82 protein-coding genes and 1 pseudogene are annotated in these 87,634 nt (G+C 57.3%); 20 read left to right on the plus strand and 63 right to left on the minus strand.

The features are described 5' to 3' along the window. Positions 1-25: 25 nt before the first annotated feature. Positions 26-760 carry an amidotransferase gene (locus ACF8K2_RS10770; RefSeq protein ID WP_312153722.1) on the minus strand — a complete coding sequence of 245 codons (735 nt, stop codon included), beginning with the start codon at positions 758-760 and terminating at the stop codon, positions 26-28. 527 nt (positions 761-1,287) lie between these two features. On the opposite strand from ACF8K2_RS10770, the gene ACF8K2_RS10775 reads away from it, so the two are divergent. Then, the gene (locus tag ACF8K2_RS10775; RefSeq protein ID WP_392464756.1) at positions 1,288-2,088 is read left to right on the plus strand and encodes a c-type cytochrome; all 801 of its coding nucleotides are present in this window, start codon (positions 1,288-1,290) and stop codon (positions 2,086-2,088) included. Positions 2,089-2,327: 239 nt separating this feature from the next. Here the strand turns inward: ACF8K2_RS10775 and ACF8K2_RS10780 are convergent, their stop codons facing one another. From ACF8K2_RS10780 to ACF8K2_RS10795, 4 genes are all read right to left on the minus strand, one after another. Next, positions 2,328-2,660 (minus strand): ribonuclease E inhibitor RraB, encoded by a 333-nt coding sequence (locus ACF8K2_RS10780; protein WP_186554808.1) that lies wholly within the window; start codon positions 2,658-2,660, stop codon positions 2,328-2,330. 187 nt (positions 2,661-2,847) lie between these two features. Continuing rightward, complete coding sequence (locus ACF8K2_RS10785) at positions 2,848-3,084, minus strand: hypothetical protein (protein WP_186554807.1); 237 nt, start codon at positions 3,082-3,084, stop codon at positions 2,848-2,850. A gap of 144 nt (positions 3,085-3,228) precedes the next feature. Beyond that, positions 3,229-5,304 carry an LTA synthase family protein gene (locus tag ACF8K2_RS10790; protein WP_392464758.1) on the minus strand — a complete coding sequence of 692 codons (2,076 nt, stop codon included), beginning with the start codon at positions 5,302-5,304 and terminating at the stop codon, positions 3,229-3,231. A gap of 222 nt (positions 5,305-5,526) precedes the next feature. Beyond that, on the minus strand, positions 5,527-5,718 hold the full coding sequence (locus tag ACF8K2_RS10795; RefSeq protein WP_186554818.1) for a PLDc N-terminal domain-containing protein: 192 nt from the start codon (positions 5,716-5,718) through the stop codon (positions 5,527-5,529). Positions 5,719-5,844: 126 nt separating this feature from the next. On the opposite strand from ACF8K2_RS10795, the gene ACF8K2_RS10800 reads away from it, so the two are divergent. Next, the gene (locus tag ACF8K2_RS10800; protein ID WP_186554805.1) at positions 5,845-6,783 is read left to right on the plus strand and encodes a ZIP family metal transporter; all 939 of its coding nucleotides are present in this window, start codon (positions 5,845-5,847) and stop codon (positions 6,781-6,783) included. Positions 6,784-6,852: 69 nt separating this feature from the next. Here ACF8K2_RS10800 and ACF8K2_RS10805 read toward each other — a convergent pair whose 3' ends face one another. Beyond that, positions 6,853-7,383 carry a hypothetical protein gene (locus ACF8K2_RS10805; protein ID WP_392464760.1) on the minus strand — a complete coding sequence of 177 codons (531 nt, stop codon included), beginning with the start codon at positions 7,381-7,383 and terminating at the stop codon, positions 6,853-6,855. A 59-nt stretch (positions 7,384-7,442) separates the two neighbouring features. After that, on the minus strand, positions 7,443-7,964 hold the full coding sequence (locus ACF8K2_RS10810; protein ID WP_392464761.1) for an ankyrin repeat domain-containing protein: 522 nt from the start codon (positions 7,962-7,964) through the stop codon (positions 7,443-7,445). 268 nt (positions 7,965-8,232) lie between these two features. Between ACF8K2_RS10810 and ACF8K2_RS10815 the strand changes: the two genes are divergently transcribed. Beyond that, positions 8,233-8,505 carry a DUF3509 domain-containing protein gene (locus tag ACF8K2_RS10815; protein ID WP_186554802.1) on the plus strand — a complete coding sequence of 91 codons (273 nt, stop codon included), beginning with the start codon at positions 8,233-8,235 and terminating at the stop codon, positions 8,503-8,505. Between the two features lie 402 nt (positions 8,506-8,907). On the opposite strand, the gene ACF8K2_RS10820 is transcribed toward ACF8K2_RS10815, so the two are convergent. The 3 genes from ACF8K2_RS10820 to aroC all read right to left on the minus strand — a co-directional run bounded on the left by ACF8K2_RS10820 (position 8,908) and on the right by aroC (position 11,817). Further along, entirely contained in the window at positions 8,908-9,444 is a 537-nt protein-coding gene (locus ACF8K2_RS10820; RefSeq protein WP_392464762.1) for an oxidase, read from the minus strand. Beyond that, positions 9,444-10,598 (minus strand): MFS transporter, encoded by a 1,155-nt coding sequence (locus ACF8K2_RS10825; RefSeq protein ID WP_368973584.1) that lies wholly within the window; start codon positions 10,596-10,598, stop codon positions 9,444-9,446. The genes ACF8K2_RS10820 and ACF8K2_RS10825 overlap by 1 nt, the downstream gene beginning before the upstream one ends. A gap of 127 nt (positions 10,599-10,725) precedes the next feature. Further along, complete coding sequence (gene aroC / locus ACF8K2_RS10830) at positions 10,726-11,817, minus strand: chorismate synthase (RefSeq protein WP_312156331.1); 1,092 nt, start codon at positions 11,815-11,817, stop codon at positions 10,726-10,728. Positions 11,818-12,052: 235 nt separating this feature from the next. On the opposite strand from aroC, the gene ACF8K2_RS10835 reads away from it, so the two are divergent. Together ACF8K2_RS10835 and ACF8K2_RS10840 are read left to right on the plus strand one after the other, a co-directional pair. Further along, on the plus strand, positions 12,053-13,015 hold the full coding sequence (locus ACF8K2_RS10835) for an alpha/beta fold hydrolase (RefSeq protein WP_392464764.1): 963 nt from the start codon (positions 12,053-12,055) through the stop codon (positions 13,013-13,015). 109 nt (positions 13,016-13,124) lie between these two features. Next, positions 13,125-13,910: a hypothetical protein gene (locus ACF8K2_RS10840; protein ID WP_312154113.1), complete on the plus strand. Its 786-nt coding sequence runs from the start codon at positions 13,125-13,127 to the stop codon at positions 13,908-13,910. Between the two features lie 130 nt (positions 13,911-14,040). Here the strand turns inward: ACF8K2_RS10840 and prmB are convergent, their stop codons facing one another. After that, a complete protein-coding gene (prmB, locus tag ACF8K2_RS10845; RefSeq protein ID WP_186554796.1) occupies positions 14,041-14,949 on the minus strand; it encodes a 50S ribosomal protein L3 N(5)-glutamine methyltransferase in 909 nt (302 codons plus the stop codon). 178 nt (positions 14,950-15,127) lie between these two features. Here prmB and ACF8K2_RS10850 point away from each other — a divergent pair, with 178 nt between their 5' ends. The 5 genes from ACF8K2_RS10850 (at position 15,128) to ACF8K2_RS10870 (ending at position 17,957) form a co-directional block, all read left to right on the plus strand. Then, complete coding sequence (locus tag ACF8K2_RS10850; RefSeq protein ID WP_186554795.1) at positions 15,128-15,718, plus strand: cysteine hydrolase family protein; 591 nt, start codon at positions 15,128-15,130, stop codon at positions 15,716-15,718. Between the two features lie 80 nt (positions 15,719-15,798). Beyond that, a complete protein-coding gene (locus tag ACF8K2_RS10855) occupies positions 15,799-16,119 on the plus strand; it encodes a hypothetical protein (protein ID WP_264237107.1) in 321 nt (106 codons plus the stop codon). Between the two features lie 229 nt (positions 16,120-16,348). Continuing rightward, the gene (locus ACF8K2_RS10860) at positions 16,349-16,909 is read left to right on the plus strand and encodes a Smr/MutS family protein (RefSeq protein ID WP_186554793.1); all 561 of its coding nucleotides are present in this window, start codon (positions 16,349-16,351) and stop codon (positions 16,907-16,909) included. 70 nt (positions 16,910-16,979) lie between these two features. Next, positions 16,980-17,525 carry a GTP cyclohydrolase I FolE gene (folE, locus tag ACF8K2_RS10865; RefSeq protein WP_186554792.1) on the plus strand — a complete coding sequence of 182 codons (546 nt, stop codon included), beginning with the start codon at positions 16,980-16,982 and terminating at the stop codon, positions 17,523-17,525. A 60-nt stretch (positions 17,526-17,585) separates the two neighbouring features. After that, a complete protein-coding gene (locus ACF8K2_RS10870) occupies positions 17,586-17,957 on the plus strand; it encodes a glutaredoxin (RefSeq protein WP_186554791.1) in 372 nt (123 codons plus the stop codon). A 118-nt stretch (positions 17,958-18,075) separates the two neighbouring features. On the opposite strand, the gene ACF8K2_RS10875 is transcribed toward ACF8K2_RS10870, so the two are convergent. After that, on the minus strand, positions 18,076-18,678 hold the full coding sequence (locus ACF8K2_RS10875; RefSeq protein ID WP_186554790.1) for a glutathione S-transferase family protein: 603 nt from the start codon (positions 18,676-18,678) through the stop codon (positions 18,076-18,078). A gap of 142 nt (positions 18,679-18,820) precedes the next feature. Here ACF8K2_RS10875 and ACF8K2_RS10880 point away from each other — a divergent pair, with 142 nt between their 5' ends. Continuing rightward, positions 18,821-20,011, plus strand: a complete 1,191-nt coding sequence (locus ACF8K2_RS10880; protein WP_392464767.1) for a benzoate/H(+) symporter BenE family transporter — start codon at positions 18,821-18,823, stop codon at positions 20,009-20,011. Between the two features lie 95 nt (positions 20,012-20,106). Here the strand turns inward: ACF8K2_RS10880 and ACF8K2_RS10885 are convergent, their stop codons facing one another. The 3 genes and pseudogenes from ACF8K2_RS10885 to ACF8K2_RS10895 form a co-directional block, all read right to left on the minus strand. Then, entirely contained in the window at positions 20,107-20,979 is an 873-nt protein-coding gene (locus tag ACF8K2_RS10885; protein WP_392464842.1) for a methyl-accepting chemotaxis protein, read from the minus strand. After that, positions 20,968-22,047 (minus strand): annotated as a pseudogene (locus ACF8K2_RS10890) (HAMP domain-containing protein); the annotation flags it as partial. The gene ACF8K2_RS10885 and the pseudogene ACF8K2_RS10890, both read right to left, overlap by 12 nt. 117 nt (positions 22,048-22,164) lie before the next feature. After that, on the minus strand, positions 22,165-23,562 hold the full coding sequence (locus ACF8K2_RS10895; protein ID WP_392464768.1) for a PLP-dependent aminotransferase family protein: 1,398 nt from the start codon (positions 23,560-23,562) through the stop codon (positions 22,165-22,167). A 215-nt stretch (positions 23,563-23,777) separates the two neighbouring features. On the opposite strand from ACF8K2_RS10895, the gene ACF8K2_RS10900 reads away from it, so the two are divergent. Beyond that, positions 23,778-24,938 (plus strand): MFS transporter, encoded by a 1,161-nt coding sequence (locus ACF8K2_RS10900; RefSeq protein WP_392464770.1) that lies wholly within the window; start codon positions 23,778-23,780, stop codon positions 24,936-24,938. Between the two features lie 97 nt (positions 24,939-25,035). After that, positions 25,036-25,881, plus strand: coding sequence for a lipopolysaccharide kinase InaA family protein (locus ACF8K2_RS10905; protein WP_392464772.1), 846 nt, complete (start codon positions 25,036-25,038; stop codon positions 25,879-25,881). Between the two features lie 7 nt (positions 25,882-25,888). On the opposite strand, the gene ACF8K2_RS10910 is transcribed toward ACF8K2_RS10905, so the two are convergent. After that, the gene (locus ACF8K2_RS10910) at positions 25,889-26,650 is read right to left on the minus strand and encodes an SDR family oxidoreductase (protein WP_392464775.1); all 762 of its coding nucleotides are present in this window, start codon (positions 26,648-26,650) and stop codon (positions 25,889-25,891) included. A gap of 229 nt (positions 26,651-26,879) precedes the next feature. On the opposite strand from ACF8K2_RS10910, the gene ACF8K2_RS10915 reads away from it, so the two are divergent. Further along, a complete protein-coding gene (locus ACF8K2_RS10915) occupies positions 26,880-27,881 on the plus strand; it encodes an NADP-dependent oxidoreductase (protein ID WP_392464776.1) in 1,002 nt (333 codons plus the stop codon). Between the two features lie 131 nt (positions 27,882-28,012). Here ACF8K2_RS10915 and ACF8K2_RS10920 read toward each other — a convergent pair whose 3' ends face one another. Both ACF8K2_RS10920 and pyrF read right to left on the minus strand, forming a co-directional pair. Next, the gene (locus ACF8K2_RS10920) at positions 28,013-28,810 is read right to left on the minus strand and encodes a lipopolysaccharide biosynthesis protein (RefSeq protein WP_392464778.1); all 798 of its coding nucleotides are present in this window, start codon (positions 28,808-28,810) and stop codon (positions 28,013-28,015) included. A 207-nt stretch (positions 28,811-29,017) separates the two neighbouring features. Next, positions 29,018-29,719, minus strand: coding sequence for an orotidine-5'-phosphate decarboxylase (gene pyrF / locus ACF8K2_RS10925; protein ID WP_368973572.1), 702 nt, complete (start codon positions 29,717-29,719; stop codon positions 29,018-29,020). A gap of 266 nt (positions 29,720-29,985) precedes the next feature. Here pyrF and ACF8K2_RS10930 point away from each other — a divergent pair, with 266 nt between their 5' ends. After that, positions 29,986-30,153: a DUF2897 family protein gene (locus ACF8K2_RS10930; protein WP_186554781.1), complete on the plus strand. Its 168-nt coding sequence runs from the start codon at positions 29,986-29,988 to the stop codon at positions 30,151-30,153. A gap of 46 nt (positions 30,154-30,199) precedes the next feature. Here ACF8K2_RS10930 and ACF8K2_RS10935 read toward each other — a convergent pair whose 3' ends face one another. The 38 genes from ACF8K2_RS10935 to mtnA form a co-directional block, all read right to left on the minus strand. Continuing rightward, complete coding sequence (locus tag ACF8K2_RS10935) at positions 30,200-30,541, minus strand: ComEA family DNA-binding protein (protein WP_186554780.1); 342 nt, start codon at positions 30,539-30,541, stop codon at positions 30,200-30,202. Between the two features lie 185 nt (positions 30,542-30,726). Then, positions 30,727-31,608, minus strand: coding sequence for a glucose-1-phosphate thymidylyltransferase RfbA (gene rfbA, locus ACF8K2_RS10940; RefSeq protein WP_392464783.1), 882 nt, complete (start codon positions 31,606-31,608; stop codon positions 30,727-30,729). 4 nt (positions 31,609-31,612) lie between these two features. Then, entirely contained in the window at positions 31,613-32,509 is an 897-nt protein-coding gene (rfbD, locus tag ACF8K2_RS10945; protein ID WP_392464785.1) for a dTDP-4-dehydrorhamnose reductase, read from the minus strand. Beyond that, positions 32,506-33,576: a dTDP-glucose 4,6-dehydratase gene (gene rfbB, locus ACF8K2_RS10950; protein WP_392464786.1), complete on the minus strand. Its 1,071-nt coding sequence runs from the start codon at positions 33,574-33,576 to the stop codon at positions 32,506-32,508. The genes rfbD and rfbB overlap by 4 nt, the downstream gene beginning before the upstream one ends. Positions 33,577-33,850: 274 nt before the next feature. Continuing rightward, on the minus strand, positions 33,851-34,396 hold the full coding sequence (rfbC, locus tag ACF8K2_RS10955) for a dTDP-4-dehydrorhamnose 3,5-epimerase (protein WP_392464788.1): 546 nt from the start codon (positions 34,394-34,396) through the stop codon (positions 33,851-33,853). A 143-nt stretch (positions 34,397-34,539) separates the two neighbouring features. Further along, positions 34,540-36,516 (minus strand): hypothetical protein, encoded by a 1,977-nt coding sequence (locus ACF8K2_RS10960; RefSeq protein WP_392464790.1) that lies wholly within the window; start codon positions 36,514-36,516, stop codon positions 34,540-34,542. A gap of 50 nt (positions 36,517-36,566) precedes the next feature. Then, on the minus strand, positions 36,567-36,962 hold the full coding sequence (locus ACF8K2_RS10965; RefSeq protein WP_392464791.1) for a GtrA family protein: 396 nt from the start codon (positions 36,960-36,962) through the stop codon (positions 36,567-36,569). Continuing rightward, the gene (locus tag ACF8K2_RS10970; RefSeq protein ID WP_392464793.1) at positions 36,962-37,906 is read right to left on the minus strand and encodes an aldo/keto reductase; all 945 of its coding nucleotides are present in this window, start codon (positions 37,904-37,906) and stop codon (positions 36,962-36,964) included. Before ACF8K2_RS10970 ends, ACF8K2_RS10965 begins: the two co-directional genes overlap by 1 nt. After that, positions 37,906-38,637, minus strand: coding sequence for a glycosyltransferase (locus ACF8K2_RS10975; protein WP_392464794.1), 732 nt, complete (start codon positions 38,635-38,637; stop codon positions 37,906-37,908). Before ACF8K2_RS10975 ends, ACF8K2_RS10970 begins: the two co-directional genes overlap by 1 nt. A 16-nt stretch (positions 38,638-38,653) precedes the next feature. Then, positions 38,654-39,793, minus strand: a complete 1,140-nt coding sequence (locus ACF8K2_RS10980; RefSeq protein ID WP_392464843.1) for an NAD(P)/FAD-dependent oxidoreductase — start codon at positions 39,791-39,793, stop codon at positions 38,654-38,656. Positions 39,794-39,795: 2 nt separating this feature from the next. After that, positions 39,796-40,821 carry a glycosyltransferase gene (locus tag ACF8K2_RS10985; protein WP_392464795.1) on the minus strand — a complete coding sequence of 342 codons (1,026 nt, stop codon included), beginning with the start codon at positions 40,819-40,821 and terminating at the stop codon, positions 39,796-39,798. Positions 40,822-41,078: 257 nt separating this feature from the next. Beyond that, positions 41,079-42,284 carry an O-antigen ligase family protein gene (locus tag ACF8K2_RS10990; protein ID WP_392464797.1) on the minus strand — a complete coding sequence of 402 codons (1,206 nt, stop codon included), beginning with the start codon at positions 42,282-42,284 and terminating at the stop codon, positions 41,079-41,081. A 65-nt stretch (positions 42,285-42,349) separates the two neighbouring features. Next, positions 42,350-43,735 (minus strand): undecaprenyl-phosphate glucose phosphotransferase, encoded by a 1,386-nt coding sequence (locus ACF8K2_RS10995; RefSeq protein WP_392464799.1) that lies wholly within the window; start codon positions 43,733-43,735, stop codon positions 42,350-42,352. Positions 43,736-44,117: 382 nt separating this feature from the next. After that, positions 44,118-45,068, minus strand: a complete 951-nt coding sequence (locus tag ACF8K2_RS11000; RefSeq protein WP_392464800.1) for a glycosyltransferase — start codon at positions 45,066-45,068, stop codon at positions 44,118-44,120. 12 nt (positions 45,069-45,080) lie between these two features. Beyond that, complete coding sequence (locus ACF8K2_RS11005) at positions 45,081-46,100, minus strand: NAD-dependent epimerase/dehydratase family protein (protein ID WP_392464801.1); 1,020 nt, start codon at positions 46,098-46,100, stop codon at positions 45,081-45,083. 28 nt (positions 46,101-46,128) lie between these two features. Continuing rightward, positions 46,129-47,232 carry a glycoside hydrolase family 99-like domain-containing protein gene (locus ACF8K2_RS11010; protein WP_392464802.1) on the minus strand — a complete coding sequence of 368 codons (1,104 nt, stop codon included), beginning with the start codon at positions 47,230-47,232 and terminating at the stop codon, positions 46,129-46,131. Next, positions 47,225-48,619, minus strand: coding sequence for a DUF6418 domain-containing protein (locus tag ACF8K2_RS11015; RefSeq protein ID WP_392464804.1), 1,395 nt, complete (start codon positions 48,617-48,619; stop codon positions 47,225-47,227). Before ACF8K2_RS11015 ends, ACF8K2_RS11010 begins: the two co-directional genes overlap by 8 nt. Further along, positions 48,606-49,778 (minus strand): hypothetical protein, encoded by a 1,173-nt coding sequence (locus ACF8K2_RS11020; protein WP_392464805.1) that lies wholly within the window; start codon positions 49,776-49,778, stop codon positions 48,606-48,608. The genes ACF8K2_RS11015 and ACF8K2_RS11020 overlap by 14 nt, the downstream gene beginning before the upstream one ends. After that, positions 49,775-50,842, minus strand: coding sequence for a pseudaminic acid synthase (pseI, locus tag ACF8K2_RS11025; RefSeq protein ID WP_392464806.1), 1,068 nt, complete (start codon positions 50,840-50,842; stop codon positions 49,775-49,777). Before pseI ends, ACF8K2_RS11020 begins: the two co-directional genes overlap by 4 nt. Then, complete coding sequence (gene pseH / locus ACF8K2_RS11030; protein WP_392464808.1) at positions 50,835-51,371, minus strand: UDP-4-amino-4,6-dideoxy-N-acetyl-beta-L-altrosamine N-acetyltransferase; 537 nt, start codon at positions 51,369-51,371, stop codon at positions 50,835-50,837. Before pseH ends, pseI begins: the two co-directional genes overlap by 8 nt. After that, complete coding sequence (gene pseG, locus ACF8K2_RS11035) at positions 51,364-52,470, minus strand: UDP-2,4-diacetamido-2,4,6-trideoxy-beta-L-altropyranose hydrolase (protein WP_392464809.1); 1,107 nt, start codon at positions 52,468-52,470, stop codon at positions 51,364-51,366. Before pseG ends, pseH begins: the two co-directional genes overlap by 8 nt. A gap of 11 nt (positions 52,471-52,481) precedes the next feature. Next, entirely contained in the window at positions 52,482-53,177 is a 696-nt protein-coding gene (gene pseF, locus ACF8K2_RS11040) for a pseudaminic acid cytidylyltransferase (protein WP_392464810.1), read from the minus strand. Further along, positions 53,174-54,334 (minus strand): UDP-4-amino-4,6-dideoxy-N-acetyl-beta-L-altrosamine transaminase, encoded by a 1,161-nt coding sequence (gene pseC / locus ACF8K2_RS11045; RefSeq protein WP_392464812.1) that lies wholly within the window; start codon positions 54,332-54,334, stop codon positions 53,174-53,176. The genes pseF and pseC overlap by 4 nt, the downstream gene beginning before the upstream one ends. Positions 54,335-54,337: 3 nt before the next feature. Continuing rightward, the gene (gene pseB / locus ACF8K2_RS11050) at positions 54,338-55,336 is read right to left on the minus strand and encodes a UDP-N-acetylglucosamine 4,6-dehydratase (inverting) (RefSeq protein WP_392464813.1); all 999 of its coding nucleotides are present in this window, start codon (positions 55,334-55,336) and stop codon (positions 54,338-54,340) included. Between the two features lie 36 nt (positions 55,337-55,372). Then, positions 55,373-56,623 (minus strand): lipopolysaccharide biosynthesis protein, encoded by a 1,251-nt coding sequence (locus tag ACF8K2_RS11055; RefSeq protein ID WP_392464815.1) that lies wholly within the window; start codon positions 56,621-56,623, stop codon positions 55,373-55,375. A 178-nt stretch (positions 56,624-56,801) separates the two neighbouring features. Then, positions 56,802-57,287 (minus strand): transcription/translation regulatory transformer protein RfaH, encoded by a 486-nt coding sequence (gene rfaH / locus ACF8K2_RS11060; RefSeq protein WP_392464817.1) that lies wholly within the window; start codon positions 57,285-57,287, stop codon positions 56,802-56,804. A 314-nt stretch (positions 57,288-57,601) separates the two neighbouring features. Beyond that, complete coding sequence (locus ACF8K2_RS11065) at positions 57,602-58,963, minus strand: Wzz/FepE/Etk N-terminal domain-containing protein (protein ID WP_392464818.1); 1,362 nt, start codon at positions 58,961-58,963, stop codon at positions 57,602-57,604. Between the two features lie 172 nt (positions 58,964-59,135). Next, positions 59,136-60,197 (minus strand): LPS O-antigen chain length determinant protein WzzB, encoded by a 1,062-nt coding sequence (locus tag ACF8K2_RS11070; protein WP_392464820.1) that lies wholly within the window; start codon positions 60,195-60,197, stop codon positions 59,136-59,138. Positions 60,198-60,414: 217 nt separating this feature from the next. Then, on the minus strand, positions 60,415-61,854 hold the full coding sequence (locus ACF8K2_RS11075; RefSeq protein WP_392464822.1) for an MBL fold metallo-hydrolase RNA specificity domain-containing protein: 1,440 nt from the start codon (positions 61,852-61,854) through the stop codon (positions 60,415-60,417). 104 nt (positions 61,855-61,958) lie between these two features. Next, positions 61,959-62,222 carry a lipopolysaccharide assembly protein LapA domain-containing protein gene (locus ACF8K2_RS11080; protein WP_186554762.1) on the minus strand — a complete coding sequence of 88 codons (264 nt, stop codon included), beginning with the start codon at positions 62,220-62,222 and terminating at the stop codon, positions 61,959-61,961. A gap of 19 nt (positions 62,223-62,241) precedes the next feature. Then, entirely contained in the window at positions 62,242-62,541 is a 300-nt protein-coding gene (ihfB, locus tag ACF8K2_RS11085) for an integration host factor subunit beta (protein WP_186554761.1), read from the minus strand. Positions 62,542-63,024: 483 nt separating this feature from the next. Then, on the minus strand, positions 63,025-64,701 hold the full coding sequence (gene rpsA, locus ACF8K2_RS11090; protein WP_186554760.1) for a 30S ribosomal protein S1: 1,677 nt from the start codon (positions 64,699-64,701) through the stop codon (positions 63,025-63,027). Between the two features lie 122 nt (positions 64,702-64,823). Further along, positions 64,824-65,510 (minus strand): (d)CMP kinase, encoded by a 687-nt coding sequence (cmk, locus tag ACF8K2_RS11095; protein WP_186554759.1) that lies wholly within the window; start codon positions 65,508-65,510, stop codon positions 64,824-64,826. Further along, positions 65,507-67,714 carry a bifunctional prephenate dehydrogenase/3-phosphoshikimate 1-carboxyvinyltransferase gene (locus ACF8K2_RS11100; protein ID WP_392464844.1) on the minus strand — a complete coding sequence of 736 codons (2,208 nt, stop codon included), beginning with the start codon at positions 67,712-67,714 and terminating at the stop codon, positions 65,507-65,509. Before ACF8K2_RS11100 ends, cmk begins: the two co-directional genes overlap by 4 nt. Before the next feature lie 223 nt (positions 67,715-67,937). After that, positions 67,938-69,032: a prephenate dehydratase gene (gene pheA / locus ACF8K2_RS11105; protein ID WP_186554757.1), complete on the minus strand. Its 1,095-nt coding sequence runs from the start codon at positions 69,030-69,032 to the stop codon at positions 67,938-67,940. Further along, on the minus strand, positions 69,032-70,117 hold the full coding sequence (gene serC, locus ACF8K2_RS11110) for a 3-phosphoserine/phosphohydroxythreonine transaminase (RefSeq protein WP_312155340.1): 1,086 nt from the start codon (positions 70,115-70,117) through the stop codon (positions 69,032-69,034). The genes pheA and serC overlap by 1 nt, the downstream gene beginning before the upstream one ends. A 70-nt stretch (positions 70,118-70,187) precedes the next feature. Then, the gene (gene gyrA, locus ACF8K2_RS11115) at positions 70,188-72,953 is read right to left on the minus strand and encodes a DNA gyrase subunit A (protein ID WP_186554755.1); all 2,766 of its coding nucleotides are present in this window, start codon (positions 72,951-72,953) and stop codon (positions 70,188-70,190) included. A 294-nt stretch (positions 72,954-73,247) separates the two neighbouring features. Then, on the minus strand, positions 73,248-74,324 hold the full coding sequence (gene mtnA, locus ACF8K2_RS11120) for an S-methyl-5-thioribose-1-phosphate isomerase (RefSeq protein WP_392464829.1): 1,077 nt from the start codon (positions 74,322-74,324) through the stop codon (positions 73,248-73,250). 109 nt (positions 74,325-74,433) lie between these two features. Between mtnA and ACF8K2_RS11125 the strand changes: the two genes are divergently transcribed. The 4 genes from ACF8K2_RS11125 (at position 74,434) to ACF8K2_RS11140 (ending at position 78,053) form a co-directional block, all read left to right on the plus strand. Next, positions 74,434-75,756 (plus strand): TRZ/ATZ family hydrolase, encoded by a 1,323-nt coding sequence (locus ACF8K2_RS11125; RefSeq protein ID WP_392464832.1) that lies wholly within the window; start codon positions 74,434-74,436, stop codon positions 75,754-75,756. 64 nt (positions 75,757-75,820) lie between these two features. After that, positions 75,821-76,519 (plus strand): bifunctional 2-polyprenyl-6-hydroxyphenol methylase/3-demethylubiquinol 3-O-methyltransferase UbiG, encoded by a 699-nt coding sequence (ubiG, locus tag ACF8K2_RS11130; protein WP_186554752.1) that lies wholly within the window; start codon positions 75,821-75,823, stop codon positions 76,517-76,519. Between the two features lie 2 nt (positions 76,520-76,521). Further along, on the plus strand, positions 76,522-77,193 hold the full coding sequence (mupP, locus tag ACF8K2_RS11135) for an N-acetylmuramic acid 6-phosphate phosphatase MupP (protein ID WP_186554751.1): 672 nt from the start codon (positions 76,522-76,524) through the stop codon (positions 77,191-77,193). A gap of 119 nt (positions 77,194-77,312) precedes the next feature. Continuing rightward, the gene (locus ACF8K2_RS11140) at positions 77,313-78,053 is read left to right on the plus strand and encodes a YciK family oxidoreductase (protein WP_186554750.1); all 741 of its coding nucleotides are present in this window, start codon (positions 77,313-77,315) and stop codon (positions 78,051-78,053) included. A 152-nt stretch (positions 78,054-78,205) separates the two neighbouring features. Here the strand turns inward: ACF8K2_RS11140 and ACF8K2_RS11145 are convergent, their stop codons facing one another. The 7 genes from ACF8K2_RS11145 to ACF8K2_RS11175 form a co-directional block, all read right to left on the minus strand. Continuing rightward, positions 78,206-78,991: a TenA family transcriptional regulator gene (locus ACF8K2_RS11145; protein ID WP_392464835.1), complete on the minus strand. Its 786-nt coding sequence runs from the start codon at positions 78,989-78,991 to the stop codon at positions 78,206-78,208. A gap of 39 nt (positions 78,992-79,030) precedes the next feature. After that, on the minus strand, positions 79,031-81,487 hold the full coding sequence (locus ACF8K2_RS11150) for an EAL domain-containing protein (protein ID WP_186554748.1): 2,457 nt from the start codon (positions 81,485-81,487) through the stop codon (positions 79,031-79,033). Positions 81,488-81,670: 183 nt separating this feature from the next. Further along, positions 81,671-83,503: an ABC transporter ATP-binding protein gene (locus ACF8K2_RS11155; RefSeq protein WP_392464837.1), complete on the minus strand. Its 1,833-nt coding sequence runs from the start codon at positions 83,501-83,503 to the stop codon at positions 81,671-81,673. Next, positions 83,496-84,128 (minus strand): DsbA family protein, encoded by a 633-nt coding sequence (locus ACF8K2_RS11160; RefSeq protein ID WP_186554746.1) that lies wholly within the window; start codon positions 84,126-84,128, stop codon positions 83,496-83,498. The genes ACF8K2_RS11155 and ACF8K2_RS11160 overlap by 8 nt, the downstream gene beginning before the upstream one ends. 3 nt (positions 84,129-84,131) lie before the next feature. Next, entirely contained in the window at positions 84,132-85,064 is a 933-nt protein-coding gene (locus tag ACF8K2_RS11165; protein ID WP_186554745.1) for a rhodanese-related sulfurtransferase, read from the minus strand. Positions 85,065-85,240: 176 nt separating this feature from the next. Further along, the gene (locus tag ACF8K2_RS11170) at positions 85,241-85,537 is read right to left on the minus strand and encodes a BolA family transcriptional regulator (RefSeq protein WP_186554744.1); all 297 of its coding nucleotides are present in this window, start codon (positions 85,535-85,537) and stop codon (positions 85,241-85,243) included. A gap of 10 nt (positions 85,538-85,547) precedes the next feature. Further along, complete coding sequence (locus tag ACF8K2_RS11175; protein ID WP_264235162.1) at positions 85,548-86,069, minus strand: DUF2059 domain-containing protein; 522 nt, start codon at positions 86,067-86,069, stop codon at positions 85,548-85,550. A gap of 154 nt (positions 86,070-86,223) precedes the next feature. Between ACF8K2_RS11175 and ACF8K2_RS11180 the strand changes: the two genes are divergently transcribed. Beyond that, positions 86,224-87,618, plus strand: a complete 1,395-nt coding sequence (locus ACF8K2_RS11180) for a class II fumarate hydratase (protein ID WP_392464840.1) — start codon at positions 86,224-86,226, stop codon at positions 87,616-87,618. Positions 87,619-87,634: the final 16 nt, after the last annotated feature.

Here is an 87,634-nt window from a genome sequence, read left to right on the forward strand (position 1 = left end):
CGGCACAAGCACTAACAATCTCTAATCAGGCAGCGCTCTCGTTGCCCTTCGCCGAATGCCCAATGAACTTGAGCATCCACTTCCCAACCAGATCTCCCTGGTGCTCGGTCGACAGGCTGGCAATCGCCCGCTGGTACACCTCATCGCCCAAATATTCCTGACGCGCATCGAGCAACGCCCGCGAGTAGTCATGGACGAACTCCGGGTGCCCCTGGAAGCACAGCACCTGGTCGCGAATGTGATACGCCGCGTTCGGGCAGAAATCACTGGACGCAATCACCGTAGCGCCTTCTGGCAGTTCAGTGACTTGATCTTGATGGCTGATCAGCAAGGTCAGCTCAGAAACCTCAGGATCCATCCACGGCGCATGCGCCGCCAGGCTATAGCGATGAATGCCAACGCCCCACCCGCGATCGGCGCGCTCGGCTTTGCCACCTAGCACCAGCGCCAGCACTTGATGACCGAAACACACGCCGAGCAACTTCTCGCCACGCTCATAGAGTTTGAGCAAGTAGGCCTTCAGCGTCTGGATCCACGGATCCGTGCCAAACGAGTCAGCCTTGCTGCCCGTGACCAGATAGGCATCGAACTTTTCGCCGTCAGGGGGATAGTCGCCATTCATCACGTTGTACACCTGAAATTCGGCCGCAACCGGCTGACGCGAGAACAACTGCTCGAACATCCTTCCGTAGCCCTGATACTGCGCCGTCAACTCCGGTCGCAGAACATCGGTTTCAAGGATGCAGATGCGTAACGACATAGCGATAGTCCTGAACGACATGTGTGGAAATTGTGCTAGAGACTGACGCGAAAGGGACGTACAAGCAAGGGGTTGCACTGACGAACGGTAAGCCCTGTAACCCTTGGTAACCACCCTCGCGCAGCGGTCTAGCCCCGCCATGCCAGCGTGCTAGCCAGTGGCCTTAAAACCAAAGGAACTCGATCAACATTCAGTTAGAACAAAGGGTTCTGAAACATGGATAACGTTCGCCCTACTGTTGGTTTATATCCACAAAACAAGAGGCATGCAGGAGTTGGCGTGCAATTACGCCGCTGCGATCGACCCGACGCGAAGACAGGGAAGCCAAAGGCTATTCAGGAATAACAACAAGAAGGCGGTCCGCCATGTTCAGACAATCGAAAGTACGCCAAGCCGGACTCATATTGTTCGCCACTACACTGCTGCTGATCCTGCCGAACCTCACTCGGCTATTTGGCTGACAGCATCTGTGGAATTTTCTGGCCGAGCACAGGTAACCTGCCGACCCTGATGGTTGGAGAATACCTATGCGCCGATGCCTTGCCCTGCTCGTCTTGATGTTCAGCCTGCCCTTGAACGCAGCGCAATTGAACCTGGAGCTGGGTGATGGCACGCACCGATGGGACAGCGCCGAGCTGCTCAGCCATCCACAAGCGCGCAACCTCGATATCGCCCAGGACGTTGCCTATAAACGCGCCATGCATTATCGCGCGGTGCCCCTGGCGGTGTTGCTTGAAGGCATCCAGCCAGCTGACCACCTGCAGGCCGTAGCCTTGGATGGCTTTGCCGCCGAAATGCCAGCTGCGCCTTTGTTGCAACAGGGTCCGGCCCGCGCCTGGCTCGCCATTGAAGACCCCACCCAGCCGTGGCCGGCGCTGACACCGGGTAAGCCAAGTGCGGGGCCGTTCTATCTGGTATGGACCGAGCCACAGGCCAGCGGCATTCGCCCGGAACAGTGGCCGTTCCAGATTGCCACGATCCGCAAGTTGGAGTCGGTCGAGCAACGTTTTCCAGCCCTGCTACCCGATGCCAAATTGCCCAGTAGCGATCCGGTGCGACAAGGCTTTGCCCTGTTCCAGCAAAACTGCCTGGCCTGCCACCGCCTAAATGGCGCAGGCGACGCCCAGTTCGGCCCGGATTTGAACTTGCCGCATAATCCAACGGAATATTTCCAGCCTGAGTTTTTGCGTCAATACATTCGCGACCCGCAAAGCTTGCGGCATTGGCAGCAGGCGAAGATGCCGGGGTTTGCGCAAAATGTGCTGAGTGAGCAAGAGCTGGATGCGTTACTGGCGTATCTGCGGCATATGGCCAAGCGCAAGCCTTGAAGCACCCGTTGGCCTTTTCGCGGGCAAGCCCGCTCCTACAGGTACCCCGCTGGCTTCGAACTCAACGGGGTACCTGTAGGAGCGGGCTTGCCCGCGAAGAGGCCCGTGTTGCCACCATCACACCGGGTTGTGAGCATCGTTTGGAGAACGCTTCAGTGCAGGCATGATTCAATAACTCTTGAGATCGACTTGAATGGCAAAGCCTGCGACGGGCTGCCAAGCAGCCCCCTGCTCAAACCTCAGGCAGTCTGTCGTTCATGCTTGACGCCCCACCCTTCGACCTCACCGCCAAGGGGCACCACAACCCCCTCGAAGGCTTCCTCGAAGGCACCGATTCCCCGGTAGGTGGCATACATGATCTTGCTCAATTCAAGATCCCAACCACCATCGTCACGTTCACGCACCTGAGCATTGAGTGACTCGCCACGAAACTGTCCGGCGGCCTGGCGCGCGCCGTCTTCATTGGGAAATACCGCGTAGAACTCGATGGGGTGGATCTGGGTGAAGTCGAAACCGCCAGCTTTCATCTGGCGCAGGACACTGCTGCTGATATCGTCGTTCTGGCTGCTCATGAATCGTCCTCCTGAATAAAGCAATGGATAGACTTTCCGTGCACTACGCACCTGCCGGCGTGTTGGCGATGCCGGACAGATCGAGCTGATGCAAGACGCGAATGAAACCCACCCCGGCCCGCAGAAAAGACCGAGGTGTTCACCCAGCGTAGTGCCTCTCAGAGCACTACGCCAGAGCGGCGCCGTTTTACGGCAATTCGCGGATATCGGTGATCGACACGCCGCTTTGCTCCTTGAGCCAGCGTGCGGTGGGGGATTGGCTGCGGTCTTGGAAGTCGTTGAGGTCCAGTTCATCCATCACTGGAAACAGGTGCGAGCGGATAGCCCGCGCCGCATCCTCGTCACTGGGACGCTGCTCGGCAGTCAGCAGCAGCGTGGTGGTTTCGCCTTTCTGGTCGGCAAAGATGACTTCCCACTCTTTCATTGAATAGCCCTCCTCGATACAGCAATGAGTGACATCCGTTCTAGCTTGACCCCTGCATAAGGACATTGTTCAGCATGGCTGCCGAGCGAGCATGAAAAAGGCCCGCCGGTCACCCGGCGAGCCTCGTTTACAGCAAAACCCGAATTACTTCGGCGTGCCGTGGATTACACCTGCCGTGTTATCCAGCAGGCTCTTGGTCGCAGTCTGGATGTAAGCCTCGAGGTTTTTCAGCATCTGCGGCTGATCCTCGCTTTCAACCAGCTCGGCCTTGAACTCGCGGCCCAGTTGGTAGCGGTACAGGCGCGGGCTCATGTCCTTGGACTCGATCAGGATGTGATCACCCTTGATTAGGCCGACGATCTGCTCGCTGCCCGATGGCTTGATGATGCCCACCCCCGGATCACCTTCAGGCAGGTTGAGCAGGTCGCGCCCCCAGCACTGGTGACGAGTCTGGCCACCGAGACGGCCCATGATGGTCGGCACGATGTCGACCTGGGTGCCCACGGTGTGGTCAACGGCGCCGAATTTCTCCTGGATCCCCGGAGCGATCAGCAGCAGCGGCACGTTGAAGCGGCCCAGGTCCAATTCGGTGACCTGTTGGCTGTTGCCAAAGCCGTGGTCGCCAACGATGACGAACAGGGTCTCCTTGAAGTACGGCTCCTTGCGCGCCTTCTCAAAGAACTGGCCCAGGGCCCAGTCGGAGTAGCGCATGGCAGTCAAGTGCTCATCCAGACGGCCCTGGCCGGTCACCGGCTCCACCGGCAGATCTTTAGGCAGCGCGTACGGGGTGTGGTTGGAAAGCGTCTGCAGCAGCGCGTAGAACGGTTTCTTGCCGTAGTTCTTCGCCAGTTCTTCGGCGCCGCGGTCGAACATGTCCTGGTCGGACACGCCCCAGGTCGGGTCGGAGAACACCGGGTTGACGAAGTCATTGCGGCCGATGAAGGTGGTCATGCCCTGGTTGCCGAAGAAACCAGACTGGTTGTCCCAGGCGAAGTCGCCGTTATAGACATAGACGTCGTCGTAGTCACGGGCACTGAGCAGCGCTGGCAGGCCGGACAGCTTGTGGCCGCCCTCTGGCGTTTGCATCAGGTACTCGAAGCCTGGCAGGTTCGGGAAGCACGCCATGGTGGCGAACATGCCCTGGTGGGTATGGGTGCCGTTGGAGAAGAAGCGGTCGAACAGCAGACCCTCCTTCGCCAGCTTGTCGAAGTACGGAGTGATGTTGTTCGGGCTACCCAGGGCGCCCACCGAGTGACCGGCGAAGCTCTCCATGAGGATCACCACCACGTTCTTGACCGGCAGGGTGCGCTCGGCAGGCGGCACGAAGTCACGGCGTACGGCCGCTTCATCGGTATCGACCAGGGTATCGTTAGGGGTCAGCAGCAGGTTGCGTACCGCCTCCTGGGCGACCACTGGGTCGAGGGTGGCCTTCCAGATATTGCTGCGGTCTTCGCCAAAGCGGCTGTGGGCAGCGTCGATCAGGGTCAAGGTGCCGTTCAGGCCCAACTGGTTGACGAAGTTGGAGTCGGTGGTGAAGGCATCACCCCAGCGCATTGGCGGGCCCTGGCGCAGGGTGCCACGCGCGGCGATCACCGCCACCAGCAGGATGACCATGAACACCGCCAGGCGGCCGTACCAGGCAACCGGCGCACGTGGGCTGACGCTTGCGCTTGCGCTGCTGCCACGGGTCAGGCGATCGATGCCCTTGAACAGCAGGCTCAGCAACCAGGTGCCGACCAGCCAGGCCAGTATGTAGCGGACCACCGGGAAGCCGTACCAGAGCATGCTCATGACGGTCTTGGGGTCTTCCTTGATGTACTGGAACACCAGGCCGTTCAAGCGCTGATGGAACTCGCGGTAGAAGTCCATCTCCATCAGGCCGAGGAACATCACCGTACTGGCGGCCAGGGTCAGCCACAGGCGGAAGAAGCCGCGCCGGGCCATCGCCCAAGGGCTAAGCACTGCCAGCAGCAGCGGAATGCTGATGTACACCACCACCCGCAGGTCGAAGCGCAAGCCGTTGAGGAAGCCCTCGGCCACGGTGGAGTAAGGGGTGTCGCCGATCATGTCGCTGTTGTAGACCAGCAGCCCCAGGCGCACCAGGCTGAGCATCAGCATGATCACCAGGCCGCACAGCAAGGTATAAACCAGGTGCGATTTGAGGGTCGGCGCGAACGGGACCGGCACGGCCCGTTGTTTCAAGGCATCCGTGTTAGCCATGAATGGGGAGATCCTAGGATTGCGGGTTTGCGGGAAGGCGACATTGCCACAGAGCCCTGCCATCAAGCGTGGCGTTGGACTAACGCAGCATTGTGCGGCGCGGATTCTGGTTAATCCAGTGTGAAAATTTTGTCACGAACGCCGACAGACGGCGCGAGATTGCCCCTATCGCGGGGCAATCCCACCCCCACGCCTACCGCAATGCCCCTGCTAGCGCGGCGCTCAGAGGCGGATGTTGCCTCTGGGGCCAGCAATCGCCCAAATGATCAGGCCAATGACCGGCAACAACAGAATCAGCAAGATCCACAGCACCTTGATGCCCACTTCGGCACCACTTTTCAGAACATTCACAATCGCCCAAATGTCCAACGCCAGTATGATCAGGCCTACCAGGCCATTGAATGTCGAGCCCATGCCTTCGCTCCTGAAAAAATCCGTGTGCGGCAGAGCATAGCGTCTATCACGCCGATAGAAGGGAATCCTTGGGCAGCGGCGCAGGTCACTGGTTAGACTGATTTCATTCATTGTCATGAGGTCCGCATGCCACCTGCCAACACTCAAAGCGCCGCCCCAGCCTCGATGCTGAGCGCCTGGCGGCAACAAGCCCTGAATGCTCCCTGGCTCAGTGCCGGCCTGGGTGTGAGCTTGCTCGCGATTGTTATCCTGCTGCTGGCCAGCATGTGGAATGCCGTCAACGGTGATCACTCAGACAACCTGCACCTGGCGCTCCTCGGCGGGCTGGCAGGTTTTGGCGCTACCGCGCTGGGCGCAGTGCTGGCGGTGGTACTACGTGATGTCAGCGCGCGCAGCCAGGACGTGATGCTTGGCTTTGCGGCGGGGATGATGCTCGCTGCGAGCTCGTTTTCGCTGATTCTGCCCGGCCTCGATGCGGCCCGCGAGATCACCGGCAACGGCCCGGCCGCAGCATTCACCGTGGTCCTGGGGATGGGCCTGGGCGTGCTGTTGATGCTTGGCCTGGACCGGTTTACCCCACACGAACATGAAAGCACCGGCCCTTGTGGCCCTGAGGCGGAGCGGATCAGCCGGGTGTGGCTGTTCGTGCTGGCGATCACCTTGCACAACCTGCCCGAAGGCATGGCGATTGGCGTGAGCTTTACCAATGGCGACATGACCATTGGCTTGCCGTTGACCAGCGCCATCGCGATTCAGGACATTCCTGAGGGCTTGGCAGTGGCCCTGGCCCTGCGGGCGACGGGGCTGTCGAACCTCAAAGCGGCGCTGGTGGCCATAGGCTCAGGGCTGATGGAGCCTTTGGGGGCCGTGATCGGCCTGGGGATTTCCACCGGCTTTGCCCTCGCCTACCCGATCAGCATGGGCCTGGCTGCGGGGGCGATGATCTTTGTGGTGTCGCACGAGGTGATCCCCGAAACCCACCGTAATGGCCATCAGACAGCGGCGACGCTGGGGTTGATGGGGGGCTTTGGGGTGATGATGTTTCTGGATACGGCGTTGGGCTGATGGGTTGCCAGTGCCGGCCTCATCGCTGCGACTTGCCCCGCGATGAGGCCGCACTGGCGACAACCACTGTCAGTTGTGCACAGCGACCTTCAAGGCCTCCAACGCCGGCTCCACGGCGATCCCCACCTCAGCGCCCAACTCCAGCACCCGCGCCAGGTCATTCTGACCGACCAGCACCATCTGCAACTCGTCATCGAGCAACTGGCTGAAGTTGAGCAGCACATAGCCGCCGGCCTCCTTGTTCAGCGCGCCCATCTGCACCTGAATGCGGTTGAGTGCGGTCAATGGCTCGGTTTTCGCCAGCTGCTTGGGCTTGAGGTTGAACGGCACGCTCTTGTCGAACGAATCAGTGATGTTCTGGAACAGCTCCTGATAGCTGTCGGCCAGGAACAGCACGGTATCCGGCAGGCTACCGAGCACGATCCACTCACCCAGCGGGATCGGGAAGGTGTCGTCGTAGTTGATATCCGGGTTGGCGGCCAGAAACGCGGCGGGGTCGGCGTAGGCCTGAGCGGCCTCGTCGGCAATGCGCTCGATCTCGTCATCGGGCATGCAACCGGCGCCGACGAGGCTGATGAATTCGCGCAATTGGTCTTTCATGAGGGGGCTCTGCAATGGTGAAAAAGTCACCAAGGATAGCTGCAAACGCCCCCTGAGGGTTAGCCGGCCAGCGCCTGCAAGCGCGCAGCGGTGTCGACCGCGCCCATGGTTTGGGCCGCGGCAAGGGCATTGGCGCCCCGGACATCCTGGCGCGCAGGGTCGGCGCCTTGGGCCAGCAGGTAGTCGACAATTTCGCTGCGGTTGAACATCGCCGCCAGCATCAACGCTGTACGCCCATCGGCGGCGGCGGCATCCACCGGTACACCGTGCTCGAGCAGCAGGCGAATCATCGCCAGATCGCCCTTGAACGCGGCGCCAGCGATGGGCAACTGGCCGTTGTCGTTGGCGATCAACGGATCGGCGCCATGGCTCAACAGCACCTGCACGGCATCATGATGGCCATGGTAGCTGGCAAGCATCAGCAGGGTATCGCCCTTGTGGTTGCGCAGGTTGGCCGGCAGGCCGCTGGCGAGCAAACGCCCAAGCATCGGGGCATCCCCGCGGCGGGCGCGCTCGAACACCTCTTCGGCAAAGGCTGCGGCTTCGTCGTCGTTCATGGTGGCGGGCTGTTGGTCGGACATTCTGAACCTCCTGGCAAAATTTAGAGCCCAAGTTTTTGTCAGGCACCCCTGATGGGTCAAAGGTTCAGATTCTATTGGGCCCAGAGGCTGGCTCTATGGCCATGCAAAATGCACTGTGCAAAATGCACGACCATGCACAATGCACGAGGGGCTCCTCGTCATAATCCTGTAAGGCACTGATTTTAAAGGGATTTAATCAAAGCAAAAGGCTGGCACGGTCACTGCAACGATCAACTCACGTCTGCCAACACAACAGTCAGGAGTTGATATGGACCTCATTCAGCAAAAGTTCGCCTCGGTGTTTTCCGCCTACCAGGTCGCTACCCAGGCCCGCCCGGACGGCGGCATCCTGCTGACCCTGCGTGCCGCTGATGGCGTGGTCACTCGCCGGGTACTGACTTACGGCCAACTGCACAGTGCCGAGCAGCTGTCGTGGGCGATCAGCGCAATTCGCCGCGACCTAGCGGAACAGGCCAGTGAGCTGCCAGTGATCTCGATGCTGCAGAGCCAACAGCGGTTTGCGCTGCCGACTTACCGCTGAGTGTCAGTACCACTGCTATCGCGGGGCAAGCCCGCTCCCACGTAGTTTCCTGCAGAAGCTAAATTACGTGGGAGCGGGCTTGCCCCGCGAGGGCTCCCACGTAGCTCGCTGCTGAAGCTGATTACGTGACAGCGGGCTTGCCCCGCGAGGGCTCCCACGTAGTTTCCTGCTGAAGCTGATTACGTAGTAGCGGGCTCGCCCCGCGATGGCTCTCACGTAATTTCCTGCTGAAGCTGATTACGTGGGAGCGGGCTTGTCCCGCGAAGGGCTCCCACGTAGTTTCCTGCTGAAGCTAAATTACGTGGGAGCGGGCTTGTCCCGCGAGGGATCCCACGTAGTTTCCTGCTCAAGCTGATTACGTGGGAGCGGGCTTGCCCCGCGATAGGGCCGGAGTGCTAAACCTCAGAATTCGGCGATACCCGCAAACGCCAGCGCAGCCGCATCACCGGTAAAGCGCGGCGCCATCGCCTGCTCATCGCGGAATAACCGCAGCGCCAGACAAAACGGCGTATCCCCCAGGTCAATCCAACGCCGAACCTGGGCCGGCACGACCAGCACATCGCCCTTCTCGCACAGCACGGCATACACATACTCGCCTACCCGCAGGGTGACCTGAGCCCGCCCGCTGATCACCGCGAACACTTCATTGCCGCCATGCACATGCTCGTTACGCAGATCGACCTGCGCCGCATCCACGCCATCACGGTTAAGCAACCCATAGACCGCACAGCCATGCTCGGTCATCAGCCGATCCAATGGCTCACGGCAGGCGTCGAGCACTTCGTCCTGACCCGTCCCAGGGCGAACCCGCAGCTCATGCGGTTGATGCATGAAGCGCACACCCTGCTCGGCGAGGGTGGTGACAATGTCGTCATGGTGGGTCAGCAACTTGTTGGGAAGGCCCGGGCTTGACGGGTGAAAAACGCTGAGGATGCTCATCAGGGGCTGTTCCTGCTATCGGTCATTCGAGTCGCAATGATAACGGCTGCGGCAAAGGCTGCGACGCTGGCCATACCAAAGGTGAAGTGTGGGCCCAGCAATTTCCAGCTGTAGCCCGAATACAAGGCGCCTAGTGCGCCGCCTGTGCCCGACAACGCCGCGTACAGCGCCTGGCCCTGGCCTTGCTGGCGTGCGCCGAAGCTGGCTTGGACGAAGGCAATCGAGGCGGCGTGGAAACAGCCAAAGGTTGCGGCATGCAACAGCTGGGCGAAGATCAGCGCGGCCGGCACTTCGGCCAGATTACCCAACAACAGCCAGCGCAGCCCCGCCAGGACAAAGCTGAGCAGCAGCACCCGGCGCACCGAAAAGCGCGCGAAGATCCGGCTCATGGCCATAAACATCAAGACCTCCGCTACCACCCCTAGCGCCCATAGCAAGCCGATACTGCCGCGGCTGTAGCCCAGGTGTTCCAGGTGCAGGGTAAGGAAGGTGTAGTACGGCCCGTGACTTAGCTGCATCAGCGCCACGCACAGATAGAACGCGATCACCCCAGGCGCCAGCAGCTGGCGCAGGAAGCCCCCTGCCCCGCTACGCTCGGCATGTTCCACCGGCTGGGCATTGGGCACCCACAGGCTGGCGAGGAAGATACCGGCCATGATGGTGACCAGCGCCACCGGGTAGATATCCAGGCTCAACCATTCGAACAGCCGGCCCAGGCCCACCACGGTGAGGATGAAGCCAATCGAGCCCCACAGCCGCACCTGGCTGTAGCGTGAGGTCTGGCCATGCAGGTGGGCCAGGGTAATCACCTCGAATTGCGGCAGTACCGCATGCCAGAAGAACGCATGCAGGGCCATCACCAGCGCCAGCCAGGCGTAGCTTTTACCGAAGAAGATCAGCGAGAACGTCGCCAGGGTCGACAACGCGCCCAGGCGCACGATCAGCAGGCGCTGGCCGCTGCGATCTCCCAGCCAGCCCCACAGATTGGGGGCGACGCAACGCATCAACATGGGGATCGCGACCAGCTCGCCAATGCGCGCCGGGGAGAAGCCGAGGTGATCGAAGTACAACGCCAGGAACGGCGCGGTGGAGCCGAGCAGGGCGAAGTAGAACAGGTAGAAACTGGACAGGCGCCAGTAGGGAATTGGCGTCATGGGGCAGTGCGCTTTGTGGTGATCATTGGGGGCCGCTTTGCGGCCCTATCGCAGGCGAGCCAGCGCCTACAAAGACCGTGTAGGCGTTGGCTTGCCCCGCGATAGGGCCTGCGCCAATCAACGCTGATTAAAGCTGGCCCAAAACGGGAGTATTGACCCGCACATCGGCATTCTGCGCACGATGGCGCAGCAGGTGATCCATCAGCACGATGGCCATCATCGCCTCGGCAATCGGCGTGGCGCGGATGCCTACGCAGGGGTCATGGCGGCCCTTGGTGATCACTTCGACCGGGTTGCCATCGACATCGATCGAACGGCCCGGGGTGGTGATGCTCGACGTGGGCTTGAGCGCCAGATGGGCAACGATTGGCTGACCGGAGGAAATACCACCGAGAATGCCGCCCGCATTGTTGCTGAGGAACCCTTGCGCAGTCAGCTCATCACGGTGCTCGGTGCCACGCTGGGCGACACTGGCGAAACCGGCGCCGATTTCCACGCCCTTGACCGCGTTGATGCTCATCAGCGCGTGGGCAAGCTCGGCATCCAGGCGATCGAAGATCGGCTCGCCCAAGCCCGGCATGACGCCTTCGGCCACCACAGTGATCTTGGCCCCGACCGAGTCCTGGTCACGGCGCAGTTGGTCCATGTAGGCCTCAAGCTCTGGCACCTTGGCCGGGTCCGGGCTGAAGAAGGCATTGTCTTCGACCGAGTCCCACGTTTTGAACGGGATTTCGATGGGGCCCAGCTGGCTCATGTAGCCCCGTACGCGGATGCCTTGGCTGGCCAGGTACTTCTTGGCGATGGCACCGGCAGCGACGCGCATGGCGGTTTCCCGCGCCGAGCTGCGACCACCGCCACGGTAGTCGCGCAGGCCATACTTGTGGTGGTAGGTATAGTCGGCGTGGGCTGGGCGGAACAGGTCCTTGATCGCCGAGTAGTCCTTGGATTTCTGGTCGGTATTGCGGATCAGCAGGCCAATCGAGCAGCCCGTGGTTCGGCCTTCGAACACCCCGGAAAGGATCTCGACTTCGTCCGGTTCCTGACGCTGGGTGGTGTGCCGGCTGGTGCCGGGCTTACGCCGGTCGAGGTCGTGCTGCAGATCGGCCAAGGAAATCTCCAGGCCTGGCGGGCACCCATCGACAATGGCGACCAACGCCGGGCCATGGCTTTCGCCAGCGGTGGTGACAGTGAACAGCTTGCCGTAGGTATTGCCGGACATGGACGCTCCGCGAATCAGCCTGAAGTTTGGATGAGGCGGCCAGTATACGGAAAGCGGCAGATTTGCGAAGGAAATCCAAGCCCTTGGTTGTCAGTTCCGGCCTCTTCGCAGGCTAGCCCACTCCCACAGGGAGGGAGTGGACCGCAAGATCTGCACGATGACGCACAATCAAGTGCACTGGCAGAACCTTCATCAGGCCTCCAGGTCCAACCCTCATCTCCTCATGAAGTACCCCATGATGCTGCGCTTCGCCGCCTTGTTGCTGCTGTTCTGCACCACCTTCGCCAATGCTGCCGCCCCCACCGTCCTGCAACGTCCGATCGACTTGGACACCGGCCAGGGCGTGCTGCACGGCAGCCTGCTATTGCCCCAGCAGGACACCCCGCCGCCAGTGGTATTGATCATCGCCGGCTCCGGTCCAACCGACCGCGACGGCAACAACCCTGCCGGCGGGCGAATCGACAACCTCAAGCGACTGGCCTTGCTGCTGGCCGGCGAGCACATCGCCAGTGTGCGCTTCGACAAACGCGGGGTTGCCGCCAGCCAGCCGGCCACCCCGGACGAGCGCCAACTGAGCGTCGAGCGCTACGTTGCAGACACCGTCGCCTGGAGCCGCAAACTTCAGGCCGACCCGCGTTTTGGCCCGTTGATTCTGCTGGGCCACAGTGAAGGTGCGCTGATCGCCACCCTGGCCGCCGAACAAGCCGGCGCCAGCGCCGTCATCACTGTCGCCGGCAGTGGCCGGCCAGTGGCGCAGGTGCTGCGCGAGCAACTGGCGCAACGCCTGCCAGCGGCGCAACTGGCGCGCGGCAACGCCTTGATCGACCGTCTGCAAGCCGGCCAGACCAGCCTGGATGTGCCGCCAGCACTGCGCGAAGTGTTCCGCCCTTCGGTGCAGCCCTACCTGATCTCGTTGCTGCGCCAGGACCCGGCCGGCGCCTTCGGCCAGCTCCGAGTGCCTGCCCTGATCATTCAGGGGCGCAACGATGTGCAAGTGGACGTGGCCGATGCCGAGCGCTTGCAGGCGGCCAAGCCCGATGCCCAGCTGGCGCTGATCGATGGCATGAACCACATGCTGCGTATCAGTCCGCGCGCCATGAGCGGCCAGCGTGAGAGCTATCAGAATCCAGAGCTGCCGCTGGCGCGCGAACTGGGCCAACGGATCGTCGCTTTCATTCGCCAATTGCCGCAGGCGTAGGGCGCGCCCCTACAGTACTGACCGCTGCTGCCGATAAGCAGGCATTGGGCCGGTTATTGCGGGGGAAATCCTGCGATATCCGGCCATCGTGCATGTGAGGAAGCCCGTGATGACCGATGCCCCCGCCGCTGAGGCGACCGAAGAGCCGCAAGCCCCGGAGAGCGCCCCGCTGCCCTGGGCGGATGTGGCCGCTGAACATTTCCAGCTGCTGCGCCTGGCGCCGTTGCCCACCGACCGCAACAGTGGCGCCCGGCCGCTGCGCTTCGTGCAGTTCGGCTATGTCGAGCGGCACAGCAAGGAGCACAGCCTGCTACGCATGGAAATCCGCTTGCCCGGGCAGAAAGTGCGAAAAGAGCAGAACCAGCTGGATATCCGTGTCGATCACGGCCAGCGGCGGGTCAGCATTGGCGCTGAAGCCGGGCTGCAAATAGAACCGCTCAACCGTGGTCTGGGCCGCTACCTGCTGGGCCAGGCAGTGCAGTGGTTGCAGGCCAACTGGTCGCACTACCGCGTTGAAGGCATGACCCTGCCGAACAAGGATGCGCTCAACGAAGACACCCGCCTGCGCCGCGACCATGTCTTGCGCAGTATCGGTGTAGAGGTGGAGTACACCGACGGCCAGGTGCTCAAGGGGCGCACCGTGGAGGTGGCGGTCGGTCAGCTCAAGGGCGGCTGGAACGCCGAGAAGGTCCAAAGGATCGATACGCTGGAATCGGCCGGCATGCTGCAACAGGCCGAGCAGACGTTGCAGGAAAAAGAAGCGCAACTGCGCGAGCGCGATGAGCGGGTGGCCAAGTACCGCCGCGAAGACAGCGGGCTGCGCTTTACCATTACCTGCCTGGTGGCGTTTGCGGTGTTCCAGGCGGGGCTGTTGATCTGGATCGCTACGCGCTAGGCGCCATGCGGCTCTTCGCGGTCGCACTGGTGGGAGCGGGCTTGTCCCGCGATAGCGATGGCCAATGCGATAGATGTCGCCTGGTCTAACGCTATCGCGGGACAAGCCCGCCCCCACAGGCCCATTGGCTTCAGACGCGCGAGCTGAACAGCTCCTGATGCTGGCGGCACTGTTCAGCCGTCAACATGAACACCCCATGGCCGCCGCGCTCGAACTCCAGCCAGGCAAAATCGACTTCCGGGTACAGCGTCTCGACATGCACCTGGCTGTTGCCCACCTCGACGATCAGCAAGCCTTTCTCGGTCAGGTGATCAGCCGCCTCGGCCAACATCCGCCGTACCAGGTCCAGGCCATCGTTACCGCACGCCAAACCCAGCTCCGGCTCATGCTGGTATTCGGCCGGCATGTCGGCAAAATCTTCGGCATCGACATACGGCGGGTTGGACAGGATCAAGTCGAAGCGCTGCCCCGGCAACCCAGCGAAGCCATCGCCCTGCACGGTGAACACCCGCTCATCCAGACCATGGCGTTCGATGTTCTGGTTGGCCACTTCCAGCGCGTCGAACGACAAATCGGCCAATACCACTTGCGCCTCAGGGAACACCTCGGCGGCAACGATACCGATGCAGCCGGAGCCCGTGCACAGGTCAAGAATGCGGGCCGGCTCTTGCGCCAGCCACGGCTCGAAACGTTTTTCGATCAGCTCGCCAATCGGCGAACGCGGCACCAGCACACGCTCATCGACCAGGAACGACATACCGCAGAACCAGGCCTCGCCGAGCAGGTAGGCGGTGGGCACGCGCTCTTCGATGCGGCGCTTGAGCAGATGCTGCAGACGCACTCGCTCGTCATCCTCGAGCTGGCAATCCAGGTAGCTGTCGGCCACCTCCCATGGCAGGTGCACGGCGCCCAGCACCAGCAGGCGGGCCTCGTCCCAGGCGTTGTCGGCACCGTGGCCGAAGAACAGCTCATGCTCGTGGAAGCGGCTGACTGCCCAGCGGATGTAGTCGCGCAGGGTGCGCAGGCGGGATGTGATCACGGGGTACTCCTTTTCAGACAGGACAAAAGTCTAACAGGCCCACCCGCTGAAATGTTCCACCCAATCCCCAACAAGTAGCCACAGGCCAGTAAACACGCAGGTTACGATGTCAACCATTCCCATTAGCGGCCAAGCAAGGGAGAATAGGCGCACAAAAGCCCTACTGAAGGAGCCCTTGATGTCCGTTCCAACCACGATGTTCCGCCTCAGTGGCCGCGACTACCCGCCGGCCAAGCTGGGCAACGCCAGCCTGATCATCATCGATGCGCAGAAGGAGTACCTCAGCGGTCCCCTGGCGCTGTCGGGCATGGACGAGGCCGTGGCCAACATCGCCAGGTTGCTCGACGCCGCGCGTAAAGCCGGTCGCCCGATCATCCACGTCCGTCACCTAGGTACCGTTGGCGGCCTGTTCGACCCACAGGGCCCGCGCGGCGAATTCATCGAAGGCCTTGAGCCGCGTGGCGATGAAATCATCATCGAAAAGCGCATGCCCAACGCCTTCAAGAACACCAAGCTGCACGAAACCCTGCAGGACAAAGGCCACCTGGACCTGATCGTCTGCGGCTTCATGAGCCACTCCAGCGTCAGCACCACCGTGCGCCGCGCCAAGGACTATGGTTATCGTTGCACGCTGGTCGAGGATGCTTCGGCAACCCGCGACCTGGCGTTCAAGGATGGCGTGATTCCTGCCGCGCAGATCCACCAGTGCGAAATGGCCGTGATGGCCGACAACTTCGCCTGCGTCGCCCCAACCGCCAGCCTGGTCTGAGCGCATGACCGCCCGGCAGACGGGCGGAACCTGATAGCCACGGGCAGGTCGAACTCCGGATACCCATAGAGGAAATCGGAATGAAGCTCAAAGGCAGTTTCGACGCCAAGCGCCTGCGCCCGCGCGAACCGCGTAACTGGGGCGCACGCCTGGCTGCCGGGCTGTCTGCCCTGCTGGCGACGCTCGGCATACTCCTGGCGATGGCCGGTTTTGCCGGTCTGCTGGGCAATTACGCTGCGCTTGCCGAACTCAATGCCAATCGGCCGCTGTCGGGCATCTTGCTGGCGGTGGGGTTGTTGTTGCTGTGGATGGGCGTGCGTTTCTGGCGCCGTAGTCGGATTCGCCTGCGTCGTGGGAGGGAGTTGAACCTGTCGCCGCATTTGATGAAAAAGCACGACTGAGTTGGCTGTCAGTGCTGGCCTCATCGGGGGGCAAGCCCGCTCCCACGTAATGGCCACCGCATCTGATGAAAGAGTACGACTGAGTTGGCTGTCGGTCGGGGCAAGCCCACGTGATGGCGCCATAGCGCTGCACATAACTCGTGGGAGCGGGCTTGTCCCGCGATGGGGCCAGCACAGGTGTACGCAGGCGCGCACTCGCGTAAACTACGCCGCCCACGTGGAGGCCTGCATGCAAGACGACGATTTTTCCCTGTTCCATGCCGAAGTGCGCGGCGTCAAGCCGATCAAGCACGACCGTGCCGAGGTCGGCAAACCCAAGGCTGACCGCAAGCAGCTGGCCGGCTTGCGCCAGTCGGCTACGGTGCGCAGCGACCAACCGTTGGTGGTCGATGGCATGTCCGATCAGTTCGTCATCGACGTGGGCGCCGAAGACGAGCTGATGTGGCGTCGCGACGGCGTGCAGGAAGGCCAGATCCGCAAGCTCAAGCTCGGTCAGATCCCTTTCGAAGGCAGCATCGACCTGCACGGCATGAGCGTGGAAAAGGCCCGCGAGATCCTCTGGGCGTTTCTCGCCGAGGCGACCAAGCTGGAAGTGCGTTGCGTGCGGGTTACCCATGGCAAGGCAGCGCGGCTGGACGGCAAGCGGCCGATGATCAAGAGCCACGTCAACACCTGGCTGCGCCAGCACCCGCAAGTACTGGGCTTCACCTCCTGCCAGGCGCGCCACGGCGGCACCGGCGCGGTGTACGTGATACTCAAACGGACCATGCTCGACGGGCGCGACGAATAACGCCGCGCTTGCAGCGCCGCCCTTGCCGCCGTACCCTTCTTTTTTGCGTTTATTCCCTACAGGTAGATACATGTCCCTGGAACAGAACTACACCGAGATCCTCAGCCAACTTGGCGAGGACGTCTCCCGTGAGGGCTTGCTGGACACGCCCAAGCGGGCCGCAAAGGCCATGAAGTACCTTTGCCGCGGTTATGAACAGACCCTGGAAGAGGTCACCAACGGCGCGCTGTTCAGCTCCGACAACAGCGAGATGGTGCTGGTCCGGGACATCGAGCTCTACTCGATGTGCGAGCACCACATGCTGCCGTTCATCGGCAAGGCTCATGTGGCCTACCTGCCACAAGGCAAAGTACTGGGCCTGTCCAAGGTTGCGCGGATCGTCGACATGTTCGCCCGCCGCCTGCAGATCCAGGAAAACCTGAGCCGCCAGGTTGCCGAAGCCATCGAGCAGGTCACTGGCGCTGCCGGCGTTGCGGTGGTCATCGAAGCCAAGCACATGTGCATGATGATGCGCGGTGTCGAGAAGCAGAACTCGACCATGATCACTTCGGTGATGCTCGGCCAGTTCCGCGAAAACGCCGCGACTCGCAGCGAGTTCCTCAGCCTGATCAAGTGATCGGCGCGTGATCCCAAGCCGGCCCTCAGGGTCGGCTTTTTATTTGTTCAGGAGTTGCCCATGATCGTCAAAGCCCTGCGGGTCGGCCTCGGCCAGCTTATCGTGTTCGGCGACTGGATCAGCCGCCCGGCCAAGCAAAAGCGTGACCCGGCCGCCCAGGCGCTGGTCGAGCAACAGGCCAAGGGCCTGGCGCTGTACCAGTTCCACGCCTGCCCGTTCTGCGTCAAGACCCGACGCAACTTGCATCGGCTGAATGTGCCGGTGGCGCTGCGTGATGCCAAGAACGACCCGCAACACCGCCAGGCCCTGCTTGAAGGTGGCGGTCGGGTGAAGGTGCCGTGCTTGCGCATCGAGGAACAAGGCCAGGTGACCTGGATGTATGAGTCCAAGGAAATCATTGCCTACCTGGACAAGCGTTTCGCCGGCGTTTGATTTTTTGGGGGCGGTGCCGGCCTCATCGCGGGGCAAGCCCGCTCCCACGCAGCCAGCTCTCGCCTGACTTGCGCCAATGCAGCTACACACGTGGGAGCGGGCTTGCCCCGCGATAGCGTTACTCGCCCATCGGCACATGCCGCGGATGCGAAGCCACCCGCGCCAACCACGCCTGCACCGCAGGGTATGCGCCCAGATCAAACCCACCCTGGTGCGCCACATGGGTATAGGCATACAACGCCACATCGGCAATCGAATACTGCTGCCCGACCAGATACGGCGTCATCTGCAGCTGCTTTTCCATCACCCGCAGCGCCTTATAGCCGCCCTTGTGCAGCCCCTTGTATTCCTCAAGCCGCTCCTGCGGCAGGCCCAGATAAAACTGGATGAAGCGCGCCACCGCAATGTACGGCTCATGGCTGTACTGCTCGAAAAACTGCCACTGCAACACCTGGGTACGCAGACGCGGCTCGCTGGGCAAAAACTCGCTGCCGTCAGCCAAGAAGTTGAGAATCGCGTTGGACTCCCAAAGATAACTGCCATCTTCGAGCTCCAGCACCGGCACCTTGCCATTGGGGTTCATGGCGAGAAACTCCGGCGTCTCGGTCTCACCCTTGAGAATGTCCACCGGATGCCATTGATACGGACGATCGAGCAAATGCAGCATCAGCTTGATCTTGTAGCAGTTGCCCGACTGGTAGTCCCCATAGACCTTGTACATCGCCCCTCCCCTTCAATGCAGTTGCCGATATAGGCCCAATAGTTGGCGACTGTACGGCTAAATGCAATGGTCGCTGTATGGCAAGGATCAACGCTTGCCGCGTTAGTCTGCAAAAACTGCTTACAAGTACAAGGATTGCACCATGACCGATGCCACTTCAGCGCGCCTGCGCCCATTGGCAGACAGCTCCCCATCGGCGGTGGTCGCCGGCTTCATCGCCATGCTCACCGGCTACACCAGCTCGCTGGTGTTGATGTTCCAGGCCGGCCAGGCGGCCGGATTGACCACAGCGCAGATCTCCTCATGGATCTGGGCGCTGTCGATCGGCATGGCGATCTGCAGCATTGGCCTGTCGCTGCGCTATCGCACACCGATCACCGTGGCCTGGTCGACGCCGGGAGCGGCGCTGCTGATCACCAGCTTAGGCGGCGTCAGCTACGGCGAAGCGATCGGCGCGTATATCACCTGCGCCGTACTGGTGCTGATCTGCGGCCTGACGGGCAGCTTCGAGCGCCTGGTCAAACGGATTCCAGCATCACTGGCATCGGCGCTGCTGGCTGGGATCCTGTTCAAGATCGGCAGTGAGATTTTCGTTGCCGCGCAGCACCGGACCTTGCTGGTCCTGGGCATGTTCTTCAGTTACCTGCTGGTCAAGCGCCTGTCACCGCGCTATTGCGTGCTGGCCGCGTTGGTAGTGGGTACGGCGCTGTCTGGCGCGATGGGCCTGCTGGATTTCAGCGGCTTCAACCTGGAAGTGGCCAAGCCGGTGTGGACCACGCCGAGCTTCTCGCTGGCAGCGACCATCAGCATTGGCATCCCATTGTTCGTGGTAGCGATGACCTCGCAGAACATGCCGGGGGTGGCGGTATTGCGCGCCGATGGTTACCAGGTGCCGGCCTCGCCGCTGATCTCGGCGACCGGTTTTGCTTCGTTGCTGCTGGCACCGTTTGGCTCGCACGGGGTGAACCTGGCGGCGATCAGCGCGGCGATCTGCACCGGGCCGCACGCCCATGAAGACCCGAGCAAGCGATATACCGCAGCGGTGTGGTGCGGGATCTTCTATGGCATCGCCGGCGTGTTCGGCGCGACCTTGGCCGCACTGTTTGCCGCCCTGCCCAAGGAGCTGGTGCTGTCGATTGCGGCGTTGGCGCTGTTCGGTTCGATCATGAATGGCTTGAGCGTGGCCATGAGTGAGGCGCGCGAGCGCGAGGCGGCGCTGATTACCTTCATGGTAACGGCGTCGGGCTTTACCTTGTTTTCGATTGGCTCGGCGTTCTGGGGGATCGTGGCGGGGGTGATTACCTTGCTGATCCTCAATCCGCGCAGGGCTTGAAATGTCGATGGCTGAACGGGCCTCATCGCGGGACAAGCTCGCTCCTGCAAGGCTGCGATGAGGCCCGATCTGCCGACACGCTACTCAGGCTCTGCTCAGAGCCTGAAATGCCCGACCATCCCCTTCAACTCATCCCCCAACTGCGCCAGCTGCACACTCGACTGGGCATTGTCGCGCATCGCCAGCGCAGCCTGATCGGCACTGCCGCGGATCTGCGTGACGCTGCGGCTGATCTCCTCGGCGACCGAACTCTGCTGCTCGGCCGCGGCGGCAATCTGCTGGTTCATCTGCTGGATCAATGACACCGCCGTGGCAATGCTACCCAGTGCGCTTTCGGTATGCAGCGCATCCGCCACCGCCAAGCGCACCAGTTCGGTACTGCCGCGAATCTGCGCCACCGACTGCTGGGCGTTGCCACGCAAGCTTGCGACCAAACGCTCGATCTCCTCGGTCGATTGCCGGGTCCTCCTGGCCAGAGCCCGCACCTCATCGGCGACCACGGCAAAACCGCGCCCTTGCTCCCCGGCCCGCGCTGCTTCGATCGCCGCATTGAGCGCCAGCAGGTTGGTCTGCTCGGCCACGCTCTTAATCACATCAAGCACATCGCCAATGGTATGAATCTCTGCACTCAGACTCTCGATGCCGGCGCTGGCGGTCTCTGCCGCCGCCGCCAGCTGTTCGATGCGCTGCATGCTCTGGCGCACCACCTGCTGGCCGGATTCGACCTTGTCATCGGCAGCCTGCGCGGCCTGGGCGGCTTCTTCGGCATTGCGGGCCACGTCGTGCACGGTGGCGGTCATCTGCTGCATGGCGGTGGCAACTTGCTCGGTTTCTTCTTTCTGGCTGCCGACCTCGCGGTTGGTCTGCTCAGTCACGCTCGACAGCGACTGAGCGCTGCCAGCCAACTGCTCGATGCCCTGCTGCAAACCACTGACCATGCCGGACAGGCCCGCCGCCATCTGCTGCATGGCCTGCAACAGCTGGCCGACTTCATCGCCCCGCGGCGCTTCGGCCTGCATACCTAAGTCACCGGCGGCAATCCGTTGGGCACGGGTGATCACCCGCTTGAGCGGGCCGACTACAGCACGGGTGATCAGCCACGCCGCCACCACCCCAGCCAGCAGCGCCAGCGCAGTGGCCAGAACAATCGCCAGGGCGTTGCGTTTGAGCTCGCCCTGCATGGCCTGTTGCTGATTGCTGTAGGCCTGATCGACCCTGGCGGTGACCTGGTCGGCGCGCGCCTGCAACTGCGCCTTGAGGCCCTGCTCTTGGGCCAGCAGATCGGTGTATTCGTTGAGTTTTTCGCCGAAGCTGGCGATATGCCCGGCGACCTCGCCCAATACACTCTGGTAACCACTGTCGCTGACCGAGGTCTTGAGCTGCTCGACCAGGCTGGCCGCCTCGACGGTCTGGGCGATCCGCCCTTGGTTGACCGCCTCCTCGCCTTTGCGCCCCTGCTCCAGACGCACCCGCGCCTCGTCCATCGCCTGCAACATCAGCCGCGACACCTGGGCCACCTGCGCGGCCTGTTCGAGAAACTCACCGCCTTGCTGGCCCTGGGACTGTTTGAGGGTGTAGCTGCCATCGTCAGCCAGGCCCGCCTGCAGTACATCGAGGTTATTGGCCACGCTTGAGACCGACCAACTGGCCATGTCCAGCGCCAGCTCCTTGGCCTGTACAGCTTCAACGAAGGTGTCGAAGGCCTGGCCATAGGCGGTCAAGTCAGCCTCGCTCGCGCTCAATTGCGCGACCCCACGGGCACGTTCGATCAGCACTTGCAATCCAGTGCGCAAAGCCTCGGCGTCCTCACTGTCGGAACGCAAGGCAAAGCCCTGTTCGAGCTGGCGCAAGCGCAGCAGGTCGGTATTGAACTGGGTCATCTGGCGTAAGCCATCAAAGCGCTGACCAACGCTGTACAGCGCGAACACGCCAATCGCCGCCACCGCCAGGGTCAGCAACAGGACTAAAGCAAAGCCCAAGCCGAGCTTGCGAGCCATGCCGAGATTGGCCAGAACGCCGTGCTTGGTCACTGCCATCGCCGATTCCCCCTCGCCCTGTCAGGCTTTTCTGAAGGGCAAGAGTGACAATGGCGAGAGGATGCTCACAAGTCCTTGGCGCCAGAATGGTGTCAAATAGCTATGAGCGTGTCGTTTTCAGGCCGCTGAAGGTCGCCCTGCATGCTGAAGGAAGGCTTGGGCACGTTGGTCCTGCCCGTAGGCGACATTGATCCGCAACCAGTCACTGGCAGCCCCCTGAACATCAAAGGCGCTGCCCGGCGTGAGCAACACCGCATGTTCCAGTGCCAGCCGCTCAAGGCTCGCGAAGTCGCGGCCTGGCACCCGCGCCCAGACGAACATCCCACCATAGGGTTCACAGAACACCTGCCAGCCATAGCCTTCAAGCTGGCCGAGCAACTTGGCCATGTGCTGCCCCAGACGCACGCGCAAACGCTGCACGCTCTTGCGATAGCTGCCATTGGCGAGCATCTGCGCCACCACCTGCTCGGCGAAGCGCGAGTTGCCGATACCACTGACCATTTTCAGCTCGGCCAAGCGTGCAATCAGGTCCTCGTCGGCCACCAGGTAGCCGACTCGCAGCGAACTGCTGAGGGTCTTGGAGAAACTGGCCAGGTAGATCACCCTCTGCTCGCTGTCGAGGGTAGCCAGGCGGGTGGCCGGACCTTCCTGGAAATCGGCGTAGATATCGTCCTCGATGATCCGCACGTCTCGCTCGCGGGCCAATTCCAGCAGCCGGTAGGCGGCCTTCGGCGTCAGACTGGTGCCGGTCGGATTGTGGTACAGGCTGTTGATGAACAGGCAGCGCGGGCGATGCTCGGCCAACAGCTGCTCCAGTGCCTGCAAGTCAGGGCCATGGACGGTACGCGGAACCGGCAGCATGCGTACTTGATGGGCGCGCAGCAGGTTGTACAGGTTGTAGTAACCGGGGTTTTCCACCAGTACCGTATCGCCTGAGCGCAGCAGCGTGCGCACCAGCAGATCGAGGCCATGGCTGGCGCCTTGGGTGGTGAGGATGCGTTCGGCACCCGCCGCAATATCCAGCCGCGCCAGCCGCTTGTGCAACTGCTGGCGCAGGCTGCTCAGGCCCAACGGCGGGCTGTAGTCGAACAAGTCGGCAGGGTTGCCACGGCTGACCTGGCGAATGGCCTGGGCCAGTTCCTCAGCCGCGCGCCATGCGTTGGGCAACCAGCCGCAGCCGAGCTTGAGCAGCTCGTCGTGGCCTTCGCGGAACTGGCGCCAACTACCCACCAGCGCCTCTCCCCAGTGTTCAGCGTCGGCTGCTTCCAGGCCCGGCTTGCGCTCGGCAACGAAGAAGCCGGTGCCGTGGCGCGCTTCTAACCAGCCACTGGCGACCAGTCGATCGTAAGCCTCGATCACGCACGACGGGCTGACCTGATGGGTTCGTGCCAGGGCGCGAATCGAGGGTAAGCGCGCGCCGGGGCGCAGGCGCTGGTGCTCGATCCAGGCCTGGAGCTGGTCGGTCAGTTGTTGGACCAGAGGGGTGGGGCTGAGGCGATCGAGCTGCAGGTTCATGGCAAGTGTTCGCGGATTTTGTGCGAACAGTTAAGCATAAATGGGCTGGGGGTGTGTCTTGTTGGTGGAGCGGCTGGGCATCAGTGTGGCCAGTGCCGGCCCTATCGCGGGGCAAGCCCGCTCCCACGTGGCCGCTGTGATCGACGCCGGTGGGAGCGGGCTTGCCCCGCGATAGGGCCGGCACAAACACCCACAGACCAACGGACCACCCCGAAATGCCCAATCGCCACGCCCCCGCCCTGCTGGCCTTCGCTCTGTGCATCATCACCTTCGCGGTGAACCTGCAAGCGCCGCTCTACATCACCTACGCCGACTTCTCCGGCCGCGGCGCCGCCGCCACTGCCGTGGCCTTCTCCGGTTACGTGCTCGGCGTACTGCCAGTACTCCTGGCCCTGGGCGGCCTTGCAGATAGGATCGGCCGGCGGCCACTGATCCTCGCCGCCCTAGGCCTGTCGATGCTCGCCACCCTGCTGATGCTGCTGACCCCTAGCCTGGAAACCCTCGGCGTCGCGCGCCTGTTCCTCGGTCTGGGCACCGGCCTTGCCTCAGCCACGGCTACCGCCTACATGGGCGAGTTGATGGCCGGCAGCGACAGCAGCCGCGCCGCCAACTGGGTCACTGCCAGCACCTCGCTGGGCTTTGGCCTGGGCGCGGCCTTGACCAGCCTGTTCCTCCTAGCCGGACCGAGCCTGACCCCAGGTAGCTTCCATCTGCAACTGCTGCTGGCGTTCATCGCCATCGTTTTGGTGTGGCGCTTGCCCGATCCACGCCCGGCACAGCGCACAGCCATGCTGCGCTTGCCCTGCTACCCGGCCGGCAGCCTCGCCTATGGCTTCGCCATCCTCCTAGCCTGGGCCTGCGTCGGCCTGGTGATTGCGTTGCTGCCCGGGATCTTGCGTCAGCACGGCTTGAGCGCCTGGTCAGGCTTTTCCACCTTCTGCGTGATCAGCTGCGGCCTGCTGTTCCAGCCCATGGCCCGACGCTTGCCGAGTGCCCAAGCGGCCCTGCTGGGGCTGGCCATCTTGCCTTGCAGTTATGCCCTGTTGGCCTGGGGCGCGGACAGCGGCGCACTGCTCGCTGTGCTGCTCGGCGCGGTGGCCGCGAGCAGCGCTTGCTATGGCTTCATCTACCTCGGCGGGTTGGCGGCGGTGAACCAATTGGCCGGCAGCGAAAAGACCCGGGCCAGTGCCGGGTTCTTCCTGCTTGCGTACATGGGGTTCAGCCTGCCAGTGATTTTTACCGGGTTGCTCAGTGACGCGCTGGGGGCGCGAGTGGCGCTGATAGCATTTGGCGCAGTGCTGCTCACAGGCTGCTTGATCGTTGCGGCGATGCTTCACCTCAGCGCGCGCGAACAACGTGTTGAAGCCGCCTGTTAATGATCGGAATTAGATGAAAGATTTGTAGGAATTTTGTGAAAAAATGTAAGATAACTGAAAGCAAGCAATAGCACTTTGACACTACCAAGGATGTAGCGTGCACCCCAATTCCCCCACCTGGCGCAGCGAGTACCCCCATGTACTAAGCCACAGCCATACCACGCTACATTTTCAGTCGCCCTTGGCAGCCAAGACCCGCTGCGCGCTCAAGCAACTGATCGAACAGGCGCCTAGCGCCAAACGCGTCAGCGCACCACTGGCCTGCAGCGAAAGTGGGTTGTTCACCAAGCGTGAGCAACTCGATTCGCTGAAAAAGAAATGGCGGGTGCAGCGCGGCAATCCAAGGAGTAAGGGGCTCTACGACTGGACCATCGAGGAACTGATCAACACCCGCGAAGCCACCCGACGTGGCGCGCGGGTAGCTGGACTGGTCGGCTTTGGTTACAGCCGCTCCAAGCTTGGCTTGGTGCAGGACCTGTACCTGATCACCGAACTACTGGATGCCCATGATGATGGTTTGAGCAAGGTTCGCAACGACCCGAGCGCAGTGCACAGCGTGATCGGAGCGGCATTTGAACTGCTGCACGACCTACACCAGCGGGGGATCAGCCACATGGATCTGTGGGCCGCCAATGTCATGCTGCCGCGAGACGACACCCAACAACCGTTGGCCATCGACCTGGAAAACAGTTTCTGCGTGCCGACGGCGTTTTTTAGCGAAACCCTTGGCTTTCAGTTCGGCTTCCTGTACTTGCGGGAAATCTATCGCTACATCACCGAAGCAGACTTCGACGCCTACGTGGACCAGGCGCTTGAGCGGTACTTCCCGGCCATCGACCGGCCCGCGTTCGACTGGGTGTTTACCATCGCCAAGCATGAAGATATCGGGCGCCTGGAGCGCCGCGAGATCTTCCTCAAAGGGACAGTGCCAAACGCGGGATAACCCTTCCTCAGATCGCCAACGCACCACCGTCCACGGTCAGCGAGTGGCCGGTGGTGAACGCCGCACCGTCACTGCACAGATACAGCACCGCACTGGCAATTTCCTCGACCTTGCCAATGCGCCCCACCGGGTGCATCGCTGCGGCGAACTCGGCCTTGCGCGGGTCGGCTTCATAGGCGCGGCGGAACATATCGGTGTCGATCACCGCCGGGCACACCGCGTTAACCCGAATGCCCTTCTTGGCATACTCGATGGCCGCCGACTTGGTCAGGCCGATGACTGCATGCTTGGAGGCGGCGTAGATGCTCATCTTCGGCGCGGCCGACAGGCCTGCCACCGACGCGGTATTGACGATCGCCCCACCGCCCTGGGCCAGCAGCAACGGCAACTGGTACTTCATGCACAACCACACGCCCTTGACGTTGACGCTCATGATCGCATCGAACTCTTCTTCGCTGCCCTCGGCCAAGCGGCCCTTCTCAATCTCGATGCCGGCGTTGTTGAAGGCATAGTCGAGACGGCCATAGGCGTCGATAACGCCCTGGTGCAGTTGGCGCACATCGCGGTCCTGAGTCACATCGCAGGGCAGGAACAGCGCCTCGCCCCCTGCCTCACGAATCAAGCTCACGGTGGCCTCACCACCCAGCGCATCGCGGTCGGCCACTACCACCTTCAGCCCCTCGGCAGCGAAGGCCAGTGCCGTCGCCCGGCCGATACCCGCCGCGCCCCCGGTGACCAGGGCGACCTGGCCGGAAAAGGTCATGCTCATCGCTCGCTCCTGCAACAGAAATTGAAGTCGAGCCTGAGTCTAGTCAGGCAACCGCCGCCAGGGGCAGCATCATCAGGCCAGCGGTTGAGCTACCATCGTTGCCAGTGATTGTGCCTGTAGCTTCCGATCATCCGCGTGGATCGCCCGGCATTCGCCACACCGGTAAACCTTGCCGCGCCGCGCGCCAACCACTATCAACAGGCTTTGCCTACTATCAGCGAGATTCGCCATGACCCAGACCAACCGCCGCTTCCTGCTTGCCAAACGCCCGGTCGGCGCCGTGACCCGTGACGATTTCACCTACGAACAAGTCCCCGCCAGTGAACCGGCCGAGGACCAGATCCAGGTCAAGAACCTGTACCTGTCGCTTGACCCTGCAATGCGCGGCTGGATGAATGAAGGCAAGTCCTACATTCCCCCAGTGGGCCTGGGCCAGGTCATGCGCGCCCTGGGCGTGGGTGAAGTGGTCGCCTCCAAGCACCCAGGTTTCCAACCCGGCGACCACGTCAGCGGCGCGCTCGGCGTGCAGGATTACTTCACTGGCGAACCGCAGGGCCTGCACAAGATCGACCCCAAGCTCGCCCCCCTGCCCCGCTATCTCTCGGCCCTGGGCATGACCGGCATGACCGCCTACTTTGCCCTGCTCGACGTGGGTCAGCCTAAGGAAGGGGAAACCGTAGTGATCTCCGGTGCCGCGGGCGCAGTGGGCAGCATCGCCGGGCAGATCGCCAAGATCAAAGGCTGCCGGGTGGTCGGCATTGCCGGCGGCGCGCAGAAGTGCCAGTACCTCAAGGATGAGCTGGGTTTTGACGGGGTGATCGACTACAAGGCCGCAGACGTGCTGGCGGGCCTCAAGCGCGAGTGCCCCAAGGGCGTGGATGTGTACTTCGACAACGTCGGCGGGGATATCCTCGATGCCGTACTGAGCCGCTTGAACTTCAAGGCGCGCGTGGTGATTTGCGGGGCGATCAGCCAGTACAACAACAAAGAAGCGGTCAAAGGGCCGGCCAACTACCTGTCGCTGCTGGTCAATCGCGCGCGGATGGAAGGCTTCGTGGTGATGGACCACGTCAAGGAATACGGCAAGGCGGCGCAGGAGATCGCCGGCTGGTTGGCCAGTGGCAAGGTCAAGAGCAAGGAAGATGTGGTGGACGGGCTGGACACCTTCCCGGAGACGCTGCTCAAGCTGTTCAGCGGCGAGAACTTTGGCAAGTTGGTATTGAAGGTCTGATTTGTAAATTAGGGCGCTCTGTCGTATGAGCGCCCCAACAACTTTTAACTTCCGAGGCAACTGCAACGGGCAGCAGTCTATCTTTCGGCCGAAAGCTGGTTGAAAAAATTCAACGAGGATGGATAGCACGCTTACCGGCTGGAAAGAATGATCGATTTCGCCTGATCGACAGTGATTTTCGGAACAACCGAATGGGGTATTCTCGAATCCTGCGAGAGGTTGTAAACCGTAAATCTTTCGCCCATCACGCGCTTTGACATCAACTCGAAAGACGGCAGGATGCGGCGCTCATAGTGACCATCCAGCCCACACGGCGAAATCGCGCGACCGCCATTTTCGTAAAATCGCCCTGCATTCTGGTTGAGGTCTACCCCTACTAGAAAAACCTTATTGAAACCAAGATGGTAGGCAATCTGAAGGGCGACATAGGCAACCGTACGCGCATCGAAAAAGCCGTAGGACAGGTCCTTGCTAAAGCCAATGGTTCGCGTACTGTTTTTCCAGAAGGTGCGCTTGCGGACCATTTGAGGCTGCGCATTGAATACAGCCTGGAACAATGTCGTCCTGCTGGCCTTGCGTAGCGGGAAAATTTCAGCGCATGTCGCTTGCGGTAGTGAATCTACCTCATCCGGCCGGATGGCCAAACGATGGCTGAGCAGCAGCGCTTGGGCATACAGATCCGGCTGCTGTCGTGGAAATCCGATATCCGAACAAACATAGAAGAACGGCCTGATGCCGGTGTCCTTGAACAACGAAATTGCGCCGTTCATTGTGATCATTGGCACATCAGCAAATCGTTCGAGTGGAAAGTCCTTGGCCGAGGCACCAGACGCAACGATGAATACAGGCCCTTTCGCAATATTTTGAGTATTTGCGAAATCCTTTATCGATAATTGCTTGGTGCGATGCTTAACGCCAACAGCTTCCACGTTGTCTACCCGGTTATCAGACGCGGGAGCGATTATACATCGAACGTGTAGGACAAATCGGAACTACGTACGACTTCTCTGACAGGGCAAGGGCGCATTCCAGTCAGCCCTTGCCCGAATGTCAGTCAGCTAAGGCACGGGGCCTGTACTTGGGCGGCGCAGCGGCCTCATTAGCCATAGCTGACCGACCTTAGCCCTGCCCCCTAATCAGCCGCGAATTTCCGCGACCACCGCTGCTAAAGCTTGGGCGGGATTGGCCGCCTGACTGATAGGACGCCCGATTACCAGATAGTCGGAGCCGGCATCCAGCGCCTGACGCGGGGTCAGAATGCGGCGTTGATCGTCTTGGGCGCTACCAGCCGGGCGGATGCCTGGAGTGACCAACTGCAGCGACGGATGCGCCGCCTTGAGCGCCGGCGCTTCCAGCGCCGAGCACACCAGACCGTCCATCCCGGCCTTCTCGGCCAAGGCTGCCAGCCGCAGCACCTGCTCTTGCGGCTCGATGTCCAGGCCGATGCCCGCCAAGTCTTCACGCTCCATGCTGGTCAGTACGGTTACACCGATCAGCAAAGGCTGAGGACCACTGCGCTTGGCCAGCTCTTCACGGCAGGCCGCCATCATGCGCAGGCCGCCGGAGCAATGCACGTTGACCATCCACACGCCCATCTCGGCTGCAGCCTTTACCGCCATCGCCGTGGTGTTGGGGATATCGTGGAACTTGAGGTCGAGGAATACTTCGAAGCCCTTGGCACACAGGGTCTCGACGATGCCCGAAGCGCTGCTGGTGAACAGCTCCTTGCCAACCTTCACACGGCACAGCGCCGGATCGAGCTGGTCAGCCAGCTTCAGAGCGGCCTCACGGGTAGGAAAATCGAGGGCGACGATCAGGGGCGTCTGGCAGGCGGACATGGTCGGGGTCTCTTGGCAAGTCGTAAACGGCGCGCATTGTAAACGAAGTGAAGTGGCCATGGGGGCCCGCGGGTCATGAGAATTGGCCCAAGTGTGGGCGTGATGCTGTTCACTTAAGGCCCCTGTCGCCTGCTTTAGGGGCGCAACGCGACCCCAAATATTAAGTGAACTACAAGTATGGGCGCGCTCTATAATTGAACCATCGGCACAGGTATTAGCTCAAAAATCATACAAGCGGTGCCTTCCGTTCTTGCAGGAGAAAGACAATGCCCTGGTATGCCTGGTTGATCCTCATCGTAGCGCTTGGCTCGATTGTAGGCGGGCTGATGCTGCTGCGCGATACGGCGAAGAAATTGCCGCTGACCGAAGAGCAGCTGAAGAAAGTTCATGAGCGCAATGCAGAAATGGATGCCAAGGAAGCCAAAGATCGCTAAAGCCTGGATGGCCGACCATGAGTTGATCGGCCATCGACGCTTGGGCTTACTCCACAGTTAATTTGTCACGGTTGCGATCCAGGATCGCGTTGCCGATGCCTTTGATTTCCAGCAATTCATCGACCGAAGTGAATGGCCCGTGTGCGTCACGGTAGGCCACGATCGCTTCGGCTTTTGCTTTACCAATCCCGTTCAGCTCCTTTTGCAAGGTTGGCGCATCGGCAGCGTTGAGATTGACGCGAGTCGTGTGGGCAACCGTTGCCGGTGTGGCCACTGCGCTAGCGGTTAGTTCAGCGGGTGCCGGAGCGGGATTGGGCGCTGCACTGAGGGAAAAGGACAGGCCCGCGAACAGCGGAAGGAACAGATAGGAAAGGACGGTATTACGCATTTGGCACACTCCATTGAGACGAGAATTGCAGGGCAGCGTTTCCGTAGCTGCCAAACAAACCTAGCGCTTCTGAAGTGCCGATGAAAGTACGCGAAGGGCGAGAATCTTTACTGAATTAGACGTCACATTTTATGTCCTCTTCTCGGGCAAAAAGTCGCACAAGAAGAGGACCTAAAACTTACCTATTAATAAACCTTATCCTGCAACAACCGTTTCAAATACTGACCGTACCCATTCTTCGCAAGAGGGGCGGCAAGCTTTTCAAGTTGCTCTGCACTGATCCAGCCCTGGCGGAACGAAACCTCTTCCGGGCATGCCACTTTCAAGCCCTGGCGGCGCTCGATGGTCGCGATGTATTGGCTGGCTTCGAGCAACGAATCGTGGGTGCCGGTATCCAGCCAGGCGTAGCCGCGGCCCATGATTTCTACCGACAGCTTGTTACGCTCAAGGTAGGCGCGGTTGACGTCGGTGATCTCAAGCTCGCCACGTGGCGAGGGCTTGATGGCCTTGGCGATCTCGACCACATCCTGATCGTAGAAATACAGGCCGGTTACCGCGTAGCTGGACTTGGGTTGCAGCGGCTTCTCTTCAAGGCTGATCGCGGTGCCCTGGGCGTCGAATTCAACCACGCCATAGCGTTCAGGATCGTGCACGTGGTAGGCGAACACGCTAGCACCAGTGGCACGACTGTTGGCGTTGCTCAGCAGGTGCTGGAAGTCGTGGCCGTAGTAGATGTTGTCGCCCAACACCAACGCCGACGGATCATTGCCAATGAACTGCTCACCAATGATGAACGCCTGCGCCAAGCCATCCGGAGAGGGTTGCACGGCGTAGGAAATATTCAGGCCCCACTGATTACCGTCGCCCAGCAACTGCTCGAAACGCGGCGTGTCCTGCGGGGTGGAAATGATCAGGATGTCGCGAATCCCCGCCAGCATCAGCGTAGTCAGCGGGTAATAGATCATCGGCTTGTCGTAGACCGGCAAGAGCTGCTTGGAGATCGCCAACGTTGCAGGGTGCAGTCGAGTACCCGAGCCGCCTGCCAGAATGATGCCTTTACGTTTCATGCGGTTATTTCCCTTGTATTTCCGTCAGCATCCGCGCAACGCCCAGGCGCCAGTCAGGAAGCTGCAAACCGAAAGCCTTTTCAAGTTTTTGCGTATCGAGTCGCGAATTGGCCGGCCGCCGCGCAGGCGTGGGGTAGGCGTTAGTGGTCAACGCCGAGACCGCCTGCGCCTTGACCTTCAGCTCAATGCCCATCTGCTCAGCCAGCTCAAGAACATATCGCGCATAGCCACACCAGGTGGTTTCACCCGCTGCTGCAAGATGGTAGAGCCCACCCTGTTCAGGCTTGGCGCGCCAGGCGACGATCGCATGCGCCGTCACATCTGCGATCAACTCAGCACCGGTTGGTGCGCCGAACTGATCATCGATGACCCCAAGGGTGTCTCGCTCGCCAGCCAGGCGCAGCATGGTCTTGGCAAAATTATTGCCACGCGCCGCGTACACCCACGAGGTGCGGAAGATCAGGTGCGAGCACGCCGAGGCCTGAATAGCCTGCTCTCCAGCCAGCTTGCTCAGTCCGTAGACATTCAGCGGCCCCACCACGTCTTCTTCGCGCCAGGGCGTTTGACCATTTCCTGGGAAGACATAGTCGGTGGAGTAATGCACCAGCAGCGCACCTGAACGTGCAGCGGCCAGCGCGAGCACCTCGAGCGCCTCGCAGTTGACGCGATGGGCTTGCGCTTGCTCGGACTCGGCCTTGTCTACCGCGGTGTAAGCCGCCGCATTGACAATCACATCTGGCGCCCAGGCCTGGACGGTCTGCGCCAAACCTTGCAGATTGGCGAGATCACCGCAGTAATCCTGGCTCTTGGAGTTGAGGGCCAGCACCTCGCCCAGCGGCGCCAGGCTGCGCTGCAGCTCCCAGCCGACCTGACCGTCTTTACCAAGCAGCAGAATCTTCATTCGCTGCGCTCGCCGTAGTTCTTCTCGACCCACTCGCGATAGTTGCCCGACTGCACGTTTTCAACCCACTGCCAGTTGCTCAGATACCACTCGACCGTCTTGCGGATGCCGGTCTCGAAGGTTTCCGCTGGCTTCCAGCCCAGCTCACGCTCGAGTTTGCGCGCATCGATGGCGTAACGGCGGTCATGGCCTGGGCGGTCGGTAACGAAGGTGATCTGCTCGCTGTATGACTTGCCATCAGCGCGAGGGCGCAGCTCATCGAGCAAAGCGCAGATACGGTTAACGATCTCCAGATTTGGCTTCTCGTTCCAGCCGCCAACGTTGTAGACCTCGCCCACGGTGCCTGCCTCAAGCACCCGGCGAATCGCGCTGCAGTGATCTTTCACGTACAGCCAGTCGCGGATTTGCTGGCCGTCTCCATAGACCGGCAGCCCTTTGCCGCCCAACGCGTTGACGATCATCAGCGGGATGAGCTTTTCCGGGAAGTGGTACGGGCCGTAGTTGTTGGAGCAGTTGGTGGTGAGAACCGGAAGACCATAGGTGTGATGGTAGGAGCGCACCAAGTGATCGCTGGCCGCCTTGCTCGCCGAGTAAGGGCTGTTTGGCTCGTACTGGTGCGTCTCGGTGAACGCCGGGGCGTCAGGCGCCAAGGAGCCATAGACTTCGTCGGTGGATACATGCAGGAAACGGAACGCCTGCTGCGCATCGCCCGGTAGGGCTTTCCAGTAGGCGCGCACCGCTTCGAGCAGGCGGAAGGTGCCAACGATGTTGGTCTGGATGAAGTCTTCCGGGCCATGAATCGAACGATCGACATGCGACTCGGCGGCGAAATTGATCACCGCTCGAGGCTGATGCTCGGCCAGCAACTTCTCGACCAGCGCCGAGTCGGCGATATCGCCGTGGACGAACAGGTGCTTGGGGTTGCCATCGATGGACGCCAGGCTCTGCACGTTGCCCGCGTAGGTCAGCTTATCCAGGTTGATGACCAGCTCATCTGCTTGAGCTACCCAGTCCAGGACAAAGTTGGCGCCGATGAAGCCGGCTCCGCCGGTTACTAAGATAGTCATTGTTCGGATCTTTTCAGTGGTGACATGAGAAGGTTGACGAGACATCCCTGCATCTACCCGATCAGGGCATCGGCGTCCGGCTATTACAGGCCTTTGGAGGAGTCGGAGCAGAATTCAAATGCGCGGGCATAGCCTCAGCAAGCTATCGAGCTCTAGTTGTGACCGCCCAGTGCAAAACGCATTGTAACGCCAAAGCGTGCCGCACGCTGGAGCGCTGTTACTCCGCTGACAGCGCCCTGCCCTACTGCGGCTAGGCAGGGCGCTTGAGCGCCGATTAGTCGAAGCACTCGGCGTCGGAGAGCAATTTGCCCAATTTGTCTTTGTCGGACAGCAAGGGCTGCTCACTCATCGGCCAGTCGATGGCGACTGTCGAGTCGTTCCAGGCCAGGCAGCGTTCATGGGCGGGGGCATAGAAGTCGGTGGTTTTGTAGAGAAACTCAGCTCGCTCAGAGAGCACAACAAAACCATGAGCGAAGCCTTCCGGGACCCAGAGCTGATGCTTGTTCTCCGCAGAGAGATGAGCGCCCACCCATTTACCGAAGGTTGGTGAGGAACGGCGCAGGTCGACAGCCACATCGAACACCTCGCCCTCGACAACCCGGACCAGCTTGCCTTGGGCTTGTTGTACCTGATAGTGCAAGCCGCGCAGCACGCCTTTGGCAGAACGCGAGTGGTTGTCCTGGACGAACGATACGGAGCGACCGACGGCGGCTTCGAAAACCTGCTGGTTGAAGCTTTCGAAGAAAAAACCGCGATCGTCGCCGAAAATGCGGGGTTCGAAGAGGATAACGTCGGGGATGGCCGTAAGGGTAGTTTTCACAAATTGTACCTTAATATAATCTTAGGGTATTAAAACCGACCTAGGTATTTCGAGATCACCGAAAAATTATTAGAAATATAATGAAGTGCGCCGTGGTCAAAATACTTTTCCAAAAATATTTTGTCGGACCTCAACCAAGGCAACTAATTAGAGTCACTACACGTGTAAACTCTCAAGTCCCGTCGAATGATACTGTGCACCTCAATAAGAATCTTCACATCAAATGAATTGCAAGCATTACGTTCATTGAAGTCCTCAGCCGAAACCCTAAAACTGTCCTTAGTGTAGTCGGCGAGACCGTAAGCTCTGCCAATCGAATGCATTCCATTCACCAATGGTATCCCAAGCAACGCATACATTAGCATTCCGTTAGCCCACTCATCCCCCCCAAGCGCTTTCACCTCACTATCAAAAACCTCTTTAGGCAGGAATAGAAGAGCGTCGGACTTACGAATATTACGCTCAACCAACAGCGCCTCCAAATCCCCTTTCAGTGCCTGAAGATAGCCTGGATTAGCGGCAGTCGGCAGCTTAGATGACGAACCCGAGGAAATGGTGTAAATGCTCAACTGATGACCGAAACCAAGTTTTTTATTCACCTGCAAAAATGGATGATTATTCGCATAGCGTATTTGTCTGATAACGCTGTCATACCCCATGGCAAACAAATTGAAATTTGAATGATAGAGCCCCTGCCCTATATATGCCAAACACAAAACCCCAAGAGTCATTAGAAGGCGGTAAGTCGAGCGTCCAACGGCCGTATTAAAACTTGAAAAACCCTGACTCAATAAAATCGCGTTATCAGTGACAGATTGAAAGATGAATAAAAACAAAACAAACGCCAACCCATAATGAAAATACCATATATCACTCATATTCAAACCAACAATTACAACAGTGAGTAGATATAGTGGGATGATAGACAGTAGGACAGCAGCCAGCAGCCTGAGATTATTTTTTGAAGGAGTAGCGTAAGCGAGCGCACCTAGAACTACCAGCGCTGCCACAAAAGTGGAAACATGCTTGCTCCACATCCCTGAAGGCTGTGCCAGGTAATCGTAAGCCGTTCTCAATGTCAGATTCTTGAAAACAACCGCAACCTGCGTACCATAAGACGTGCTGAAGACTTTATTATAGGCGTAAAAAAATAGTGCAGCCAGCAACGCAAAAATATAAAACCTCAAACTAAGCGGCTGTTTAAGAAAAGCTAAAGCAGACACGAAGACACATAACATGACACCTGAAGAGATTTTCCCGAACGATACAAAAACCACAATCAGCAGAAACATAGAAAACTGAGCAACACTGTTACTTTCTTCAGACATCAAAGCCCTGTACAAGTAAGGACTTGCAAACACAACAAGTATGTTAGTTAACCACAAACCATGTGAGCCGACCACGTGCCATGTACCAATCACAAGAGGAAATAGCAACATTACTGATGCTAAAAACGAAATAAAACCTCTCCCCCCAACAACCGCATTTACAAAGACAAGCAGCGAAACAAGAAATGCAAATATTTTGAAATTTGCAAATAACCCATAGCTATCGTAAGGATCCAAACCCACTACCGAGAGAATTAGCGCATCCGAGAAATGAGTCAATGCATGATAAGCTGTAAAGGGGTGACCATGCTGAGCGATACTTGGATATCCAAAATTCAGAATACTCTGAATAAGCGACACATGATAGACGGTGTCTTTATGCCACCCCAATCCGAGCTCGGCTTCTAGCACTGGAAACGTTCTTACATAGTCGGAAAAAACAACACCAAATGAATTTGAAAACATGATCAACAGGAATGAGACCATTAACGCGCCGGTTATATTTTTCAGATTTAGCGCTATCGGCAACAAACTGTCATCACGATTAAATACAATCCAAAATATAAAAACCACCGAAGAAAACGCTAAAGAAACGGCGACAACTTCAAGGGTGGTAAACTGCGAAAATACCAGGCAGGCATAGACAGCACTGTACAAATAAAAAAGAAGAATCGACAAGGCAGTAACACTATTAGTCGAAAACTTTTGATCAGCAAAGCTCACAATCCTACTCATTTTTATCCTTCGCCCGTTAACGCCTAACTGCTTGATGAATTGCGCATTAATCTCCATGCAATGATTCTCAGACCTGACCAGCCCAAGACCATAAAGAGTTAATCTGCTTAATTCTCACTCTTGGCCGACACGTTATGCAACTGATTAAACACATAGGTTTTGTTCAGAATATAGAAAGAAAGTGTATAAATTGCCATAGCAAAAATTTGTGCAATTTCCGCAGACACCCCCAGGAATCGATAAAGACCGACAAGCACGAGCAAGTTAATGATATATGCAATCATAAATGCTACAAAAAACCTGAAGACCATCGTAAGGGTAGCACTAGAAACACCAAATACGAATACTCGGTTGAGCACAAACGCGGAGATCAGTCCAACACAGTATCCTACAGCGTTAGCGATCTCAGCATTGACACCGACAAGTTTCAAAAGTAGCCAAAAAACACCGTATCCCAGACCCGTATTTACCACCCCAGCAATAGCGTATCTCACGACTTGCATTATTTGATGTCCTGAGGAGATTTAAGCGAACACGACGAAAGATTCAAGCCCAAATCATTAAAGCCTTTGCACTCACGATGCAGTACCCCCCAATACTCCATTGTGCTAACAAGCTGCTGTATATTCCGTGGACCGACAATTACGCCAGAAAGCGCAGCATTTACGTAGGAAAACGCTAAAGCTAGCTCATTCAAGGAATTTGGTGTTGGCTCAAATCCGTGTTTGGAGTTCAAAAAAATAGACAATTGATCTACAAGACCAGCTGGAGGTTTTATCGATCTGAGACTCAACGAGCTATCAGGCTGAGCGGATTGAAGTTTCACCCCTCCCAAGTTAATTCCATAGGCCAAATACTTAGCCTTAGGAAAGTACTTCGAATAGTTACTCCGAGCATCTTGAGTAGCGAAATTTTCTTTAACTTGAATAATCCATTTATCTGAAAGCGCTGGATTCGCGTTTAAATAGTGCTCGGGGTATCCAATACCAGAAAGTCCGACAGAGAGTCCAGAAGCCTCTAGCGCTGTAAAAGCAGATACCGTCTGCTCAATTAAACGAAGATCACCCTCACCACTTCCCCTATTATCCCAATGAACCGATACGCATGATAGCGCATCACCAAGCCGTTGTTGGAGATTAGCGACTGTCGCTGTAATGGTTGCTTCTGTGAGGTCTATTGAAGACCCGCCAGAATTATCAATGGAACCAATTTTTACCAACACCGATACTGCTGCACCCTGATTAGACCTTACCCACTCTTCAAGCCACTTGAGTGAAAGTCCAAAATCACATCTAGATTGATTAATCGGATAATTCGTCGCAGTATCAATTAATGAACCACCATTTTCTATAAAACTGTCGAGTATTCCGAAGGCTTCCTGCCTACCAACCCCCCACCCCCACAATGCCGTCCCTAAGACGAGTGATTTAGTAGTCAGGGCTTCCATTAGCATGGCCGCTCCTGTTGTTTTCGTAAGCGCTCACGCAACACCTTCATTGCGCGGAGGTACTCGAGTGACAGTTTTATAATCTTCACCTTGGAGTTCGGATCGTCGGTCCAGGTGACAGGCAAATCCATTACCCTGTATTTAAGGTGCTCCCCAGTGACAAGAACTTCAGTAGCAAAGAACCATCCGTCACTCTGGGCGCCTGCAGACATTAGATGAGCAAGAATGTCACGCTTGAGGAATTTAAATCCACACATTCCATCACTGAAGGAAGTTCTAAAGATAAGCTTTACGATTAAATTGAAGCAAACGCTAGTGAAGCCCCTCAAGCGACTACGACCAACAATCTTCGCACCTTTGGCCAAACGCGAACCGGCAATGATATCCGCACGACCTAACCTCAAAGCCTGAATCGCTGGTCGAAGATGTTTCAAATCTGTAGCCAAATCAAGGTCCATATAGCCCACAATGTCGGCGTCGGAACCACCCCAGGAAGTTTTCAATGCCAATCCCACACCCCTCCGTTCCAGACGAATATATTTGACTCCTGGGAGGTCTTGAGAAAGTTTATGCCCTATTTCCGGCGTGCGATCTGAAGAGCCGTTGTCCGCCAAGACAATAGTCACGCCTCCTACATCACTGAGATCACGCTCAATGAAGTCATGTACTTTATTAACCTGCTCGTACAGCGTAGATTCTTCGTTTAGGATCGGGATTGTAATCTCAATCATGCTCTTAAGTCCCTGTCTACTGCGGTGAAGAGACGAATTGTTCGGTCTCTAGCATTTCAATAACGTCATAGACGTTGTCAATTTTCCCTCCTAATACAGAGTAGAAGCCGGGATATTGATTTGAACGTTCAAATAGAATGGGACGCCCATCATCCCCTTCGCTTTTCACCAAAACAGTTTTAACTTCAAATAATGAATCGATATATCTAGCAGACATCATGGAAGGAACATACCTGGCGACATCCCTCACCATCCGATCAAACCTAGAAACTTTTGGATATTGATCAAGTTTTGCGTATGGATCTACACCTCGTTCATCAACCCAATTCAGATGAGGTGTATACCTAACATGAGAGAGTGTATGTAAACCACGCGAAGGAAATGGCATCATCGAAAAAAATGGACCATCCATAACCGTAATTCCAAGCTTATCAAGCGGAGCAGGCATCTGCATTAAGGCCATCTCAGTGATTTCTTGCTTGAGGCTGGTCCTAACCCCGGAGTGATCCCCACCAAATTGATTAAGACCGCTGTATGTACAATTAAAAACATAACGACAAGAGATGTCGATCAAGTCGCTTCGGCCGGACTCAACTCGCACACGGAGAGGAAGATTCTGATCCGATGTTTTCGAGATAGAGGAGACCCTTGATCTATAAAGGATATATACACCTGCCGCTTTTAACGTTTTCACCGCCCAGTCAGCTAGCAGCGTTGAGTCGAAAGCATACTCTTGAACATGAAAAACACTTTCAATTAACCGCGGTTCAAACAATTTGAAAAGATCACTTTCAGCTGGGTAAATATCGGCTCCAATGTTCCGACAGAATCGCTCAAACTGTTTTGATGTTACTTTTGAATTGCGACGCGCTATTGCATAGAGCTTAGTGAAAGACTGCTCCACCGCGCCAGGCCAATCGCTGACAAACTTCGGTAAGTTCACCCTGCTCCTATACGCCGTTGTGAAGCTGCGAGGATAGTGATATCCATTATGCACTCGCGCCTGGTTATTATATGACGCTCTTTGAAGTAGCTCAGACTCACGCTCCACCAAAAGAACTTTTCTTAAACCACGCTGCCTGGCTAGATATGCCGCTATAACCGAACCATAAAAACCGCCCCCGATTACAACAGCATCATAGGAAGAGTCACACATCATCACGATATCACTTCACCAGTAGTGTGACCGCTGTCAGTTGACCTCACCGAAACCGCTTCAATATTTAATTTCTCATGTCGTGTCATTCGTGCACTGGTAAACTCTTGCCCCACATGATAAAGCGGCCCGTCGCTAGACAAACTAACCATGTTAAGAATGTATTCACCCAAAACCATCAGAACAAGCGAAATAAGAAAAAACATCCCAGATTGTTGAAGTGAGAAGCTGATCCAGCCAGGTGCGACATCCGTCTTGAAAAGACCTACCCCGATAACGTAGGCACTATATACCAAGTTAGCCAGCGCACCGAAAAGAGATAAGTAAGTTACTAACCGCATTGGAGCGCGGGTTGTTGAAACTAATAAGCGAACCCCTCGATCAAGGCTGTCTATCAAATTTTTGGGCCGAGATGCCTTAGGTGTTACACCATATGTTAAATAGGCCCGCGCGAACCCTCCGGTTGCAGGGAGATGACGATAAGTCATTGCAGGTTGCGGATGTTGAAGTATAAAGTTTATGACCCGCTTGTTCAAAATTCGATACTGAGGTGCATCATTCGCCAAGTGGATGCCATTGAAAACACGATATAGCCAGTTGAATGCCGCGTAGGCCGCTCGATAGGCCAGGCTCTGGGCAGGCTTCATTTCGTTATGAGCAAATACTACATCCGCGCCGCGGACGGCTTGATCTAGCATTTCGGGAATAAAGCTCACATCGTCTGAAAGAACGTCAATTACGGCAACATAATCACCCAGGGCATTCTCTATGCCCACCCAGGAAGCTGTATCGGTATCAACTTCTTTAGTGAGTGCATAGACCTGCAGATTAGCAAGACCGTCTTCTCCAGTGATACTTTTTAGAACTGTAACACTGTCATCAAGGGATGCGTTGTCGACGATAATTAACTCGTAATCGCTGACAATCGGGGAGACAACAGCTTCAGCACGCGCCATTAACTCTTCAATATCTTTAGATTGATTACGAACTACAAAGACCACAGACAGAAAACAAGGGAAAAAACTCATTTGAATTCTCTTAAGTTTAAGCGAGCACTATGCGAAAGCACACGAGGCTTGATCAACAGGCTCTATAGAACCTATTCAAACATCTTGGCACCAGCATAAACTCGGCCGGCGATCAAAAAGGAACAAGCCAATTTATCGTACAACGCACCTCAAAAACCGATCACTACAACTCATAAGTGTCGATAAAGCGTACGAATAGTCAGGAGGAAAAACTTAAGGCGTGCCCCACTGACTACTGCGAGACCAATACTTTAAAGTCACTCTTGCTTACTAAGTTTTTTATACGGCAAGGCAAGTAAAACTGCCACAGGCAACCAAAACACCGTCCAATAATCACTGGGTCGAGTTATCACTCGCTCTACATCTGTGAGCATTGCGATCAACGCGTATACGAGTACTGGAAATGTTAATCGAACCCAAGAATTATGGCGCATGATCCAGCCTTTATAGAACAACACTGCCAGTCCAGATAGCAAAAAGCCTAATGAGATAAGACCGCTATCATATATCTGCTGAAGATAAAGACTGTGAGCATGAGGAGAAATCGTTTTGCCATTGGGCCAAAGATAGGTAAATGGCGTTCCAAACCCATGGCCCAACCACCAATGCCCTGACATGACATCAAAGTAATATGCCCAGATCGGACCTCTACCAGATAGCTGTCGCTTTTGCACCTCTACTAGAATTTGATCCCAAAGAAAAGCCGAAATAACCGCAACCGCGACCAAACAAAGTCCCATTCCCCAGATACCGCGCCGGGATCTCTGCATGACGACCGCCAAAACGCAACTGCCGAGCAGTGCAATCCAAGCCCCACGGGTACCGGTCATTAACACATATAACGCTAAAATCGTGAAAACAGCCAGCCAGAATAAAGCTAGTTTAGTACTGGTACGGCTATCCAATACCATACCCATAGCCCACATAGCAACTGAGCCATAAAAAATACCGGCAGCAACCGGCCAACCAAAGTTTGCGAACTCACCGATTCCCATCCGGTCAATCCGAAATGCACGATAAGCAATCGGCTTTTCGAGCACTCCGTACTGGTAAATCAAGCTTAGCAAGGCTCCGAAGGCGATGACGACGACACTCGCTAACAGAACCCGTCGAAAATAAGATTCATGCTGATTTATAAGAACATTGATTGCAACAAGATACAGCCCTACGAATAGTGCGCGCTTGGCAATTGACTGAACACTTGACTCAATCCCCGTTGCCCACAACGTACTCAAAGCAACCCACAAAAGGAATAGGAGCCAAGGCAAATACTGCAAGTCAATTTTAAAGCGATGCTTCACTAGAATTCGAGAAAGTGAAAAAACCAAAGCGGGCAAAAGCAACCATATATAAATTTGTGAATTCCGAGCACTGCCGGAAACGAGCCAGATCTTCCCACTCAACTGAATAAATAAACCAACAGCCAACAACCAGCCCATCATCCTTGACCAGTCGAACCCCATACAACTTTCCTGCCTAGCGCCTAGCTTAACAAACTTCATATTATCTCGCTTTCACCACACCCACATCAGTATGCATTTTTATTTATGAAACCTTTGAACACGGTCAGAAAAATTATTTTAATATCCAACCAAAGTGACCAATTATCAATATACCAAAGATCGTACTCTACCCTCTTTTGCATTTTCTCAAGCGTATCAGTCTCCCCACGATACCCACTGACTTGCGCCCACCCAGTAATACCTGGTTTAACTTTATGCCTCTGCATGTAGGACTCTACCAAATCCTTATAATACTCATTATGAGAAAGCGCATGGGGACGAGGTCCCACGATGGACATTCGTCCCTGCAAGACATTGAAAAATTGTGGCAATTCATCAAGGCTGGTTCTGCGCAAAAAGGCGCCCACTCGCGTAATACGGACATCATTTCGTTTCGCTTGTGTCACATCCCCTGAACTCTCGCGATGCACTACCATTGAGCGAAACTTATAAACCTTGAAATTCTTGCCATTAATACCGGTACGGTACTGCTTAAACAATATCGGACCATGTGAGGTCATCTTAATTACTGCTGCAATCACCAAACAAACCGGCGTAATCATCAGCAAGATCAATACACCCAGCACGAGGTCCTCAAAACGCTTGAGCAATCTAGGAGGGCCATCCATAGGGCTACAACTGAGGTCCAGCGAATATACCCCTGCGATATGGCTGACCTTATGATTAAGTAATCGAATGTCGCCCCACTCCGGAATAAATCGGACAGCAACTGTATGGTGACGAAGCGCATACATAATCGAGCGTATCACGCCCCCCTCACTTAGAGGCAAGCACAGCCAGACCTCATGGACCCCTAGCTCATCCACCTTTGCAACCAAATTCTCCAACCAACTGTTATCTGGACTAAAAGCTAAGTTATGGACTACCTTGAACCCGTATTCGTCGAGCGCTTGGCCGTTATTCAACTGACTCGCAGAACTACCGCCCGAATCCACTAATAAAACGGTTTTAAGGTTCATGCCCGAAGCACGCAATCGTCTCAATAGCAAAAATACCGTCAACCGCAGCAATAAACTCAGTCCGCCGCCAGCAACTAACATCGTGCTGAACCAGATACGTGAATAGTTCTCAGAAACCTTGAGGAAAAATGTTAAAGACAACAAGATACCTGCTGCAGCGAACCAACCTGCCAGCAGAATACTGAACTGACGCAGGAACGCATGCCCCCGTTGAGAACCGTATACTCCTCCCATACCCAGACAAAGTACTACCACAATAGCGGTCAGCATCGTCGCAGTGTTGTACCGGCCGCTCATCTCCAGAGTACCGAAGCGGTAGTAATGAGCGAGCAAGCCGGCCGAAAGCACGATCAGAAAATCCAAAAGTGCCACAAAAAATGGCACTGGATAGCGCTCAGCGAAGGTAGGTTGGTAACGAGGAATAGCTTGCATATCCTTTACAAAAACTCCGACGAAGCCTGACTAAAGATGAGATAACGAAGAGGGGTGCCTCAAAAACCGAATTCAAAATGCCAGCATTTCGCCTAAATTGCTAGAGCCAACGCCTCAGCTCTCAGCAAAATGATGAATTTTACGCACCTTTACCGCTTTTGAGAAACTGCAAGCTACTCGAAACCTCAATCGCTTACGTGAGATGCTTTATGGCAAATCTTACAGTCACTGCCAGTGATAGTTGCCCATTCGCGCAAGAGTTACACCCACGCGCTTATCGGGTATCAAGCTTATCAAAGCCTGCAGTTCAATGAAAAATTGCAAGGTTAACTTGGGTGAGTCCAAGGGGGGGGGAACTCTGATCCCTATGGACATAAGACAATCATTTATCAGCAAAGCGGCTACTCCAGTAGCCTTTATACATCCCTAGCCTCTTTTTTAATCCTATTGACATAAGCCGTTCCTTTTGACCCAATCTATAGGCAACCAGCTTCATAACATTACGCAGCACTGCAATGGGCCACATATAGATTTTCGCCAGTCCAAGATATCTGAGCTCAGATTTCAAATACCTAACCCCCTCCCCGCCAGCCCCGCCGAAGTTAGAACGGATCCAGGGCTCACGAGCATGGAAGACACCCATGTCAAAATATCGCTCAAACTCTTCAACCAATGTATAGTTATGCGAGTGCCTACAGGTTGCATCACCTGCATATCCAATTTGCCAATCGTTCAGTAACATTTTTGCAGCCACGTACATATCTTCAGCAAAGATGACATGGACAGGGAATCCTCCAACATCCTTTAAAGCTTTTCCTCTATACGCCGCGAAAGAGTTAGACATGAATGCCGTTTTCAATCCAAGCACGGGGGCATCTGACAATGTTTTGAATTGAGAGTTTTCGGGATAGTTGAACAGCCGTGCATGTTGCGCCAAGGGGGATGCATTATGATGAGGAAGCTGTCGACCACATACAGCTCCGATTTTTTCATTAGCAAATGGAGCTAAGAGACGTGCAATTGAGTCAGTATCTTCAAGATAAGCATCTTGGGTCATAAACACATAAATATCATAATCTGGATGATCATCAACAAGCTTTTGCCGAGTGCCGCCATGATTGAACTGGCTACTCGGAATTGAAACAATGTTTTTGCCTCGCGTTAAGGCTAGCTCGTACGTACCGTCTTTTGAGCTAGAGTCGACAATAAACAAATCAAAATCAACACTCTGTTTTTCAAGCGAATCAAGCAGGCGAGACAAGTCGTCGCGACCGTTATAAGTAGGCACTATGCAAGCCACGCGCAGGCGACTCGATTTCTCTACATCACTCATACGGCCTCTCAACTATTTCCATTCTTCAGGGCAGCTTTGTTTCCAATCAGAAAATGCTTCTTCAAGATTGTAGACAAAGGGATAGCCTTGTTCCACCAAATAATTAGGTAGAATATTATTAGAACGAACCAGCTTGCGTATACGAACGGGACTGAAGGGATGTTTTATGCCGAGTGGCTTAGCAAAAGCATCAATACAGTAGGCCGCAGCCAACATGACTCCGTAGGGAACCTGTGGAACCGTTCGAGTTACCTGTGCGACGCTACAGATAGCCGTTACGTACTCTTTAATTGACGGCCCGGGGTTCATGGACATATTGAAGAGACTGACACTTTCCCCTCTAGCGTCTTGGTTTTGCAAGACCCACCACATTGCATTACAAAGCTCTTTCACATAGACTCCCGCTTTGCGAGTATCTCGATTCCCCATGTAGAAAAAGTAACGGTGTAAAACAGCCTTTATTAGCCTTGATACATTGCCGCCCTCTCCAGGACCGAATACGACTCCGGGACGAACTATGACCAACCGACGCGCTAGCGTATTTCGGGCCTGCCAAATCTGATGAATTTTTTCAGCAGTAAGTTTAGAGCTACCATAAGCAGTTACGGGTACAGGCAGTGTACGCTCATCTTTAATTTCTTCACTAATTCCGTAAGGTGATATGGAACTGGTAAAGATAAGACTGCTACAGTCAACCCTTTCTACCCACGCGCAAACATTCTCAGCGCCCAACAAATTGGTTTCATAATATTCTTGATCTTCATGACCAGGCTCCCGATGTACAGCTGCGAAATTGACTGCTAATGCAACGGGCTCCACAGGCAACCAATCTATTTTTTGCCTAACGTCTCCCAGAATCACTTCAATATTCGAATTTGATTCAACCTCGGCTCGCCTATAAGCACTAACCTTTTCAGACATTGGCTCCTTGTCGAAAAGGTAGATTTTTTCAAAACGGCCTGTGTCCAACAGGTGCTTAGCAAAAAAAACACCTATGAATCCAGTACCACCAAATATTACTGCACAACCCATTCTGAGGCCTCGATACTGGCTAAAATAACTACAATCCGACGGTGCGTTTTGTAACCTCTAAGAAAGCTCTACCCATTTTCTTATCCGGCTCAAGATGGCATCCTTCTGCCCACTCATTCCACGCATTAATGAAAACAAAGCTCTCATCTTCGGGATATTGCGAAACGCTTTCCAAAGCATACTTAAGCCAGCGTCCATATGTTTCAGGCTCAAGATTCTGTATGACCGTAGGGGTCTTTCTCCTTGCTGTGTTATCCCAGCTAGGAAAGACGCATGGATACTTTCGATAGTCTTGCGGCCACTCTTTCTTCGTTACACCTTCAACCAATGCAGTGTAATCAATTCGGTTGACTGCAGAAACATTTGTTTTTAAATATTGATATACAGTATTAGGTAATACTTTTCTCGCCAAATCGACCGCTACTTGCGACCTTGAACTCGCGATAGGGAAGTCGCGACGATCAGGCTGAAAATCCACAATTGCGTCATAACCCTCGTTTAATATCTCTTTATCGCTCAGCTCTACAAACCCGTTTTTAACGGCACAAATGTATAACCCGGGGAAACCTGCCGACTCAGCTTTACTATTCCACTCAGCAAAATAGCTACTCGCATTAGGAATGTGGTCCGGTCTATAAACCAAAAATAACGGCCTTCCATTGATTTTGATATATCGGTTGTCTGAGAAATACTCTAGCAAACAGGTAATATGGGCATCAGAATCCTCTGCCGTATAATCTTGACTCATCAGGACCTGCCTATCTAGACCGTCCCAAGCCCTGGTCCAGTTTTCATTAGCCCAGCAGATACAAAATGGAAGCGTAGGACTGTTGCTCTTGAGAACTTCAAACAAAGGCCGCTCAAGTAGTCGGCGCCCGTTAAACCAATAATGATAATAGCAAAACCCGTCTACGCCATATTCAGCTGCCAGCGAGGCTTGTTTCTGTCGGGTCTCAGCAACACGCAGATCATAGAAACCTAGATCGGCCGGAATATGAGGTTGATAATGCCCATCAAACCTCGGCCGAGCTGGAGCGACGTTATTCCACTCCGTGAATCCTTCGCCCCACCACTCATTATTTTCTGGTATGGGGTGGTACTGCGGAAGATAAAATGCCAGAACCTTAGGCAAAGCGGACTCCTTTCTTAGAAACATAGAATGAAAACATCAAAATCATAAAATAAAAAATAAACTTTCCATCGAACAGTAGATTCACTACACCCATATTGAGCGCGTGCGTCAACACCAAAAGCGATTTCACTCCAGCAAAAATTCCGATCAAATTGTACTGAGCTATTACACATGTGAGTAAGTAAGCTACGCAAGCAATTAAAAAGCCGGCCACACCACATAAAAACAAAGCAGTGCCGTACCCCACGGAGTAGATAAGTATTGCTGGGAACCCCATCGTAAAGGTAATTCCCCTCGCTAAATAGGATTTGAAAATACCCTCAGGCGCGATCTGCTCCATCAAGTAATACACCCCATTTATTTCCCCATCACTACCCACTAAAGGAGCCATGCCCACAGGCTCTTTACCGGAGATCATAATTGAGTCGATCCCCCACCAGGTATGGCCTTGCAGAGAGAAAACCCTACTGACGATCGAGTCGACAACACCACCTTGTACGGCGTGAATTGACGAATAATGGAAATAGATTAATCCAAACAACAGTGCGACTATCACCCCAAAAACCAGGATTTGATAAAAGCCGACCTTGAAACGTCCTTTCATATTGACCAGAGAGGCTATATACATTCCACAAATATAGTACAAAACCACCAAAAATATCCCGGTGAACTTCTCACCATATAAACCATTCAAAACACAAAACGTGAAAACCGCCAGCAGCACGCCACTTTTCTTTCTAGGGCGGTAGATCTGTACAACTCCGAGCAAAAATGAAAACTGGAAGCCGTACTGCAATAAGGAGTGAACAACAGGGTAAGGGTGTTCCGCCCAGTATTCAAAGCGCTGAATCCCCGCAAGCAATGGACTACCAAACACGAGCAGTGCTGCCAGTAAGACGAGAATAAATAGCCAGACCACAGCAAACAAAAGCACTTCATAAATTCCGCTTTGTTTGCGACCATCTGAACTGAATCTTGATAGCCGTGCGAGCGAAACATAAACCATATAAGCGACGAAAAACACCACATACATGTAACCAACTAGACGAATGGTCCCACCGGTAGGATACGAATAAGCCTCCTGTTCAGAGATATAGGCTCCACCTTCTAAATAGTAGGATGAGACGATTGCTAAAAAATGGAACATACTAAAAGGCAGCATTATCCAAAATAATTTCTGCTCTCTAAAATAAATCGACAGAATCAGCAAAAAATACGCAACCATACCCACGCCCCCCGAGAACCTCCAGGACGCAGCATCTATAAACCCTACAGCGACAGCTAGCGAAACAAGAACCATGGAACTGATGAGCAAAAGTACAAATACTTTCCCGCCATAAAGACTCAAGCCGAGGCGAACTTTAACTTTCGAGCTATTTGACTCCATAAATCACTGCCCTAAAATTCTCCAAGAAGTCGCCACCCCCTCCCATCGCAACAGCAACTGGTTCCGACGTGAGAATTTTTTCAAGAACCTCTACTTTCAACAAGTTATCGCTTCGCAGCGTATAGCAATAACCTAGCTCCGAAAAATTATCGCACTTGAAACAATCGTCATATACCTGAATACTGACGCGCCCTGAACGCCCACACTCTATCAACGCAGTTGAGGTCATAGAAAAGAAAACATCGAACTCCTCAATAGCCGCTTCCATCCCATTAAAAAATAGATGGTTTATATCTTTCAAATAGGGGGCACCGATCTCCCATGGATGGGGCTTATACACACATACCACGCCAAGCTTTTCTAAGCCCGCTATTAAACGGCTAACCAACTCAAGATATTTCGCACTTACCTCTCCACCGTACTTATACCAAGGCTGTCCCAAAAAACAAATTTTACGTCCCTGAAATCCTAGCGTAAGCGATCGAGAGGGTGTGTAGGCGCGCTTATAAAATCCACTGACATGAAGTTTGCTGAACTGAATTCCTGCCTCCAAAAAAACTGCTCTCTGTATGTCGTCGTAGACGAAGACGCCATCTGAATATGCGCCATCAAGCAGATAATGAGGTGAGCTCTTTTGAAAAAGACCGTGCTGAATGCAGTACGATTTAATACCCGCCATCCTCGCTGAGTGAATTAATAGTCGTTGCATCGGCAGCGAATCATTATCCACGACCAATGCTGCACCATCTACTGCGAGTCCACCCAGTACATCACACAGCTCTTTCCCATCATCTTCGAAATCGCTTTGATTTAGTTCCCCCAACATCCCTTTCTTTAACTTGGCCCAGTAGCTCATGCATGGAACAAACTTAATGCCATTCAAGACGCAAAATCTCAGCTGCTTGGGGCCACCCACCACACAAATTTCAGATTTATCCATGCCAAGGATAACTTCGTGGTATTTATCCCCCCAAAAAAAACACTTCACTGTATTCTTTCTGGGACGCAGGAAGAGCCCTCCGACAAGAACCAACGCTCTCATCAGCACGTTCGACCAACGCGAATTTTTGTCATACATAGTGATAATTGAACCGAGAAATTCTCTATCCGATTTATTTCTCACAAAAACATAAGTGAAAATTTCTTGCTTCGAGGTCATTTGCTGTTGCCGTCTTCGAAATCACTAAATCTCACTGGAGTGCAGCTAAGTACGTCATTTTTTAGAGTTCGACCCACTATCGAATCATAGAATTTTGGAGGCAGCCCAAAGCCCGGCCGGACACTGCGCACGGCATCAGGAAGCACAGTCTCTCCCTTCTTTTGGTCTTTTACAAAGTACAATGACCGCCTAAATTGAATGTTCCCCTGCTCGCTAGACTTTCGACCATAATCAACTCTGCCCTTCGCTGCCCAAGCAGTTTTACTATCTCGACACAGTGCTTCTAATTCGAACGGCTCAAGAGAGAAGCTATCATCAGGCCCGCCGCCAGCTCTATCAAGGGTGAAATGCTTTTCAATGATAGAGGCTCCCAAGGCAACGCTGGTTATAGCAGTAGTGTTGTCCAGTGTGTGATCCGATAACCCCGTCACTAAGCCGAATCGTTGCATCATGTCCGGAATGGTCAATAAGTTATAGTCGGCCGCTGGCGCAGGGTAACCGCTCACACAGTGCAACAAAGCCAGTTCCTTACACCCCCCTTCTCGCGCAGCTTCAACGGCTTCCTGAATTTCTTCAGCATCCGCCATGCCGGTTGAAATGATCATTGGCTTCCCCGTACTGGCAACATATTTGATCAGCGGCAGGTCAACTGCTTCAAACGAGGCAATCTTATACGCAGGAGCGTTCAATCCTTCGAGTAAATCGACAGCAGTTTTATCGAACGGTGAACTGAAGATTGTGAGTCCCAATTTATGTGCATAGTCGAAAAGCGGCTTATGCCATTCCCATGGCATATGTGCCTCTTGATAGAGTTCGTACAAGCTTCGTCCATCCCACAGGCCACCGCGAATACAAAAATCTTCAGCGTCGCTGTTCAATGTGATTGTGTCTGGCTTATACGTCTGAAGCTTAATTGCATCAGCACCACACGCCTTAGCCGACTCAATGATTTTGAGCGCAGTCTCGAACTTGCCATTATGATTCGCTGAAAGCTCCGCAATGACGTATGGCGCATCTTCCTCACTTATTCTTCTACCGGCAATGCTAATACTTGGGCTAGTCATGTTCGCTGCTCTCATTGATTCTACGCCATTCGTGCGACAGCAAGCCGAAGCACACTACACTGTGATACATAGCACCGTCATAGTACTGATCTCGTAGAGTACCCTCCTGCTGAAAGCCCATAGTCTGATGAAATTTAATTGAACGATCATTGAATACAATCGCCTGCCCACAGAGCTTATGCATTCCCAGCGTGAAAAATGCATAGTCGATTGCGGCTGTACCTAATTTTTTTCCGGTGCCTTTGGGTGATGTGGGTGCGAGATAAAATCCCCAATCTGCAACACCATGGTTAGTCTCGCTGATATTAATAAAGCCCTGCGGCACTTGGTCAGCTTCAAATATCAATAAATGCTTACGGGAGTCGCCCGATGCCCGACAGAACCAGCGCGTATGCTCTTCCAAACTAATCTCATGTTGGGTATACATAAAGCGCCTAATGTCTGGATGATTACGCCACTCCAACACTAGTTCTAAATCATTTATCGTCATGACTCTGACGCTGTAGGCTATTGCAATATCATCAGCCATTGAGATGTCCTATATAGTCCACAATGGCTGTAGAGCCACCTCCATCACAAAGCTTGCTCGCCGCTTCACTCATACACTTGAGCTTACTTTTCAAACCTGCAAGCTTTATGAGTTGCTCGAGATTATTTTCAATATCATTAACGTCCCCTACCAATAGTGCGGCACCGGCGTCTTGAAGTGCGGAGGCACCCGCAAGTTGATTCTGAGCCAATGTGACCATTAATGTCGGCAAGCCCAAACAACACCGTTCCCAGGATGTACTTCCTGCTGCACCGATAGCAAGGTCACTCAACGCCATCCTTTTTGCCATATCATCAACGCTAACGACAACCTCAGTGACCCACGGCATCGACGCAGCTTTCATTTTCACGTCCGCCAACCATGGTGCAGTTGCCCCCATGATGACAGATATTTGACAATCTGATGACAGTGCAGATTTTTTTAGTACGTCAAGCACACGCCCCGTTGCATTCGGGAGATCCACCCCGCCCATACTAATAAGAATCTTCTTGAGCTCCGGAACGGTTCTGCGAGTTAAACTAGCTTCTCTCCATTGTGCAAATTCAGGACGTAGTAAGGCATAATTTGACCCTGAAAAGACCTGACAATGTTGAGGCACAAGGCTCAGATAGTCTTCCTTACAACGTCCGAGGTTTTGGTCTAGTAGAAAATCACATCGATGAGAGCGATCGGCCAAATCATCTATAACTAATAATTGTGAGTAACTATCGGCCAACTGTTGTTCCCAACATGAATCCAGGCTGTAATGGTCAACGATCAACCAATCCGCCGAGCCTGGTTCGATGATCCTCTGACATTCTTCGGCATCTTGCTGCCAAGGAACTCCTAACCAATCCGCATGCATTGGCAAGTAATCCACCTTGCAGTGTCGCGTACCTCTGTAGGTATCAGGAGCAGCAAGTTCGTGAACTCGGAAACCCTTATCTTGGATATGTTTAATTAAATTTCCCGGATGTGCACGGCAGATAAACTGACATTGCGCCCCTTTAGCTTTTAAAGCGTCAGCTAACGTTAGGCAACGCATAACATGGCCACTTCCAATTAGAAGTGATGCATCGACACGGAACGTCACTTTCATTCGGAAAGCCATCACAGAGTAGCTGATTGCATCGCGGTGAACATAAGCTCAGCACGCACCCAATCTTCCATAGTGTCAATATCCTGTACCCGATGCCTAGGTAGTACAACTGCAGTCGCTTTCGGCCCAAAGATCATTTTGCCATGCAACCATGCAGCCGCCGTCCCCCAATAGAACTGCCCGGCATCATGATAGGCCTGCTCTAAATCCTGTGAGCGTTTACTGAAGTTTCCCGGCTCGAACATTTCAATGCCGCTAGTCTCTGTGATTCGAATAGCTCGCTGAATTGGAAACGGATAGCTGGTTACAGAAAACGCGTAATCTGCAGAAAATTGATGCAGAGACTCCAGCCCTTTGCGCAAGTCTTCAACCTCAATAAAAGGTGCAGTCGCATAAATACAACAGACGTCAACTACTGGGCTTCCCTGAGCAATGCACCAGTTTGTTGCGTGCGCAATGACCGGGATAGTCCCTGTATAATCATCAGACAACTCAGCCGGCCGCATGAAAGGCACCTGCGCTCCGTACTTTAGGGCGACTTCGGCAATCTCTTCATCGTCAGTGGAAACAAGAATTTGATCAAAGCACCGACTTTTTAATGCCGCCTCGATCGACCATGCAATCATCGGTTTGCCACAAAACTCCTTGATATTTTTTCGTGGAATCCGCTTACTTCCACCACGCGCCGGAATTACCGCAAGTCTCATATCCGCAATGCCTTAGAGAGCGCAGCAACCACTGTATCCTGCTCATCCTCACTCAGGGTCTGGAACATTGGGAGACTAATAGCCTCTTTATAGTATTGCTGCGACTGCGGAAAATCTTCTGGTTGGAAGCCCATACGGCTGTAGTAAGGCTGTGTATGGACCGGAATATAATGAAGATTCACACCGATCCCATCGTCACGCATTGATTCAAATACCTGGCGGTGCGATTGGTCCAGTTTGTCCAGCTGTAAGCGAATAACGTAAAGGTGCAAACCTGAATAGCTGTCTGGATGCTGCCAAGGTGTGGTGACAGGCAGCGCTGCAAGTAACGCGTTGTAACGTACCGCAAGTTCATGTCGCCGAGCAATATATTGGTCCAATCGGCCCATTTGGCTTACGCCTAGTGCGGCCTGCAGCTCAGTCATGCGGTAATTAAAACCAAGGTCTATCTGTTGGTAATACCACGGACCGTCCGATCCATGGGTCATCAACTGGGAATCACGGGTAATGCCATGGCTGCGCAGTAAAGCCATCTTACCGGCCAGCTCAGCGCTATTAGTCAACGCCATGCCACCCTCTGCAGTTGTGATTATCTTTACAGGGTGAAAACTAAATACAGTAATATCGCTGTATTTACAGTTGCCGATAAATTCGTCTTTATATTTACCGCCAATGGCGTGAGAGGCATCTTCAATTACCTTGAAGCCATAACGTTGAGACAGTGCGTGGATCGCCTGCATATCGCAGGGTTGCCCACATAAGTGTACCGGCACAACAATTTTCGGCAGCGTGCCTTCTCTCTCTGCCTGTTCAAGCTTACGTGCGAGAGCTTGAGGGCAAAGATTGTAGGTTCGAGGGTCAATATCGACAAAGTCGACTTGTGCACCGCAGTACAACCCGCAGTTTGCGGACGCTACAAATGTGACCGGGGTTGTCCATAGACGGTCGCCAGGACCAAGCCCTAAAGCGAGACAAGCGATATGGAGCGCAGAAGTTGCGCTGTTCACTGCAAGCGCATGACCGGCTCCTACGTGTTCTGCAACTTCTCGCTCGAACTTTGGAACCATAGGTCCCTGCGTAAGGAAGTCGGACTTCAATACCCCGATAACGGCATCGATGTCGGCTTGAGTAATATCTTGGCGACCGTATGGAATCATGAATCAAATGCTCCCGATTTTTTCTTGGTTGAGGGTGATCCAGCTTTGCAGATCTTCATCACTCATCCACTCGGTATTGTTGTCGCTAGAGTATACAAACCCTTCTGGCACCTTCTTACCATCCTTAATGCGCGAAGGACAGGTGGACCAATCGTTGATGACTGGCAAAATTTTAAAGTGCTCCGGATACTCATATGTATAATATGCGTCTTCTGCACTAATCATCTGCTCGTGCAGTTTCTCACCCGGACGAATACCTACGACTTTCTGTGTAGCATTCGGGGCGACGACGCGGGCCAGATCGGTTACTTTCATCGACGGGATCTTCTTCACGTAGATTTCACCGCCTTCCATGTCTTCAAACGCGTGCCAGACTAGCTCAACACCCTCTTCCAAGGAGATCATGAATCGGGTCATGCGATCGTCCGTGATCGGTAGCTCACCCTTATCTTTTATCGACATGAAGAATGGGATGACCGAACCACGAGATCCCATGACATTGCCGTACCGTACGACTGCCATGCGAGTGTCGTGCCCGCCAGCGTAGGAGTTACCAGCAACGAATAACTTGTCTGATGCCAGTTTGGTGGCACCATACAGGTTGATCGGGCTGCTGGCTTTGTCGGTAGAAAGAGCGACCACGCGCTTAACGCCTTTATCAATGCACGCATCAATAAGGTTCATTGCACCATTAATATTGGTTTTAATACATTCGAACGGATTATATTCTGCTGTCGGTACGATTTTGGTCGCCGCCGCATGAACAACATAATCTACACCATCGAGTGCGCGATAGAGACGGTCCTTGTCACGGACATCACCAATGAAAAAACGTACACGTGAATCGCCTTCAAATTTTTTGGCCATATCCCATTGCTTCATCTCGTCACGCGAAAAGATAATTATCTTTTTCGGGTTGTATTTGGCGAGAGTCATAGGCACAAAGGTATTACCAAAGGAGCCGGTGCCGCCAGTGATGAGAATGGTTTTATCTGTGAACATGACGCGTCCCTTGTAGACTACCTGATCAAATCAGGATTAGAAAATACGATACTGTGCTGCCGTGATCCGGAAATAGCTCCAAGACTTCCAGCACAGAATTGAAAGAAAGCTCGCACACAAACCTAAAGGAACCGCGAACTGCTCCCAGTAATGCGCAATTATCCAAGTTGCAGCAATGAAGACCGCCAGACTTGCAATATGACTATAGATAATTGGTCTATCTTGACCCTGAGCATATAATGCGAAGTGCGGAATCATACCAAGGGCGTACAGTATCGTAGCCAGAAGAAGCCAGGGAAAAATCTCCAATTGAGCAAGATAGATCGGCTTATCAAGCCACGACAATAACGGTGTGATACTCACGACAGCAATTATACAAAAGCAACATGAAAGACTGACTGTTTGAACAAGCAGCTTTTGGACACCTTGTCGGTAAGCTCGCGCATCTTGCCGCTGAAAACTACTTACTAGTCCTGGATAAATAAAGGCGAACACCCCAGCATCTAGAAATGACAACAGAGCCGAACATATCCCCATAAAGAGGACGTATGCACCTAAAACCTCAAGGCCGACTAAGCTCTGCATCCAGTAACGATCAAGTGTGAAAACTCCGCGAATGGCCAGTGTTGCAACCAGGAGAGCAAAGGCAACTTTCAACCCTTTAAAAATCCAACTCCAATCTACCCTTGCCTTCCATCCTGACAAGCGCATGCGCTTGAGCCGGTAGATACCCAAAACCAATGCTGACGCGCTACCCAGCGTCCAAGCGGCCAAAACGAAGTTCAAAGTACGCGTATTTAAATCTATGAACATTACCGCTGTTGCTATAACCGCCCACACACCTGAACGCAAAAACAAAAGTACGCTTGCAGACATTTGATCTGAGACAGCGACTAGCAACCGCCCCAATTCCTGAGTTAGGTGTTCAAGCACCAGTAGAGTAAAAAACCACCCGGCGACGTGGAGCGGTAGCAACCCCTTCATAAAGACGAGACTAAGCAGCGGTAAAAAAATTGCGTATAACGCAAGCGTAAGCGCAGCTTGAGACTTTAGATAAGCGCCCCACTTACCCCGCTCACACTTAAGTAGCTCTCGCGTGGTATAAGTATAAAAGTCAAAACCCAACAAGTACAACGAATAACCGATTGTAGCTGCCAATAGCCCATAGAGTCCTAGATCCGTGGGATCGAGGAAGCGGGCCAGAAAAAAAATCAGCAAAAATTTACTGGCCAGTGTCATTCCACGAAGTGCAATGTTTAAAAACTGTGAATAATGACGTGAGTGCATTGAGCTTAATCGATTCATTATGAAACTGCAGCGCAGTAACCGCTTAAGGAGGACCTTCGAACCAGATAACAAGTTGGCTCTAGGCACGCTACCGCCCCAGGATTGACCGTTCATTTCCTGAAAACGCTATATCTAAATTTTCACCCTAGTCCAGCTTCAAGAGCAACCAGGTACTGCTTCAGTGCGCGGTAATGTCGGCCAATGCCACACTGATCTGTTGTTGGCGGCTGAGCAATCGAATCAGCAAATGGGCCCGATCCTCGCCATCCATCTCTACAAAAACCGCGTCGAATGCTGCAAAGCTACCATTGGTGATCCGTACATTATCGCCCACCTTGTAACGGGTTGTTATCTCAATTTCAGCCCGATGCCGAAGGTGCGCCACAAGCTCAGCGCTCACAGGTAACGGTTGGCCACCGAAGCTGACTACATGGCTGACTCCTCGGGTAGAACGTAGCGGGGCCCAGTTGGATTCATCGGTCATCTGGATGAAGAGGTAACCTGGAAACAAGGGTTCAAGCTTAACCTGAAGCTTCCCGCGTTCAAGCCGTTCGCGCCTGCATCTGAGCAGAGCACACTCATACCCCTGGCGTTTCAGGTTCTCTTCGGCTCGCTGATCCTGCCTTGGCTTGCACTGTACCAAGAACCAACCTTGCCGATTCATCCAGTAATTACTTTAGATCGAACGCCATTCATGGACATGCACCCATTTGTCGATTGGCCCGTCCTGTAGGCCTCTCGTCCAAACCCTATATTTATTCGCATGCGACAAGCTCCAAGCTGCCACCATCAATAGCACCACTTTATCCTTTGCCCAGGACCTCGCTATACCGTTCTCCACTGAAAGAGAAACGCATCAGCTAATGTAGCCTACGCCCACGTACACAGCCTTCCTCCCTTATGGAAGCCTGGATGCCTTCCTCAAGCCCCTGCCCTCCGCACACTCTTTCTCGTGGACGGCGATCCCAAGGCACCAGCCTAAGCATCAACCGCCTTTCCCGCCAGTAGTGGCGAACTGATCTCAGTCCGAATATTTTTTTTCAACGGAGTAAGCGCCATGTGCACCCGCTCGAGCGGGCGCCTGATGAAAGTGAAACGTAGCAACGCCACCAGGAGCCCAATAAATGTTCCAAAAATCAAGCCCCCCATTACTATCAGTATTTTCTGCGGCCTGACGGGGCTCATCGGCTCAACAGCCTGACGATCAACGCGGACCAGTTGTAAGTTGCTCATGTCTGTTTTGATTGCGCCGAGACGAGCGCGCTCAGCCCGTAACACCTCGATACCTTTGAGAAACAACTCATCATTCTCACGATCACGTAAGACCTGAATATTACGATTGATTTCCAGTAGCACCTGCTCCTTGCGGATTTCTGCCACTCGCGGATCAGTGAAATCGTCAGAAGTGCGGTTGCGGAGTGCCTGCCGCTCTGCCTCCAATGCATCTGTACCCATGAAGTACAGCGGGATCTTCTGGTTGATGACTTCCGTACGCATCACATTACCTGCCGATTCAGTTCCGATCTGCCCGAGACTGGATGGAGTCGAAGGGCGCTTCAGACCCAGCGAACGTGCGATAACAATGGCTTCGCCAAGTTGAGCAATGCGACTCTCCCGCCGCATCTTCAACTGCATGCGCAATGCTCGCAATTCATCACTCAGCTTTGCACGCTTGAGCGTGTCTCCTTCAAGCAGCTCAGCAATTCGAGCATCTTTATTGGCAGCGTAATCAATACGCGCTGTCTCAAGCTGTGTATCAAGCTCTCTAAGTCTGTTCTGAACAATGACCTCTAAATCCCTGGAGATCTGTTGCCTTTCGTTCTCGATAGCATATTGTGTGAGACTATTGAGCACGGACTTACCATCCAGACCTTCTGTATAAAGCATCTCGATACCGATATAAGCTTTCAGAGCGGTCGTTTTTTTAGGATCAGGTAGAATAAGTTTAAGCGCTTTGGAATTGAACTCCTCGAACGCTTGCTCAACTGTTCGCCCCCCCTTCATAAAGGCGGCCTGTAATGCCGTATCGGAGCGGAAATAACCAAGACGTGTATCGTACGAATCTAGAGCCGAACCGACTCGATTGAGCGCATCAAGCGGGGGCAACTCATAGACCTTTGTACGATTCAGTTCGTCGAGATCATTTAGCGCGGCAGGGAGCAAGACGGTACTAACCTGATACTCAGGTGAGACATTGAACACATAGGCTACCGCAACCAGCGCACATGAGCCTGCGAAAATACCGATCAATCGCTTCTGCTGCCAAATCGACTTCAGCATCGCAGGGAAGTCCACATCATCATGCGGATCAACTTGGGGGGGCGGCGTAATACTGGTCACGGTTTAGCCTGTCTCTGATGGAAATAGCCTCAACAAGACAGGAGCAGTCAAATCGCATTCTTCGCACAAATAGCCCAATCAGCTAGATGAACCCTCCCTGTCCAGCGTGGACGAATAGCCATTATTGTGACAGCTAGAGCCTGGAGACACCAGCAGAACACACCGGCCCTGGTCAGGGCTCTCGCATTCTCCGAGCACTGATTCCTGCTGTGAGATAGCGCAGCAGGGCCAGCATCACCCCAAGAGCAACGCCGAGCACCACACCCATCGCAACGATTATCATTTTTTTCGGTTTCACAGGCTTATCTGGCGACTCTATAGCGCCATCCTGACGGTACACCTGAATCACGCCGGGTTCGACCTTCAACGCCCGATAGAACGCGAGGGCTTCCTGGCGCTGGCGCAGGTTTGCAACGAATGGATCATCAGAGGTCCGATTACGCAAATTTGCGATCTCAGCCTCCAGCGCCTTGGTGCCGCGCATATAGGTCAGCGAACCACCCATTCCCGCCGAAACCTCACTAGAAAGAGTGTTGGAAATGATTGGTGGTTTTTCAAGACCAATCGACCGAGCCACAATTAGCGCCTCTGACAGCTTGGCAATCTGGTCTTCCCGCTGCTTACGCGCACTTTCACGCGTTGACTCGATTTGCTGTTCAAGGTTGTTAGCTTTGATCGTAGCGTCAGCCTTTACATCCTTCGAAATCTCGCTGATACCGCGCTGTCCCGCCATCTCGACATAACGCACAACCCACTCAGCCGCCTGCTGCGGATCAGCCAAGGTCGCCTTCACAAAATAACGGTTTGGCGTATCCTTAGCGGCCACGCCAAGCGACAAAACATCCTGGAAACGTGCATACAACACGTCCTGCGAACCTACCCGCTCCTCTGACGTCAAGCTCGGCAGGTAAACACTACGGAAAAACTCCCTACGCAGCGATTCCGATTGCAGATGCCGCAGGTAGATCTCGTACACATCCTTGACCCCCAGCATCGAAAGCCCAGAGTCACCGCCGCGCCCATAATTCAGCTGAGCCACATCATTCTGCGAAGGCGGCTGAACGAAGACCTTGGCTTCATAGATCGGTGTAGCAAGCAGCGCGTAAGCCACGGCTGCCGCGGTCACGATGACCGTCGTTAAAATGATCAGTACCTTCTGCTTCCACAACCCCTCAACCAGCTCGAACAGATCAATCTCATCATCACCATTGCGGCGCTCAGGTTCATTGCGCATTTATTCTAATTTTCCTTGGGTCCGTCTGGTTACGTACATTCCTGAACAGGCCCGACTGAGCCACTCCGTGGCGTGTCGCCTGCCCTGATGAAGCGTAGCGGCAATTTGCCAATATGCTCGCCACTCTTCACTCCAAAAGCGTTAATCAGTAATAGAGAGGACCTCTCGCAGGAAAGTTCCTCCTTTTTCGACTAACCCTCGCCACTCCGCCAGCCGGTCATGGCGGAACTGTGACACTTACCTCATTTCCAAGCTGCGCAAACCTGTGCGCTAGAGCCTTCGCCAACACGCTCTTGCTTTCGCGCTCTCCGTGTACTAACACGACCTGCTTCGCCGCGCTGGCGCGACCCAATGCGAATCTGATCAACCCTTGTTGATCTGCATGCGCTGAGTAGCCGCCCAGTGTCATAACCTTGGCATGAATTTCAATTCTTTCACCATCCAGCTCAACCCAAGCATATTCGCTCCCCACTGCACTACCCTGTATCACCGCCCCAGGCGTCCCCCTCCCCTGATACCCGACGAAAATCACCTCATGCCGCGAATCTCCAAGCATCGCCTTGAGGTAATTGACGATCCGCCCACCCGAGCACATGCCGTTGCCGGTAATGACAATCGCCGGCCGCCCCGTGCTTTTGAGGTAATTGACCACCTGCTGATGCTTGGCATGGCCATCGATGCACAGCAGTTGCTCGAACGCCAGCGACTTGCGCCCTTCGCTCAGCCGTTGCCTGGCCTCATCGTTCCAGAACCGATGCAGCTCCCGATAGGCTTGAGTGATGCGCAGGGCCAGTGGCGAGTCGAGGATGATCGGCAGTCGCGACCAGATGAGGGCGTCATTACCCTTGATCTCGCCCCCTGCACTGAGCAAGCCTTTGCGATGCAGAATGTCTTCCAGCTCATACAGCAGTTCCTGCGTACGACCAAGACTGAACGCGGGTATGAGGATGGCGCCTTGATCGGCGAGCGCGCGATCGATCGCGGCTTCCAAGCGTTGCTGTCGCTCACTACGATCAGGGTGCAGGCGGTCGCCATAGGTGCTTTCCAGCACCAACAGGTCTGCGCGCTCAGGTGGTTGAACGGGCCGTAACAGCGGGTTGTTAGGCGCACCCAGATCGCCCGAGAACACGATACGCGTGCTGCCCACTTGACCTGCCCGCTGCACATCGCATTCGACATAAGCGGAACCGAGCAGGTGCCCAGCCCGCTGCAGGCGGATGCGACACACCAGGCCATCAGCTTCGACCAGGTTGTGCCACTGAGCAAATGACAATGGCGTAACGAGGCTTTCGAGTAACTCCAGGTATCGCGCAACGTGCCCAGGCTCGCTGCTGACGGCGAGCCTGTAGGCATCTTCCAGCACCAGGGGGAGCAGTTTTGCAGAGGGCTCGCTACACAGGATTGGGCCGCGATAGCCGGCCGCTAATAAGGCAGGGATTCGGCCGACGTGATCCAGGTGTACGTGCGTGACGATGAGGGCTTGAATACCCTCGATGGAAAACCCCAGCGGCGCTAATTCGGCGCCTGGGGCTGCATCACTACCTTGCTCGAGCCCACAATCGACCAGCAGGCTGGTATGGGGATCAAGGTGCAGCTGGTGGCAGGAGCCGGTGACGCCTCGGGTGCCACCGTGGTGCGACAGGAAAGGGTATTCCATGCGAGCGACACCTTTGCGGGCCAGAAAAATGAAGGGCGCTATTACTTCATTCTGGGCGCGGCCTGCCAATCGAAAAAATTGGCTGCACTTGTAGGAATCGCCTGTTAGTTGCCTGCCACGGCCGCCTGACGGGCTGAGGCGCGAATTTTGCGCTTGCTGCGCATCACCCCATAAGCACCGAGCAAAGGCCCGACCGCCAGGCCGACGACCAGGGCAGCCAGCACCAGTACCGCAACCGGCACCGCAGGCGCCGCCCAACCGAACAACACCAGTGAGACCGCTTGCTGATTTTCCAGCACGAAGAACAGCACCACGGCCGCCAGCAGCAGAACGAACAACGCCGCCAGGGCGCGCTTGAGATTACGCATCAGTCTGTTCCTTCCCTAATCAGGTGTGGACCTCATGCTCTTCTTCATTGACCCGGTCACGCAGCTCTTTGCCCGGTTTGAAGTGCGGCACGAACTTGCCTTCGAGGCTCACCGACTGGCCAGTCTTGGGGTTGCGCCCTACCCGGGGAGCGCGATAGTGCAGAGAGAAGCTGCCAAACCCACGGATCTCGATGCGATCGCCAGTGGCCAGGCATTGCGACATCTGCTCAAGCATGGTCTTGATGGCCAGCTCGACGTCCTTGGACGAGAGCAGCCCTTGATGGGTGACAATACGTTCGATCAGCTCCGACTTCGTCATATTTTTCCCTTCGTTATCAAGCAGCTAGATCATTGCTTAACCAGTTTGTAGCACGCTCTGGGGGATTTGAACAGGGCGGTTCTTGACTTAATAAAAAAATTCAAGATTGGTGCAGTGGGAGATGAGGGTGCGCACAGTGCTGGGGCGTGGGGTGCTCACACGGGTATGCTGGGGTTAGGGCCTCTGGGGCTGCCTCGCAGCCAAGGCAATGCCTACAGCGCGCTTAAGGCATATACAACTGCTGTAGGCGAGCCTGGCCGGCACTGGCATTAGCAGGGTCGACATCATTGCCTGATTAAGCGCTATCGCGGGGCAAGCCCGCTCCCACGCTGGAACCTGCTCCCTGCGCGGCAGCGCAGCCCGCAAGGGCTAAGTGATCTCCTAGGCGATGAGTGCCAGTCCTCGGCGGGAGAGAGGGGCTTAAAAGACGGGCAATAAAAAAGGGCGACCTAAGTCGCCCTTCTTTTACCGATCAAACAGAACTCAGTTCTGCTTGGCCATTGCTTCGCGCAGCAGCGCAGCCATGGTGGTGTCGGCAGCAGCTTCTGGAGCCGCTTTCAGGCTCTGGATAGCTTCGCGCTCTTCAGCGTCGTCTTTCGATTTGATCGACAGGCTGATAACGCGGGACTTACGGTCGACGCTGATGATCTTAGCTTCGATCTCTTCGCCTTCCTTCAGGACGTTACGGGCGTCTTCGACGCGGTCACGGCTGATTTCGGAAGCTTTCAGAGTGGCTTCGATGTCGTCGGCCAGGGTAACGATGGCGCCTTTGGCGTCAACTTCTTTGACGATACCCTTAACGATTGCACCCTTGTCGTTCACAGCAACGAAGTTGGAGAACGGATCGTCTTCCAGTTGCTTGATACCCAGGGAGATGCGCTCGCGCTCTGGATCGACCGACAGGATGACGGTTTCCAGCTCGTCGCCCTTCTTGAAACGACGTACGGCTTCTTCGCCGGTTTCGTTCCAGGAGATGTCGGACAGGTGAACCAGACCGTCGATGCCGCCGTCCAGACCAATGAAGATACCGAAGTCGGTGATCGACTTGATGGTACCGGTGATCTTGTCACCCTTGTTGAACTGGCCGGAGAAGTCTTCCCATGGATTGGACTTGCACTGCTTGATGCCCAGGGAGATACGACGACGCTCTTCGTCGATGTCCAGAACCATAACTTCCACTTCGTCGCCAACCTGAACGACTTTCGACGGGTGGATGTTTTTGTTGGTCCAGTCCATTTCGGAAACGTGTACCAGACCTTCAACGCCTTCTTCCAGCTCAGCGAAGCAGCCGTAGTCGGTCAGGTTGGTAACGCGAGCCTGTACGCGAGTACCTTCTGGGTAGCGTGCAGTGATAGCGACCCACGGATCTTCGCCCATTTGCTTCAGACCCAGGGAAACGCGGTTGCGCTCACGGTCGAACTTCAGGACGCGAACATCAACTTCATCGCCAACGTTGACGATTTCCGACGGGTGCTTGATACGCTTCCAAGCCATGTCGGTGATGTGCAGCAGGCCGTCGATACCGCCCAGGTCCACGAATGCGCCGTAGTCGGTGAGGTTCTTGACGATACCTTTGACTTGCTGGCCTTCCTGCAGGGTTTCCAGCAGGGCTTCGCGCTCGGCGCTGTTCTCGGCTTCCAGGACGCTGCGACGCGAAACAACGACGTTGTTGCGCTTCTGGTCCAGCTTGATGACCTTGAATTCCAGCTCTTTGCCTTCGAGGTGGGTGGTGTCGCGCACTGGGCGGACATCAACCAGGGAACCTGGCAGGAACGCACGGATACCGTTAACGTCGACAGTGAAGCCGCCTTTAACCTTACCGTTGATAACGCCCTTGACCACTTCTTCGGCGGCGAAAGCTGCTTCCAGAACAATCCAGCACTCGGCGCGCTTGGCTTTTTCACGGGACAGTTTGGTTTCGCCAAAGCCGTCTTCGACCGCGTCCAGCGCAACGTGAACTTCGTCACCGACCTTGATGGTCAGCTCGCCAGCTTCGTTGTAGAACTGCTCGAGCGGGATGACGCCCTCGGACTTCAGGCCAGCGTGTACGGTAACCCAGTCGCCGTCGATGTCGACAACGATACCGGTGATGATCGCACCCGGCTGAAGATTGAGGGTTTTCAGGCTTTCTTCAAAGAGTTCTGCAAAGCTTTCGCTCATTTTAATTCCTGTAGATTTGGGCGAAGGAAACGCCCCTAGCCACATTCCAGACAATGTGGGTTTCGTTATGTAAAGGAAAGCGGGCAGGACGTTGACTGGTGCCCCTGCCTGCCTTCCTGTCATCAAATGAGATCGCGAAGGGCGAGCTCACTTCTGATGCGTTGCAACACCTGCTCGATGGACAACTCTGTCGAGTCCAGCTGAATCGCATCGGCCGCCGGCTTGAGCGGGGCCACTGCACGCTGGGTGTCACGCTCATCGCGCGCACGTATCTCATCCAGGAGACTCGCCAGACTAACATCTTCACCCTTGCCCTTCAACTGCAAATAGCGGCGTCGAGCGCGTTCCTCCGCGCTGGCGGTGAGGAACACTTTCAAGGGCGCATCGGGGAACACCACGGTGCCCATGTCACGGCCATCGGCGATCAACCCGGGGGCTTCGCGGAAGGCGCGCTGGCGCTGCAGCAAGGCTTCACGCACTGCCGGCAGCGAAGCCACCATCGAGGCGCCGGCGCCGACTGTCTCGGTGCGGATGACATTGCTGACATCTTCACCCTCAAGGATGATCTGTTGCAGCTTACCGGGTTCAGCCGCGATGAACTGCACATCCAGATGGGCGGCCAGGGCCTTGAGCAGCTCTTCGTTGGTCAGGTCGACGCCGTGGTTGCTGGCGTTGAACGCCAGCAACCGGTACAGCGCACCGGAGTCGAGCAGGCGCCAGCCGAGCTCGCGGGCGAGCAGTCCGGCTACGGTACCTTTACCCGAACCGCTAGGTCCGTCGATGGTGATGACGGGGGCTTGCGAATTCACGATTGAGCCTCTTGCGCGACGCGGATGCCAACTTCGGCGCACAGGGCGAGGAAGTTCGGGAACGAGGTGGCGACGTTGGCGCAATCATGGATGCGTACCGGCGCAGTGGCGCGCAGCGAGGCAACGCTGAAGGCCATGGCGATACGGTGGTCGCCGTGGCCATGCACTTCGCCGCCGCCGATCGGGCCGCCGTCGATGATGATGCCGTCCGGGGTCGGTTCGCACTTCACGCCCAGGGTGATCAGGCCGTCAGCCATGACCTGGATACGGTCCGATTCCTTGACCCGCAGCTCTTCGGCGCCACGCAGGATGGTGCGCCCTTCGGCGCAGGCAGCGGCGACGAACAGCACGGGGAATTCGTCGATGGCCAGCGGCACCAGCTCTTCAGGGATCTCGATACCTTTGAGCTTGGCCCCGCGCACGCGCAGGTCAGCCACGGGCTCGCCGCCAACTTCACGCTGGTTTTCCAGAGTGATGTCGCCGCCCATCAGGCGCAGGATGTCGATCACGCCGGTACGGGTCGGATTGATGCCAACGTGCTCCAGCACCAGCTCGGAACCCTCGGCAATCGACGCCGCGACCAGGAAGAACGCCGCCGAAGAGATATCTGCCGGGACTTCGATGCGGGTTGCCGTCAGCTTGCCGCCAGCCTGCAGCGAGGCGACCGGGCCGTTGGACTCAACGGCATAGCCAAAGCCGCGCAGCATGCGCTCGGTATGGTCACGGGTCGGCGCAGGCTCGGTGACGGTGGTCTTGCCTTCGGCGTACAGACCTGCCAGCAGCAGGCAGGATTTGACCTGGGCACTGGCCATCGGCAGCGTGTAGGTCAGCGCCTTGAGCTTTTGCCCGCCGCGAATGGTCAGCGGTGGACGGCCGTCCGGGCCGGTCTCGACCACGGCGCCCATCTCACGCAGCGGGTTGGCCACGCGGTTCATCGGGCGCTTGGACAGCGAAGCGTCGCCGGTCATGGTCACGTCGAACGGCTGACCGGCCAGCAGGCCGGAGAGCAGGCGCATCGAGGTGCCGGAGTTGCCGACATAGATCGGCCCAGGCGGCGGCTTGAGGCCATGCAGGCCGACGCCATGAATGGTCACCCGACCATGGTTGGGGCCTTCGATGACCACACCCATGTCGCGGAAGGCCTGCAGGGTCGCCAGGGCGTCCTCGCCTTCGAGGAAGCCTTCGACCTCGGTGGTGCCTTCGGCCAGCGAGCCGAGCATGATCGAGCGATGGGAAATCGACTTGTCGCCTGGAACGCGGATCCGTCCGGACACGCGGCCACCAGGTTGGGCCAGGAAAATCAGATCGTTGGCGTTCATAGCGTCCACATAGGCCCGACGGGCCAAGATTTTACTGAAATGCTCGCGGGCAACCCGAGCACGGGTGAACACACCCAGCAACTGGTGCCCGTCCCCTGCATCGACCGCGTCGCGCAAGGCGTCGAGGTCGCTACGAAATGTATCAAGGGTGCGCAGGACAGCTTCGCGGTTGGCGAGGAAGATGTCGTGCCACATGATCGGGTCGCTACCGGCGATTCTCGTGAAATCGCGGAAGCCTCCCGCAGCGTACCGGAAGATCTCGAGGTTTTCATTGCGCTTGGCCAGCGAGTCGACCAGGCCAAACGCCAGCAGGTGCGGCAGGTGACTGGTGGCGGCCAGCACTTCGTCGTGGCGCTCCACCGGCATGTGCTCGACATCTGCATCCAGCGCACGCCAGAGGCGATCGACCAGCGCCAGCGCGGCAGGGTCGGTTTCAGCCAGAGGCGTGAGGATGACTTTATGGCGGCGGAACAGCGTCGCATTGGACGCCTCCACCCCGCTCTGCTCGGAGCCGGCTATCGGGTGACCGGGGACGAAGCGCGGCAGGGACGCACCGAGCACTTCGCGGGCGGCGCGCACCACGTTGCACTTGGCGCTGCCGACATCGGTGATGACCGCATCGCCGAGATCGAGCTGGGCCAGGCGCGCGAGGACTTTTTCCATGGCCAGGATTGGCACGGCCAGCTGGATGACGTCGGCGCCGACGCAGGCGGTCGCCAAGTCTTCTTCGCAGCGGTCGACCACGCCTAGCGCTACTGCCTGTTTGCGTGAGGGTGCGTCGAGATCGACACCGACCACTTCACGGCACAGGCCGCTTTCGCGCAGGCCCTTGGCGAACGAGCCGCCGATCAGGCCGAGGCCGACGACTACCAGGCGACCGATAATCGGCGCGGATTTGTTTGCTACCACATCAACCACGAGTGCGAACCCTGTCAGAACGGCAACGTTGCCGGATGAAACCATGCCAGCTGGTGAGATCGATCAGGACGAATGCCTAGCCCATCGCGGGGCAAGCCCGCTCCCACGGGACTTGCGCTGAAACACCCGTGGGAGCGGGCTCGCCCCGCGATGGGCTGCGCAGCAGCCCCGGCAATCTCACAGACCAACCTCAGAGTACCGCCTTCGGGTACGAGCCCAGCACTTTCAGCGCAACGGCTTCCTGGCTGATCTTCTCCAGCACCGCCTTGATCAGCGGGTCGCGGTGATGACCCACGAAGTCGATGAAGAACACGTACGTCCACTTGCCGCTACGCGACGGACGAGTCTCGATGCGAGTCAGGTCGATGCCATTGTCATGGAACGGCACCAAAAGCTCATGCAGCGCACCGGGCTTGTTGCTCATCGAGACAATGATCGAGGTCTTGTCGTCGCCGGTCGGCGGGACTTCCTGGCTGCCGATCATCAAGAACCGCGTGGAGTTGTCCGGACGGTCTTCGATCTTCTCCGCCAGGCGGGTCAAACCATACAGGTTGGCCGCCATATCACCGGCGATCGCTGCCGAGTTCCACTCTCCCTTGACTCGCTTGGCCGCCTCGGCGTTGCTCGATACCGCCACGCGCTCGACATTCGGGTAATGGGCGTCCAGCCACTTGCGGCACTGGGCCAGCGACTGGGCGTGGGAGTAGATGCGGGTGATGCTATCGGTCTTGGTGTTCTCGCCGACCAACAGGTGATGGTGAATACGCAGCTCGACTTCACCGCAGATGACCATGTCGTGCTCGAGGAAGCTGTCGAGGGTGTGGCTGACCGCACCTTCGGTGGAGTTCTCCACCGGCACTACGCCGAAGTTGACGGCGCCAGCTGCCACTTCGCGGAACACTTCGTCGATCGCCGCCATCGGCTTGCTGATCACGGCGTGACCAAAGTGCTTCATCGCCGCCGCCTGGGTGAAGGTGCCTTCAGGGCCGAGGTAGGCGACCTTGAGCGGCTCTTCCAGGGCCAGGCACGAGGACATGATTTCGCGGAACAGCCGCGCCATCTCTTCGTTACCCAGCGGCCCCTTGTTGCGCTCCATGACGCGCTTGAGCACAGCTGCTTCGCGCTCAGGGCGATAGAACACCGGCTTCTCGCCTTCGGCCAGGGTGGCGGTCTTGACCTTGGCCACTTCCTGGGCGCAGCGGGCACGCTCGCTGATCAGCTCGAGGATTTTCTCGTCGAGGCTGTCGATGCGCACGCGCAGCGCCTTGAGTTCCTGCTCGGCCATCAAGCGTGCTCCTTCTCGAATTCGGCCATGTAGCCGACCAGCGCTTCAACGGCGTCCAGACCCAAGGCGTTGTAGATCGAGGCACGCATGCCGCCGACCGAACGGTGCCCCTTGAGGTTGAGCAGGCCGCGCGCGTCAGCACCGGCAAGGAAGGCCTTGTCCAGGCGCTCGTCAGCCAGGCGGAACGGTACGTTCATCCACGAACGGGCGTTGACGCTGATCGGGTTGGTGTAGAAGTCGCTGGCATCGATGAAGCCGTACAGACGGTCTTTCTTGGCGCGGTTGCGCGCTTCCATGGCTTCGACGCCGCCCTGCTCCTTGAGCCACTCGAACACCAGGCCCGAGAGATACCAGGAATAAGTCGCCGGGGTGTTGTACATCGAGCCGTTGTCGGCCGAAACCTTGTAGTCGAGCATGGTCGGGCAGCTGCTGCGGGCGCGACCGAGCAGGTCTTCGCGCACGATCACCACGACCAGGCCGCTTGGGCCGATGTTCTTCTGCGCGCCGGCGTAGATCAGGCCGTAGTCGGCAACGTTGATCGGACGCGAGAGGATGTCGGACGACATGTCGACCACCAGCGGAACGTCTCCAGTCGCGGGCACCCAGTCAAACTGCAGGCCGCCGATGGTTTCGTTGGAAGCATAGTGGACGTATGCGGCGTTCTTGGTCAGGTTCCATTCGTTCTGGCCTGGAATAGCCAGGTAGTCGTAGCCCTTGGCGCTGGCAGCGACATTGATGTTGCCGAAGCGGCGCGCTTCTTCGATGGCCTTTTTCGACCAGATGCCGGTTTCGACGTAGTCGGCAGTGCCGGTTTCCGGCAGCAGGTTCAGCGGAATCTCGGCAAACTGCTGGCTGGCACCACCCTGCAGGAACAGGACTTTGTAGTTGGAGGGGACGGACAGCAGGTCACGCAGGTCTTGCTCGGCCTTTTCAGCGATGGCCACGTAGTCGTCGCTGCGATGGCTCATCTCCATCACCGACAAGCCCTTGCCACGCCAGTCCAGCATTTCAGCCTGGGCGCGCTGCAGGACAGCGTCAGGAAGCGCAGCAGGGCCTGCGCAGAAGTTAAAGGCTCGTTTGCTCACATCCACTCTCGCTCTGCTCTGTTCAGTAAGCGGGGCGACCATAGTCGCCCCGCCGGGTTGTTGCGCTGTGTTATTCCTGAGGCGCCTCTTCGGCGGCGCCGGCATCGTCATCAGCCGCGTCCACCGCGTCGATCTCGACGCCCTCTTCGCCCTCGATCAGCTCATCGAGGTCTTCGGAAGGCTCCTGGATCCGCTCGAGCCCCACCAGGGTCTCGTCGCTGGCCAGCTTGATCAAGGTCACACCCTGGGTGTTACGACCCAGGCTGGAGACCTCGCCCACCCGGGTACGCACCAACGTGCCCTGGTCGGAGATCAGCATGATCTCTTCACCTTCCTGGACCTGGATCGCCCCGATCAACAGACCGTTGCGCCCCTTGGTACCCATGGCGATCACGCCCTGGCCACCACGGCCGCGACGCGGGAACTTGGACAGCGGAGTGCGCTTGCCGAAGCCACGCTCGGAGGCGGTGAGGATCTGCGCGCCGGACTCAGGGATCAGCATCGAGATGATCCGCTGGCCTTTGCCCAGCTTCATGCCACGCACGCCGCGTGCGGTACGGCCCATTTCACGGACCACGCTCTCAGCGAAGCGAATCACCTTGCCAGCGTCGGAGAACATCATGACTTCCTTGGCGCCGTCGGTGATGGCCGCGGCGATCAGGGTGTCACCTTCCTTGAGCTTCAGGGCGATCAGGCCATTGGAGCGCGGACGTGCGAACTGCACCAGCGGGGTCTTCTTGACGGTACCCGAAGCGGTAGCCATGAAGATGTAGGCGCCAGTCGGTTCGGCGACCAGTTCCGGCGTGTCGCCGTCTTCTTCGTCGATTTCTTCTGGCTCGACCACCTCGCCTTCGAGCACGGTGTCGTCGGCATCGTCGATGTCTTCATCGACGCCAGCGCTCTGCTGCAGGGCTTCGAGGTCGATCTGCAGCATGGCGGTGATACCTTCACCCTCCTCCAGCGGCAGCAGGTTGACCAGCGGACGCCCCCGGGCAGCGCGGGACGCTTCGGGAATGTCGTAGGTCTTGAGCCAGTACACCTTGCCCTTGCTGGAGAACAGCAACAGGGTGGCGTGGCTGTTGGCGACCAGCAGGTGCTCGATGTAGTCCTCGTCCTTGACGCCGGTAGCCGACTTGCCTTTACCGCCACGGCGCTGGGCCTGGTAGGCGGACAACGGCTGGGTCTTGGCATAACCACCGTGGGAGATGGTCACCACGCGCTCTTCTTCCGGGATCATGTCGCCGTAGCTGAGGTCGTGACGGGCATCGAGGATTTCGGTGCGGCGCACATCGCCGTATTCGGCGCGGATCGCTTCGAGCTCTTCGCGGATCACTTCCATCAGGCGCTCGGCGCTGCTAAGGATGCGGATCAGCTCGCCGATCTGGTCGAGAATCTCTTGGTACTCGGCCAGCAGCTTCTCGTGCTCAAGACCGGTCAGGCGGTGCAGGCGCAGGTCAAGAATGGCCTGGGCCTGTTCCGGCGACAGGAAGTACTTGCCGTCGCGCATGCCGTATTGCGGATCGAGGTCTTCCGGACGGCAGGCATCGGCACCGGCACGCTCGACCATGACCTGCACAGCGCTGGACTCCCAAGGCGTGGTCACCAGGGCTTCCTTGGCTTCGGACGGGGTCGGCGAGGCCTTGATCAGGGCGATGACCGGGTCGATGTTGGACAGCGCAACCGCCTGGCCTTCAAGGATATGGCCACGTTCACGGGCCTTGCGCAGCTCGAATACGGTACGACGGGTCACCACTTCACGGCGGTGACGGACAAACGCTTCGAGCAGGTCCTTGAGGTTGAGCAGGCGCGGACGACCGTCGATCAGGGCGACGATGTTGATGCCGAATACGCTTTGCAGCTGGGTCTGGGCATAGAGGTTGTTGAGGATCACCTCCGGCACTTCGCCGCGACGCAGCTCGATGACGATGCGCATGCCGTCCTTGTCGGACTCATCGCGCAGCTCGGTGATGCCTTCGAGCTTCTTCTCTTTGACCAGCTCGGCGATCTTCTCGATCAGACGGGCCTTGTTCAGCTGGTACGGCAGCTCGGTGATGACGATCTGCTGGCGACCACCGACCTTGTCGATGTCTTCGATCTCGGAGCGGGCGCGCATATAGATGCGGCCACGGCCGGTGCGATAGGCCTCGATGATGCCGGAGCGGCCATTGATCAGGCCGGCCGTTGGGAAGTCAGGGCCAGGGATGAACTGCATCAGCTCATCGATGGTGATTTCCGAGTTGTCGATCAGCGCCAGGCAGCCGTCGATGACCTCGCCGAGGTTGTGCGGCGGGATGTTGGTCGCCATGCCCACGGCGATACCGCTGGAACCGTTGACCAGCAGGTTGGGAATCCGCGTTGGCATGACCGCCGGGATCTGCTCGGTGCCGTCATAGTTGGGCACCCAGTCGACCGTTTCTTTATGCAGGTCGGCCAGCAGCTCGTGAGCCAGCTTGGTCATGCGCACTTCGGTGTATCGCATGGCCGCGGCGTTATCGCCGTCGACCGAACCGAAGTTGCCCTGACCGTCGACCAGCAGGTAGCGCAGCGAGAACGGCTGGGCCATACGCACGATGGTGTCGTAGACCGCAGTGTCGCCGTGCGGGTGGTACTTACCGATGACGTCACCGACCACACGGGCGGACTTCTTGTACGGTTTGTTCCAGTCGTTGCCCAGCTCGCTCATCGCATAGAGAACGCGGCGATGCACGGGTTTCAAGCCGTCACGCGCATCGGGCAGTGCACGCCCGACAATCACGCTCATCGCGTAGTCGAGGTAAGACTGTCTCAGTTCGTCTTCGATATTGACCGGGAGGATTTCTTTGGCCAGTTCGCCCATGAGAAGCCTGATTCCTTTTTCTGGTGAAACCTCGTCCAAGTCCATCAAGGACGAACGAAGCTCGTCGCCGCAGCGCACAGTGGTGCGACGACTTACGACAAATCAATAGGTTGTGCCTTGGATCTGCGCAATGAAGACCACCTCAATGGGCGGCCTTGGAAACTGCCGGATGGTATCACAAAGGCGGTGCCGATGGGAGATATGGCAGGTTGTCGCTAATTCGTGAAATCTGCAGGCCCGCAGCCACTCCCATCGCGGGGCAAGCCCGCTCCCACGCCCCGCTCCAGACCGGTTTCAGTGCAGACGCTTGCGGCACATCAATTGGGCAAGCTTGGCGGTGTCTGGCCGCTCGACGATGCCTTTTTCGGTCACGATCACATCGACCAGGTCCGCCGGGGTCACGTCGAACACCGGATTGAACACCTCCACCTCCGCGGCAAAGCGGCTGGCCGCGACATCCAGCAACTCGTCGGCATCGCGCTCTTCCAGCGGAATGTCATCCCCCGTCGCCAGGTTCAGGTCGATGCTGGTGCTCGGTGCCACGACCATGAAGCGCACGCCGTGGTGCATTGCCGCCACCGCCATCTGGTAAGTGCCGATCTTGCTGGCCACATCGCCATTGGCAGCGATGCAGTCGGCGCCGACCACCACCCAGGTGATGCCCTTGACCTTCATCAGGTGGGCCATTGCCGAATCCGCGCAGAGCGTCGCCGGGATGCCTTCGTGGGCCAGCTCCCAGGTAGTCAGGCGCGAACCCTGCAACCAAGGGCGGGTTTCGCCGACATACACGCGCTCGACCATCCCTTCGAGGAAGGCTGCGCGAATCACCCCCAGCGCCGTGCCAAAGCCGCCGCTGGCCAAGGCCCCGGCATTGCCGTGGGTGAGCAGGGTCTGCTCATTGCCCTGATGGCGACGGATCTGCTCGATGCCGTACTGAGCCATGGTCAGGTTGGCTTCACGGTCGCTCTCATGGATCGCCACGGCTTCAGCTTCCATTACCGCCAGCACGTCTTCATCCGGGCGCAGGCGCTGCAGGCGATCACGCATGCGATTGAGCGACCAGAACAGGTTGGCGGCGGTCGGGCGCGACTCGGCCAGGGCGAGAAAATCCTCCTCCAGGGCCATTTCCCAGTCGTCATCCTCGGCCAGCCGATCGCGCAGGGCCAGCACCAGGCCGTAGGCGGCGCTGATGCCAATCGCTGGCGCGCCACGCACCGCCATGCCCTGGATCGCCTTGACCACGTCGGCTACATCGGTGCAAGCCAGCCAGTGCTCTTGCGACGGCAACAGGCGCTGGTCGAGCAGATGCAGGGTGCCGTCACGCCACTGGATGCCGGTCACCTTCTCCGCCGCCAAAAGTCGCTCGCGCATCGCCTCTCCCCGTCGTTCGGTGATCAAAAGGCGGCGATTATAGCGAGCCTCAGCCGCGGGCGCTCGGGTATACTGCGCGTTCCGCCCAAACGTTGCAGGTAGCCCACGCATGCCCACGCCCTCCACTCCCCTAGACCTGCTGCTGGTGCCGGCTTGGCTGGTACCTGTGGAACCGGCCGGGGTAGTACTGGAAGGCCATGCCCTGGGCCTGCGCGACGGCCTGATCACCTGGATCGGCCCGCGCGAGCGCGCACCGGCCGCCAACGAGGTGCGCGAGCTGCCCGATTGCCTGCTCTGCCCTGGCCTGGTCAACGCCCATGGCCACGCCGCCATGACGTTGTTCCGCGGTCTGGCTGACGACTTGCCCTTGATGACCTGGCTGCACGAGCACATCTGGCCAGCCGAGGGGCGTTGGGTCGATGAGGGGTTCGTCCGTGATGGCACTGACCTGGCCATCGCCGAGCAGCTCAAAGGCGGCATCACCTGCTTCGCCGACATGTATTTCTACCCCCGCGAGGCCTGCGACCGGGTCCACCGTAGCGGCATCCGCGCCCAGGTGGCGGTGCCGTTGCTGGACTTCCCGATCCCTGGCGCACGCACGCCAGACGAAGGCCTGCACCTGGCCATCGAGCTGTTCGGCGATCTGCGCCATCACCCGCGCATCACCATCGCCCTCGGCCCGCACGCGCCGTATACGGTCAATGACCAGAACCTGGAGAAGATCCGGGTGATTGCCGACCAGCTGGATGCCCCGCTGCACATGCATATCCACGAAACCGCCAGCGAGGTCGAGCAGGCCGTGGCCGAGCATGGCGAGCGGCCGTTGGCCCGGCTGGCTCGGCTGGGCCTGCTGGGCCCCAACCTGCAAGCGGTGCACATGACCCAGATCAGCGACGACGATCTGGCGCTACTGGTAGAAAGCAACACCAGCGTGATCCACTGCCCGGAGTCCAACCTCAAGCTGGCCAGCGGCTTCTGCCCGGTCGAGCGCCTGTGGCAGGCTGGGGTCAATGTCGCGGTAGGCACCGATGGTGCAGCCAGCAACAACGACCTGGACCTGCTTGGCGAGACTCGCACCGCCGCCCTGCTGGCCAAGGCGGTCGCTGGCTCTGCGGCGGCGCTGGATGCTCACCGCGCGCTGCGCATGGCTACCCTCAACGGCGCCCGCGCCCTGGGGTTGGAAGCGCGCATCGGTTCACTGGAGGTGGGCAAGGCTGCAGACCTGGTGGCCTTCGACCTGTCGGGCCTGGCCCAGCAGCCGGTCCACGACCCGGTATCACAATTGATCTACGCCACCAGCCGCGACTGCGCGCGGCACGTTTGGGTGGCCGGCGAGCAACTGCTCGACGAGCGCCGCCTGACGCGCATGGACGAAACGGCTCTGACCGCCATGGCCCGCACCTGGGGCGCGCGCATCGCAGGCAAAGAATGACTGGCCGGCAGCTGCGGCTGCCGCCCTGTGACACCTTTCATCGAAGATTCAGAGGATTTGTTCAATGAGCAACGTCGACCACGCCGAAATCGCCAAATTCGAGGCCCTGGCTCACCGCTGGTGGGACCGCGAGAGCGAGTTCAAGCCGCTGCACGACATCAACCCGCTGCGCGTGAACTGGATCGATGAACGCGTCAGCCTGGCCGGCAAAAAGGTACTCGACGTCGGCTGCGGCGGCGGTATCCTCAGCGAAGCCATGGCCCAGCGCGGCGCCACCGTCACCGGCATCGACATGGGCGAAGCGCCGCTGGCGGTGGCCCAGTTGCACCAGCTGGAATCGGGCGTCGAAGTCGAATACCGGCAGATCACCGCCGAGGCCCTGGCAGAAGAAATGCCCGAGCAGTTCGACGTGGTCACCTGCCTTGAGATGCTCGAGCACGTGCCCGACCCATCGTCGGTAATCCGCGCCTGCTACCGCATGGTCAAGCCGGGCGGCCAGGTGTTCTTCTCCACCATCAACCGCAACCCCAAGGCCTACCTGCTGGCGATCATCGGCGCCGAGTACATCCTCAAGATGCTCCCGCGCGGCACCCACGACTTCAAGAAATTCATCCGCCCGTCGGAGCTCGGCGCCTGGAGCCGCGTGGCCGGCCTGGAAGTCAAAGACATCATCGGCCTGACCTACAACCCGCTGACCAAGCACTACAAGCTGTGCAGCGACGTTGACGTCAACTACATGATCCAGACCCTGCGCGAGGAATGAGCATGCGTTTGCGAGCAGTACTCTTCGACATGGACGGCACGCTGCTAGACACCGCGCCGGACTTCATCGCCATCTGCCAGGCCATGCTCGCCGAGCGCGGCCTGCCTGCCATTGACGACAAACTGATCCGCGACGTGATCTCCGGCGGCGCCCGGGCGATGGTCGCTGCGACCTTTGCCATGGACCCGCAAGCCGAAGGCTTCGAGGCCCTGCGCCTGGAGTTCCTCGAGCGCTATCAGCGAGATTGTGCCGTGCACAGCAAGCTGTTCGATGGCATGGGCGAGCTGTTGGCCGACATCGAAAAAGGCGGCCTGATCTGGGGCGTGGTGACCAACAAGCCGGTGCGCTTCGCTGAGCCGATCATGCAGCGCCTGGGCCTGGCCGAGCGTTCGGCGTTGCTGATCTGCCCGGACCATGTGAAGAACAGCAAGCCTGACCCTGAGCCGCTGATCTTGGCCTGCAAGACCCTGGACCTGGACCCGGCCAGCGTCTTGTTCGTCGGCGATGACCTGCGCGACATCGAGTCTGGCCGCGACGCCGGCACCCGTACGGCGGCAGTGCGCTATGGCTATATTCATCCTCAGGACAACCCCAACAATTGGGGTGCAGACGTGGTGGTGGACCACCCGCTGGAGCTGCGCAAGGTGCTCGACAGCGCGCTTTGCGGCTGCTGATTACTCTTAAAGGGATTCGCGAGCTGGATGGGAGCGGGCTTGTCCGCCAGGATGCTATCGCGGGGCAAGCCCGCTCCCACGCAGATGTGCGGCCCTACTGAATTCAAAGGACAGAGCTCATGTTCGACTACACCGCCCGCCCCGACCTGCTCAAAGGCCGGGTCATCCTGGTCACCGGCGCTGGCCGTGGCATCGGCGCCGCTGCCGCCAAGGCCTACGCCGCCCTTGGCGCCACCGTCCTGCTGCTGGGCAAGACCGAAGCCAACCTCAATCAGGTCTATGATGAAATTGTGGCCGCCGGCCACCCTGAGCCCGTAGCGGTCCCGTTCAACCTGGAAACTGCCCTGCCCCACCAGTACGACGAGCTGGCGGTGATGATCGAGAAAGAGTTTGGTCGCCTCGACGGCCTGCTCAACAATGCCTCGATCATCGGCCCACGCACCCCGCTGGAGCAGCTGTCGGGTGACAACTTCATGCGCGTGATGCACATCAACGTCAATGCCACGTTCATGCTCACCAGCACCCTGCTGCCGCTGCTCAAGCTGTCCGAGGATGCTTCGGTGGTGTTCACCTCCAGCAGCGTTGGCCGTAAGGGCCGGGCTTACTGGGGGGCGTACGGGGTGTCGAAGTTCGCTACCGAAGGGCTGATGCAGACCCTGGCCGACGAGCTGGAAAACGTGGCGCCGGTACGCTCCAACAGCATCAACCCAGGGGCAACCCGCACCGCCATGCGCGCGCTGGCCTATCCGAGCGAGAATCCGCAGGATAATCCGCTGCCTGAAGAGATCATGCCGGTGTATCTGTACCTGATGGGGCCGGATAGCAAGGATGTGAATGGGCAGGCGCTGAACGCCCAGTAAGCTGGCCTGCGCCTGTAGCGACGCTATCGCGGGGCAAGCCCGCTCCCACGCGGCCTACCTAGCTTGGCGTGGGAGCAAGCAAGCACGCTCCCACGCAAACTACCTCTCCTTGCGTGGGAGCGGGCTTGCCCCGCGATGGCGATGGCAGCGACTCAGCCCGCCGCCAAGCCCAACCAAGTCCGCCCTGCCTGACGCTGCTCCAGCTGCATGCAGCGCTCCAGGAACAGGTACATGCAGTCATAGCTCTTGCACACCGCCCGACGTAGCTCAGCGCGCAACAGCGGGGTCGGATTCTCCCCGACCAGCGTGCAAATGATCTCCAGCGCCTCCCACGGATGCGCATCGTCATACTGGGCATGCATCTTCAGCCACTTCATGGCGCGCTTGCGGGTCTCTTCAGGGAAGCCCTGGGCATAGGTATCATCCGCACACACCACCGCCGACCACTCCCCGGTCGCACCCTCGATGGCATAGTTGGTCGCCGCCATGGCAATGGCCAGCGACTCGGTGGCGCACACCCGCCAGCACCAATCGTTCAGGCCATTGAGCTCAGGCGGCACGTCCTGCGCCTGCAGATCCCCCAGGGTGACGCCATGGGCGTGGCACCAGTGCACCCAGTAATCAGCATGGTTGAGCTCGACGCGGATATTGCGCATCAACCAACGCCGCGCCATGTCTTCGCCGGGATGGCGGGCGAAGCGGGTCTTGGTCAGGTTGTGCGCCATGTACAAGGAGAATTGCTCGACCACCGGCCAGCCGCCAATCAGGTACTGGCGAATGGTCGCCGGCCTCAGTTGGCCATCGCGCAGGCGCTGATAGAATTCGTGCTCGACCACCCGCCGCTTGCTTTCACGGCAGTCCTCGATCATTTGTTGCGCCCACTGCGGATAACTGGCGGGATCCATCAATGGCCCGATCCGAACGAATGCATCAATCACTGTCAGCTCCTTGATTCCTTGTGATTTTTCGAACGACCTTCAGCGAAACGTCCCTGGTGCCCTTTGCAGCAGTGGCCTTGCAGCAATCCGCTGGCGTTGCAGGCTGTCGCAGGTGAATACCTGCGGCCGCTCGATCAAGTAGCCCTGTGCGTAGTCCACGCCGATTTCCTGCAGGGCCTGCTCGATCAATGGAGTCTCGACAAACTCGGCAATCGTCCGTTTACCCATGACGTGGCCGATGTGGTTGATCACCTCCACCATAGCGCGATTGATCGGATCGTCCAGCATATCTTTTACGAAACTTCCGTCGATCTTCAGGAAGTCGACGGGTAAATGCTTCAAATAAGCGAATGACGACATTCCGGCGCAGAAATCATCCAGGGAGAACCGGCAGCCCAATCCCTTCAATTCGTTGATGAAGCGAATCGCACTGCCCAGGTTGGCGATGGCGCTGGTTTCGGTAATTTCGAAGCAAATCAGCCGCGGCGGGATGTCGAACTCGCCGAACAGCCGCTGCAAATATTCAAGGAATTTGTCATCGCCAATGCTCGAACCGGACAGGTTGATCGCGCACATCGCCAGCGGCCCGCCGCGGTCCTCGTCCAAGCACTGGCGAATGATCTGGAACACATTGCGCACCACCCAGCGATCCAGCGCGGTCATCAGGCCATAACGCTCGGCCGCCGGAATGAAGCTGTCCGGCATCACCGTGCGTCCGCTCTCGTCGTGCAACCTGAGCAGAATTTCAATATGCCCCGGCCCTTCCTGGTAGCTCAAAGGCGCGATTTCCTGGGCATACAGGCAGAAGCGGTTTTCTTCCAAGGCAACGTGCAGGCGCTGGATCCAGGCCATTTCGCCAAAGCGCATGGACAACTCGCTGTCATCGGCGTGATAGACCTGCACCCGGTTACGCCCCTTCTCCTTGGCCATGTAGCAAGCCATGTCGGCGGCCCGTAGCGAAGCTTCCAGGGTGCTCGGCGCCTGGGCCATGTGCACCAGGCCAATACTCACGGTGGTGATGAACGGGCGGCCTTTCCAGACAAAATGCAGGCTCTGGACCAGCTGGCGCAGATGCTCGGCGATGCGCTCGGCCTGCTCCGCCGGGCAGTTTTCCAGCAACACGCCAAACTCGTCGCCACCCAGGCGCGCCAGGGTATCGCCCTCGCGCAAACCCGACTGCAACACGGCGCAGATGTGCCGCAGCAGCTCATCGCCGGCAGCATGGCCGCAGGTGTCGTTGACCAGCTTGAACTGATCCAGATCGAGGAACATCAGCGAATGCCGCCCAGCCTGGCGCGCCAGGCTATTGAGCGCTTGTTCCAGGCGGTATTCGAATTCGCGGCGGTTGGCCAGACCGGTCAGGGCGTCGTGGGTTGCCTGCCAGGACAGGTTGGCGATGTATTGGCGCTCCTGGGTCATGTCGTGCAGCACCAGCACGATGCCGCTGACCTTGCCGGCACTGATGATCGGCGAGCCGACCAGATTGATCGACACGGTGCTGCCGTCCAGACGCTGGATCAAACGAGCATGTTCGGCACCGCCCTTGAGGCTGCCGCTGAGCACTTGCTCGACCAGACTGCGGGCATCCTCATCACTGTGTTCATCGACCAGGCTGAACAAGGCCGTCAACGGCAGGCCATGGGCCGGCCCGGCCTGCCAGTGGGTCAACTGCTCGGCGGCCGGGTTCATGAAGACGATATTGCCCTCGACATCGGCCGTGATCACCGCATCACCAATCGACTCCAAGGTGATCTGCGCCCGTTCGCGCTCGGCCTGCAAGGCACTGGCAAACGCCTGGCGCTGGGCCAACAGTTTGCTTGAGCGGCGCCAAGCCATGGTGATGAGAAACAACGCGGTGAGCAGGTTGGTGATCAGCAACACCTTGAGCAGCACCCGCGAGCCTTCACCCAAGGCATCGCTGAAGGCCTTGGCCGCAGGCGTCACGCCCTCGTTGATATTGACGATGCGCGCCTTCCAGGCACTTATCTGCTCGGGGTCTGGCTGCCCACTGGCGAACCCTGTGCGCATCTCGTTGGCGAGAATATCCAGCTGACGTAAATAGTCATCGCCGATATCCCAATAGGAAATGGCCGTTTCCATGTAGCTGATATGACGAAAGTTGCGATAGAACCAGATGATCCGGGTGACATCATCAGGGTGATTGCCGCCCTGCAGGATGCCCGCCCGCGCAGCATCGAGGTCAGGGTTAAGCTGGTCGAGCGCCAGGCGTAGCTCGTGGTCGCCCTGCGGCACGGCAATGGCCTGGCGATAGCGCTGGAAAATCCGTTCGCTTGGGCTTTCGGCGTACAGGTTGAGGTAATAGATGGCGTCTTTCTGCGCCTTGGACCAGAGGCTCTCCCCTGCCACATAGGCGCGTACCGCCGAAAGCGTGTAGAGGCTGAGGCTGCCCAGCAAGACCTGGAAAATGACAACCGCGACAAAGGGCCAGATGATGCCCAATAGCTTTGGCGCTTCTAGAGTACGAATTCCCTTCATGGATTCCCTGTCACTGCGGCAGATAAGGCACGAATCAACCCAGACAAGCACTAGCGTAGGCCATTTGCCATCTGCGTGGAGGGATTTTAATAACGCCATAAAAGAGATTTGTAGCGTCTAGTCGGGCCTCATCGCGCGACAAGTCGCAGCGGTGCGATGAGGCCAAACTAACTACAGAAAAACTCAGGTCTGCTGCAAATGCCCGTACAACTTGGCATACAGCCCACCCTCAGCAATCAGTTGCTGATGATCGCCATCCTCGGCCACATGCCCGCCATCGAATACCAATACCCGATCGGCTTGTTTCACCGCAGAGAGGCGGTGAGCGATGATCAGCGTGGTGCGGCCACTGAGGAACCGGGCCAACGCCTGGTGCAGGTTGTACTCGGTTGCGGCATCCAGCGCCGAGGTCGCTTCGTCGAGGATCACCACCTTAGGTTCGGCCAAGACCATCCGGGCAATCGCCAGACGCTGGCGCTGACCACCCGACAAGCGCACACCCGAACGCCCTACCACGCTGTCCAGCCCTTGCGGCAAGGCGGCGATGGTGGCGTCGAGCTGGGCAATGCGCAGCGCCTGCCAGCAGGCATCATCACTGCACTCGCGGCCCATGGTCAGGTTGGCGCGCACCGTGTCGTTGAACAGCGAAGGATGCTGCAGCACGACTGCGACGTTCTCACGCAGGGTCTCCAGGCCGATCTCCTGCAAGCTCGCGCCGCCAAAGCGGATGGTGCCGGCTTGCGCGGTATACAGGCCCAGCAGCAACTGCACCAGGGTGCTCTTGCCGCCGCCGCTGGCACCGACGATGGCGACCTTCTCGCCAGGGGCAATGGATAAGTCCAGATGCTCCAGCACCGGCTCGTCGGCATAGGCAAAGCGCAGGTCGCGCACCTCGATTGCCACGGTTTCGCGGCCGCTGAACGGGTCAGTGGCAGCCGGGTACTGCGGCTCGTCATCACGCGCCAGCAGTTCGTTGAGCCGGCTCAGCGCGCCGCCTGCGGCATAGTAGGCGTACTGCAGGTTGAGCAACTGCTCGACCGGGCCGATCATGAACCACAGGTAGCTGAACACGGCCAGCATCTGGCCGATCGACAGGTCCGAGAACAGCACCGTGAGCATCGCCGCGGCGCGGAAGATGTCGATACCGAACTGGAACAACAGGCCGCTGGCCCGCCCGCTGGCGTCGCTTTTCCATTGCGAGGCCACGGCGTAGTCGCGCACTTCCCGGGCGCGCAGGCCAAGGCGCCCGAGGAAATAGCCCTGGCGGTTGCCAGCGCGGATTTCCTGGATGGCGTCGAGGGTTTCGGTCAGTGCCTGGGTAAAGCGTGCGGTGCTGTCGTTTTCCAGCTTCTTCAGGTGCTTGACCCGCTTGCCCAGCTGCACAGTGAAGTAGATCACCAGCGGGTTGAACAGCAGAATCAGCAAGGCCAGCTGCCAGTGCATCCAGATCAGGATCGCCGCTGTACCGGTCAAGGTCAGCACCGCCACCAGGAAGCGACTGAGGGTCTCGCCGACGAATTTGTCCAGGGTATCCAGGTCGGTGACCAGATGGGTGGTCACAGTGCCGCTACCCAGGCTTTCGTATTCCTTGAGCGAGATCCGTTTGAGCCGCTCGATCAGGCGAATGCGCAGGCGGTAGACGATGTCCTTGGCCAAGCCGGCAAACAGCTTGGCCTGCACCACGTTGAACGCCAGCGCCGCCAGGCGCAGGCACAACGTAGCCACCAGCATCAGGCCGATGTAACCAGCCGCTACCTGCCAGTTGGTCGGCAACAGGTTGTTCATCCACTTGAGCGCGGCGTCACCGTTACCCAGCAGCACCTCGTCGACCAACAGCGGCAGCAGCAAAGGGATCGGCACGCTGCACAGGGCTGCGAGCACCGCCACCAGGTTGGCGCTCCACAAGGATTTGCGGTGATGCAGGGCCAGGCGGCGGATTTCCGCCCAGCTCAGTCGATCGGCCACAGTTTGAGGCTTCCCCGGCACAGGGTCGGGCGACCCTGGCAGATCAAGCACAAGCGGCCTGCTGCAGCCAGCGGCCGAGCAAGGGTTGCAAGCGCTCCAGCGGCTGATAGCCGTTGGTCAGCAGTGCCAGCTGGCCATTGCGCTCGGCCAGCAGCGTCGGGAAGCCGGCAATGCCCAGGTCCTGCACCCAACTAAAATCGGCAGCGGTCGCGGCGCGGGTTTCGCTGCTGATCAGGCTGGCAGAGAACTGTTCGCGGTCAAAGCCGGCCTGTTCGGCCAGCTCGAGCAACTGCGGCGCACGGGTGACGTCCAGGCCGTGCTCGTAGAAACCGCGCTGAATCAGTGCCAGCAGGCCCCAGGCCCGCTCGGCATCCAGCTCGCGCGCAGCGACCAGGGCACGGCAGGCAGGCTCGGTGTCGTAGACAAAACCATCAGGCATCGCCCCGTCGAAGCGAAACACCTGGCCCGTCGCTTCAGCCACGGCCTGCCAGTGCTCAAGGATATAGCGACGGGTCGAGGCATCCAGCGCGCTGCTGCCGGTGCGCAAACCGCCGGCTACCAGGCGGGTCGGCACGCCGGCGTCTTGCGCCTGGGCGATCAGGGCCTGCGCCACTGGCGCAAAGCCCCAGCACCAGGAGCACATCGGGTCCATCACATAAAGCAGGCGTGCAGACATGCATCAAGCCTCGGCTTTGTAGTTGTAGCCGATCGGGTGGGGCAGATTGCGCGCCTTGGCCAGTTCGATCTGCTTCTGCCGGTCGATGGCGCTGCGTCGGGTCTTCTCGCTGAGGCTGTCCCAGCAATGCGGGCAACTGACACCCGGCGAGTAGTGTTCGGACGCACGGTCTTCCACGTTGATCGGATGACGGCAAGCGTGGCACTGGTCGTACTCGCCCTCGGTCAGGTCATGACGCACCGTGACCCGGTTGTCGAAGACGAAGCAGTCGCCGTCCCACAGGCTTTGTTCCTGAGGCACTTCCTCGAAGTACTTCAGCACGCCACCTTTAAGATGATAGACCTCCTCGAAGCCTTCACCGAGCATATAGCTGGAGGCTTTTTCGCAGCGGATGCCACCGGTGCAGAACATCGCCACCTTCTTGTGCTTGCTGGGGTCGAAGTTGGCCTTGATGTAGTCGGGGAACTCGCGGAAGGTCTCGGTCTTCGGGTCGATCGCGCCCTTGAAGGTGCCGATGGCCACTTCGTAGTCGTTGCGGGTGTCGATCAGCAGCACTTCGGGGTCGCTGATCAGCGCGTTCCAGTCTTTGGGCTCGACGTAGGTGCCAACCTTGTGGTTGGGGTCCACGCCCGGCACGCCGAGGGTGACGATCTCTTTTTTCAGCTTGACCTTGGTGCGGTAGAACGGCTGCTCGTCGCAGTAGGATTCTTTGTGGTCAACGTCGATCAGGCGCGGATCATTGCGCAGCCAGGCGAGCAGGCCGTCGATGCCTTCGCGGGTGCTCGACACGGTGCCGTTGATGCCTTCTAGGGCCAGCAGCAAGGTGCCTTTGACGCCGTTGTCCAGCATGGCCTTGAGCAGCGGCTCGCGCAGCTCGACGTAGTCTTCCAGGGTGACGAACTTGTACAGCGCCGCCACGACGATAGCTTGGGACATGAACACTTTTCTCCAGGTGGTCACCCTCGTAAGGGGCGGACCGGCATGACAATTTGACGATGAATCATAAATGCACGTGGGAGCGGGCTTGCCCGGCGATAGCGTCGATTGGCGCTATTGCCGGGCAAGCCCGCTCCCACGGGTGATGCGAAGTTTACCAGAATGGCCTGAAGGATTCAGTGACCGCCGCCAGCGCAGACCGGCGAGGCTGGCGCAGCGCCAACCTGGGCCCACTCTTCAGGGGTATAGGTATGAATCGCCAGGGCATGAATCTGGCCCATCAAGTCGCCCATGGTCGCGTAGACCTTCTGGTGGCGCTTGACGCTGTTGAGGCCGGCGAACTGCTCGCTGACCAGCACCGCCTTGTAGTGGCTTTCCTGGCCACGGCTGTGCATGTGGCTCTCGTTGAACACCTCAAGGTGCTGGGTGCCCAACGGCGCCAGTTGCTGCTCGATGCGTTGCTGCATGCTCATCGGGTGTTACTCACTTTTTCGCGGGAGCCGCTTTGCCAGCGTTGGGGTCGAGCTCCTTGGTCATGTCTTCGAGCAGCTTGTTGACCACAGGCACCGCAGGCTCGAGGCTCTGCTGGGTCAGCTGGGCCGACTGCTGGGTGACCTTCGGCATTTCGCGCAGGACTTTCTTGCCCAGCGGCGACTCGTAGAACTTGACCAGGTCCTTGAGCTCGCTTTCGGTGAAGGTCGCGGTGTACAGGCTGACCATCTTCGGCTGCAGCTTTTTCCAACCGATGGCGTTGTCCAGGGCGGCGTTGGCCTTGGCCTGGTAGCTGTCGAGCACGGACTTCTTGGACGCCGGCGCCTTGGTCTGCTCGAAGCGCTGGGCAAACATCTGCTGGACCTGCATGTACACCGGAGTGCCCAGCTTGTCAGCGTTGGCCAGGGTCAGGAATTTCTCGGCGGCTTGGTTGTGAGCAGGGGTGGCGGCGAGTACCTGGCCGCTGGCACAGGCCAGCGCGACGGCGGCACAGAGGACACGAAGACGGGTCATTGCAAATCCTTCAAGAGAGGGAGGCGGATACCTCAGAGTAGAGCATTCTGCGCCGCGCTGGGCGCTGTACTCAAGTGGCACGACGAGCGATTGAACCGCTCTTTCGAATCAGGGCCTAAACTGCGGATTCAGACGACAAAGGAGTGAACGCAGCATGAGCCGTATCGAGACAGACAGCCTGGGTCAGGTCGAAGTTCCTGAGGACGCTTACTGGGGCGCACAGACCCAGCGTTCGCTGATCAACTTCGCCATCGGTAAAGAGCGCATGCCGCTTGCCGTGTTGCACGCCCTGGCGCTGATCAAGAAAGCCGCGGCGCGGGTCAACGACCGCAATGGCGACCTGCCGGCCGACATCGCCCGGCTGATCGAGCAAGCTGCCGACGAAGTGCTCGCTGGCGAGCATGACGAGCAGTTTCCGCTGGTCGTCTGGCAGACCGGCAGCGGTACCCAGAGCAACATGAACGTCAACGAAGTGATCGCTGGGCGCGGCAACGAACTGGCCGGCAAGGGTCGCGGCGGCAAAGTGCCGGTGCACCCGAATGATCACGTCAACCGCTCGCAGAGTTCCAACGACTGCTTCCCCACCGCGATGAACATCGCTGCAGCGCAGGCTGTACACGACAAACTGCTGCCGGCCATTGCCGAATTGTCCGCAGGGCTGGCCGAGCTGTCGGCGCGCCACATCAATCTGGTCAAGACCGGCCGCACGCACATGATGGACGCCACGCCGATCACCTTTGGCCAGGAGGTATCGGCTTTCGTTGCCCAGCTCGACTACGCCCAGCGCGCCATCCGCGCCACCTTGCCGGCGGTGTGCGAGCTGGCCCAGGGTGGCACGGCGGTGGGCACCGGGCTGAACGCCCCGCACGGGTTTGCCGAGGCGGTGGCAGCTGAACTGGCGGCGCTGTCCGGCCTGCCGTTTGTCACGGCGCCGAACAAGTTTGCCGCCCTTGCCGGCCACGAGCCGCTGACCAGCCTGGCTGGCGCGCTGAAGACCTTGGCGGTGGCCTTGATGAAGATCGCCAACGACCTGCGCCTGCTCGGCTCTGGCCCACGTGCCGGGCTTGCCGAAGTGCGCTTGCCGGCCAATGAGCCGGGCAGCTCGATCATGCCCGGCAAGGTCAACCCGACCCAGTGCGAGGCGCTGTCGATGCTCGCCTGCCAGGTGCTGGGCAACGACGCGGCGATCGGCTTTGCCGCCAGCCAAGGGCATCTGCAGTTGAACGTGTTCAAGCCGGTGATCATTCATAACCTGCTGCAATCGATCGAGTTGCTGGCCGATGGCTGTCGCAACTTCCAGCAGCACTGCGTGGCCGGGATCGAGCCGGATGCCGAGCAGATGGCGGCGCATCTGGAGCGCGGCTTGATGCTGGTGACAGCGCTCAATCCGCATATTGGCTATGACAGGGCGGCAGAGATTGCCAAGAAGGCTTATAGCGAGGGCACGACCTTGCGTGAGGCGGCCTTGGAGTTGAAGTACTTGAGTAACGAGCAGTTCGATGAGTGGGTGCGGCCGGAAAACATGCTGGCGCCGGGGGCCAAGGGCTAAAGAGTTGTAGTGCCTG

This window comes from Pseudomonas sp. xss_2, from assembly GCF_043104195.1.
Lineage (GTDB): Bacteria > Pseudomonadota > Gammaproteobacteria > Pseudomonadales > Pseudomonadaceae > Aquipseudomonas > Aquipseudomonas urmiensis.

What these genes read in the sequence shown, in the direction of transcription:
- ACF8K2_RS10770 (WP_312153722.1), bottom strand. Translation starts at nt 760, where the DNA reads ATGTCGTTACGCATCTGCATCCTTGAAACCGATGTTCTGCGACCGGAG.
- ACF8K2_RS10775 (WP_392464756.1), top strand. Translation starts at nt 1,288, where the DNA reads ATGCGCCGATGCCTTGCCCTGCTCGTCTTGATGTTCAGCCTGCCCTTG.
- ACF8K2_RS10780 (WP_186554808.1), bottom strand. Translation starts at nt 2,660, where the DNA reads ATGAGCAGCCAGAACGACGATATCAGCAGCAGTGTCCTGCGCCAGATG.
- ACF8K2_RS10785 (WP_186554807.1), bottom strand. Translation starts at nt 3,084, where the DNA reads ATGAAAGAGTGGGAAGTCATCTTTGCCGACCAGAAAGGCGAAACCACC.
- ACF8K2_RS10790 (WP_392464758.1), bottom strand. Translation starts at nt 5,304, where the DNA reads ATGGCTAACACGGATGCCTTGAAACAACGGGCCGTGCCGGTCCCGTTC.
- ACF8K2_RS10795 (WP_186554818.1), bottom strand. Translation starts at nt 5,718, where the DNA reads ATGGGCTCGACATTCAATGGCCTGGTAGGCCTGATCATACTGGCGTTG.
- ACF8K2_RS10800 (WP_186554805.1), top strand. Translation starts at nt 5,845, where the DNA reads ATGCCACCTGCCAACACTCAAAGCGCCGCCCCAGCCTCGATGCTGAGC.
- ACF8K2_RS10805 (WP_392464760.1), bottom strand. Translation starts at nt 7,383, where the DNA reads ATGAAAGACCAATTGCGCGAATTCATCAGCCTCGTCGGCGCCGGTTGC.
- ACF8K2_RS10810 (WP_392464761.1), bottom strand. Translation starts at nt 7,964, where the DNA reads ATGTCCGACCAACAGCCCGCCACCATGAACGACGACGAAGCCGCAGCC.
- ACF8K2_RS10815 (WP_186554802.1), top strand. Translation starts at nt 8,233, where the DNA reads ATGGACCTCATTCAGCAAAAGTTCGCCTCGGTGTTTTCCGCCTACCAG.
- ACF8K2_RS10820 (WP_392464762.1), bottom strand. Translation starts at nt 9,444, where the DNA reads ATGAGCATCCTCAGCGTTTTTCACCCGTCAAGCCCGGGCCTTCCCAAC.
- ACF8K2_RS10825 (WP_368973584.1), bottom strand. Translation starts at nt 10,598, where the DNA reads ATGACGCCAATTCCCTACTGGCGCCTGTCCAGTTTCTACCTGTTCTAC.
- aroC (WP_312156331.1), bottom strand. Translation starts at nt 11,817, where the DNA reads ATGTCCGGCAATACCTACGGCAAGCTGTTCACTGTCACCACCGCTGGC.
- ACF8K2_RS10835 (WP_392464764.1), top strand. Translation starts at nt 12,053, where the DNA reads ATGATGCTGCGCTTCGCCGCCTTGTTGCTGCTGTTCTGCACCACCTTC.
- ACF8K2_RS10840 (WP_312154113.1), top strand. Translation starts at nt 13,125, where the DNA reads ATGACCGATGCCCCCGCCGCTGAGGCGACCGAAGAGCCGCAAGCCCCG.
- ACF8K2_RS10850 (WP_186554795.1), top strand. Translation starts at nt 15,128, where the DNA reads ATGTCCGTTCCAACCACGATGTTCCGCCTCAGTGGCCGCGACTACCCG.
- ACF8K2_RS10855 (WP_264237107.1), top strand. Translation starts at nt 15,799, where the DNA reads ATGAAGCTCAAAGGCAGTTTCGACGCCAAGCGCCTGCGCCCGCGCGAA.
- ACF8K2_RS10860 (WP_186554793.1), top strand. Translation starts at nt 16,349, where the DNA reads ATGCAAGACGACGATTTTTCCCTGTTCCATGCCGAAGTGCGCGGCGTC.
- folE (WP_186554792.1), top strand. Translation starts at nt 16,980, where the DNA reads ATGTCCCTGGAACAGAACTACACCGAGATCCTCAGCCAACTTGGCGAG.
- ACF8K2_RS10870 (WP_186554791.1), top strand. Translation starts at nt 17,586, where the DNA reads ATGATCGTCAAAGCCCTGCGGGTCGGCCTCGGCCAGCTTATCGTGTTC.
- ACF8K2_RS10875 (WP_186554790.1), bottom strand. Translation starts at nt 18,678, where the DNA reads ATGTACAAGGTCTATGGGGACTACCAGTCGGGCAACTGCTACAAGATC.
- ACF8K2_RS10880 (WP_392464767.1), top strand. Translation starts at nt 18,821, where the DNA reads ATGACCGATGCCACTTCAGCGCGCCTGCGCCCATTGGCAGACAGCTCC.
- ACF8K2_RS10885 (WP_392464842.1), bottom strand. Translation starts at nt 20,979, where the DNA reads ATGCAGCAGATGGCGGCGGGCCTGTCCGGCATGGTCAGTGGTTTGCAG.
- ACF8K2_RS10895 (WP_392464768.1), bottom strand. Translation starts at nt 23,562, where the DNA reads ATGAACCTGCAGCTCGATCGCCTCAGCCCCACCCCTCTGGTCCAACAA.
- ACF8K2_RS10900 (WP_392464770.1), top strand. Translation starts at nt 23,778, where the DNA reads ATGCCCAATCGCCACGCCCCCGCCCTGCTGGCCTTCGCTCTGTGCATC.
- ACF8K2_RS10910 (WP_392464775.1), bottom strand. Translation starts at nt 26,650, where the DNA reads ATGAGCATGACCTTTTCCGGCCAGGTCGCCCTGGTCACCGGGGGCGCG.
- ACF8K2_RS10915 (WP_392464776.1), top strand. Translation starts at nt 26,880, where the DNA reads ATGACCCAGACCAACCGCCGCTTCCTGCTTGCCAAACGCCCGGTCGGC.
- pyrF (WP_368973572.1), bottom strand. Translation starts at nt 29,719, where the DNA reads ATGTCCGCCTGCCAGACGCCCCTGATCGTCGCCCTCGATTTTCCTACC.
- ACF8K2_RS10930 (WP_186554781.1), top strand. Translation starts at nt 29,986, where the DNA reads ATGCCCTGGTATGCCTGGTTGATCCTCATCGTAGCGCTTGGCTCGATT.
- ACF8K2_RS10935 (WP_186554780.1), bottom strand. Translation starts at nt 30,541, where the DNA reads ATGCGTAATACCGTCCTTTCCTATCTGTTCCTTCCGCTGTTCGCGGGC.
- rfbA (WP_392464783.1), bottom strand. Translation starts at nt 31,608, where the DNA reads ATGAAACGTAAAGGCATCATTCTGGCAGGCGGCTCGGGTACTCGACTG.
- rfbD (WP_392464785.1), bottom strand. Translation starts at nt 32,509, where the DNA reads ATGAAGATTCTGCTGCTTGGTAAAGACGGTCAGGTCGGCTGGGAGCTG.
- rfbB (WP_392464786.1), bottom strand. Translation starts at nt 33,576, where the DNA reads ATGACTATCTTAGTAACCGGCGGAGCCGGCTTCATCGGCGCCAACTTT.
- ACF8K2_RS10960 (WP_392464790.1), bottom strand. Translation starts at nt 36,516, where the DNA reads ATGGAGATTAATGCGCAATTCATCAAGCAGTTAGGCGTTAACGGGCGA.
- ACF8K2_RS10965 (WP_392464791.1), bottom strand. Translation starts at nt 36,962, where the DNA reads ATGCAAGTCGTGAGATACGCTATTGCTGGGGTGGTAAATACGGGTCTG.
- ACF8K2_RS10970 (WP_392464793.1), bottom strand. Translation starts at nt 37,906, where the DNA reads ATGGAAGCCCTGACTACTAAATCACTCGTCTTAGGGACGGCATTGTGG.
- ACF8K2_RS10975 (WP_392464794.1), bottom strand. Translation starts at nt 38,637, where the DNA reads ATGATTGAGATTACAATCCCGATCCTAAACGAAGAATCTACGCTGTAC.
- ACF8K2_RS10980 (WP_392464843.1), bottom strand. Translation starts at nt 39,793, where the DNA reads ATGTGTGACTCTTCCTATGATGCTGTTGTAATCGGGGGCGGTTTTTAT.
- ACF8K2_RS10985 (WP_392464795.1), bottom strand. Translation starts at nt 40,821, where the DNA reads ATGAGTTTTTTCCCTTGTTTTCTGTCTGTGGTCTTTGTAGTTCGTAAT.
- ACF8K2_RS10990 (WP_392464797.1), bottom strand. Translation starts at nt 42,284, where the DNA reads ATGGGGTTCGACTGGTCAAGGATGATGGGCTGGTTGTTGGCTGTTGGT.
- ACF8K2_RS10995 (WP_392464799.1), bottom strand. Translation starts at nt 43,735, where the DNA reads ATGCAAGCTATTCCTCGTTACCAACCTACCTTCGCTGAGCGCTATCCA.
- ACF8K2_RS11000 (WP_392464800.1), bottom strand. Translation starts at nt 45,068, where the DNA reads ATGAGTGATGTAGAGAAATCGAGTCGCCTGCGCGTGGCTTGCATAGTG.
- ACF8K2_RS11005 (WP_392464801.1), bottom strand. Translation starts at nt 46,100, where the DNA reads ATGGGTTGTGCAGTAATATTTGGTGGTACTGGATTCATAGGTGTTTTT.
- ACF8K2_RS11015 (WP_392464804.1), bottom strand. Translation starts at nt 48,619, where the DNA reads ATGGAGTCAAATAGCTCGAAAGTTAAAGTTCGCCTCGGCTTGAGTCTT.
- ACF8K2_RS11020 (WP_392464805.1), bottom strand. Translation starts at nt 49,778, where the DNA reads ATGACCTCGAAGCAAGAAATTTTCACTTATGTTTTTGTGAGAAATAAA.
- pseI (WP_392464806.1), bottom strand. Translation starts at nt 50,842, where the DNA reads ATGACTAGCCCAAGTATTAGCATTGCCGGTAGAAGAATAAGTGAGGAA.
- pseH (WP_392464808.1), bottom strand. Translation starts at nt 51,371, where the DNA reads ATGGCTGATGATATTGCAATAGCCTACAGCGTCAGAGTCATGACGATA.
- pseG (WP_392464809.1), bottom strand. Translation starts at nt 52,470, where the DNA reads ATGAAAGTGACGTTCCGTGTCGATGCATCACTTCTAATTGGAAGTGGC.
- pseF (WP_392464810.1), bottom strand. Translation starts at nt 53,177, where the DNA reads ATGAGACTTGCGGTAATTCCGGCGCGTGGTGGAAGTAAGCGGATTCCA.
- pseC (WP_392464812.1), bottom strand. Translation starts at nt 54,334, where the DNA reads ATGATTCCATACGGTCGCCAAGATATTACTCAAGCCGACATCGATGCC.
- pseB (WP_392464813.1), bottom strand. Translation starts at nt 55,336, where the DNA reads ATGTTCACAGATAAAACCATTCTCATCACTGGCGGCACCGGCTCCTTT.
- ACF8K2_RS11055 (WP_392464815.1), bottom strand. Translation starts at nt 56,623, where the DNA reads ATGCACTCACGTCATTATTCACAGTTTTTAAACATTGCACTTCGTGGA.
- rfaH (WP_392464817.1), bottom strand. Translation starts at nt 57,287, where the DNA reads ATGAATCGGCAAGGTTGGTTCTTGGTACAGTGCAAGCCAAGGCAGGAT.
- ACF8K2_RS11070 (WP_392464820.1), bottom strand. Translation starts at nt 60,197, where the DNA reads ATGCGCAATGAACCTGAGCGCCGCAATGGTGATGATGAGATTGATCTG.
- ACF8K2_RS11075 (WP_392464822.1), bottom strand. Translation starts at nt 61,854, where the DNA reads ATGGAATACCCTTTCCTGTCGCACCACGGTGGCACCCGAGGCGTCACC.
- ACF8K2_RS11080 (WP_186554762.1), bottom strand. Translation starts at nt 62,222, where the DNA reads ATGCGTAATCTCAAGCGCGCCCTGGCGGCGTTGTTCGTTCTGCTGCTG.
- ihfB (WP_186554761.1), bottom strand. Translation starts at nt 62,541, where the DNA reads ATGACGAAGTCGGAGCTGATCGAACGTATTGTCACCCATCAAGGGCTG.
- rpsA (WP_186554760.1), bottom strand. Translation starts at nt 64,701, where the DNA reads ATGAGCGAAAGCTTTGCAGAACTCTTTGAAGAAAGCCTGAAAACCCTC.
- pheA (WP_186554757.1), bottom strand. Translation starts at nt 69,032, where the DNA reads ATGGCCGAGCAGGAACTCAAGGCGCTGCGCGTGCGCATCGACAGCCTC.
- gyrA (WP_186554755.1), bottom strand. Translation starts at nt 72,953, where the DNA reads ATGGGCGAACTGGCCAAAGAAATCCTCCCGGTCAATATCGAAGACGAA.
- mtnA (WP_392464829.1), bottom strand. Translation starts at nt 74,324, where the DNA reads ATGCGCGAGCGACTTTTGGCGGCGGAGAAGGTGACCGGCATCCAGTGG.
- ACF8K2_RS11125 (WP_392464832.1), top strand. Translation starts at nt 74,434, where the DNA reads ATGCCCACGCCCTCCACTCCCCTAGACCTGCTGCTGGTGCCGGCTTGG.
- ubiG (WP_186554752.1), top strand. Translation starts at nt 75,821, where the DNA reads ATGAGCAACGTCGACCACGCCGAAATCGCCAAATTCGAGGCCCTGGCT.
- mupP (WP_186554751.1), top strand. Translation starts at nt 76,522, where the DNA reads ATGCGTTTGCGAGCAGTACTCTTCGACATGGACGGCACGCTGCTAGAC.
- ACF8K2_RS11140 (WP_186554750.1), top strand. Translation starts at nt 77,313, where the DNA reads ATGTTCGACTACACCGCCCGCCCCGACCTGCTCAAAGGCCGGGTCATC.
- ACF8K2_RS11150 (WP_186554748.1), bottom strand. Translation starts at nt 81,487, where the DNA reads ATGAAGGGAATTCGTACTCTAGAAGCGCCAAAGCTATTGGGCATCATC.
- ACF8K2_RS11160 (WP_186554746.1), bottom strand. Translation starts at nt 84,128, where the DNA reads ATGTCTGCACGCCTGCTTTATGTGATGGACCCGATGTGCTCCTGGTGC.
- ACF8K2_RS11165 (WP_186554745.1), bottom strand. Translation starts at nt 85,064, where the DNA reads ATGTCCCAAGCTATCGTCGTGGCGGCGCTGTACAAGTTCGTCACCCTG.
- ACF8K2_RS11170 (WP_186554744.1), bottom strand. Translation starts at nt 85,537, where the DNA reads ATGAGCATGCAGCAACGCATCGAGCAGCAACTGGCGCCGTTGGGCACC.
- ACF8K2_RS11175 (WP_264235162.1), bottom strand. Translation starts at nt 86,069, where the DNA reads ATGACCCGTCTTCGTGTCCTCTGTGCCGCCGTCGCGCTGGCCTGTGCC.
- ACF8K2_RS11180 (WP_392464840.1), top strand. Translation starts at nt 86,224, where the DNA reads ATGAGCCGTATCGAGACAGACAGCCTGGGTCAGGTCGAAGTTCCTGAG.